Source organism: Methylomonas koyamae (genome assembly GCF_006483455.1).
Classification (GTDB): domain Bacteria; phylum Pseudomonadota; class Gammaproteobacteria; order Methylococcales; family Methylomonadaceae; genus Methylomonas; species Methylomonas koyamae_B.
On sequence record NZ_PPPU01000009.1, the window covers coordinates 1 to 115343 of the forward strand.

Annotated in this window: 107 protein-coding genes and 1 other RNA gene (1 of these 108 running past the window's edge); 50 read left to right on the plus strand and 58 right to left on the minus strand. The window is 56.0% G+C overall.

Annotated elements, in window-relative coordinates; translation table 11 throughout:
* Positions 1–778 (plus strand): efflux RND transporter periplasmic adaptor subunit (locus C2U68_RS21090; RefSeq protein WP_186289498.1); only part of this gene is annotated, 778 nt, incomplete at its 5' end.
* Positions 779–793: 15 nt separating this feature from the next.
* Here the strand turns inward: C2U68_RS21090 and C2U68_RS04810 are convergent.
* Together C2U68_RS04810 and C2U68_RS04815 are read right to left on the minus strand one after the other, a co-directional pair.
* Entirely contained in the window at positions 794–1834 is a 1041-nt protein-coding gene (locus tag C2U68_RS04810; RefSeq protein ID WP_140911383.1) for an MJ1255/VC2487 family glycosyltransferase, read from the minus strand.
* Positions 1831–2355, minus strand: a complete 525-nt coding sequence (locus C2U68_RS04815) for a phosphatase PAP2 family protein (protein WP_140911384.1) — start codon at positions 2353–2355, stop codon at positions 1831–1833. Before C2U68_RS04815 ends, C2U68_RS04810 begins: the two co-directional genes overlap by 4 nt.
* Before the next feature lie 289 nt (positions 2356–2644).
* Here C2U68_RS04815 and C2U68_RS04820 point away from each other — a divergent pair, with 289 nt between their 5' ends.
* From C2U68_RS04820 to C2U68_RS04840, 5 genes are all read left to right on the plus strand, one after another.
* Positions 2645–4102 carry a TrkH family potassium uptake protein gene (locus C2U68_RS04820; protein WP_140911385.1) on the plus strand — a complete coding sequence of 486 codons (1458 nt, stop codon included), beginning with the start codon at positions 2645–2647 and terminating at the stop codon, positions 4100–4102.
* A gap of 101 nt (positions 4103–4203) precedes the next feature.
* Entirely contained in the window at positions 4204–5133 is a 930-nt protein-coding gene (gene secF, locus C2U68_RS04825; RefSeq protein ID WP_140911386.1) for a protein translocase subunit SecF, read from the plus strand.
* Positions 5134–5187: 54 nt separating this feature from the next.
* Positions 5188–8787, plus strand: coding sequence for an FAD-dependent oxidoreductase (locus C2U68_RS04830; RefSeq protein ID WP_140911387.1), 3600 nt, complete (start codon positions 5188–5190; stop codon positions 8785–8787).
* Positions 8788–8930: 143 nt separating this feature from the next.
* Positions 8931–10343 carry a sodium:proton antiporter NhaD gene (nhaD, locus tag C2U68_RS04835; protein ID WP_409563844.1) on the plus strand — a complete coding sequence of 471 codons (1413 nt, stop codon included), beginning with the start codon at positions 8931–8933 and terminating at the stop codon, positions 10341–10343.
* Positions 10344–10771: 428 nt separating this feature from the next.
* Positions 10772–10981, plus strand: a complete 210-nt coding sequence (locus C2U68_RS04840; protein ID WP_054760518.1) for a cold-shock protein — start codon at positions 10772–10774, stop codon at positions 10979–10981.
* 37 nt (positions 10982–11018) lie between these two features.
* Here C2U68_RS04840 and rimO read toward each other — a convergent pair whose 3' ends face one another.
* Genes rimO through C2U68_RS04860 form a run of 4 tightly spaced genes read right to left on the minus strand, consistent with a single transcriptional unit; the run spans position 11019 to position 13284 of the window.
* Positions 11019–12329: a 30S ribosomal protein S12 methylthiotransferase RimO gene (gene rimO / locus C2U68_RS04845; protein ID WP_140911389.1), complete on the minus strand. Its 1311-nt coding sequence runs from the start codon at positions 12327–12329 to the stop codon at positions 11019–11021.
* Between the two features lie 18 nt (positions 12330–12347).
* Complete coding sequence (locus C2U68_RS04850) at positions 12348–12680, minus strand: TusE/DsrC/DsvC family sulfur relay protein (RefSeq protein WP_222101868.1); 333 nt, start codon at positions 12678–12680, stop codon at positions 12348–12350.
* Positions 12671–12964 carry a sulfurtransferase complex subunit TusB gene (gene tusB, locus C2U68_RS04855; protein ID WP_140911391.1) on the minus strand — a complete coding sequence of 98 codons (294 nt, stop codon included), beginning with the start codon at positions 12962–12964 and terminating at the stop codon, positions 12671–12673. Before tusB ends, C2U68_RS04850 begins: the two co-directional genes overlap by 10 nt.
* A complete protein-coding gene (locus C2U68_RS04860; protein ID WP_140911392.1) occupies positions 12964–13284 on the minus strand; it encodes a DMT family transporter in 321 nt (106 codons plus the stop codon). Before C2U68_RS04860 ends, tusB begins: the two co-directional genes overlap by 1 nt.
* Positions 13285–13363: 79 nt before the next feature.
* Here C2U68_RS04860 and C2U68_RS04865 point away from each other — a divergent pair, with 79 nt between their 5' ends.
* The 3 genes from C2U68_RS04865 to C2U68_RS04875 all read left to right on the plus strand — a co-directional run bounded on the left by C2U68_RS04865 (position 13364) and on the right by C2U68_RS04875 (position 18654).
* Complete coding sequence (locus C2U68_RS04865; protein WP_140911393.1) at positions 13364–14125, plus strand: flagellar brake protein; 762 nt, start codon at positions 13364–13366, stop codon at positions 14123–14125.
* A gap of 109 nt (positions 14126–14234) precedes the next feature.
* A complete protein-coding gene (gene mfd / locus C2U68_RS04870) occupies positions 14235–17696 on the plus strand; it encodes a transcription-repair coupling factor (protein ID WP_140911394.1) in 3462 nt (1153 codons plus the stop codon).
* Positions 17697–17733: 37 nt separating this feature from the next.
* A complete protein-coding gene (locus C2U68_RS04875; protein WP_140911395.1) occupies positions 17734–18654 on the plus strand; it encodes a restriction endonuclease in 921 nt (306 codons plus the stop codon).
* A gap of 78 nt (positions 18655–18732) precedes the next feature.
* On the opposite strand, the gene C2U68_RS04880 is transcribed toward C2U68_RS04875, so the two are convergent.
* Both C2U68_RS04880 and C2U68_RS04885 read right to left on the minus strand, forming a co-directional pair.
* On the minus strand, positions 18733–19110 hold the full coding sequence (locus C2U68_RS04880; RefSeq protein WP_140911396.1) for a lipocalin family protein: 378 nt from the start codon (positions 19108–19110) through the stop codon (positions 18733–18735).
* A gap of 168 nt (positions 19111–19278) precedes the next feature.
* Positions 19279–19548 carry a hypothetical protein gene (locus C2U68_RS04885; RefSeq protein ID WP_140911397.1) on the minus strand — a complete coding sequence of 90 codons (270 nt, stop codon included), beginning with the start codon at positions 19546–19548 and terminating at the stop codon, positions 19279–19281.
* A 256-nt stretch (positions 19549–19804) separates the two neighbouring features.
* Here C2U68_RS04885 and C2U68_RS04890 point away from each other — a divergent pair, with 256 nt between their 5' ends.
* On the plus strand, positions 19805–20221 hold the full coding sequence (locus tag C2U68_RS04890; RefSeq protein ID WP_140911398.1) for a DUF805 domain-containing protein: 417 nt from the start codon (positions 19805–19807) through the stop codon (positions 20219–20221).
* A gap of 65 nt (positions 20222–20286) precedes the next feature.
* Here the strand turns inward: C2U68_RS04890 and C2U68_RS04895 are convergent, their stop codons facing one another.
* The 4 genes from C2U68_RS04895 to orn all read right to left on the minus strand — a co-directional run bounded on the left by C2U68_RS04895 (position 20287) and on the right by orn (position 23400).
* Positions 20287–20676 (minus strand): group I truncated hemoglobin, encoded by a 390-nt coding sequence (locus C2U68_RS04895; protein WP_140911399.1) that lies wholly within the window; start codon positions 20674–20676, stop codon positions 20287–20289.
* Between the two features lie 158 nt (positions 20677–20834).
* Positions 20835–22106, minus strand: coding sequence for a serine--tRNA ligase (gene serS / locus C2U68_RS04900; protein ID WP_140911400.1), 1272 nt, complete (start codon positions 22104–22106; stop codon positions 20835–20837).
* Between the two features lie 41 nt (positions 22107–22147).
* Positions 22148–22855, minus strand: a complete 708-nt coding sequence (gene crcB / locus C2U68_RS04905) for a fluoride efflux transporter CrcB (protein WP_140911401.1) — start codon at positions 22853–22855, stop codon at positions 22148–22150.
* Positions 22855–23400, minus strand: coding sequence for an oligoribonuclease (gene orn, locus C2U68_RS04910; protein WP_140911402.1), 546 nt, complete (start codon positions 23398–23400; stop codon positions 22855–22857). The genes crcB and orn overlap by 1 nt, the downstream gene beginning before the upstream one ends.
* A gap of 89 nt (positions 23401–23489) precedes the next feature.
* Here orn and C2U68_RS04915 point away from each other — a divergent pair, with 89 nt between their 5' ends.
* On the plus strand, positions 23490–24740 hold the full coding sequence (locus C2U68_RS04915) for a M48 family metallopeptidase (protein WP_140911403.1): 1251 nt from the start codon (positions 23490–23492) through the stop codon (positions 24738–24740).
* Positions 24740–25630 carry a ribosome small subunit-dependent GTPase A gene (rsgA, locus tag C2U68_RS04920; protein WP_140911404.1) on the plus strand — a complete coding sequence of 297 codons (891 nt, stop codon included), beginning with the start codon at positions 24740–24742 and terminating at the stop codon, positions 25628–25630. The genes C2U68_RS04915 and rsgA overlap by 1 nt, the downstream gene beginning before the upstream one ends.
* A gap of 26 nt (positions 25631–25656) precedes the next feature.
* On the opposite strand, the gene C2U68_RS04925 is transcribed toward rsgA, so the two are convergent.
* The 8 genes from C2U68_RS04925 to rluC form a co-directional block, all read right to left on the minus strand.
* Positions 25657–25995, minus strand: coding sequence for a histidine triad nucleotide-binding protein (locus C2U68_RS04925; protein WP_140911405.1), 339 nt, complete (start codon positions 25993–25995; stop codon positions 25657–25659).
* Positions 25996–26004: 9 nt separating this feature from the next.
* Complete coding sequence (gene recR, locus C2U68_RS04930) at positions 26005–26601, minus strand: recombination mediator RecR (protein WP_140911406.1); 597 nt, start codon at positions 26599–26601, stop codon at positions 26005–26007.
* A gap of 3 nt (positions 26602–26604) precedes the next feature.
* Positions 26605–26928: a YbaB/EbfC family nucleoid-associated protein gene (locus C2U68_RS04935; protein ID WP_140911407.1), complete on the minus strand. Its 324-nt coding sequence runs from the start codon at positions 26926–26928 to the stop codon at positions 26605–26607.
* 16 nt (positions 26929–26944) lie between these two features.
* Positions 26945–28576 carry a DNA polymerase III subunit gamma/tau gene (gene dnaX, locus C2U68_RS04940; RefSeq protein ID WP_140911408.1) on the minus strand — a complete coding sequence of 544 codons (1632 nt, stop codon included), beginning with the start codon at positions 28574–28576 and terminating at the stop codon, positions 26945–26947.
* 33 nt (positions 28577–28609) lie between these two features.
* Positions 28610–28706, minus strand: an RNA gene (gene ffs, locus C2U68_RS04945) — signal recognition particle sRNA small type.
* Between the two features lie 92 nt (positions 28707–28798).
* Positions 28799–29773: a signal peptide peptidase SppA gene (gene sppA / locus C2U68_RS04950; RefSeq protein ID WP_140911409.1), complete on the minus strand. Its 975-nt coding sequence runs from the start codon at positions 29771–29773 to the stop codon at positions 28799–28801.
* 9 nt (positions 29774–29782) lie between these two features.
* On the minus strand, positions 29783–30430 hold the full coding sequence (locus C2U68_RS04955; RefSeq protein WP_140911410.1) for an HAD-IA family hydrolase: 648 nt from the start codon (positions 30428–30430) through the stop codon (positions 29783–29785).
* The gene (gene rluC / locus C2U68_RS04960) at positions 30414–31373 is read right to left on the minus strand and encodes a 23S rRNA pseudouridine(955/2504/2580) synthase RluC (RefSeq protein ID WP_140911411.1); all 960 of its coding nucleotides are present in this window, start codon (positions 31371–31373) and stop codon (positions 30414–30416) included. Before rluC ends, C2U68_RS04955 begins: the two co-directional genes overlap by 17 nt.
* 419 nt (positions 31374–31792) lie before the next feature.
* Here rluC and C2U68_RS04965 point away from each other — a divergent pair, with 419 nt between their 5' ends.
* Complete coding sequence (locus C2U68_RS04965) at positions 31793–33982, plus strand: ribonuclease E/G (protein ID WP_140911412.1); 2190 nt, start codon at positions 31793–31795, stop codon at positions 33980–33982.
* 48 nt (positions 33983–34030) lie between these two features.
* Here the strand turns inward: C2U68_RS04965 and C2U68_RS04970 are convergent, their stop codons facing one another.
* The gene (locus C2U68_RS04970) at positions 34031–34915 is read right to left on the minus strand and encodes a carbon-nitrogen hydrolase (protein ID WP_140911413.1); all 885 of its coding nucleotides are present in this window, start codon (positions 34913–34915) and stop codon (positions 34031–34033) included.
* 69 nt (positions 34916–34984) lie between these two features.
* Positions 34985–36016, minus strand: coding sequence for an agmatine/peptidylarginine deiminase (locus C2U68_RS04975; RefSeq protein ID WP_140911414.1), 1032 nt, complete (start codon positions 36014–36016; stop codon positions 34985–34987).
* 311 nt (positions 36017–36327) lie between these two features.
* Here C2U68_RS04975 and C2U68_RS04980 point away from each other — a divergent pair, with 311 nt between their 5' ends.
* From C2U68_RS04980 to C2U68_RS05025, 10 genes are all read left to right on the plus strand, one after another.
* Entirely contained in the window at positions 36328–38367 is a 2040-nt protein-coding gene (locus tag C2U68_RS04980; RefSeq protein WP_260839220.1) for a TonB-dependent siderophore receptor, read from the plus strand.
* A 26-nt stretch (positions 38368–38393) separates the two neighbouring features.
* Positions 38394–39488: a lipocalin family protein gene (locus tag C2U68_RS04985; RefSeq protein WP_140911415.1), complete on the plus strand. Its 1095-nt coding sequence runs from the start codon at positions 38394–38396 to the stop codon at positions 39486–39488.
* 205 nt (positions 39489–39693) lie between these two features.
* On the plus strand, positions 39694–40383 hold the full coding sequence (locus C2U68_RS04990; RefSeq protein WP_140911416.1) for a YfiR family protein: 690 nt from the start codon (positions 39694–39696) through the stop codon (positions 40381–40383).
* A gap of 4 nt (positions 40384–40387) precedes the next feature.
* A complete protein-coding gene (locus C2U68_RS04995; RefSeq protein WP_140911417.1) occupies positions 40388–43405 on the plus strand; it encodes a response regulator in 3018 nt (1005 codons plus the stop codon).
* On the plus strand, positions 43398–44303 hold the full coding sequence (locus C2U68_RS05000; protein ID WP_140911418.1) for a diguanylate cyclase domain-containing protein: 906 nt from the start codon (positions 43398–43400) through the stop codon (positions 44301–44303). The genes C2U68_RS04995 and C2U68_RS05000 overlap by 8 nt, the downstream gene beginning before the upstream one ends.
* A gap of 168 nt (positions 44304–44471) precedes the next feature.
* A complete protein-coding gene (locus C2U68_RS05005; RefSeq protein ID WP_140911419.1) occupies positions 44472–44729 on the plus strand; it encodes a hypothetical protein in 258 nt (85 codons plus the stop codon).
* A 427-nt stretch (positions 44730–45156) separates the two neighbouring features.
* Positions 45157–46485, plus strand: coding sequence for a selenium-binding protein SBP56-related protein (locus C2U68_RS05010; protein ID WP_140911420.1), 1329 nt, complete (start codon positions 45157–45159; stop codon positions 46483–46485).
* Between the two features lie 193 nt (positions 46486–46678).
* Complete coding sequence (locus tag C2U68_RS05015) at positions 46679–48553, plus strand: cytochrome c peroxidase (protein ID WP_140911421.1); 1875 nt, start codon at positions 46679–46681, stop codon at positions 48551–48553.
* A gap of 411 nt (positions 48554–48964) precedes the next feature.
* Complete coding sequence (locus C2U68_RS05020; protein WP_140911422.1) at positions 48965–49909, plus strand: DUF4238 domain-containing protein; 945 nt, start codon at positions 48965–48967, stop codon at positions 49907–49909.
* Complete coding sequence (locus tag C2U68_RS05025; RefSeq protein WP_140911423.1) at positions 49910–51289, plus strand: hypothetical protein; 1380 nt, start codon at positions 49910–49912, stop codon at positions 51287–51289. It begins immediately after the preceding gene.
* 60 nt (positions 51290–51349) lie between these two features.
* Here the strand turns inward: C2U68_RS05025 and C2U68_RS05030 are convergent, their stop codons facing one another.
* Positions 51350–52381: a hypothetical protein gene (locus tag C2U68_RS05030; RefSeq protein WP_186289499.1), complete on the minus strand. Its 1032-nt coding sequence runs from the start codon at positions 52379–52381 to the stop codon at positions 51350–51352.
* Between the two features lie 493 nt (positions 52382–52874).
* Here C2U68_RS05030 and C2U68_RS05035 point away from each other — a divergent pair, with 493 nt between their 5' ends.
* On the plus strand, positions 52875–53357 hold the full coding sequence (locus tag C2U68_RS05035; protein WP_140911425.1) for a YchJ family protein: 483 nt from the start codon (positions 52875–52877) through the stop codon (positions 53355–53357).
* Between the two features lie 28 nt (positions 53358–53385).
* On the opposite strand, the gene C2U68_RS05040 is transcribed toward C2U68_RS05035, so the two are convergent.
* From C2U68_RS05040 to hemF, 3 genes are all read right to left on the minus strand, one after another.
* Positions 53386–55395 carry an autotransporter domain-containing protein gene (locus tag C2U68_RS05040; protein WP_140911426.1) on the minus strand — a complete coding sequence of 670 codons (2010 nt, stop codon included), beginning with the start codon at positions 55393–55395 and terminating at the stop codon, positions 53386–53388.
* A 161-nt stretch (positions 55396–55556) separates the two neighbouring features.
* Positions 55557–55997 carry a copper resistance protein NlpE gene (locus C2U68_RS05045; protein WP_260839221.1) on the minus strand — a complete coding sequence of 147 codons (441 nt, stop codon included), beginning with the start codon at positions 55995–55997 and terminating at the stop codon, positions 55557–55559.
* A gap of 208 nt (positions 55998–56205) precedes the next feature.
* Complete coding sequence (gene hemF, locus C2U68_RS05050; RefSeq protein WP_140911428.1) at positions 56206–57123, minus strand: oxygen-dependent coproporphyrinogen oxidase; 918 nt, start codon at positions 57121–57123, stop codon at positions 56206–56208.
* Between the two features lie 324 nt (positions 57124–57447).
* Here hemF and C2U68_RS05055 point away from each other — a divergent pair, with 324 nt between their 5' ends.
* The gene (locus tag C2U68_RS05055) at positions 57448–58536 is read left to right on the plus strand and encodes a phosphatidylinositol-specific phospholipase C (RefSeq protein ID WP_140911429.1); all 1089 of its coding nucleotides are present in this window, start codon (positions 57448–57450) and stop codon (positions 58534–58536) included.
* Between the two features lie 156 nt (positions 58537–58692).
* On the opposite strand, the gene C2U68_RS05060 is transcribed toward C2U68_RS05055, so the two are convergent.
* Positions 58693–59760, minus strand: coding sequence for a lytic transglycosylase domain-containing protein (locus C2U68_RS05060; protein ID WP_140911430.1), 1068 nt, complete (start codon positions 59758–59760; stop codon positions 58693–58695).
* A 141-nt stretch (positions 59761–59901) separates the two neighbouring features.
* Here C2U68_RS05060 and C2U68_RS05065 point away from each other — a divergent pair, with 141 nt between their 5' ends.
* From C2U68_RS05065 to C2U68_RS21095, 12 genes are all read left to right on the plus strand, one after another.
* Positions 59902–60888 carry a hydrolase gene (locus C2U68_RS05065; protein WP_140911431.1) on the plus strand — a complete coding sequence of 329 codons (987 nt, stop codon included), beginning with the start codon at positions 59902–59904 and terminating at the stop codon, positions 60886–60888.
* 86 nt (positions 60889–60974) lie between these two features.
* A complete protein-coding gene (locus tag C2U68_RS05070; RefSeq protein ID WP_140911432.1) occupies positions 60975–61418 on the plus strand; it encodes a low molecular weight phosphatase family protein in 444 nt (147 codons plus the stop codon).
* Positions 61419–61526: 108 nt separating this feature from the next.
* Positions 61527–62531, plus strand: coding sequence for a GTP 3',8-cyclase MoaA (gene moaA, locus C2U68_RS05075; RefSeq protein WP_140911433.1), 1005 nt, complete (start codon positions 61527–61529; stop codon positions 62529–62531).
* Between the two features lie 15 nt (positions 62532–62546).
* Entirely contained in the window at positions 62547–62906 is a 360-nt protein-coding gene (locus C2U68_RS05080; RefSeq protein ID WP_140911434.1) for a YajD family HNH nuclease, read from the plus strand.
* Positions 62906–63475 (plus strand): DNA-3-methyladenine glycosylase I, encoded by a 570-nt coding sequence (locus C2U68_RS05085; protein ID WP_140911435.1) that lies wholly within the window; start codon positions 62906–62908, stop codon positions 63473–63475. The genes C2U68_RS05080 and C2U68_RS05085 overlap by 1 nt, the downstream gene beginning before the upstream one ends.
* Before the next feature lie 4 nt (positions 63476–63479).
* Complete coding sequence (locus tag C2U68_RS05090; protein WP_140911436.1) at positions 63480–63950, plus strand: pyridoxamine 5'-phosphate oxidase family protein; 471 nt, start codon at positions 63480–63482, stop codon at positions 63948–63950.
* Between the two features lie 50 nt (positions 63951–64000).
* Positions 64001–67270 (plus strand): EAL domain-containing protein, encoded by a 3270-nt coding sequence (locus tag C2U68_RS05095; RefSeq protein WP_140911437.1) that lies wholly within the window; start codon positions 64001–64003, stop codon positions 67268–67270.
* Positions 67271–67363: 93 nt separating this feature from the next.
* Entirely contained in the window at positions 67364–68326 is a 963-nt protein-coding gene (locus C2U68_RS05100) for an ABC transporter substrate-binding protein (RefSeq protein ID WP_140911438.1), read from the plus strand.
* Positions 68326–69087, plus strand: a complete 762-nt coding sequence (locus tag C2U68_RS05105; protein ID WP_186289500.1) for an ABC transporter permease — start codon at positions 68326–68328, stop codon at positions 69085–69087. Before C2U68_RS05100 ends, C2U68_RS05105 begins: the two co-directional genes overlap by 1 nt.
* Entirely contained in the window at positions 69084–69824 is a 741-nt protein-coding gene (locus C2U68_RS05110; protein ID WP_140911439.1) for an ABC transporter ATP-binding protein, read from the plus strand. The genes C2U68_RS05105 and C2U68_RS05110 overlap by 4 nt, the downstream gene beginning before the upstream one ends.
* Position 69825: 1 nt before the next feature.
* A complete protein-coding gene (locus tag C2U68_RS05115; RefSeq protein ID WP_140911440.1) occupies positions 69826–70386 on the plus strand; it encodes an IMPACT family protein in 561 nt (186 codons plus the stop codon).
* A 157-nt stretch (positions 70387–70543) separates the two neighbouring features.
* Complete coding sequence (locus C2U68_RS21095; RefSeq protein ID WP_186289501.1) at positions 70544–70705, plus strand: hypothetical protein; 162 nt, start codon at positions 70544–70546, stop codon at positions 70703–70705.
* Positions 70706–70793: 88 nt separating this feature from the next.
* On the opposite strand, the gene djlA is transcribed toward C2U68_RS21095, so the two are convergent.
* Positions 70794–71597, minus strand: a complete 804-nt coding sequence (djlA, locus tag C2U68_RS05120; protein WP_140911441.1) for a co-chaperone DjlA — start codon at positions 71595–71597, stop codon at positions 70794–70796.
* A 69-nt stretch (positions 71598–71666) separates the two neighbouring features.
* Here djlA and C2U68_RS05125 point away from each other — a divergent pair, with 69 nt between their 5' ends.
* Complete coding sequence (locus C2U68_RS05125) at positions 71667–72560, plus strand: phosphoribosylaminoimidazolesuccinocarboxamide synthase (RefSeq protein WP_140911442.1); 894 nt, start codon at positions 71667–71669, stop codon at positions 72558–72560.
* Between the two features lie 52 nt (positions 72561–72612).
* On the opposite strand, the gene C2U68_RS05130 is transcribed toward C2U68_RS05125, so the two are convergent.
* The 11 genes from C2U68_RS05130 to C2U68_RS05170 form a co-directional block, all read right to left on the minus strand.
* The gene (locus C2U68_RS05130; RefSeq protein ID WP_140911443.1) at positions 72613–72939 is read right to left on the minus strand and encodes a P-II family nitrogen regulator; all 327 of its coding nucleotides are present in this window, start codon (positions 72937–72939) and stop codon (positions 72613–72615) included.
* A gap of 9 nt (positions 72940–72948) precedes the next feature.
* A complete protein-coding gene (locus C2U68_RS05135; RefSeq protein WP_140911444.1) occupies positions 72949–76017 on the minus strand; it encodes an efflux RND transporter permease subunit in 3069 nt (1022 codons plus the stop codon).
* Between the two features lie 15 nt (positions 76018–76032).
* Complete coding sequence (locus tag C2U68_RS05140) at positions 76033–77211, minus strand: efflux RND transporter periplasmic adaptor subunit (RefSeq protein ID WP_260839222.1); 1179 nt, start codon at positions 77209–77211, stop codon at positions 76033–76035.
* Between the two features lie 16 nt (positions 77212–77227).
* Positions 77228–78559: a TolC family protein gene (locus C2U68_RS05145; RefSeq protein ID WP_140911445.1), complete on the minus strand. Its 1332-nt coding sequence runs from the start codon at positions 78557–78559 to the stop codon at positions 77228–77230.
* 316 nt (positions 78560–78875) lie between these two features.
* Positions 78876–79037: a hypothetical protein gene (locus tag C2U68_RS21100; protein WP_186289502.1), complete on the minus strand. Its 162-nt coding sequence runs from the start codon at positions 79035–79037 to the stop codon at positions 78876–78878.
* Between the two features lie 233 nt (positions 79038–79270).
* Entirely contained in the window at positions 79271–79588 is a 318-nt protein-coding gene (locus tag C2U68_RS05150) for a hypothetical protein (RefSeq protein WP_140911446.1), read from the minus strand.
* Positions 79589–79698: 110 nt separating this feature from the next.
* A complete protein-coding gene (locus C2U68_RS21105) occupies positions 79699–79839 on the minus strand; it encodes a hypothetical protein (RefSeq protein WP_186289503.1) in 141 nt (46 codons plus the stop codon).
* 279 nt (positions 79840–80118) lie between these two features.
* Complete coding sequence (gene tadA / locus C2U68_RS05155; RefSeq protein ID WP_140911447.1) at positions 80119–80595, minus strand: tRNA adenosine(34) deaminase TadA; 477 nt, start codon at positions 80593–80595, stop codon at positions 80119–80121.
* 1 nt (position 80596) lies between these two features.
* Positions 80597–81565, minus strand: a complete 969-nt coding sequence (locus tag C2U68_RS05160; protein WP_140911448.1) for an L-threonylcarbamoyladenylate synthase — start codon at positions 81563–81565, stop codon at positions 80597–80599.
* 141 nt (positions 81566–81706) lie between these two features.
* Positions 81707–83530 (minus strand): sodium-extruding oxaloacetate decarboxylase subunit alpha, encoded by a 1824-nt coding sequence (gene oadA / locus C2U68_RS05165; protein WP_140911449.1) that lies wholly within the window; start codon positions 83528–83530, stop codon positions 81707–81709.
* Between the two features lie 15 nt (positions 83531–83545).
* A complete protein-coding gene (locus C2U68_RS05170) occupies positions 83546–84964 on the minus strand; it encodes an acetyl-CoA carboxylase biotin carboxylase subunit (protein ID WP_140911450.1) in 1419 nt (472 codons plus the stop codon).
* 366 nt (positions 84965–85330) lie between these two features.
* Between C2U68_RS05170 and C2U68_RS05175 the strand changes: the two genes are divergently transcribed.
* The 3 genes from C2U68_RS05175 to C2U68_RS05185 all read left to right on the plus strand — a co-directional run bounded on the left by C2U68_RS05175 (position 85331) and on the right by C2U68_RS05185 (position 88159).
* Positions 85331–85738 carry a hypothetical protein gene (locus tag C2U68_RS05175; protein WP_140911451.1) on the plus strand — a complete coding sequence of 136 codons (408 nt, stop codon included), beginning with the start codon at positions 85331–85333 and terminating at the stop codon, positions 85736–85738.
* Positions 85739–85976: 238 nt separating this feature from the next.
* Positions 85977–87071 carry a GNAT family N-acetyltransferase gene (locus tag C2U68_RS05180; protein ID WP_140911452.1) on the plus strand — a complete coding sequence of 365 codons (1095 nt, stop codon included), beginning with the start codon at positions 85977–85979 and terminating at the stop codon, positions 87069–87071.
* Between the two features lie 68 nt (positions 87072–87139).
* Positions 87140–88159: a glycosyltransferase gene (locus C2U68_RS05185; RefSeq protein ID WP_140911453.1), complete on the plus strand. Its 1020-nt coding sequence runs from the start codon at positions 87140–87142 to the stop codon at positions 88157–88159.
* Between the two features lie 16 nt (positions 88160–88175).
* Here C2U68_RS05185 and C2U68_RS05190 read toward each other — a convergent pair whose 3' ends face one another.
* Positions 88176–88778: an arylesterase gene (locus tag C2U68_RS05190; protein WP_140911454.1), complete on the minus strand. Its 603-nt coding sequence runs from the start codon at positions 88776–88778 to the stop codon at positions 88176–88178.
* Between C2U68_RS05190 and C2U68_RS05195 the strand changes: the two genes are divergently transcribed.
* The gene (locus C2U68_RS05195) at positions 88777–89469 is read left to right on the plus strand and encodes an ABC transporter ATP-binding protein (RefSeq protein ID WP_140911455.1); all 693 of its coding nucleotides are present in this window, start codon (positions 88777–88779) and stop codon (positions 89467–89469) included. The genes C2U68_RS05190 and C2U68_RS05195 overlap by 2 nt on opposite strands.
* Positions 89466–91946, plus strand: a complete 2481-nt coding sequence (locus tag C2U68_RS05200) for an ABC transporter permease (RefSeq protein ID WP_140911456.1) — start codon at positions 89466–89468, stop codon at positions 91944–91946. Before C2U68_RS05195 ends, C2U68_RS05200 begins: the two co-directional genes overlap by 4 nt.
* A 29-nt stretch (positions 91947–91975) precedes the next feature.
* Here the strand turns inward: C2U68_RS05200 and C2U68_RS05205 are convergent, their stop codons facing one another.
* The 16 genes from C2U68_RS05205 to C2U68_RS05280 all read right to left on the minus strand — a co-directional run bounded on the left by C2U68_RS05205 (position 91976) and on the right by C2U68_RS05280 (position 106473).
* Positions 91976–92314 carry a hypothetical protein gene (locus tag C2U68_RS05205; RefSeq protein WP_140911457.1) on the minus strand — a complete coding sequence of 113 codons (339 nt, stop codon included), beginning with the start codon at positions 92312–92314 and terminating at the stop codon, positions 91976–91978.
* 103 nt (positions 92315–92417) lie between these two features.
* Positions 92418–93656 carry a sialidase family protein gene (locus C2U68_RS05210; RefSeq protein WP_140911458.1) on the minus strand — a complete coding sequence of 413 codons (1239 nt, stop codon included), beginning with the start codon at positions 93654–93656 and terminating at the stop codon, positions 92418–92420.
* 217 nt (positions 93657–93873) lie between these two features.
* Positions 93874–96651 carry a glycosyltransferase gene (locus C2U68_RS05215; RefSeq protein WP_140911459.1) on the minus strand — a complete coding sequence of 926 codons (2778 nt, stop codon included), beginning with the start codon at positions 96649–96651 and terminating at the stop codon, positions 93874–93876.
* 304 nt (positions 96652–96955) lie between these two features.
* Positions 96956–97153, minus strand: a complete 198-nt coding sequence (locus tag C2U68_RS05220; RefSeq protein ID WP_140911460.1) for a winged helix-turn-helix domain-containing protein — start codon at positions 97151–97153, stop codon at positions 96956–96958.
* Between the two features lie 89 nt (positions 97154–97242).
* On the minus strand, positions 97243–97497 hold the full coding sequence (gene minE / locus C2U68_RS05225) for a cell division topological specificity factor MinE (RefSeq protein WP_140911461.1): 255 nt from the start codon (positions 97495–97497) through the stop codon (positions 97243–97245).
* The gene (minD, locus tag C2U68_RS05230) at positions 97497–98309 is read right to left on the minus strand and encodes a septum site-determining protein MinD (RefSeq protein WP_140911462.1); all 813 of its coding nucleotides are present in this window, start codon (positions 98307–98309) and stop codon (positions 97497–97499) included. Before minD ends, minE begins: the two co-directional genes overlap by 1 nt.
* Positions 98310–98330: 21 nt before the next feature.
* Positions 98331–99074 (minus strand): septum site-determining protein MinC, encoded by a 744-nt coding sequence (minC, locus tag C2U68_RS05235; protein ID WP_140911463.1) that lies wholly within the window; start codon positions 99072–99074, stop codon positions 98331–98333.
* A 68-nt stretch (positions 99075–99142) separates the two neighbouring features.
* Positions 99143–100501, minus strand: a complete 1359-nt coding sequence (gene mgtE / locus C2U68_RS05240) for a magnesium transporter (RefSeq protein ID WP_140911464.1) — start codon at positions 100499–100501, stop codon at positions 99143–99145.
* A gap of 36 nt (positions 100502–100537) precedes the next feature.
* Positions 100538–101395 (minus strand): RNase adapter RapZ, encoded by an 858-nt coding sequence (rapZ, locus tag C2U68_RS05245; RefSeq protein WP_140911465.1) that lies wholly within the window; start codon positions 101393–101395, stop codon positions 100538–100540.
* A 55-nt stretch (positions 101396–101450) separates the two neighbouring features.
* The gene (hpf, locus tag C2U68_RS05250; protein WP_054761376.1) at positions 101451–101741 is read right to left on the minus strand and encodes a ribosome hibernation-promoting factor, HPF/YfiA family; all 291 of its coding nucleotides are present in this window, start codon (positions 101739–101741) and stop codon (positions 101451–101453) included.
* A gap of 39 nt (positions 101742–101780) precedes the next feature.
* Positions 101781–103217: an RNA polymerase factor sigma-54 gene (locus C2U68_RS05255; protein ID WP_140911466.1), complete on the minus strand. Its 1437-nt coding sequence runs from the start codon at positions 103215–103217 to the stop codon at positions 101781–101783.
* A 13-nt stretch (positions 103218–103230) separates the two neighbouring features.
* Positions 103231–103956: an LPS export ABC transporter ATP-binding protein gene (gene lptB, locus C2U68_RS05260; RefSeq protein WP_140911467.1), complete on the minus strand. Its 726-nt coding sequence runs from the start codon at positions 103954–103956 to the stop codon at positions 103231–103233.
* On the minus strand, positions 103956–104456 hold the full coding sequence (gene lptA / locus C2U68_RS05265; RefSeq protein WP_140911468.1) for a lipopolysaccharide transport periplasmic protein LptA: 501 nt from the start codon (positions 104454–104456) through the stop codon (positions 103956–103958). Before lptA ends, lptB begins: the two co-directional genes overlap by 1 nt.
* A complete protein-coding gene (gene lptC, locus C2U68_RS05270; protein ID WP_140911469.1) occupies positions 104443–105009 on the minus strand; it encodes an LPS export ABC transporter periplasmic protein LptC in 567 nt (188 codons plus the stop codon). Before lptC ends, lptA begins: the two co-directional genes overlap by 14 nt.
* A complete protein-coding gene (gene kdsC, locus C2U68_RS05275) occupies positions 105006–105539 on the minus strand; it encodes a 3-deoxy-manno-octulosonate-8-phosphatase KdsC (protein ID WP_140911470.1) in 534 nt (177 codons plus the stop codon). The genes lptC and kdsC overlap by 4 nt, the downstream gene beginning before the upstream one ends.
* 13 nt (positions 105540–105552) lie before the next feature.
* A complete protein-coding gene (locus C2U68_RS05280) occupies positions 105553–106473 on the minus strand; it encodes a KpsF/GutQ family sugar-phosphate isomerase (RefSeq protein WP_222101870.1) in 921 nt (306 codons plus the stop codon).
* A gap of 199 nt (positions 106474–106672) precedes the next feature.
* Between C2U68_RS05280 and C2U68_RS05285 the strand changes: the two genes are divergently transcribed.
* Genes C2U68_RS05285 through hisD form a run of 7 tightly spaced genes read left to right on the plus strand, consistent with a single transcriptional unit; the run spans position 106673 to position 112318 of the window.
* Positions 106673–107491, plus strand: a complete 819-nt coding sequence (locus tag C2U68_RS05285) for an ABC transporter ATP-binding protein (protein ID WP_140911472.1) — start codon at positions 106673–106675, stop codon at positions 107489–107491.
* Between the two features lie 18 nt (positions 107492–107509).
* Positions 107510–108292 (plus strand): lipid asymmetry maintenance ABC transporter permease subunit MlaE, encoded by a 783-nt coding sequence (gene mlaE / locus C2U68_RS05290; RefSeq protein WP_140911473.1) that lies wholly within the window; start codon positions 107510–107512, stop codon positions 108290–108292.
* Position 108293: 1 nt separating this feature from the next.
* Positions 108294–108758 (plus strand): outer membrane lipid asymmetry maintenance protein MlaD, encoded by a 465-nt coding sequence (gene mlaD, locus C2U68_RS05295; protein ID WP_140911474.1) that lies wholly within the window; start codon positions 108294–108296, stop codon positions 108756–108758.
* Positions 108759–109070: a lipid asymmetry maintenance protein MlaB gene (locus tag C2U68_RS05300; RefSeq protein ID WP_140911475.1), complete on the plus strand. Its 312-nt coding sequence runs from the start codon at positions 108759–108761 to the stop codon at positions 109068–109070.
* A 33-nt stretch (positions 109071–109103) separates the two neighbouring features.
* Positions 109104–110369 carry a UDP-N-acetylglucosamine 1-carboxyvinyltransferase gene (murA, locus tag C2U68_RS05305; RefSeq protein ID WP_140911476.1) on the plus strand — a complete coding sequence of 422 codons (1266 nt, stop codon included), beginning with the start codon at positions 109104–109106 and terminating at the stop codon, positions 110367–110369.
* A gap of 15 nt (positions 110370–110384) precedes the next feature.
* Positions 110385–111011: an ATP phosphoribosyltransferase gene (gene hisG, locus C2U68_RS05310; RefSeq protein WP_140911477.1), complete on the plus strand. Its 627-nt coding sequence runs from the start codon at positions 110385–110387 to the stop codon at positions 111009–111011.
* Between the two features lie 5 nt (positions 111012–111016).
* Positions 111017–112318, plus strand: coding sequence for a histidinol dehydrogenase (gene hisD, locus C2U68_RS05315; RefSeq protein WP_140911478.1), 1302 nt, complete (start codon positions 111017–111019; stop codon positions 112316–112318).
* A 120-nt stretch (positions 112319–112438) separates the two neighbouring features.
* Here hisD and aceF read toward each other — a convergent pair whose 3' ends face one another.
* Together aceF and aceE are read right to left on the minus strand one after the other, a co-directional pair.
* Positions 112439–113731, minus strand: coding sequence for a dihydrolipoyllysine-residue acetyltransferase (gene aceF, locus C2U68_RS05320; RefSeq protein ID WP_140911479.1), 1293 nt, complete (start codon positions 113729–113731; stop codon positions 112439–112441).
* Between the two features lie 24 nt (positions 113732–113755).
* A protein-coding gene (aceE, locus tag C2U68_RS05325) for a pyruvate dehydrogenase (acetyl-transferring), homodimeric type (protein WP_140911480.1) crosses the window boundary here: on the minus strand, positions 113756–115343 show its 3' portion. It continues 1085 nt past the right edge of the window; only the last 1588 of its 2673 coding nucleotides appear in the window; its start codon lies beyond the right edge, outside the window; its stop codon occupies positions 113756–113758.

Consider the following 115343-nt stretch of genomic DNA (forward strand, 5'->3'; position numbering starts at 1 on the left):
GCTGGGCGCTCGCCGCCAGAAATTGCTGGCGGCGAGCGCCCAGCAGGCCGGAGCCCGTTCCCGCTTCAGCGAAGCCGAACACAATCTAAACCGCACCCGCGACCTGCACCGCCAGGACATCGTTTCCACCCGCCGTCTGCAAGAGCAGCAAGCGATACGCGATGCAGACCAAGCCAATCTGGCCGCCAACAGTTACCAGCAGCAACTAATCGCCGCCAACAGTCGTTTGACCTGGGGCGACACACTGACCGAGTGGTTCACCCACCCGCAGCACAAAGTCGCCGCCGAATTGCTCGAACACCGGGCGCAACTGCTGCAAATCACACTGCCGGCCGGCAGCCGTCTAGAACCCGGCGTGGTCCGGATTCAAGTCGATCCGGCCGGACAACGCCAGTCCGCGCTCAGTGCCGAGCTGGTCTCGGCCGCGCCGTTAGCCGATCCGGTTACGCTGGGTCAGCGCTATTTTTTCAAGTGCGGCCAATGCCGCTGGCCGTTGGGCACCCACGTCACGGCCTGGTTGCCCAGCGGTCCGGCCGGCGAACCCGGCGTAGACCTGCCGCAATCGGCAGTGGTTTGGCACACGGGTCAAGCCTGGGTGTTCGTCAAAACCGATGCGACCCATTTCAGCCGCCGGCCGCTGGCCGCCTATTCCGTCAACGGCGGACATTATTTCGTCGCCGAAGGTTTACATCCGGGCGAAGAAATCGTCACCAGCGGCGCGCAAACGCTGTTGTCGCAAATGCTGAAAGCGCAGATTCCGGAAGAGGATAACGATTAGCGGCCGAGCGCCGACCTAGTGCTTGATCGGCAATACTTCAACCGATTCCCAGACCCGCTCGACGAACTCGGTATCGATCTGCGGCATGCCGCAGGTGATCCATTGCACGATGCTCTTGGCCACGTTGGGATAAGTCACCCGCACGCTATGCGGGTTGTGTAGCCAATCCTCAATCGCTTGCGGATCCAGATCGAACATGGTGTGGCCGTAACCCAGTTGTTTCAGCGCCTCGGCATTGGAGATTTGTTCCATCTGCGCGTGTAACGGCTTGACCAAAATTTTCTTGCCCAACTGCAATGACTCGCTGGCCAGTTCGAAACCCGCGTTGCTGATAATGCCGGCACAATCGTACAAGTCACGCTGAAAGCCGTCGCGCGACAGCGGTTTGCATTGCACGTGCGAGTATTTGGACGCCACCGGCTGCGGCGAATAGACGTGGAACTCGAAATTTTCGAACGGACACAACAGTCTGACCACTTCCTCGCCGTCTTCGAACGGCAGATACACCACGATTTTGTTGGACTGTACCTGCGGCGGCAACTCCGGCGTCTCGATGATCGGCGGCAGAATCGGCTGGCCGAAATGATGCCAATGCAGACCGATACCGATATCGGCCGGCGCGAAATATTTCATGACCCGCTCGGCGATCGGATCGCCGCCGGCACGCGGAATCTTGTGACCGAATGCATATTGATGGCCGATGCCTAACACTTGTTTCTGCTGCCGTTTCGCGGCCCAGGCGGTGACCGGCTCGAAATCGCTGATCACCAAATCGTATCCGCTCAAATCCAAGCTGTTAATGTCTCTAACAAACCGAATCGGACTGGCCTCGATCGCGGTCTTCAAATAGCTGACCTGGCCTTTGTGGGTGTTGAAGGTCAAACCGGTTTTCACCTGGTAACCGTTGAACACTTCCATGTCGAAGTATTGCTCCGCCGGGCGACCGCTGAACTGAAAGTCCACTTCGCAACCGGCCGCGTATAATTCCTTCGCCATTACCCGCGCCCGGGTAATGTGGCCGTTACCCGTGCCCTGCACACCGTAAAAAATTTTCATGATAGAACGTAGTTGAGACTAAAAATTGCGATGCCGACACCCAGCACCATCCCCATCAGCGTGTCGGTCGGAAAATGCACCCCCAGCACGACTCTGGAAAAGCCGACCGCCGCCGCCCAGCAATACAAAACCGTCGCCAACGCCGGCAGGCAATAGCCGAACAGGGTTGCCACCATGAACGCCGCCGAAGTGTGGCCGGACGGAAAGCTGAACTGGTCGGCCGGCTTGATCGCACTAGTAAAATTGCTCAGCGCTTGCTGCGGACGGTTACGTTTGAAACCTTTCTTCAGCGCGAAATACACCGGTCTTTCGATCAAAAACGCCAAAACCATGGCTTGCAACAACCCGTCCTGACCGCCGCGATCCCAATACAGCCAAGCGGCCGCCAGCACATACAGCAAGCCGTCGGCGGTACGGGAAATACCCCGGCACGCCGGCATTAGACTGGCCCGAATCGCCACGCCGTTAACCCAGGTGAACATCGTCACGTCGTATTTGTGGATGGAATAAATTAGCTTCATGGCTTAGCCCTCCCGTTTGTTGCGCGCGTCGGCCGCGACTGTCGCGCAAACTCAATATCTTGGATTTTCCTTACCTTCAACAATCCTTGACTGCACGGCCAGTTTAGGGGTGATTTGTGACAAGCGGATGACGCTTTGTTTAAGGTTTTGTGACAAGGCCAAATTCCGGATTGTTTGTTACAATTGCCGGCTGCGGCGCGCCCGACTCACCTGGCGGCAGGCCCTGAGCTCCCGGCCCGCGCGCTCCCTTTACGGCAACCCTCCTCTCGGATCGATTCAGACGACAAACATGCGACGTTTTTGCACCCTTGGCTTTGTGCTCGGCCTGATTCTGATGGTATTCGGTTTGACTTATATCTTGCCGATTGCGACGTCTTTATATTTCGACGACGGCATGGCCGAACATTTCGTCAACGGCATGTCTTTGAATATTGGCGTCGGCAGCCTGCTCTCGGGCCTGACCATGCGCTTTCGCGGCGACGTCAAAACCCGCGACGGCTATCTGCTGGTGGCTTCGTTCTGGATTTTGATGTCTTCGGCGGCAACCTTGCCGTTGATCTGGGGCATTCCCGGATTGTCGTTTACCGATGCTTTTTTCGAATGCGTCTCCGGCTTCACCACGACCGGCGCTACCGTGCTGGTGGGTCTGGATCAGTTGGCGCCGTCATTGAACCTGTGGCGGCATGAATTGAACTGGATCGGCGGCCTGGGCATCATCGTGTTGGCCGTGGCGATTCTGCCGCTGCTGGGCGTTGGGGGCATGCAGTTGTACAAGGCCGAAATCGCCGGCCCGGTCAAGGACAGTAAAATCACGCCGCGCATCACCGAAACCGCCCGTTTGCTGTGGCTGGTGTATGCCGGCGCCACGGTGTTATGCACGTTGAGCCTAAAACTGGCCGGCATGGGCTGGTTCGATGCGCTCTGCCACGCGTTCTCGACACTGGGCCTGGGCGGATTCTCGACCCACGACGCCAGCATCAGTTATTACGATTCCCCGGCGATCGAATTTGTGCTGATCGTGTTTATGCTGATTTCAGCCATCAATTTCGCCACGCATTACACAGTCATACACCAATTCAGCCTGAAACCTTACCTGCTCGATCCGGAAGCGATTCCGATGCTGGGCGTGGTATCCGGCAGCATTCTGCTGTGCGCCGGCTACTTGTGGCATTTCGGTACTTATCCGGACATTTTCGAAAGCCTGCGCCACGTCGCGTTCAATCTGGTTTCGGTCGCTACCGACTGCGGCCTGATGAGCACCGACTACGATCGCTGGCCGCCGTTCGTGCCGTGGTGGATGTTGTATCTGAGTTGCATCACCGCCTGCACCGGCTCTACCGGCGGCGGCATCAAAATGTTCCGCACATTGCTACTCTGGAAGCAGGCCGGCCGGGAAATGTTCAGCATCCTGCATCCGCGGGCGGTTAATCCGATTCGGATCGGCGATACCCCGATTGCGAACAAGATCATTTTCGCGGTTTTGGCGTTCATCTTTTTGTACTTCATCTCGATCGTGGTACTGACCTTTTCGCTGATCTTTTCCGGGCTGGACCCGATTTCGGCGCTTAGCGGCATCATTGCCTGCATTAACAACGCCGGACCGGGTTTGAACGTGATCGGCCCGGCCCAAAATTACGGCGTACTCAGCGATTTTCAAACCTGGATTTGTTCGATCGCGATGCTGCTGGGACGACTGGAAGTATTCACGCTGATCGTGCTTTTTACACCCACGTTCTGGAGAAAATAGTACAATTCGCCGACTAATTCCGCTTCGGCCCCACTAACTGCGCCCAAGTGATTCAGGCCGCCGGCAACAACCCATCAATTCTAAAATCAGGAACATTCGACATGACTTCCGCGCGACACATCGACTTTCTCAGCAAAAGAAAAATAGCCTTTTTCTTTTCCGGCAGCCTGCTACTGATTTCGATCATTTCGTTTTTCGCCAAGGGCCTGGATCTGGGCATCGATTTCACCGGCGGCAGCGTCTACGAAATGCATTACAACCAAGCCGCGGATCTGGACAAAATGCGCGCCACGCTGGAGCAGGAAGGCTTTGCCGACGCCAATCTGCAGCATTTCGGCAGTGCGGCGGACGTACTGATCCGGCTGAAACCGGTGGAAAGCATCAGCCAAAAGGAACTTAGCGAAAAAGTCCTGAAAGTTGCCAATAGTAGCCAAGCCCAGCCCGGCGAATTGCGCCGCGTCGAGTTCGTCGGCCCGCAGGTCGGCGAAGACCTGATCAACGACGGCGGTTTGGCGCTGTTGTTCGCCTTTATCGGCATCATGGTCTACGTCAGCATCCGCTTCGAGTGGAAACTGTCGTTGAGCGCGATCGCCGCGCTGTTCCACGACACCATCATCACGATGGGCTTTTTCTCGGTATTCGGCTGGGAATTCGACATGACCGTACTGTCGGCGATTCTGGCCCTGATCGGCTACTCAATCAACGATACCATCGTCGTCTACGACCGGATCCGGGAAACCGTCCGCACCAGCCGGATCAAAGATTCGATCCACGACATCGTCAACACCGCGCTGAACGATACGCTGAGCCGGACCATCCTGACCTCTTTGACCGTATTCCTGACCTTGCTGGCGCTGGCGTTTCTGGGCGGCAAAACCATCCACGGCTTTGCCATCGCGATGCTGATCGGCGTGGTCAAGGGCACTTATTCGTCGATTTATATCGCCAGCTCGCTGGCGTTGAGCCTCGGCCTGACCCGCGAAGACTTGATGCCGCCGGCCAAGGACAACGTCGTCGACGACATGCCTTAAGCGGCCGCCAAATTCTGATTTCCAACTTCAAGCGTACATATCCGGAATAACTTGATGACCCAACAGCTAAATACTCGCGAACTGACCCAATTGACACTCGGCATCCCCGGCTTCGAATACAAAGACCTATACGACAGCAAGCGCCTGGCCGATTTGCTGACCGTGTTCGACCAATCGGTCAAGCATCACGACTCGGCTCTGTTCGACGAAATTGCCGCCTACCGCGCCTGCGGCGGCGACGGCATGAAGCCGGAAGACATATCCGAGCTACTGGTCAGAACGGCGCCGCTGGTCGGCACCTTCGTCGCCAAGCTGTTCAACGTGCAAGACGTGCGCGACAAGCAAATCAGCCACATCCGTGGCGAGTTCGACAGCGTATTTACCTACCGCACCGAGATTGTCGGCAATCTGGCCAAATCGTTCAAAGGACAAACCATCGACGGCTGGGATATCGCCGCATTGCGCGCGGAAATGGACGCTTTATTGGCCGCCGCCGGCAAACAGGATTTGTTCAACACCGACCCGGAACTGGCCGTCAGCGAACTCGGCGCCGACCTGTGGCGGGCAGCGCAACAGGAAAACGCCAGCGCGGAAACGCTGGCCGGTTACGACACGGTTTGCCGCTGGAGCTTTGCTGCCAAGCAGGTTCCGGAATTGCAAAGTCTGGTCGCGAAATGGTTGAGCTTTAAAGTCCCGGCAAAAACCAACCTGGATAATCTGGTAGACCACGAAACGGTCGATCAAAATGGCTATGGCGTTTGGGCTTGCGACGACCATCACCATCGCCGCCGCGACGGTTTCGCCTTGACCGACAAGCGCTTCAACCAGCGCCAGACCTTGTACGAGGTCGACCACTGCATTTACTGCCACGACCGCGACAACGATTCCTGCTCGAAAGGCATCAAGAACAAAAAAGACGGCACGTTCAAAACCAACCATTTGAACGCGTTGATGACTGGCTGCCCGCTGGAAGAAAAGATTTCCGAAATGCACGTGGTCAAACGTCAGGGCGACAACATCGGCGCGCTGGCGATGATCATCATCGACAATCCGATGTGCCCCGGCACCGGCCACCGGATTTGCAACGACTGCATGCGCGGCTGTATTTATCAAAAAACCGAGTCGGTCAACATTCCGCAGATCGAAACCAACGTGCTGACCGACGTGCTGTTCATGCCTTGGGGCTTCGAGATTTACAGCCTGTTGACCCGCTGGAACCCGCTCAACGTCAAACGTTCAGTGGCATTGCCCTATAACGGCAAAAACGTGCTGGTCGCCGGCATGGGACCGGCCGGTTACACCCTGGCGCATTACCTGTTGAACGAAGGCTTCGGCGTCGTCGGCATCGATGCATTGAAAATCGAGCCGTTGCCGCTGCATTTGACCGGCGACCGTAACAATCCGCCCATGCCGATCATTGATTTCAAGGATTTGTACGAAGATCTGGACAAGCGGGTCATGCTCGGTTTCGGCGGCGTCGCCGAATATGGCATTACCGTGCGCTGGGATAAAAACTTCCTGAAAGTGATTTACCTGACCCTGCTGCGCCGCAACGCTTTCAAATGCTATGGCGGCATTCGCTTCGGCGGCACCATTACGATTGATGAAGCCTGGGAGCTGGGTTTCGACCATATTGCGATCGCCAGCGGCGCCGGCAAGCCAACCATCATCGACCTGAAAAACAACATGACCCGCGGCATCCGCAAGGCCTCCGACTTTTTGATGGGCTTGCAATTGACCGGCGCCGCCAAGGAATCCTCGCTGGCCAACCTGCAAGTGCGCTTGCCGGCCGGCGTGATCGGCGGCGGCTTGACCGCGATCGATACCGCGACCGAACTGCTGGCGTATTACCCCGGTCAGGTCAGCAAAATCCTGCATCGTTACGAGAAGCTGGTGGCGAAATACGGCGAAGCCGAAGTCCGCCGCCGTTACGACGCCGAGGAACTGGAAATTCTGGAAGAATTCCTGGCCCACGGCCGGGTCATCGAGCAAGAACGCGAGCGTGCAGCCGCAGCCGGCGAAACGCCGAACTTCCTGCCGTTCCTGAAGCAATGGGGCGGCGTCACGCTGTTCTACCGCAAAGGCATCAAGGACTCGCCAGCCTACCGGCAAAACCACGAAGAAATTCACGAAGCTTTGTCCGAAGGCATTTATCTGGCAGAAGGCATGAGTCCGCTGGAAGCGATCGAAGACCAATACGGCCATTTGAAAGCCGTCCGTTTCGAGAAACTGACCGAGCAGGAAGGCCGCTGGAAGAAAACCGACGAGGTCGAAGTAAGCTTGCGCGGCCTGTTCATTGCCGCCGGCACCGCGCCGAACACGATCTACCAGTCCGAGCATCCGCGCACCTTCGCAATGGAAGGCAAATTCTACAAACGTCACGAACCTGACTGGCTGGACGGCAAAGCGCAACTGGCACCGATGGCCGACGAAGCTCAAGTTAAGGTCGGCAAACCGGCGCCGTTTACCTCATACCAAAGCGAAGGCCGTTACATCACCTTCTACGGCGACAACCACCCGGTTTACGCCGGCAACGTGGTTAAAGCGATGGCCAGCGCGAAAGACGGTTACCCCTATATCGTCAAGCTGTTCGCCAACGAACTGGCTGCACTCGATCCGACCCAACAAGGCTCGCGCGATGCGCAACTGCACGGTTTGCAGGATAAATTGGACGAGTTGTTCATCGCCCGCGTCGTCGAGGTCAACCGCCTGACCCCAACGATTATTGAGGTCGTGATCAAAGCCCCGGCGGCAGCCAAACATTTCGAACCCGGCCAATTTTACCGGGTGCAGAATTACGAATCGCTGGCACCGGTGGTCGAAGGCACCACGCTGGCCGCCGAAGGCTTGGCCTTGACCGGCGCCTGGGTTGACAAAGAAAAAGGCCTGGTATCCTTGATTGCATTGGAAATGGGCAGCTCCAGCCGCCTGTGCGCGACCTGGAAACCCGGCGATCCTCTGGTATTGATGGGCGTCACCGGCGCCCCGACCGAAATCCCGACCGGCAAGACCGTGTTGCTGTTGGGCGGCGGCTTGGGCAACGCGGTATTGTTCTCGATCGGCAAAGCCATGCGCGCCGCCGGCAACAAAGTGTTGTATTTCGCCGGCTACCGCAACCGGATCGACTTGTTCAAGGTACCGGAAATCGAGGAAGCCTCCGACGTCATCGTCTGGGCCGTCGACAACATACCCGGCAACGACGCCATCCCGGTCACAAGGCCGCAGGATAAAACCTTCGTCGGCAACATCGTCGAAGCGATGGTCGCCTACGCTGAGGGCCACCTGGGCGAGACCACGCTGAAATTGCAGGACGTGGACCATCTGATCGTGATCGGCTCCGACCGGATGATGGCAGCGGTTAAGGCAGCCCGCTTCGCGGCGCTGAAACCGTATTTGAAGGCCGGCCACGAAGCGGTCGGCTCGATCAACTCGCCCATGCAGTGCATGATGAAAGGCGTCTGCGCGCAATGCTTATGCAAGCATGTCGATCCGGAAACCGGCGAGGAAAGCTTCATGTACTCCTGCTACAACCAGGACCAAGCCTTGGATTACGTGGACTTTCCGAATTTGAACGCCCGCTTGCGGCAAAATACCGTGCAGGAAAAACTCTCGTCGTTGTGGTTGACGTATCTGCTGGAAACAGCGGGTAATTAAACCTTCACAACATCCACCCGCATTTCCGGTTTCGGCTGGAAACGCGGGCTGCTTTCGCGGCCAAGGAACTCGATACCGCCGCGACAGTCTGGGCTTCAAATTTTGAAAGGAGTTCGCTCGTGTTACTACGTATTTCGCTGTTTCTGCTATGTGCTTGCTCGCCAATCCTGGCTTGGGCCAGCGCAGACCCCGCCACCGCCCACGTTCTCGACCTGACCCATCATTGGGTCGGCTACTTGGCCATTTGCATCTTCTCGCTGGCCTATACCTTGGCCATGACCGAGGAAGTCACGGAACTGAACAAATCCAAACCGATGGTCTTGGCGGCAAGTTTGATCTGGGCTTTTATCGCCGGCGTCTACGTACACGGCGGCATGCGCGAGGAAGCCGGGCAAGCCTTCCGCGCCGCACTGATCGGATATGCGGAGCTGTTTTTGTTCATCATGGTGTCTATGGCCTATTTGAACGCAATGGAAAATCGCGGCGTGTTCGATAATTTGCGGGTCTGGCTACTGAGCAAGGGCTTCAGCTACCGCAAACTGTTCTGGATAACCGGCTGCATGTCGTTTTTCATGTCCTCGGTTTGTAACAATCTGACCACTGCCTTGTTGATGGGCGCGGTAATTACGGCCATGGGCAAGGACAACCCTCGCTTCGTAACGCTGGCGGCTATCAATGTGGTCGTAGCCACTAACGCCGGCGGTTCGTTCAGTCCATTCGGCGATATCACCACGCTATTGGTCTGGCAAAGTGGAGTGGTGCCGTTCGCCGATTTCTTCTCGCTGTTCATTCCAGCTATCGTCAATTTTGCGCTGCCGGCAATCGTCATGCATTTCTGGATTCCGCGGGAATTTCCGGGGGCGGTCGGTCGAGCGCCAATTATGAAGCGCGGTGCATTAGCGATGATTGTGCTGTTTTTGTTGACCATCATTACCGCGGTCTGCTTCGAGAACTTTTTGAAACTGCCGCCCGCCGCCGGCATGCTGGCCGGTCTGACCTATCTCAAGTTTCTCGGTTATTACCTGCAAAAAACAGAAGGCAGAGCCAAGGGCAGCGACTTTGCCCACGTTTACAAATTATTCCAAGTGGAGCTGCCAGCTAGTCGCCAAGATCAGAAGTTCGACGTATTCAAAAGCGTCGCCCATCTGGAGTGGGACACCTTGCTGTTTTTCTACGGCGTAATGATGAGCGTTGGCGGTTTGAGTTTCATCGGCTACCTGACGATGGCCTCCAACGTGTTGTACATCGGCATGGACCCGACCATTGCCAACATTCTGGTCGGCATTTTTTCCGCCTTCATCGACAACGGCACAATCATGTTCGCTGTGCTGACCATGCACCCGGATATCTCGCAAGGCCAATGGCTGTTAGTGACGCTGACTGCCGGTGTCGGCGGCAGCCTGTTGGCAATCGGCTCGGCGGCCGGCGTCGGTCTGATGGGGCAAATGAAGGGGGTTTACACCTTTAGCGCCCATTTGAAATGGATGCCGGTGATTTTACTGGGTTTCTTCGGCAGCATTGCCACCCATTTTTTGCTAAACGGCCATTATTTCTAACGTGGTCTCGGCGGCGACGGAGCGCTGCCCGTTTGGCCAATTGCCAAAAATACCAAATTTGTATCGCCTTCAGCAAAATATTATCGGTTTGCCAGCGCCAACTGGAACTCTGGAGCCGGCCATAGCCCCATCAAAAAAGCATCATTAATTTCAATAACTTGACTAAACTCCCTTTTGCCGACACACCTGTCCGCTTGCATTCGCCGCAGACACTACCGTGCAAAGCCGGGTCGTTAGGAGCAAAAATCGCTTTACTTTTTGTGGATAGCCGCGACGAGGCATGTATAATGAAGCCGATTTAGCTCGGTATCGTTGTCGCTTTTCAAGCTCGCAATAGGATCAACAAACTTTGTTTTCCGCTTACCCGCTTTAGTCACAAACCCTAGTTCCAAACCAGCGAATAGCACTTTTTAAAGCAAGAGAAATTTATGTCAGTTCAAGTAGAAGGCAAAGTTAAATGGTTCAACGATGAAAAAGGTTTCGGCTTCATCGAACAAGAGGGCGGCAAAGATGTGTTTGTGCATTTCAGCGCAATCAACGGCAGCGGCCGCAGAACTTTGAAAGAAGGCCAAAAAGTCACGATGGAAGTGACCAACGGCCAAAAAGGCCCACAAGCGGAAAACGTTACTCCGTTATAAGCCCGATAAAAAAGCCGCCTCACCAGCGGCTTTTTTGTTAGACCAGTTTGGCCCACAGGTCGTAGTCGTCGGCGTCTTCGATTTCGACGTCGACGAAGCTTCCAACCTGCAGGTGGCTTGCGCCGTCGATGAACACTTGACCGTCGATTTCGGGGGCATCGCTTCTGCTGCGCGCCACCGCCCCTTCTTCGACGACCTCGTCGATCAAGACGGTCTCACGGCATCCTATCCGTCGCTGTAAGCGTTCGGCGCTGATCGCAGCCTGATGCTCCATAAACCGCGCCAACCGCTCCTGCTTGACCTGTTCCGGCACCGCATCCGGCAGCGCGTTTGCCGCCGCGCCCTTAACCGGCGAATAGGCAAAACAACCGACCCGATCCATTTGCGCTTCGCTCAAAAACTGCAACAGCTCTTCGAATTCCTGCTCGGTTTCGCCGGGAAAACCGACGATGAAGGTGCTACGAATGGTTAAATCAGGACAAATGTTGCGCCAGGCACGGATACGCTCCAGATTGTTTTCCGCCGCAGCCGGCCGCTTCATCAGCTTCAAAATTCGGCTGCTGGCATGTTGAAACGGAATATCCAGATACGGCAAAATTTTCCCGTCGGCCATCAACGGCACCACATCGTCAACATGCGGATAGGGATAGACGTAATGCATCCGCACCCAAACTCCCAGCTCGCCCAATGCCGCCGCCAAATCCTTGAAACGGGTTTGGTAGTCGCGGCCGCGCCAAGCCCGGCTTTGGTAGTGTAAATCCAGGCCATAAGCGCTGGTATCCTGCGATACGATCAACAGCTCTTTTACACCGGCGGCAGCCAGGCGTTCCGCCTCGGCCATAACGTCGTCGATCGGCCGGCTGACCAGGTCGCCACGCATCGACGGAATGATGCAAAAGGTACAGCGGTGGTTGCAGCCTTCCGAAATCTTCAAGTAGGCGTAATGCTTGGGCGTCAATTTGATGCCTTGCGGCGGTAACAGCTCCAGGAAGGGATTGTGCGCCGGCGGCAAGTGTTCGTGTACCGCGTCCAGCACCTCGTCGGTGGCGTGGGCGCCGGTAATTTTCAGCACTTGCGGATGGCGGGCCAGAATCTCGTCCTGCCGCGCCCCCAGACAACCGGTGACGATGACCCTGCCGTTTTCGGCCAAAGCTTCGCCGATGCTGTCCAGCGACTCTTCCACCGCGGCATCGATAAAGCCGCAAGTATTGACGATAACCAGATCGGAATCCTTGTAATTCGGCGAAACCTGGTAGCCCTCGGACCGCAAGCGGGTCAAAATCTGCTCGCTATCGACCAGCGCTTTCGGGCAACCCAAACTGATAAAACCAACACGCGGATTAGTCATTAAATTCTCTCGAAATCGTTATAAACAAGTGGGCGGTTTCGGCAAGCCGGCTATCTTGCAAGCGTATTTCAGCGGCCCTTTGGGAAATAGTTTTTGCAGATAGCGGCTATTGCCTTTGTCTTCGCCAAATTGCTTGCGCACTGCGGCGACAAACATCCGGGCATTGGGCAGGTGTTTAAAGCGGGCGTAGTAGTCGCGGATGAAATACAGGATTTCCCAATGCGCATCCTCCAGTTCCAACGCTTCTGCCTGTGCTAACACCTCGGCGACGCGTCGGTTCCATTGCGCTGCGTCGCGCAAGAAACCGTCTGCCGTGGTGTCCAAAACCGCGCCGTCGTAAATCAACACCAGGAATGGATCGCGGGGTGTTTAACGGTCAGCTCGACCAGCCCAGCGTAATCTATGGGTTCCACACCGGGCAACAGCCGCCCCGCTTGTAAGCCATACGCCTCGACCATGTCCCGCATCGCATAGACTTGGCAGGCTCGCGCCATGACCTGCTGCAACAGCCGGTTATCTTGATGGCCGCGTAACGCACCGCAGACCGTGGCATCCAGCAACACGATATCGTCGCCGGGCGCCATTCTCGCAAACACCTCGGCCTGCAACGGCAATTGCGACAACAAATGCAACATCACTCGGCGTGGGTCAGTTTCAGGCCGACGATACCGACGACAATAAACATAATCGACGCCAGCCGCACCCAGTCGGCAGGCTCCTTAAACCAAAGGACACCGATCACGGCAACGCCGACCGCCCCCATGCCGGTCCAAACCGCATAGGCGGTTCCCAACGGCAAAGTACGGATAGCCAACATCAGCAAGTAAAAGCTGGCGATACCGGAGACGCCGGTTACCACACTAGGCCATAGCTTGGTGAAGCCATCGTTATATTTCAGACTTACTGCAAACACGATTTCCGAACACCCCGCCACCAACAACAGCAACCAACCCATCAAAACTCCTGCCTATACACTATAATCCTGCTTATTTTACAATAGCCCTTTCCGCACACCGCAATATTTAGCAACTTTAATGGAAAAAGAATCCGACTATCTTGTTAGAGGCTCCAAACTGGTTTTTGGCCACCTGACCGATCTGGTAAAGAAAAAGTGCATCATTTCTGCGCACTTTGGCGAACACAACCAATCGTTTTTGACCACGATTATCGATCTCGACCAGAAAGCCAACCTGTTGGCACTCGATGTCGCGCCCACCGAGTTGTTGAACAAACAGTTGCTGAATTCGCCCAAAGTGCTGTTCCGCACCGAATACGAAGGGATCAAGGTCTCCTTCCGCGGCAAATCGATCAAGAAATCGCAAAGTGACGGCCACCCGGTACTTGCAATGCCGATTCCAGACGCGATTTTCTGGATGCAGCGCCGCCAGTTCTACCGGGTTAAAGTACCGCTTTCGCATGCCAACAGCCTGTGCGTAATGATGTTTACCCCGCCCCAGGATCCTGACGACATCGAGAATACAGAACCCACGGTGCTAAAAGCCTCATTTAGGTTGGTCGATCTGAGCTTTTCCGGGTTTGCATTTCTGAATCCGGATTCGCAATTCGACAAATATCTGAATCCGGAAGACAAGCATGAAGGCTGCATGATGTATCTGCACGACGGCGGACAAGCCAAAATCAGCTTCGAAATCAAAGAAATAACCCGAGTACGCGCCACCGTGACCGGTACTCAGCAGCGAGTCGGCTGTCGTTTCACCGACATTCCGCCGGCGTTCGAAACCAATATTCAACGCTACATGCAGGATATCGAGATCCAACAAAAAAACTTGGCTTGATCCTAAAAAACGCTGGCACGCGGCCTTCCTCCAGACAAGACCTACAGCCACTCCGTTTGCCAGTTAGCCTGGCCTCACTGTCGTTCCCGCTATACCCATTCCAATTGCCATGAACGCGTCTCCGCTACAACTTCCCGAATTACCGAAACAGTCCACCCAAGCCCATATCTGGCGCGACCTAGCCGGCTGCGGCGATGCGCTGGCGCTCGCCACGGCGATCGCCAGCGAAAAACGCTTGGCCGTCATCGTCACACCGGACACGCAAACCGCGTTGCGCCTGGAGCACGAACTGGGCTTTTTTCTGGACAGCGCCTATCCGATATTGCAATTTCCGGACTGGGAAACCCTGCCCTACGATGTGTTTTCGCCGTTGCCGGAAATCATTTCCGAACGCTTGCGTACGCTGGCCCTGCTCCCGGAAACCAAGCGCGGCGCACTGATCGTACCGATCTCGACCTTGATGCACCGGCTGGCGCCGCGCGAACACATCCTGGCCCACAGTTTTGCCATTGAAGTCGGCGGCACCTTGAGCCTGGACCTGACCCGCGCCAAATTGGAAGCGGTGGGTTACCAGTGCGTATCGCAGGTGTATCAGCACGGCGAATTCGCGGTACGCGGCTCGATTTTGGACCTGTTCCCGATGGGCTCCAAGCAGCCGTACCGGATCGAGCTGTTCGACGACGACGTCGAATCGATCCGCAGTTTCGATCCCGACACGCAGATGTCGCAGGACAAAATGCAAAAAGTCGAATTGTTCCCGGCCCGCGAATTTCCATTTACCGACGACGCGATCAAACGCTTCCGCCAGGCCTTTCGCGAGCAATTCCCCGACGCCTCGCCGAAAAACAATCTGTACGTCGACGTCTCCAAGCAAATCGCCCCGGCCGGCATCGAATATTATTTGCCGCTGTTCGTCGAGCGCACCGAATCGCTGTTCGATTACTTGCCGAGCAGCGCGCTATTCGTGCTACCGGCCGAATTTGAAACCGGTGCCGGCCAGTTTTACGCCGAGGCCGAAGAGCGTTATCAGCAACGCAAATACGACGTCGACAGGCCGCTATTGCCGCCGCAGCGCCTGTTTTTAGCCGCCGACGAATTGGCTGGCAAAACCCAAGCTTTCAGCCGCATCGTGCTGGACCACCAAGGTGAACAAGGCGAATCGCTGCATTGCCAAACGTTGCCCGATGTCGCCATCGATAGCCGCTTGAAAGAACCGGCGCAGCGCCTGCGCCAGTTCATCGAAGGCTTTGCCGGCAAAATCCTGTTCGTTGCCGAGACTGCCGGCCACCGCGAGGGCCTGATCGAGAAACTGAAAAGCGTCAAACTGGCCGCCAAGCAAGTCCAAAGCTGGCCGGAATTTCTGCAAAGCGAACAGTCGCCGTGCATCGTCGTCGCGCCGATGGATCACGGGCTGTTGCTCGACCAACCGAAGCTGGCCATCATCACCGAAAGCCAGCTCAGCGGCGAAAAAGTCCAGCAGCGCCGGCGCCGGGCCAAATCCGCCGCCCGGGCACTGGAAAACATCTTCAACAACCTCGACGAGCTGACGATAGGCTCGCCGGTGGTCCACCAGGAACATGGCGTCGGCCGCTATCTGGGGCTGCAGACTCTGACCGTCGGCGGCATCGAAGCCGAGTTTCTGATGCTGGAATATGCCGGCGGCGACAAGATTTACGTACCGGTCGCGTCGCTGCATCTGATTGGCCGCTACAGCGGCGTCAGCGCCGAAAACGCCCCCTTACACAAACTCGGCACCGAGCAATGGAGCAAGGCCAAGCAAAAGGCCATGGAGCGGGCCCGCGACGTGGCCGCCGAATTGCTGGACATCCACGCCAAACGCGCCGCGCGCGGCGGCTTTGCCTTTAGCTTCGACAATAGCGACTACAACGCCTTTGCCGCCGGCTTCCCGTTCGAGGAAACCCCCGATCAGCTCAGCGCCATCGAAGCGATTTTGCAAGATATGGCTGCGCCGCAACCGATGGACCGCGTAGTATGCGGCGACGTCGGCTTCGGCAAGACCGAAGTGGCGATGCGTGCGGCCTTTGTGGCGGTGCAAAGCGGCAAACAGGTGGCGGTGCTGGTGCCAACCACCCTGCTGGCGCAGCAACACTATCAAAACTTCCGCGACCGCTTTGCCGACTGGCCGGTGCGCATTGAAGTCACCTCCCGTTTCGTCACCGCCAAACAGCAAACCGCCATCGCCGACGATCTGGCCGAGGGCAAGGTCGACATCGTCATCGGCACCCATAAGCTGCTTTCCAAGGATATGAAATACAAGGCCTTGGGCTTGGTGATCATCGACGAGGAACACCGCTTCGGCGTCACTCAAAAAGAGCATTTCAAAAAGCTGCGCAGCGAACTGGACTTGCTGACACTGACCGCAACGCCAATCCCGAGAACCTTGAACATGGCCATGGCCGGCCTACGTGATATTTCCATCATCGCCACGCCGCCGCCGAACCGCCATGCGATCAAAACCTTCGTCAGCGAATGGATCGATTCGCAAGTCCAGGAAGCCTGCCAGCGCGAAATCAAACGCGGCGGTCAGGTATTCTTCCTGCACAACGACGTCAAGACCATGGACAAAATGATGCGCGAATTGGCCGAGCTGGTGCCGGAAGCGCGGATTCAGATCGCCCACGGCCAGATGGCCGAGCGCGAGCTGGAGCAAATCATGCTGGATTTTTATCACCAGCGTTTTAATGTGCTAATCGCCACCACCATCATCGAAAGCGGTATCGACATCCCCAGCGCCAACACCATTGTCATCAACCGGGCCGACAAGCTGGGCCTGGCCCAGTTGCACCAGTTGCGCGGCCGGGTCGGTCGGTCGCATCACCGCGCGTATGCCTACTGCATCGTGCCGCCGAAAACGCTAATGACCAAGGACGCCATCAAGCGCCTGGAAGCCTTCGAGACCTCCGGCGAACTCGGCGCCGGCTTCATGCTGTCCTCGCACGACATGGAAATCCGCGGCGCCGGCGAGTTGCTGGGCGACGAACAAAGCGGACAGATTCAGGAAATCGGCTTTACCTTGTACACCGAGTTGCTGGAGCGCGCCGTCAAAGCCTTGAAATCCGGCAAGCAGCCGGAACTGGACGCGCCTTTGGACTATGGCCCGGAAGTCGATCTGCAAGTAGCAGCCTTGATTCCGGAAGACTATTTGCCGGACATCCACGCCCGCCTTGTTTTGTACAAACGCATCGCCAGCGCCGAAACCGAAGACGATTTGCGCAAGTTAAAAATCGAAATGATCGACCGCTTTGGCCTATTGCCGGATCAGGTCAAAGCCTTGTTCGCGGTCACAGAACTGAAGCAACAAGCCGCGCATCTGGGCATCCGCAAAATTGAAGCCCACGCCACCGGCGGCCGCATCGTGTTTACCGCCACGCCGCAAATCGATACCGGCGAGTTGATCTTGATGATCCAAAGCCAGTCGCAGGTGTATAAATTCGACGGCGCGGATAAATTGAGGTTTACCCAGACTCTTAAGGATATGGAGGATAAGGTGGCGTTTTTGGAGAAGTTGTTGTCGAGGTTGGCACCTAGTTCGGCATCAAGCATAGGCTGACGATTTCCTACTCATTAGGCAATAACGGACACGTAACATGACCATCCCCGACTACCAGACAATAATGTTGCCAGTATTGAAACTTGCATCGGATGGCAATGAACATAAATTCAGCCATGCCGTCGACGCTCTGGCTAAAGAGTTCGCACTGACAGTAGAAGAGAGAAATGAACTCCTACCAAGCGGCAGCCAAGCAATATTTAACAATCGGGTAGGCTGGGCTCGATCTTATTTGAAGCAAGCTGGCTTATTGACGGCGCCGAGACGAGGATACTTCGCAATTTCGGACAAAGGCGCAGAATTACTTAAAAACAATCCCGATCAAATAGACGCATCAGTCCTCGAACAATATCCGGAATTCATCGAATTCAAAAATCGCAAAAAGGACAAGGGCGAAACTGAGCCGAATCCGGTATTCGCATTCGAATCGCAATCCACATTAACTCCGGAAGACGCACTTGCCTCAGCTTACAACAAGCTTCGTTCTGCGGTTGAATCTGAAGTTCTCGCTGCGGTCAAGGAAGCATCGCCGTCATTCTTCGAACGAGTCGTTATCGACCTGTTAGTGAAAATGGGTTATGGCGGTAATCGGCAAGATGCTGGCAGGGCGCTTGGCAAAAGCGGTGACGGTGGAATTGACGGCATTATTAATGAAGACCGCCTGGGACTGGATGTAATCTATATCCAGGCCAAACGCTGGGAGGGCGTTGTGGGGCGCCCCGAAATTCAAAAGTTCGCCGGCGCGTTGCAAGGCCAACGTGCAAGAAAGGGTGTTTTCATTACCACTTCATCTTTCACGAAAGAAGCCAAAGAATATGTTTCGGTCATCGAATCAAAAATCATACTGCTCGATGGCGAGAATCTTGCCAAGCTCATGGCCGAACACAATGTTGGAGTCTCTACAATTGGTCTTTATGAGGTCAAAAAACTGGATTCCGACTATTTTGATAATGAGTAGGTCGTCAGTTCGCGTCGTTCCGATGCACCTGACTTGCCGGGCGGCTTTTGGCTAGCAAGCCCCCGGCAACTCAAAGGATCACTTCTTATTGAAATGGTAAATATCCCCAAATTTACCCTTCAACGTCATCGTTTTATCGTCCTTTTCGACCAAGGAAAAAACGTCGAATTTGTCTGACCTACCCAATAGCGAAATTTTCAACTTGCCGTTTTCCACTTCGTAATTGACCGGCGCTTGGTCGTAATAAGTGCCGTCGCGCGGAATGTGGGTGATCGTGACCTTGCCGGCGTTGAACGCCCAAGTATCCTCCCGCTTGAGCGTATCCTGAGCGCTGGCCGATTTCTTGGTGTACTCCAGTTTCCAGCTACCCTGAATTTCGTCGCCGGATTGCAGCGGCACGTCGGCATAACTCTGGCCGGCCATCGCCAATAAAAGCACTGCCCAATATTTTTTCATGTCGCTCTCCCCGTTTTTGATAAACATAGAGCGTCAGGATTGTACGCTCAGTTTTCCGGAAAGTATCCTTATTCCTTTAGGGGGTTTGGTTGAAGCACGCGCTCGCAAAAACCGGCTCCGCCGACGCACTGCCGCTGGCGCCGAAGCAGACGAAACTCACCCCCTTATCTACCGATCCGAGTTAGTCGGATAGCTGTAAATGGCCTGACCATGGGCTTTATCGACATAGACCATGTCTATCTCGGCGATCGGCACCGAAGGCACCAACATAGGGTAACTGTGTATTCCGCGGTTATAGGCAGGATCGTCGTAAAGAACCTGCACGGCCGTAGATTTGATATGTCCGGAGCCTATTCCTCGGTCGCCGTGAGACCACGCCGCGCCAGAAAACAAGCCTATTGCGATCGCCATTATTTTGATGATTTGTGTGATTTTCATGATTGTTCTCCCGGTAATACTAGAATCGCCGGTTTTGCTCGAAGCTGAGCTTTCCGGCTTGGAAACATTCTGAACAAGCTCAACAAATAAATAAAATCGATAGTTTTTATATCGACGATAGTCTTTTTGAATAGACCTCCCCGTCATCTGCAACAACGGCAGAATGACACTGGAAATCGGATTCGGTTCGGCCGGACGAAGCGGATTCCGTTAAAATCGCGAGTCTGTTGGCGAATATTCCCGAAAAACATCGAACATGCTGCGCTACGACCGATCCCGATACATTGCCCTGGGCCTGCCTTGTCTGATTAATGCCGCACTTATGATCTACGGGTTGGAACTGAAATTGGGGGAATTCCCGGTGGGACTGGCCGAACGCGGCTATTGGCTGTTGGCAGCCAGCCTGGGACTTTTCGGCGCCACAGCGATGATCAAACGCGCCCGCGACATCGGCTCGTCGGCGTGGGGGATATTATTGGGGTTTTTATTCGCGCCGCCGCTGATGTTGCTGATCGGGCTCGTGTTGTGCTTCGTCCCGAGCAATCCTGATGCAGATCGCCTGGAACCGGCTCCCGCCGCCGCAACCGCTAAAATTTGGCTGCTGGGAAGCGGTTTGTTGCTGACACCGTGGTTAGCCGTGTTGGTACTACGCCAATGGCCGGGGTATTTCTGAACTTAGACTCGGATTGACGCCGCCACGCCACCCACAACCTTGTGGCGGCAATGGCGACAAACAGCTTATTTGCCCAGCACTTCGCCTCTGACACTTTCCACCAGGGCGGCCGCTTCGGCGATCAGTTCCGGCGGAACGTTCAATTCGGTCATCGTCGCGCCCAGATGCTCCATGACGGCATCATAGTGCGAGTCATTCAATCCCATTTTAACCAGCCGGGCGTGACCGTCGCGCAAGGAACGGCCGGCGTAATTGTTGGGTCCACCGAATGCCACCGTCATAAAGGCCTTCAAATGTTCGACCTGTTTTGGCATGTCGGTCTTATCGAAAAAACGGTTGATGCGATAATCGTCCAACACTTTTCCGTAAAACAGATCAACTGCGGCATTGACCGCTGCCTCGCCGCCGATTCTTTCGTACAAAGATGGCCCTTGCACTTCGTTTGCTTCACTCATGGTTACCCCTCCTCTATTTTATGATTGTTATCGAGGCCGGAGCCAACTCGGCAAGCCTTTGATTTTGCCAGGGTTACCGACCTCGGCGCGGATGATAACCCAGGATAGTTTCGCCTCCAAACTATTTTGCCGACCCTAAAGACCGGACTAATCGTAAGTTATTGAATCTTTTCGAGACCGCCCAAGTAAGGTCGCAGGGCTTCCGGCACGGCGATCGAGCCGTCGGCATTCTGATAGTTTTCCATCACCGCAATCAGGGCGCGTCCGGCGGCCAGACCGGAACCGTTTAGCGTGTGTACCAACTCCGGCTTGCCGGTTTCCGGGTTGCGCCAGCGAGCTTGCAGGCGGCGAGCCTGAAAATCCTTGAAATTGCTGCAAGACGAAATCTCCCGGTATTTTTGTTGACCGGGCAACCAAACTTCCAAATCGTAGGTTTTGGATGATGAGAAACCGGTATCACCGGCGCACAGCAATACTTTACGGTAGGGCAGATTCAGTTTTTGCAGGATTTTTTCGGCGTGGGCGGTCAGTTCCTCATGGGCCTGAGCCGATTGTTCCGGCGTGGTGATTTGCACCAACTCCACTTTCTCGAACTGGTGCTGGCGGATCATGCCGCGCACGTCGCTGCCGTAAGCACCGGCTTCGCTGCGGAAACAGGGTGAATGACAGACGAATTTCAACGGCATCTGCTTGGCGTCGACGATGACGTCGCGGACGATATTGGTCACCGGCACTTCGGCGGTCGGAATCAGGTAAAAGGTCGGATCGTTTTTAACGGTAAACAGGTCGGCTTCGAACTTCGGCAGCTGGCCGGTGCCGCGCAAACTGTCGGCATTGGCCATAAACGGTACATACGTTTCCTGGTAGCCGTGTTCGTTGACGTGGGTATCCAGCATCAGTTGAATGATGGCGCGTTGCAAGGTGGCCAGCTTGCCGGCCAGCACCACGAAACGGGCGCTGGCGATTTTGGCACCCAATTCGAAATTCATACCCAACGGCTCGCCCAGATCGACATGGTCCTTAGGTGCAAAATCGAATTGGCGCGGCTCGCCCCAACGGCTGATCTCGACATTATCGGCATCGCTTTTGCCGGCCGGAACCGATTCGTCCAGGATGTTGGGAATACCTTCCAGCATGACATTCAGTTGATTCTGAATGTCGTTCAATTCCGACTCGGCAGCCTTGAGTTGATCGCCCAAATCGGCCACCTGGTCTAGCAAAGGTTGAATATCCTCGCCCTTGGCTTTGGCCTGGCCGATAGCTTTGGAACGGGTATTGCGTTCGTTTTGCAAATCCTGAGTTCTGACCTGTACGTCCTTGCGCCGGTCTTCCAAAGCTTGATAAGCCTGAGTATCGAATTGAAAACCGCGGCGTTGCAATTGCTGCACGACCAGGTCCAGGTCGCTTCTAAACAAACGGGGATCTAACATGGTTACAGCTTTCCTGAATTAATGATGAGAAAAAACGGCGGTTATACCTGCTTGCCCAGCCACAAGCCGAACCACAATGCGCCGCCGCAGAACACAAGGTTGCCGAGAAATACCGTTAGCATGGCGTCGATATGCGATTCGAACGAATGTCCGCTTTCCAGCAGATACAGAATCAAATACAAACCGGACAGCGTCAGGAATACGCCGATCAGCAGCGTTACCAAAATAGCCCGGTGTTCGATGGAAATTTCGAGCTTATGCAGCAATATCGTGGCGACGATACCGATCAGGAAGGCGCCGATGCCGTTCACCACAGTCAGCGCGTAGGGATAAGGCCAATCGCCGATGCGCACGGCACCCTGGCCGTAGAAAAATAAGCCCTTACCCAACGACAGGCCGGCCCAGACCGCCAGCAGGCAACCGATGACGCTGACGGCGATATTCAACCCGGCCTTGCCGATTTGGCCTTGTTCCAGCAGAAAGAACGTTTCCAGCGAAAAACTGGAAAAGGTCGTGAAGCCGCCCATCACCCCGGCCAAAATCGCGGTGCGGTATTCCAGTGCGATCGCCAAGCGTTGCAGAATCAAAGCTTCCGTCATCAAGCCGATCAGGAACGACCCAATCAGATTGACCGTCAGCGTGCCATAGGGAAACCCGCGCCCCAACCACAGGTAAACGCCACTGGACGCCATATAGCGCAACATAGAACCGATGGCGCCGCCCAACGCGACGGCAAATAGTTGCAGCATCAGAACTTGAAGAAGGTTTCCCGGTAGTAACGCAGTTCATCAATCGACTCGATGATGTCGTCGAGCGCCTTGTGCGAAGCCTGCTTATTGAATCCGTCCTTGATCTGCGGCGCCCAACGCGCGGCCAGTTCCTTGACAGTGGAAACGTCCAGATTCCGGTAGTGGAAAAACGCCTCCAACTTGGGCATGTAACGATACAAAAACCGCCGGTCCTGGCAAATGCTATTGCCGCACATCGGCGAGGTTCTGGCCGGCAGCCATTGCTGCAGGAAGTCCAGCGTACGCCGCTCGGCTTCGGCGGCGTCGATATCGGAATTCTGGACCCGCTGGATCAAACCGGACTGGCCATGGTGCTGCTGGTTCCATTCGTCCATCGCCGCCAGCGCCGCATCGGCCTGGTGCACCGCCATGACCGGGCCTTCGGCCAGGATATTCAGATTCTTGTCGGTGACCACGGTGGCGATTTCAATGATCAAATCGTTATCGGGATCCAAGCCGGTCATTTCCAAATCGATCCAGATCAGATTGTCCTTATCTTGAGTCATTGCGTTTCTATGTTATTAATAATGTTGCGGCGGATTGTAGCATTAGCTAATCTGTACCGCTAATTGTTAACCCCACCCCAATTGGCTTGATGAACACGTTTACCGGCATATTTTTAGCAGCTTTCGTCCTTTCCTACGGCACCCAATTCTGGCTTGCCAGACGCCAAAAACACCACGTCTTGCAACACCGGGACCAAGTTCCCGCAGCGTTCCAAGATCGTGTAACCCTAGCCGCCCACCAAAAAGCCGCCGACTACACCATTGAAAAGGGCAAGTTGCACGATGTCGACAGCGTGGTCGGCATGGTATTTCTGCTGACCTTGACCCTGGGCGGCGGCATCAGTCTGGTGTTCGACTTCTGGTCCACCTTCGAACTGTCGCCGCTGGCCGCCGATTTGGCGGCGATGGCCAGCATCTTTTTACTGATGACGGTGGTCGAGATCCCGTTCAGTTTGTACCAAACCTTCGTCATCGAAGAAAAATTCGGTTTCAACAAAAACACCATTGCGCAATTCGCCAAAGACCAACTATTGTCCCTTGGCCTGACGCTGGTTATCGGCCTGCCGATCCTGGCGCTGCTCCTCTGGGTCATGGACAGCATCGGCAGCCTATGGTGGCTGTATGCCTGGGCGATTCTGATGAGTTTTTCGTTGTTGATGAGCTGGCTGTTTCCGACCCTGATCGCGCCGCTGTTCAATAAATTCGAACCGATGCAGGAAGGCTCGTTAAAGCAAAGGATTCAAGGCTTGCTGGAACGTTGCGGCTTCAGCAGCAACGGCATTTTCATCATGGACGGTTCGCGCCGTTCCGGTCACGGCAATGCCTATTTCACCGGCTTGGGCAACAACAAGCGCATCGTCTTTTTCGATACCTTGGTCAATTCGCTGGACGAAGAAGAGTTGGAGGCGGTTTTGGCGCACGAACTGGGCCATTTCAAATGCAAGCACACCATCAAAATGTTGGCGGCCTCGTCGGTCATGACGCTGGTCAGTTTTGCGGTGTTGGGCTGGCTGATTACCCAGGATTGGTTCTTCGACGGCTTGGGCGTCAGTACCCATTCCAACGCCGCGGCCTTGTTATTGTTCATGCTGGTGTCGCCGGTTTTCACCACCTTCATGCAGCCGATCAGCGCCTACTTCCAGCGCAAGTTCGAATTCGAAGCCGACGATTTCGCCACCCGCAACGCCCAAGGTAAAAAGATGATCAGCGGCCTGGTCAAACTCTACGAAGAAAACGCCAGCACCTTGACGCCCGATCCGTTGTACTCGGCCTTTCATTACAGCCATCCACCGGCTGCGATCCGCATCGCCCACATCGAAGAAAAAATGCAGTCCGCTTGATGACCGAGCTGCAGCAAGGCTTGGTCGTTTCCCACCTCGGCAAGGGTATCGCCGTCGAGGTCGGGGAACAGACCGTGTTGTGCCAGACCCTGCGCAAACTGGACACCGTCGTCGTCGGCGACCAAGTCCTGCTGTCCTTATCCGGCCCGGAACAAGGCCGCATCGAGCAAATCCTGCCGCGCCGCTCGGTATTGCAACGCCCCAGCCGCGGCGACCAGGTTCGACCGGTGGCCGCCAATCTGGATACCATTTTTGTGGTATTTGCCGCCGAACCCGAGTGCGATTTCTTGTTGTTGGACCAATATCTGGCTATCTGCGAAAACTGCAATATCGACGCCGCGCTGGTATTCAACAAGGTCGACATCCCCTGCCACGGGTCGATTCTGGAAGAGCTGAAAATTTATGAGGCGTTGGGCTACCGGCTGCATCGGGTCAGTGCCAAACAGCAATCCGGGCTGGACGAACTGAAACAGGTATTGCGCGGCCAAACTGCAATGTTCGCCGGCCAATCCGGCGTCGGCAAATCCTCCCTGACCAACGCTTTAATACCGGATAGAACGCTGCGGACCAATAGCGTGTCGGCAACGACGCGCCACGGCCGCCACACCACGACCGCGGCTACTTTGTACCATCTGCCCGCCGGCGGCGATTTGATCGACAGCCCAGGCGTTGCCATCTTCGGTTTGGCCGGCTTGTCAGAAGCGCAGCTGGCCTGGGGTTATCGGGAATTCCAGCCCTACATTGGTCAATGCAAATTCAACGATTGCCGCCATGCCGGCGACAAGGATTGTGCCGTCAGGGCCGCGGTCGAATCCGGCGCAATATCCGCCACCCGCTACCAGCGTTATTTGAAATTGCGGGAAAAAATGCCGCCAGCAAACCGCAGTTAACCCTATTCGAAACCGAATGACCTCGATTAACCTGGCGGCCAATGCATCGGCCGGCCGGCCAGCAGGTGCAGGTGCAGGTGAAACACGGTCTGGCCGCCGTCGGCGTTGCAATTAAATACGGTCCGATAGCCGCTGTCGGCGTAACCAAGGTCTTTGGCGATCTGCGCGGCGGTTTGCAGCAAGTGGCCGCCCAGTCCGGCATCGTCCAGTTCGTTTAGCGTGGCGATGTGCCGCTTCGGAATGACCAGCACGTGCAGCGGCGCCTGCGGGTGCAAGTCGCGAAACGCCAGAACTCGATCGTCTTCGAAAACCACATCCGGCTTTATTTCGCCGGCCACCATTTTGCAAAACAAACAATCGCTCATAGTCGCTCCTTAAAGTTCGCGCCGGCCGTTGAACGCGTGCGCCAAAGTACCGCTGTCGATAAACTCCAGTTCGCCGCCCATCGGGACGCCGTGAGCGATGCGGGTAGCCCGCACGCCGAATTTGGCGGCGACGTCGGCAATGAAATGGGCGGTAGCCTGCCCTTCCACCGTAGAATTGGTCGCCAGAATGATTTCCTTGATCTGGCCAGACGCCATGCGCTGTTCGAGCAGATCGAAGCCAAGCTGGTCCGGGCCGATGCCGTCCAGCGGCGACAGGCGGCCGTGCAACACGAAATATTTACCCTTGAACGTGGTCGCCTGATCCACCACCCAAACGTCGGCCGGACTCTCGACCACGCATAAGGTTTCGGCGTCGCGCAGCGGGTTGGCGCAGACTTCGCACAACTCGGCTTCGGTCAAGGTCCGGCACTCGCGGCAATGGCCGATTTGGCTGATCGCCCGCTCCAGAATCTGGCCGAGTTGCAAACCGCCTTCGCGGTTACGCTGCAACAAATGGAAAGCCATCCGCTGCGCCGATTTGGGCCCGACGCCGGGCAGGCAACACAGGCTTTGGATCAACTCTTTCAGCAAGCCCTGGTTCTGCATGTTTTAAAACGGCATTTGGAAACCGGGCGGAATCGGAATCCCGGCCGTGACGTCGGCCATTTTCTCTTTCTTCATTTTCCCGACCTTGTGCACCGCGTCGTTGATCGCCGCAGCCACCAGATCTTCCAGCATGTCTTTATCGTCGCCGACCAGGGACGGATCGATGCTGACTTTACGGACCTCGCGCTTACCGGTCATGATGATCGTCACCAAGCCGCCGCCGGATTCGCCCTGGACTTCCATGGCTTCCAATTCTTCCTGGGCCTTTTTCAAATTTTCCTGCATTTTTTGGGCTTGCTGCATGATGCCCGCGAGTGCGTTTTTCATCTCTGTCTCCAACCATTCAATTCAGCGGTTCGATGCTGCCAGGCACAATTCTGGCGCCGAACGTTTCTTTTAAAGCCTGTACGTTAGGATCGGCATTGATCGTGTCGACCGCTGCCTGTTGCCGGTCTTCTCGAGCTTTTTGGATTTCCAGAGCCGGCGTCATCTGCGTTGCGGCCTGCTGGGTGATAACCAATTTCAACGGTTTACCGTAATAATTTTGCAACGCCAAGCGCAGATTGTCCTCGGCTCTGCTGCCGACTTGGTGAAATCCCGGGTCCAACAATAAGCGACAACTAGTGTCGTCGATGCTGTCCAGCACGCAATTATTGGCTAACTCGCGGGTACGGCCATTGAGGTTCAGCGCGGCGATAATATCGCGCCAGCTGCTGCCGGGCTCTGCGGCCGGAATCGGTTTCGGCGATGCCGGGGCTCTCTCCGCGACCGGCTCGGCGACTGCTTCGACTACCGGCGCCGACCTTGCAACCGAAGATTCGGCGCTGGCCGCCGTTTTCGGCGCGACCGGAGCTTGAACTGGCGCGGCCGTTACCGGCGTCGGCTTTTCCATCGCCGCCGGGCGAAAAGCCAGCATTCGCAATAGCGTCATTTCGAAACCGCTGCGCGGATCGGGCGCCAACACTAAGTCGCGTTGGCCGGTCAAGCCGATCTGATAGTACAACTGCACGTCCGCCGGGGTTAACCGGTTCGCCAGTTCGTCCAGCAACTGCTTGTCGAATTCTTGGTCGACGAAGCCGGGCACTTGTTGCAATACGGCAACGCGATGCAATACCCGCAACATTTGCTGCAAAATCTCGGCGAAGTCCGGCGTCAGTTGCGCCACGTCGGCGACCTTGGCCAACACTTGGCGGGCGTCGCCGGCTGCCAAGGCCAATAGAATGTCGTCGACCGGCTGCTGGGCGACGGCACCGAGCATGCCCAGCACGGCATCCGCGCTTACCGAGCCGCTGCCGTAGACGATGGCCTGGTCCAGCAGGCTCAAGGCGTCGCGCAAACTGCCGTCGGCCGCTCGCGCCAGCATTTTCAGAGCCTGGGCTTCGAATCCAATATTTTCCTCGCCGAGGATGAATTGCATCTGCCGGTCGATTTGCTCCGGGGTTAGCCGTTTCAAGTTGAACTGCAGGCAACGCGATAACACGGTGATCGGAATCTTGTGCGGATCGGTGGTCGCCAGCAGAAACTTGACGTGCGGCGGCGGCTCTTCCAGCGTTTTCAGCAACGCATTGAAGCTGTGTCCGGACAGCATGTGCACTTCGTCGATCAGATAGACCTTGTAGCGGCCCTGGTTCGGCGCGTATTGGGCGTTATCCAGCAGATCGCGGGTATCTTCGACCTTGGTACGGGAAGCGGCATCGACTTCGACCAAGTCCATAAACCGGCCTTGTTCAAAAGCCTGACAGACCGGGCAAGCGCCGCAAGGATTGAAGTTTTGCAGATTTTCGCAGTTGATCGCTTTGGCGAGGATTCTGGCGACCGTGGTTTTGCCGACGCCGCGGGTGCCGGTAAACAGATAGGCATGATGCAAGCGCTGATGTTGCAACGCATGAATCAGAGACTGGCTGACGTGCTCCTGGCCGACGAGCTGAGTGAAGTTGCTGGGACGCCATTTTCTGGCAAGAACCTGATAAGCCATTAGCAACGGAAGCGGCAGGAGATTGGGCGGCTACTGCGCCAGCCGCATCCCGGCACACGAATCCGCTGCTACCGTTGCTTCCTTCCGGACCTGGCGGGGTTTACAGCGTATCGTTGCGAGAGGACCGACACAGTAACCATAAAAACATCAGCGACTGGCTGAAGAGCTGGCTATTATCCTTAAATCGCCACGATTAGGCAAGCGGCGAAACATAAACTTTGCTTAGCGAAGGCCGCCAATGTTCAGAGCAATAGCAATGCTGTGACCGAATGCGGCGCCGAAACGGCCGGCCAAGCGATCGATCAAGCGTTCGTGCGGCGTGAAATTGACCGTGTCCTCAGTGCCGAATTGCTCGCGCACGACCGAATCGATGCTGCCGAAGCCGTCCGCCAAACCCAATTTCACGCCTTCCTGCCCTGACCATACCAATCCGGAAAACATTTCCGGACTCTCTTTCAAGCGCTCACCGCGTCCGGCTCTGACTGCCTCGATAAACTGCTGGTGGACTTGGTTCAACAGGGATTGCATGTGCTTGCTTTCCTGCGCATTCACCGGCGAGAACGGATCGAGCATGGCTTTATGCTCCCCCGCAGTCAATAAGCGCCGCTCCACACCCAATTTCTCCAACACATTGCTGAAACCAAAACCATTCATCACGACACCGATTGAGCCGATCAAGCTGGATTGGTTGACATAAATCTTGTCGCTGGCCGAAGCAATGTAATACCCGCCCGACGCGCAGATATCGCCAACCACGGAGTAAATCGGCAATTGCGGATGCTGAGCTTTCAAACGCCTGATTTCGTCATAGACGTAAGCCGATTGCACGGCGCTGCCGCCCGGCGAATTGATATTCAGAATGATGCCTTTGGTATTTTTATCCTTTGCCGCATCGCGCAGGCCTTCGATGATGGTATCGGCCGCCGCGCCTTCGCCCTCGGCGATCTGGCCCAACACGTCGACGATCGCCACGTGCTGCGCCGACCCGGTCTCAACCTCTTGTTTCAGTTGCGGGTACAAAGCCACACCCAGCGCCACCGACAAATAGGCGAAAGTCAGCAATTTGAAGAAAATACCCCAGCGCCGCGCCGCTTTCTGCTCGGCAATTGCGGCGAACGCCAGCTTCTCGAGTACCGCTTTTTCCCAGCCGGGAGCGTTCTGGTCTGAATTGTCGGGATGCTGTTGATTCGTATCCACCGTGACCTCCTAAAGTAATTCAAGCAAATCCGTCGGGTAATCCAGACAAACCAGCGGATTGTATTGCCGCAGTGTTTCTCTGGAGTGAGCACCGCATGTGACGGCCGCCGCCGCGACACCGGCATTCAGCGCCATTTGCATGTCGTGCGCGGAATCGCCGACCAGCAAGGCCCGCTGTTTGTCGATTCCGAGTTCGGCCAAAATTTCGGTCACCATCAACGGGTCGGGCTTCGAGGCGGTCTGGTCCGAGCTGCGGGTAGTGCAAAACAAATCCGCTACGCCGGTGCCGCGCAGGGATTGATCCAGGCCAGCGCGTTTCTTGCCAGTAGCCACCGCCAAGCGCAAGCCATCGGTACGCAGGCGTTGCAACATGTTCGCAACGCCCGGAAACAAATCCGCCGGACCGATCTGCCGCGAGAAAAACGCCTCGCTGTAAACAGCGGCCAACCGTTGCCTTGTTTCGGCATCCGCACCGGGAAACAATTGCAGCGTCGCGTTATCGACACTCAAACCGATAATGTCCTTAATGGCCGCTACCGACGGCACGTCGCGGCCGCAAGTCTCAGCCGCCTGTTGAATGCAGTGGACTATCCAGTCCACCGAATCCATCAAGGTACCGTCCCAATCGAAAATGATTAAATCAAAGCGGTTTTTCATGGTCGATCAATTGCTGCAAATCGCTGGGCAACGGTGCAAAGAAATGTAAAGGTTTACCGGTTAGCGGATGGGCAAACTGCAGTTGTTCGGCATGTAAAAACAGCCGCTTGTAGCCGCGCTTTTTAAACATTTTATTGGTCTCGTCGTCTCCGTAGCGGTCGTCCGCGACTATCGGATGCCCCAGCCACGCCGCATGCACCCGAATCTGGTGGGTGCGGCCGGTCTTCGGCGCCGCATGCACCAGCGTGGCATCCTGGTATTGCTTCAGCCGGGTGAACAACGTTTCCGCAGTCTTACCCGCTTGACTCACCACTACCATTCGCTCGCCGCCTTGGGCGACATTCTTCAGCAACGGCACGTCGACTACCTGTTTTTTGCGCTGAAATTGCCCGGCCAGCAAAGCCAGATAGGTCTTCTGAATGCCGTCGCCGCGAAAAAGTTCATGCAACACCTTTAGCACCGAGCGCTTCTTCGCGATCAGCAAACAGCCGGAAGTCTCCTTATCCAGCCGATGCACCAGCTCCAGAAACTTCTGCTGCGGCCGAATTTGGCGCAACCCCTCGATCACGCCGGAACTGACGCCGCTGCCGCCATGCACAGCAAATCCGGCCGGCTTGTTCAGTACGATAAAGCCGTCGTCTTCGTAGAGAATGTGGTTTTCCAGGCTGAACTTCAAGGTGGGCTGGACGATGACTTCGTCTTTTTTGTCCGCAACCCTGACTGGGGGAATGCGCACGATGTCGCCAATCTGCAGTTTATAACTGACGTCGGTACGACCCTTGTTGACGCGTACTTCGCCCTTTCTGACCATCCGGTAAATTCGGGTTTTCGGTACGCCTTTGAGATAAAAGATCAGAAAATTATCGAGCCGTTGTTCGTTGTTCGCCTCGGTGATTTCCAGCCATTGGACTTGCGGGTTAGTCGGGTCTGATGCACTACTCATGCGGCAAATGATAGCAACATATGCACGAGCCATGTTTAAAATTGCTGGTCCGAATAAACATTGCTATATTAGGCTGGTTTATCTTTGGATAGACTTTAATTATAAAAATTTAAAACCATGGTTTTAGCGCTGTTCCGCCGCGCCAGACTTATAAAGAATTTTCTCGGGTTTTGTCGCTCAACCCATGATGAGCGAGCTGCATCCTTTGCGTAGAGTTCGGTACAACAGACCTCCCACTTTTCAAGCGCCACGCTCGGCATTGCCGACACCCACTGCGACAATAACTACAAGATATTGCAGTTTTCAGTCAGTCCGGCCGCTCAACTAAAAGTCATATTGGGAAACACGCCGCCTTTATCCGCGACAACCAAACCTGTTCACGCTCTAGTTAGGATACACAGAACAATAAGGATAATTAAATGAAAAGAATGCTTATCAACGCCACGCAGCCCGAAGAGCTGCGGGTGGCATTGGTAGATGGCCAGAAACTTTACGATTTCGACATCGAAGTTCCATCGAAAGAACAAAAAAAATCCAATATTTACAAAGGCATCATCACCCGGGTTGAACCCAGTCTCGAAGCCGCCTTCGTCAACTACGGCGCCGAAAAACACGGCTTTCTGCCGTTCAAGGAAATCGCCCCGGAATACCGCACCGGCGACGGTCAGGAAGGTAAAAGCTCCAGCAAAAGCAATATTCGCGAAGGCCAGGAAATCGTCGTTCAAATCGAAAAAGAAGAACGCGGCAACAAAGGCGCGGCGCTAACGACCTACATCAGTCTGGCCGGCACCTATCTGGTGCTGATGCCGAACAACCCCAAAGCCGGCGGCATCTCCCGCCGCATCGAAGGCGAAAACCGCAGCGAATTGCGCGAAACCATGGCGGCACTGGAAATCCCGGACAGCATGGGCCTGATCATCCGCACCGCCGGTTCCGACAAAAACGTCGAAGAATTGCAGTGGGATTTGAACTACCTGATGCAACTATGGGAGGCGATAGACCGCTCCAGCCAGGAACAAACGGCACCATTCCTGATTTTCCAGGAAAGCAACGTCATCATCCGCGCGCTACGCGATCATTTGCGCGGCGACATCGACGAAATCCTGATCGACCAGGAAGGCGCCTACAAGCTGGTGCATAACTTCCTGAAACAGGTGATGCCGCACAATCTGCACAAGGCCAAACTGTACCAGGATAGCGTGCCGTTGTTCAGCCGCTACCAGATCGAAACCCAGATCGAGATGGCCTACAAACGCGAAGTTTCACTGCCATCCGGCGGCTCGATCGTCATCGACCACACCGAAGCGTTGACCTCGATCGACATCAACTCGGCCCGCGCCACCAAAGGCAGCGACATCGAAGAAACCGCGCTCAACACCAACCTGGAAGCCGCCGACGAAATCGCCCGCCAACTGCGTTTGCGCGACTTGGGCGGCCTGTTCGTGATCGACTTCATCGACATGATGTCCAACAAAAACCAGCGCGAGGTGGAAAACCGGCTGCGCGACGCGCTGAAAATCGACCGCGCCCGCATCCAGACCGGCCGCATCTCCCGCTTCGGCTTGATGGAAATGTCGCGCCAACGCTTGCGGCCGTCTTTGGGCGACTCGACCCAGTTGACCTGCCCGCGCTGCAAAGGCCAAGGCACGATCCGTAACGTCGAATCGGTCACGCTGGCCGTACTGCGCTTGATCGAAGAAGAAGCGATGAAAAAAGGCACCGAGCGCGTCATCGCCCACTTGCCGATCGATTGCGCCACCTTCCTGCTCAACGAAAAACGTGCCTCGATTCAGGAAATCGAGTCCCGGCTGCAAGTCGGCATCATCGTGTTGCCGAGCAAACACCTCGAAACGCCGGCTTACGACATCGAGCGCATCAAAGCCACCGGCGACAGCGAAGAGAAGGCCAGCCATTTGCAGATCAAGGAAGAAGACATCACGGTTCCGGAGTTCGCCAAACAACTGGGTCCGAAAACCGAAAAAGCCGCAATCAAGGAGTTTCTGCCTGACTCGCCGGCCCCGGTTCAAAGTAAGAAAACTTCGGCCAGCCTGATCCAGCGCTTCTGGCAACGCCTGATCGGCGCCGGTAAAACCGTCGAAAACGCCGAAGCCGCCGAAAAAAGCGGTGAAGATAAAGCCAAACCCGGCCGCAACAATCGCCGCGACCGTGGTGAGCGCGGTGAACGTGGCGCCGGCCGCAACAACAATCGCCGTAACGGCAATCGCCGCCCGGCTCCAGCGGCAACAACCGGCCAGGACACCGTCGCAAACCTAAGCGACGAAGCCAAACCGGCAGCGACCGGCGAGCTAGACTCGGGACTAGACAACGCTGCGAAAAAAGCTTCAGGCACGCCGGATCGGGAGCGCAGCCGCCGCAGCCGTAGTCGCCGCCGAGGACCGCGCAACGGCGCCGAAAAACGTAGCGAGCCGAATGGTATCGGCGCAAACGGCGAGCAACACACCGCCGAATCCGCTCCACCCGCACCTGCCGACCGCGCAGAATTCCGCAACCCAAGCCGTAGCGCCGACAGCGACCATGCGGAACGGAGTCCGCGCCCGGCAGAAACCCCGCGCGATTACGAACCTGTCCGCACCGCGGCCGAAGACTGATACGGTCTTGGCGGGCACCGTCGAACACGGCGCCCGCCTACCCGAGGCTCAATCGATATAACGCCGCAACAAATCCTGGTACGCCTCAATGCGGCGGTCACGCAAAAACGGCCAAATCCGCCTAACATCTTCGCTACGCCACACATCAATCTCGGCAAACAACAACAAATCCTGTTTATCGTCGGCGCTGGCCAGGATTTCGCCCTGAGGGCCGGCGATAAAACTGTTTCCCCAAAACTGGATGCCTTGCGCCTGGTCCGGCGCCGCTTCGAAGCCGATACGGTTACAGGAAATCAGCGGCAGACCGTTGGCGACGGCATGCCCGCGCTGCACTGTCACCCAGGCATCGCGCTGCCGCGTTTGCTCGCCTGCGTCGTCGCTCGGATCCCAACCGATGGCGGTCGGATAAATCAGCACTTCGGCCCCGGCCAATGCCATTAGCCGCGCCGCCTCCGGGTACCACTGGTCCCAGCAGATCAATACCCCCAATTTACCGATCGAGGTTTCAATCGGCCGAAAGCCGAGATCGCCCGGCGTAAAATAAAATTTCTCGTAAAACCCCGGATCGTCCGGAATATGCATCTTGCGGAATGTCCCGGCGATGCTCCCGTCTTTGTCGAACACCACGGCCGTATTGTGGTAGAGCCCCGGCGCCCGCCTTTCGAAGATCGTCGATACGATCACGACTTTATTGTCGGCCGCGACTTGCGCCAGCACCTCGCAGGTCGGCCCCGGCACCGGCTGGGCCAAGTCGAAGCAGGCAGTGTCTTCGCTTTGGCAAAAATAATGGTCCAGATGCAGTTCGGGCAGCACGACCAAATCGGCATTGCGCTTGGCAGCCGCTTCGATCTGATTAATGGAATAGGCCAGATTGGTTTCCCGGCCGCGATTGCACGGTTGCTGGACCGCACAAGCGGTAATGGTTCTTTTCATACTTATAACTGTTAACGATAGTCTGACGGCGCGAAAATCCGCGCCGGAAGGAGCTGAAGGAATGGAATGTTAAAAATTCAGTTTGACGACGGCCGGCACCTGCATGCTGGCGCAATGCAAGCTGCCGTATTGGTGCACCAACGCTCGGCACGGCACGGGGACAATTTCGCGATCCGGGAAGCAAGCCGCCAAACGCTCCACCGCCAAGGCATCGTTGGCATCGTCGTACACCGGCACCAGCAGCGCACCGTTGATAATCAGAAAATTGGCGTAGTTGGCCGGCAAACGCTGACCATGTTCGTCGAAGATCGGCTTCGGCAGCGGCAACGCCACCAGTTTATAAGCCGCGCCAGCCTCAGTGCGGAAAGCCTGTAACTGGGCCTCCATATTTTTCAAGCCGGCATAATGCGGATCTTCGCTATCCTCGCAAGCGGTATAGGCGATGGTATCGACACTGCAAAACCGCGCCAGCGTATCGATATGGGCATCGGTATCGTCGCCGGCCAGATTGCTTTGTTCGACCCACAGCACCCGCTTCGCCCCCAGATAATTCTGTAACTGGCCGGTAATCGCTTCCGCCGACAGGCCGGGGTTGCGGTTCGGGTTGAACAAGCAGTTCTTGGTGCTCATTATGGTACCTTGGCCGTCGGATTCGATGCTGCCGCCTTCCAACACCAAATCCAGCGTCGCGGTCGGATGCCCCTTGAAAATCGGATGGGCGAACAATGCCAGATTCAGCGCATCGTCGGCGGCGTGCGGATATTTGTTGCCCCAACCGTTGAAACGGAAATTCAGCATCTGCACCGCGGCTTTCGGATGCTGCCACTCCAGGGTCAGAAATACCGTATCGCGCAGCCAGATGTCGTTGTAATCGGCTTGAACATAATGAATCTGAGGATTGTGCGGCAGTTGCGTCTGAATATGTTGTTGATGTTCGCCGTCCTTACAGATCACCACCAACGGCTGAAACCGGCTGATCGCGGTAGCGGCGGCATGATAGCAATCCTCGACCGCGGACAAATTGCTGAAATCGCCGCTGTGGTGCGGCCAGGCGATGATAACCGCCGCTTGTGGTTCCCATTCGGCTGGAAAGCGAATCATGGAGTACTCCCGGGTAAATGACTGAAAAAACGGCGCATTGTACCAATAGCCGGCGTTGAAGACTTGTCCGGCATACGTTTATTCGCGCCGAGATGGCTGACGCCGGCAACGGGAAACGACAATAACCGGTGCGGCCCGGCAAGCAGCCGGCGATAACTCGCAGAAAACTAAGCCTTAAGCCTTGCTTTTTGAAAATTACCGCCATACTTAAACCGCCCCTGGCCCTTTACCAAGACCTTACAGGCAGCAACCCTTTGCCTTGACGACACCGACGCTCATTTGCCGCTAGCCACGTTAACCCGCCGCCCACCATGAAACCGCACCGACTACCGTTTCCCTGCCCGTTTGCACCGGCAATGTCCGGTTCGCGTAACATTTTTTTCGGTTTGGCCTTAAGCCTGAGTTACGCAGCGGCGGCCGACGAACCGGCGCCGACGCTGGAGGAGTTATCGATCAATGACCTGATGCAAATGGAAGTGTCGTCAGCCTCCCGCAAGACCCAAACCGTGTCCGATACGGCCGCCGCCGCATTTGTCATCAGCCAGGACGACATTCGCCGCTCCGGCGCGACCTCGATCCCCGATGCGCTGCGGCTGGCACCCGGCATCGAAGTTGCACAAATCACCGCCAGCGTCTGGTCGGTGACCGCGCGCGGTTTCAACGGCCGCTATGCCAATAAACTGCTGGTATTGATGGACGGCCGCTCGGTTTACACCCCACTGTTCTCCGGCGTGTTCTGGGACTTGCAGGACACGATGATGGAAGACATCGAGCGCATCGAAGTCATCCGCGGCCCCGGCGCCGTCATGTGGGGTGCCAATGCGGTGAACGGCGTGATCAACATCATCACCAAAAAAGCCAAGGATACCCAAGGCAACCTGTTTGTGGCCGGCGGCGGCAACCAGGAAACCGGATTCGCCGGCTACCGCCACGGCGGCCGGGTCGGCGACGACGGCAATTACCGGGTCTACGCCAGAACCTTCGAACGCAATACGTTCGTCAGCAACACCGGCGAACGCCTGCATGACGACTGGCGCTCGGTGCAGGGCGGTTTCCGGGTCGACAACCGCATCTCCAACGACAATCGCTATACCGTACAAGGCGACGTCTACCGCAAGAATGTCGGCAACACGGTGCCGGCGCAAACGGTCGCTCCGCCGTTCAATTCGCCCTTTAATACCGACGACCATGCCGAAGGCGCCAATTTGTTAGCGCGCTGGGAAGGCAATCTCAGCGACGGTTCCGAGTTTATGCTGCAAGGCTATTACGACCGGGTCAATTTCAGCGCGGCAGCCCTGTCCGACAGTCAGGACATGTTCGACATCGACTTTCAGCATCGCCTGCATCCGAATCCCGACCACGACTTGATGTGGGGGGCCAGCTACCGTTTCATTCGCAGTGCAACCAACGGCAGCGCGGCAATCGCGTTCAACCCGACCAGCCTGGGCTACCACAACGGCAGCGCCTTCGTGCAGGACGACATCACGCTGATCGACGACACCTTACGCTTGACCTTGGGTACCAAACTGGAAGAAAGCCACTTCGGCAACACCCAGGTGCAACCCAACGCCCGACTGATGTGGACGCCAGACCCGAAACACTCGGTGTGGGCCTCGGTATCCAGGGCCGCACGCACGCCGTCGCGCGGAGAGGCGCAGGCCAATATCGCCTTGGGGGGAATACCGACCGGCCTACCCGCACCTTTCGATCAGATTCAGATTATCGGCCGCCCCAATTCCGACTTACGAGCCGAGAAAGTGTTTAGCGCCGAAATCGGCTACCGGGCGCAATGGTCCGAGCATTTTTCCACCGATATCGCCGCTTTCAGCAACCACTATACCGACCTGATCATGTTCCGCCAGGGAACGTTGGACTTCGCCACGTTAACTCAGCCCTTGATCTGGTACAACAACAGTCGCGAAGTCACCACCCGCGGCATCGAAATCGCCAGCGAATGGCAAGCCCTGGACTGGATGCGCTTTACCGGCAATTACAGCCACCTGAAAATAGAGCGCCCCTACGACAGCAACAATCCGGATATCGCCGGCCTTAGCCCGCGTCACCGCGGCTCGCTACGCTGGCAAATGGACTTGCCGGAAAGAATCAAACTGGACCTGACCTTGCGTTACGTCGGCAAACTGGCCGCCCTCAGCCAGGAAGTACCCGCCTACACCACCTTCGACGCCCGTTTGGCTTACGAACCCATTGCCGGCCTGGAACTGGCATTCGTCGCCCAAAACCTGTTTTCGCCCAGGCATCCCGAATTCCAAGATTCGGCCGCCATTTCGCTACCCGGCGCGGCGGCGGAAGTGCCGCGTTCGCTGTACGGCAAACTCAGTTGGCGTTTTTAATTTCTTTCCATTTGCGAGCGGTTAACATGCGAGACTTCTTAAAAAAATACTTACCCTGGATCATCGCCGGCGTTGTGTTGCTGGTCGGCTGGTTGTTGCCGAACTGGCTACCCTGGCTATTGTTGGCTCTAACGCTGGCAGCCTGGTTATTCTTGCCGCGCCGCGGCCTGATCGGCCCGGTTGAACTGCCTGCGGACGACGCGTTCTTACCGACCGAGCAGGTGCAATGGTGGTACTGGACCGGACATTTGCTCACTGACGACGGCCGCCGCTTCGGCTTCGAAGTGGTGTTTTTTTCTTTCGACAGCCTGGTAATTTTTCGCGACCAACTGGTACAGGCTGCGGTGACCGACATCGACGGCCAAAAATTCAGTTTCGAAGAATTCGTCGAATTTCATTTACCCCAACGCACGCCGAACGGTTTTAACCTGACCTCCGGCAAAGACAACAAAGTCACGGCAGTCGGCGGCGGCGGCAACGACCGCTTGCATGCCGAGGTCGACGGCTATGTCCTGGATCTGGAATTGAAATCGACGCAAGAACCGGCCTTGCATTACGGCGGCGACGCCCACCCCTACCGGTTCGGCGGCTACACCTACTACTATTCGCGGCCGAAAATGGCCACGACCGGCACCATCAGCTTCGGCGGACAGACCTTTAAGGTCAGCGGCAACAGCTGGTTCGACCGCCAGTACGGCGAGCTCTACCAAGCCATTCAACAAGGCTGGCAATGGTTCGCGATCGAGCTCGACGACAACCGGCAAATCATGTTGTTCGATTTCAAAGGCAACGACAGCTCGGTGGAAAAATCCGGCTCGATCACCGACGCCGAAGGCCGCACGGTAACCCTGGCCGCCCACGAGTTCGAAGTGACGGTGCTGGGTGAATGGACCAGCCCTCACACCGGCTGTACGTATCCGTCCGGCTGGTCTGTGGAGGTGCGCGGCGAGAAATTCACGGTGGAACCCCAAGTCAAAGACCAGGAATTGCGGGCGCAACACAAACTGTGGATCGGACCGATCTACTGGGAAGGCACCTGCAGTGTGGCCGGTGCCAGCGCCGGCCAGGCCTACGTGGAATTGAACGGCTTTTGCCGCTGCCCGAGCAAAGGTCTGTTATAGACTGCGGCGCACAGCGGCGCCTAGTGCGCCGCGGAGTGGCGCGCCCGCCGATGCGCTCAGTAGCCACCGAGCGTAAAAGTCGAACCGTGTTTGGGGGCCTGGGGCATAATTTAACCGGCAACGCCGACAACCGCAGCCCAAGCCCGGATGCGCTTTGACCGAGTCAAGCCCGCCGCCAAACGATCCGCGTCTCACCACACGACCTATGACGACAACCGCACCAGACGTAACATTAACCACGGCTGCAGCCAAATTGCGCAGCCGGGCATTGTCGCGTCCGCCGTTCGGCCCGAGCGTTGCGGCCTCAGCCTGGGTGGCACGATTGCTAAACCTTACCCGCTGCAGCCGCTCGCATCGGCCCAGTTTACTATCCATCCTGTGTTTGCTGGTACTGCTGGCGGCCAGCGCTGGGCAAGCGCTGGCCGCCGAAGCGCTGTCCGAAGCCCAAATCAAAGCGGCGTACCTGTACAACTTCGCCAAATTCGTGGAATGGCCGGCAACCGGGGCGCCGGCTGGCGCCGAGATCAACCTGTGCGTGATCGGCAACAATGTGCTGGAAGGGGCCGTGCAAGCGCTGGACGGGCGCAAAGCCGGCGAACGCGGTTTGAAAGTCAGCCAGCGCAACCACACCGACGCCTCCTTCGCCGACTGCCAGTTGCTGTATATCGGCAGTTCCGAGCAACCGCGGGTGGTACCGATTCTGAAAAACTTGGGTAACGCGCCGGTGCTGACACTATCCGACATCGGCGATTTTGCCGAAAAAGGCGGCGCCATCGCCCTGCTGTTCCGCGACAACAAGGTCGTGTTCGAAGTGAATCTGGAATCGATCCGCAACGCCGGCCTGCGGCTTCCCGGCCAACTGTTGAACATCGCCACCCATGTCTACGGGAGATAGAACGATGCGCGCTTTACCCGACTTCCCGAATTGGTCTTTACGCCGCAAACTGCTGACCATCATCATGCTGAGCTGTACGGTGTGTCTGCTGGTGAGTTTATCGGCGGTGGCGATCAGTTCCGCTATCAACCGTTACCGCAGCGCATTACAGGACATTTCCGGTCTGGCCGACGTGTTAGCGGAAAACGGTCAGGCCGCACTGGTATTCTCGGAACGCAACGAAGCCGCCCGCTTGCTCAATTCGCTGCAAGAGCACTCGGAAATCGCCGCCGCCTGGATGGTCGCCGCCGACGGTTCGGTACTGGCCGCCTGGAATCGCAGCGGCTCGCCGACCGCGCCGCCGCGCGATTCCCGCTCTCCGGCGCGGGAACTGCGCACCGATTTCTGGCGCCGTAGCGCCGAGCTGTATACGCCGGTGATCCGCAACACCGAATACATCGGCTATGTCCTGATGCAAGCCGATTTTACCGGCCACTGGAACAGCCAGCTCGCCGATCTCGGCACCGGCCTGGGGGCGGCAGCCCTGGCCTTGGTGGTGGTATCCCTGCTGGCCCTGCGCTTGCAGCGCATCATCTCCGGCCCGGTCGAGGAGTTGGCAGCCACCGCGCGCCTGATTGCCCACGAACAGAACTACACGCTGCGCGTACCGCAACGCCACCGCGACGAAATCGGCGAATTGGTCAAGGCCTTCAACACCATGCTGGAAGAAATTCAACGCCGCGACCAAACCCTGACCGGACACCGCGACCGCCTGGAACACGAAGTGGCGCAACGCACCGCCGAGCTGCTGCAAGCCAAGGAACAAGCGGAGGCGGCTTCCCGCTCCAAAGGCCTGTTCCTGGCCAACATGAGCCATGAAATCCGCACGCCGATGAACGCAATCATCGGCTTGTCGGATTTGGCCTTGAACAGCAACCCGCCGAGCAAGCTGCGCGATTATTTGCGCAAAATCCACACCTCCTCCCTGGCGCTGCTGGCACTGACCAACGACATCCTGGACTACTCGAAAATCGAAGCCGGCCGGATGGAATTGGTGGTCGAAACCTTCAACTTGGAAGAAGCGCTGGAAAACGTGCTGAATTTGTTCATCGTCCGCGCCGAAGAAAAACAACTGGAAGTGGTGCTGGAAATCGACCCGACAATCCCGCTGATGCTGGACGGAGACTCCTTGCGCCTGAGCCAAATCCTGAACAATCTGGTGGGCAACGCCGTCAAGTTCACCCAGCGCGGCGAAATCCACATCAAAGTCGTCCTGCTCGCCAAACAAAACGGTATCGCCCATCTGCTGTTTTCGGTGCGGGATACCGGTATCGGCATGACCGCGGCGCAAGTCGCCAATCTGTTCCAGGCCTTCACCCAAGCCGACGGCTCGATTACCCGCCGCTTCGGCGGCACCGGCCTGGGCCTGACCATCAGCAAACGCCTGCTGGAAATGATGGGCGGCGACTTGCGCGTCGAAAGCGAAATCGGCAAGGGCAGCCTGTTCGAATTCGGCTTGCGCTTGCCGTTCTCGGCCGAGAAGCAAAGCCGGCAACAACAGGAACAATTGGCAGGCATGCGGGTACTGGTGGTCGACGATCTGGATATCTCCCGCCAAATGCTGCGCGACATTCTGCAAAACTGGGGCTTCCAAGTCACCGAAGCCGCCAACGGCAGCGAGGCCCTGGCGCAGCTCGGTCAGGCCAACCAATCCGGCAAGGACTTCGAACTGGTATTGCTGGACTGGAAAATGCCGGGACTGGACGGCATACAAGTCACCCGGGCGATCAGAGACATGGTGCGGCAATCGAAAATCCGCCACGCGCCGGTGGTGATCATGGTCACCGCCTTCAGCCGCGAAGGCCTGCTGCACGCGGCCGGCGATACCCCGCCCGACGATGTGCTGCTGAAACCGGTATTGCCGTCGATGTTGCTGGATTCGGTCACCCGCTTGCAGGGCGGCAAAACCGCCGCCGAACCGAACCGGCCGCAACTGGCGGAAATGGCGGCATCGATTCGCGGCGCGCGCATCCTGTTGGTGGAAGACAACGAGATCAACCAGATGGTAACCTGCGAATACCTGACCAACGCCGGCCTCAACGTCACCGTCGCCAACAACGGCCGCGAAGGCCTGGAAGCGATGCGACGCGAACGCTTCGACGCCGTATTGATGGATCTGCAAATGCCGGAAATGAGCGGCATCGAAGCGACGCGGCTGATCCGCGCCGAAAAGACCCGCGACGAATTGCCCATAATCGCCATGACCGCCGCAGTGCAAGAGCCCGAGCGCAGCGATTGTTACGCTGCCGGCATGAACGACCATGTCGGCAAACCGGTACTGCCGCAAACGCTGATCGCGGCCTTGCTGCGCTGTATCCGGCCACAGGCCTTGCTGCCGCAAGGCGGTTCGACCGCAGGCTTCGCCTTGACCACCCGGCGCACTGATTTGCCGGGTTTCGATTGGGACTACATCGCTGCCGCCATCGCCGACAGCCAAAAACTGAAATCGCTGCTGCAGCGTTTTGCCGAAAAATTCACCGATGCCGACGTCAAATTACGCCGCCATTTGTTGGCCGGCGAATTGTTGCCCGGCGCCCAATGGCTGCATTACCTGAAAGGAGCCGCCGGAGCGGTCGGCGCCACGGAATTGAGCAGCATCGCCGGCCGGCTGGAATCGGACTTGCAACAGGGCGTATGGTCGCCGGCGGATTTGGAAGCATTGAGCCAAAAGCTGGCGAAGACCCTGCATACCATCGCCGCCTACACGAATCCGGCAACCGAAAACGGCGAAGACGGTCGGGCCGATTGGCCGGCTGCCGGCCGGTTGGCCGCGCAGTTGGCGACACTGTTGGACGGTAACGACTATATTCCGCGAGAGACAACCGAACAGTTGCGCGAAACCGTGGCCGGAGCAGAGGCCTTGAGGCTGGTGCAATTGATCGAAAAAAACATCGGCGACATCAACTACAGCCAGGCGCGGGAGATCCTGCGTGAGCTGGAGACCATCATCAAACGTTACCTGCCGGAAGCCGCCCATGAATAACGACCGCCTGAAACCGCTGATATTGATCGTCGACGACACCCCCACCAACATTCAAGTGCTGGCGGAAAACCTGATCAAGGACTACCGGATAAAAGTCGCCGCCAGCGGTGCCGCGGCACTGGCGGCGATCGCCGCGCAAGGCGCGCCGGATTTGATCCTACTGGACGTGATGATGCCGGAAATGGACGGCTACGAAGTCTGCCGCCACTTGAAAGCCAATCCGCAAACCAGCTCGATTCCGGTCATCTTCGTTACCGCGCTGAACGACGTCAGCGACGAAGAACGCGGCCTGAATCTGGGCGCATTGGATTACATCACCAAACCGTTCTACCTGCCGGTGGTCAAGGCTCGCATCCGCAACCACATCCGTTTGAAACAGGCCACGGACATGCTGGAAGCGATGGCCTGGATCGACGCCTTAACCGGCATTCCCAACCGGCGCCGCTTCGACCAAACCCTGGACAACGAGTGGAAGCGCGCGCAGCGCAACCAAACCCCGCTGGCGGCGATATTGATCGACATCGATTACTTCAAAGCCTACAACGACCACCACGGCCACGGCGCCGGCGACGACTGTCTGAAACAAGTTGCCGGCCATTTGGCGGCGGCGGTAAGCCGGCCCGGCGATTTGGTCGCCCGTTACGGCGGCGAGGAGTTCGTCATCCTGCTGCCCGAAACCGACACCGCAGGCGCCCTGCAAATCGCCGAAGAGCTGCGCATCCATCTCGCGGACCAACGCATCCCGCACCGAAATTCCCCGGTCTCGGACTCGATCACGGTCAGCCTCGGGGCTGCAGCCGTTATCCCGCAACCGGGCCAAGCGCCGACGTTGCTGGTCGACGCCGCCGACCAGCGCCTATACCAAGCCAAAGACGCCGGCCGCAACTGCGCCCGCTAAGTCTTCCCCGCCGCGATGGAATTTGCATTGGCATTTCCGCTGTGGTAGAAAATTTTTCGCAAACGGTTAAGTACCGGCTTGCGTTTAAGGTTCGAGCGGTCGAAATTCCGATAACCGCGCGAACCCATCTCAGCGTCAATAACTACTACAACACCGAGGAGACCGAGAATGAAAAAATCCCTAGTAACCTTCACCGCTGCCATTACCGTGGCTCTGCTGCCATCCCTGGCGTCGGCCGGCGACGCCGATACCTGCAAAGGCTGCCATAACGGCTCGGTAGCGCCCAGCGTCGACACCCTGAAAGGCAAATTCAAAACCGTCGACGAGTTGGTGGCCGGCGCCAAAGCCTCCAAAAACGACATGATGAAACCGATGCAGGCCGACACGGCCAAATTAAAAGCGGCCGCCGCCGAAATCCTGAAATAAGCGAAAGCCACCAACCCACGGGTCCGCAAACCAGTAGACGGGGTTGCGGATTCTCCCCGCCGCCGCAAAAATCCACTGCGGCGGCGTTCTGATCCGCTACAAGCCCCTCACTGCCGGCATCCAGCCTGCCCTCAGACCTGGTTCAGACCACCGGTACACCATTCACTCCCGGTCTTTAGCACCCTCAAAAACAAGGCCATCGTAACGCTCCACCCGGCTTAATCGCGCCGACCGATTCATCCCGAACAGCATCCGGCGACCGCTTTCCGGTGCCGAGCCTGTCTCGCCAGCCCCCGCCTCCCCTCCGTGCGGAGGGCGAAACCGCACCGGGGATCCGGTATGTTTTTCGGCGTGCCGACATTGCCCCGGTAACGGGCTTGCGGCGCCAACAATGCGTATTACTCCACAATCAAAACGAGCACATACTATGAAAAACATCTCGCTAACCCAATGGCTGGGCTTCGCCGCCGCAGCCTCGATGCTGGCATTCGCCTCCCTGCCGGCGCAATCCGACGAAACCTGCGCCTCGCCGTATATGGCGAAAATCACCGGCCAGGAGGATTTCGTTTATGTTTGGACATTGGGCGCCGAAGGCATCGGCGACGAACAGGACAAACTGGTCACCGTCGACGTCAATCCAAAATCCAAGCACTACGGCAAAGTGGTAGCCAGTGTCTCGGTCGGCGGCCGCAACGAAGCCCATCATTCCGACTTTACCGACGACCGCCGCTACCTGTGGGCCGGAGGCTTGGATACCAACAAGATTTTCATCTTCGACGTCGCCAGCAATCCCGCCAAACCCAAACTGGTCAAAGTCATCAGAAACTTTGTCGCCAAAAGCGGCGGCGTGGTCGGACCGCACAGCTTTTACGCCGTACCCGGCCGCATGCTGGTAACCGGCCTGTCGAACAACAAGGACCACGGCGGCCGCACCGCGGTGGTGGAATACAGCAATGCCGGGCGCTATATCAACACCCACTGGATGCCGACCGACGGCAACCTGCGCGGCGCCGTCAAAACCGGCCAGTACGCTGACGGCTACAACTACGACTTGCGCGCCCTGCCCCGCAAAAATTTGATGCTGACTTCGTCGTTCACCGGTTGGTCGAATTACATGATGGATTTCGGCAAGATGCTGGCCGACCCGGAAGCGATGAAGCGCTTCGGCAATACCGTCGTGCAATGGGATTTGCATAGCCGCAAACCGAAGAAAATATTCGATGTCCCCGGCGCCCCGTTGGAAATCCGTTGCGCCTGGCGCCCGGACCACGACTACTGCTTCACCGCCTCGGCGCTGACATCCAAGCTGTGGCTGATCCATGCCGACGCCAACGACGAATGGCAAGCCAAAGACGTCGCCGATATCGGCCAGCCGGCAGAGGTCCCGTTGCCGGTCGACATTTCCATTTCCAGCGACGACAAATACCTGTGGGCCACCACATTCATGGACGGGAAGGTCCGCCTGTTCGACATCGGCGACGCCCACAACCCGCAACAGGTCTTCGAACAAACCATAGGCTCTCAGGTGAACATGGTGTCGTCCAGCTGGGACGGCAAGCGCTTGTATTTCACCTCGTCGCTACTGGCAAACTGGGATAAGAAAGGGCCGGACAACGAGCAATATTTCAAAGCTTACGCCTGGGACGGCAAACAATTGACCGAGCGCTTTGCGATCGATTTCTATCAGGAAAAACTGGGGCGCGCCCACCAAATGCGCTTCGGCGCTTACGCCTTGTACGGCAAATGGCCGAAGTAGCCGGTTCCGCTAAACCGAGTCGAGCAGACTGGCTAACAGTCGTTTCCGGTTCGAAAATGTTAATTAGAAATTCCTAATTTTCTCCGCTGCGCGGTAAGATGTTCGCCCGAATCGGTCCGGGCGAACCTGCCGCCGGCCCCCATTATTTTCGGTTTCGGCGCCGATGCGCCACCTACTTCCGCGAGCCCGTGCCATGAGACTTTTCTGCTTTTTTCTGTTGTGGTCGATTCTGGCCAGCCCGGCTATCGCCGCCAACGACACCGCGCCGTTGGCACCGGGACACTCCGCCTTGCCTTACCGCCCGGCCGCAGCGGGCAGTTACCGCTTACCGCCGATCGGCCCGGCCGCGGACGGCGAAGTCTTGTCCACTGCCGACAAAGCGTTGCGCCTGCACGATTTGATGGGCGACAAACTGGTTGTGCTCAGCTTCGTCTATGCCGCCTGCAGCGACGTCAACGGCTGTCCGTTGGCGACCCAGGTTCTGCACAAGATCGGCCGGCAACTGCAAAAGCAACCGGAGCTGGCCAAAAACCTGCGGCTGCTGACGCTCAGCTTCAATCCGCTAGACACGCCGGAGACGATGCGCCATTACGGCGCGGCATTCCATGCCGGCGAGTTCGATTGGCAATTTCTGACCACTCGCGACGACGCGGCGTTGCAGCCGATCCTGGACGGTTACCAGCAGAGCGTACAAAAAATTTACGACGACCAGGGCCGCTTCACCGGCACCTTTTCCCATTTGCTGCGGGTTTACCTGATCGACCGCAATAAAAACATCCGCAATATCTACAGCGTCGATTTTCTGCATGCCGACACCCTGATCAACGACATCAAAACCCTGCTGGCCGGCGACAGTGAAGCGGCCGAGCCGCCATCGGCCAGCGACGCGCAGTTGCTCCGCCCCGGCGACGACAAACAAGGCTACCAACAAACCGATTACCGCACCCGCTCCCTGGCCTTGACGCAACGCAAAGGCCAAGCGGCCCGGTTGATCGAATTTGCGCGCAAGCCGCCGCTGGGTCTGCCCAAACTGCCGCAGCCGGCGGACAACCCGCTGACACCGGCCAAAATCGCCTTGGGCCGCAAACTGTTCTACGACCGCAGGCTGTCGCTGAACGATACCTTTTCCTGCGCCATGTGCCACATCCCGGAACAAGGGTTCAGCAACAACGAAATGGCGACCGCCGTCGGGATAGAAGGTCGCAGCGTGCGTCGTAACAGCCCGACTCTGTACAACGTGGCCTATGCCGGATTGTTGTTCCACGACGGCCGCGAAAACAGCCTGGAACAGCAGGCCTGGGGTCCGCTGCTGGCGCATAATGAAATGGCGAATCCGTCCATCGGCTACGTCATCGATAAAATCAAAACAGACGCCGCCTACCGCACCCTGTTCGCCAAAGCCTTCGGCAAGGGCCCGACCATGGAAACCGTGGGCCAGGCGCTGGCCAGCTACCAACGCACCTTAAACGCCGCCGACTCGCCGTTCGACCGCTGGTATTTCGGCAAACAGGCCAAGGCCATGCCTAACGAGGCCAAACGCGGCTTCGAGCTGTTCACCGGTAAAGCCGGTTGCAGCGCCTGCCATCGCATCACCCCCGACTACGCGCTGTTTACCGACCAACGCCGCCATAACACCGGGATCGGCTACGCCGAAGCGATGCAAAAAACCCCGGAGAAACAACGCATCCAAGTCGCTCCCGGCACCTTCGTCGAGGTCGCCAGTGCCAACCTGCAAGGCGTGGCCGGCGAGAAAGCCAGCGACCTGGGCTATTACGAAATCAGCCAGAACCCGGCCGACCGTTGGTCTTACAAAACGCCGACCCTGCGCAACGTCGCGTTGAGCGCGCCGTATATGCACAACGGCTCGCTGGCGAGCTTGGCGGATGTGGTCCGTTTCTACAACAACGGCGGCACGCCGAACGAGAATCTATCGCCGCTGATCAAGCCGCTAGGCCTGACGGAGGCGGAAATCGCCGATTTGGTTGCGTTTTTACAGGCGTTGACCGGCAGCAACGTCGAAACCCTGGTGTCCGACGCCTTTGCCGCACCGGTGGGAGACCAACAATAAGCCGACCGGTGCTGAACTTACAGCCTCGGATATTGCCGTCGAACTCCGGCATAGAGCGTACATCCCTGGGTTTCAGCCAATTTTCAAGATCAAAGGAGCTTTTGCAAAGTGATGTTGGAATGAAGACTGGTGACTCTGAGATTGAGCCCAATCAAACGGCTGGAGTTGGATACCCGGAGAATCCATAGTTTGGTTGCGAGCGTGATTGTCTTGTTTCGACCCATTGCTGACTGTCGCTCCATCTGATTCAATGGCAGCAATTTGATCAATTTCGGTCGCTGTTATTTATTATCGATGATATACGGAAAGGAAAATCATATGCAGATCAATAAACTATCTTGTAGACGAGCTTTTTCCGATAGATATATGGAAACCGTCTAATTCCTTGTTATATTTTTTGAGTGAATTAGAATGAAAAAAAGAAGACATCATTATGTCTGGAGAAATTATTTGCGAGCATGGTCTGACAACGAGCAGATATGGTGTTATCGAGATCAGAAAATTTTCCCTAGTAACTTGATGAATATCGGACAAGAACGTGACTTTTACCGATTAAAGGATCTGACCCATCAGGAGATTGACTTTATAAAGTTGCTTATACATTCAGATCAAACAGAAATGCTCAAAAAGTTAAACCACGGGTGGATTGAACTATTCACTGCTGTTTTTAAAATTCGTGACATCGTAAATAATTTAGGTATCAGCGACGCTGAGGTTGAGCAAGAGCTCGACACACAAATTATTAACTTGGGTGAAAATTTTCATTCAGAAATTGAAGCTAGCGCTATTAAATTTCTAGACGGAATGTTAACTAACAACACTAACTTCTTAAATGACGAGGAGTTTGTTATTGAGTTCATTCACTATATTTGCGTACAGTATTTTAGAACAAAAAATATTAAAGAAAATGCTACAAGTTCAGTGACAGAGCTAGGCCTTCTAGATGTAGATAAAGCATGGAATATATTAAGCCATATCTTTTCAACTACTCTTGGTTGGAGCATATATGTTGAACGAACCTTGTGGAGTGCTGTTTTCTTGGAAAATCATACAAGTACTTCCTTTTTAACGGGTGATCAACCAATTATCAACACATATGCCGCTTTCGGTCATGAAGTAGAAGAACACGACCATTTAGAGTTTTATTATCCATTATCGCCAAAAAAAGCGTTGCTACTAACAAAAAGAAGCGAATATCAAGGAATACAGTGCAAGGTGTTAAGTGAAACTGAAGTAACGCGTTTTAATGATGCTATTGTCAATTTGGCATATAATCAAATATATGCAGCCTCCAAACTTCAACTGAATGAAGTGGCTGAAAAATATACCAAAGCATTGCAGCGGACGAGCCGCTGAATGCGGCGTTATCAAAATACGATGCAAAGCGCAAATAATCCAGAAGTACAACGTGTATTTGAATGGTTTTTAGATTTTATAAAACCAGCAGAATGGCGTACTCGTAAGGAAGCAATAGAAAAGCACCTTAGATATATTCATACAAGAAAAAACTGTCGAGAGAAAGCAAGAAATTATGAATCTATCTCATTTCAGTCCGACAAAATTGGTTGGTATTTGTATCTGGCAGAAATGATATTAACTGAGCCAACAAAATATGAACCGATTCAAGGGGCAAGAGTTATTCCAATATTTGAACGATTAGGCACTGACTTTGAGCTACTTCGTCAAATTGGAGGAATTGATAAGAAAGTAAGTAACCTTTTATCTTTTGGAAAAAGAAATATACCAGAACCTGATTCTGTATTATTTGAAATTTTGGTTGCTCTTTTATGGAAAAGTAATGGCTGGGAAGATGTGTCATTTATACCAGAAGCACCACCCAAAAAAAGTCCAGATATAAAAGTAGCTTCAGGAAATACGGAATGGTTTATTGAATGCAAACGATTGAATGGGACTTCAGGTTACAGCAAGGAAGAGCGGAAAAAATGGTTAAAGATGTGGCGGCATCTTAGAGACTATCTTGTTGACAAGCAGATACCCGCAGTTTTTGAAATTGTATTTCATGTTGAACTTGATACGCTTCCAGATGATTTTTTAGTGCGACAGCTTGCTGGCAAATTATCGTTGTTGTCATCACCATGTATAGTAATTTCTAATGAACAATGGCAAGTGAGCTTTGATACGGTCAACTTTGAAAAGGCGAGAGCACATCTTGAAAAATTTTCTGTCAAAATACCATCCAATCATTTGAATGAACTGATTGCTGGTTATCGTGACCCAAATCGAGGTTTTACACATGTTGTGCTGGGAAAAACTGGTCGCTTTGGAGATGAACGGGTAAATAACAAATATTTAACAACAATGGATTTTGCTGCTGGAGCCTTCTGGCATTGTGATGCAGAAGCCTCCATTGATAAAAAAGCCCGCGATATTCGTAAGCGTTTAGGTGAAGCAGTAGAGCAATTACCAGAAAACAAAAACTGCGTGGTTCACGTTGGGTTAGAGACACTAGATGGTGTGCTTGTTGAAGCAGAACGATATAAACGTATTTTCAACACAGCGCAAAATTTTGACAATTCTGGGAAGGATTTACGTTGGATATATTGTCACCTTTTCCAATCTTATGCGCCGCCCGACCAAGACTGGGTTTTTGACGAAACTGTCCACTATTTTTCCCATAAATACACTGGAAATGAACAGCCATTAAACCATCATTTAGTTATGACATCTGTTGGTGATTCTTGTGATGGTATACATTGGCTGCGAGACACGCCATAGCATCAGCTTACCCCGCTTCATACATGGCCTCAGATTCATCCCAAGACATGTTATATCGCCTTATTTTCTTAAGGATATATCTATCGTACCCAATATTCCTGGCTCAAAATGACAAGTAGCTTTATATGGTATTTTTACACCAAATGCATTTTTAGCTTCGAAATTCATAGTTAATACGACATTATGTGTTACCGGAGCTTCTGAAAAAGTTGTACCCATGATGTCATGAATTTCTGCTTCCGAAGGAATAAGAGCTCTATCCTTTATGCCTTGCTTACAGAATGCAATTGCATTATCTGGAGTCCAAGCTTTTTCCTTTTGGGTTCTTACAGGTGAATCTTTAAGTATTTCACTCTCAGTAAGATAAAGTCTTGCCCCCCCTTCGCAATCAACATAGAAGCGAAGATTTTTTAATGTACTATCATCGTCAACTTCTGCTACTGTAATACGAGGACATTTTCCGCTCTCAATAGCCATTACTGCTGCTTTTTTCCGTAACAATTCTATTTCCTTTAATCGAGGCTTAAATTTGGCGACAGTTTTAGGGTATTCCTTAGATGTATAAGGCTCTAATACATATGAAGGAATTTTTGCTACATTTTTGTTGCCACTTTCTGAGGATGATCCTTTATCAATATACTTAGTTTCAACCCATCCACGGTGTGAGTCTTGGAGCCAATCTGGTTTAATTACTCTTATCCACGACCACCCTTGGCTTGTGCACTCTTCGTAAATTGTAGTGGAATCATCAATGCTCACATACTGGGTTTTTGTACTCATACTGGTCGCAGTTGCATTTACAATTCGGTCATATTTTTTCCCAGGCCCGCTTCTTAATTCATGACCGCTGCCAATCACTTCAAATTGAGCACCTGTATGGACGGCCCCTTCATCGCACTTTATCGATGTTACTGCCTCGGATTCGAGTGGCAGCAAAAACAATAAAATCAAACATACAAAGCAGGTATTAATTAATTGTGTACGATGCCTAACCGGATACTTGAAACTGTATTTCTTTATAATTAGCATAAATTTTATATGTGCGCGGTTAATGGTTTGCTGGCAATAGCCTATGTGAATCTTGCATATCATCGACGATTGCCTGAATCGAGGCAATGAGCCCGCGTAACTACACAGCGGCAGCGTAATCGTGGGAATGATAAAGTTCCGGTAGGGTGGAGCATTTTCCTTTGAGTTATCACTACGTTGAGCGACAGCTTTCAGGTTTTTTGCTGCCAATCCTACGTTATCATTCAATGTCGCAAAGTGGCCGATAACGAGCATAAACTCGACCAATTTTGTACCTAGCAAGCCATTGAGCCTCTCAAGGCTCTGACTCTATTTTCCATGAAACGGTACCTTTCAAAAATCAGCGCAGTTTCAATTTCCCCCTAGAAAACAAAGCCGGATTAAAATCGTTCGGCTCGGGCATACTCGGGAGCGTAAGCGTTTTTTCGAGTGTCTTCGCGCCTTTCGTGTAAACGAAGCTTTCAAATTGTTCCATGCCCCAAACGAGACTTGGCATTGGAACTACTCACCGCCAAAGCCGCCTGAAGCGGGAAGGTTTAACCAACGGAGAACCCCAGTGAATTTATGCCCCTGCTGTTCCGGCCTGGATTTTCAGGCCTGCTGCGGCCCGATCATCGCCGGCGCGCCGGCCGCGACGGCCGAGGCACTGATGCGCTCGCGCTACAGCGCGTTTGCGACGCGGCAATTGGATTACATCGCCCAGACCCAAAGCCCGGAAATTAGCGCCAAATTCGGCCGCGCCGATATCGAACGGATGGCCGACGAATGCGAATGGACCGGTTTGCAGATCGTCGACCGGGCCGAACGCGGCGACTCTGCGGAGGTGGAATTCGTCGCCCGCTTCCGCCAGCACAATCGGGAGATGCTGCACGCCGAGCGATCCGAATTTCGCCGCGAAAACGGGCGTTGGCTATACGTCGGCGGCCATGCCGAATTGCGCGATGCGCAACGCGCCTCCGCTAAAGTGGGGCGCAACGAGCCGTGCCCGTGCGGTTCCGGTAAAAAAGCCAAGAAATGCTGCGGTACCGGCGCGGCATAAGACCTGCAGCCTGCATAAAAACGCCTGCTCAAAAAGAAAACCGCACGCCGGCATTAAAGGTATGCCGGCTTTCGTGCTGTAAACTGAGCACGGTTTCGTATTGGATAAAAGCCGAGCCGCCGTTAGGTAGCGTGGCCGATACCGAACTGCGTAGATTCAGATAGTCGCGGTCCGGCCCACCGGTCCGTACCGAAAAGGTATTGCCGGAACGGTCGTCGACGAAACTGGCCAGAATCCGCCGCGCATCCTTTTGATATTCGTGCTCCCATTCCAGATTGACTTGCGGCGTGAATACGCCGAACGGCGTGCTGGCGGCGTAGTTGACGATAAAGCCCAAGCCGCTGGTCGCCGACACGATCTCTTGCTCGGCAATGGCCAGATTCAACCCGGCGGCGCCGTGTTCGCGGTAGGCGCCGATCACCAGTTTGCTGTATTCGCCGCGCCCGCGCAGACCGAAGGTCCAGGCGCCCCAGGGATAATCGTAGCCCAGCGTCGAACTATAGCGCTGCTGCGCGCCGTCGACGTCGGCCTTGGCTTGTTCGTTGACCGGGCCGAAAGCGTCGACGTAAGCGATATTGCGGACGTTTTTGTAGGCATTAAAAGTGCCGTTGGCGATGAAATCGACGAACATGCTGTCGCTAATCGAGTACGAACCGAAACCGGACACGGTGTAGGCGTCGATATCCAATTGGCTGGCGTTGGCGCTGAGTTTGGAATCGGTGTAACCGTAGCCGGCGGAAACGCCGAGCAAGAACTTGCGGGTCAACCAATAGTCGGCGCCGATACTGACGCCGTAGGTTCTGGAACGGTAGCCGGGGTCGAGCCGGGTCTCACTGCGATCGCCGGTTTCGAACTGGCCGTTGGCAAACAGACCCAGACGCTCGAACAACTCGCCGTCGCCGGCCGCGCCGCCTTTGGCCCGATACGGCGCCAAACCGGCCAAGGTCGAACCCGGCAAACTTTGCCCGTCCACATTCAACGACAGCCCCTTCAGGCTGATGCCGGTCGCGCCGCCGCGCAGCTCGATCAGGCGTTGGTTGATGTTATTGACTTGAATCCGCGACAAGCGGCTGCCGCTCAGGGCCTGGGATACGGTTTCCTCGGGCGCCAGATTTTGCAGGGCCTCAGTGACTTTCTCCAGGCCGCCCGGTTGATTCAGCAGCAAGGCGATGCCCTCGGCCCGCTCCAGCAGGGCCGGCGACGCGCCGCCGCCGGAAACGATATTCTCGACCACTTCGATCAGGGTTTTGTCTTCCGGATCGGGGCCGGCGTCGCTTAAAACGCCGTCGGCCACGGTCACGGTCACGGTCGCGCTGGCCTGGACGTTATTGGTATTGCTGACGGTATAACTGAAACTGTCGGTACCGACGAAGCCCGGCGCCGGGGTATAGACCATGCCGTTCCGGCCGTTGCCGATGCTGCCGTGGGCCGGACTGCCAATGCTAACGAGTTGCGCCGCATTGAGGTCGTTCGCCAGCGGATTGATGGCCACCGGCAGATCCTTGGTCGTGGCGTAGCTGTCGTTGTTGGCCTGCGGGTCCGGTTCCGTTATCGTCAACGACGTGGAATAGCTGGGAAACTGGCCGTTAAAACTGCCGCCGGAAGCCACGACCTGGCCGCCAATCAGGATCGACATATTGCTGAATTCGCGGCCATTTATGCTGATATTCAACGGCGTAGCGTACGGCAGCAGGAAATTCTCGGAAAAGGTGCCTGCCGTCGTAAAGTTACCGTAATCGCCGTAGGTCCGGGAAAAAATGGTTTGCGAGGTATTGGCGTTGACGATGCTGAGAAAACCGAAAGCGGCAGCATCGAAGGTGTGGTCGTAAATATGCACCCCGGCCCGCTGGCCGCCGGCTTCGAAACCAAGCCCGTAGAGTTGCAGGGAATAAAATTCGCTGGATACCGGAGCCGAGTCCGGCAATGCTGCCGCGCCAGTCAAAGACCAGCTTAAGCCCAGCGCTGCGACTCCGACGCCATAGCGCCGCCGAGCCAGCGCGTGCTGTTGCCGGGATAATTCGGTGATCAGGTCGAGCATACAATCCTTGGTGCTGCCAAATTCGGATTCGCCCCCGGTTAAGACTGACCGAGGGCGCCAAAATAAAATTTATCAGCCTGGAATTATAGATGCTCTCGCCGATTTATCGGGCCGCCGGCTGCGGCCCGGAGGCGAGCGACGTTAACAACAGCCGCCAGCCGCTAATGGATGTGCACTTCGCGGGACTTGGCCTTGTCGCTACGGCTCAGGGTGTAATCGTCCTGATCGCCCGCCAACGGCTGGCCGTCTTTATTCAAATGCACCAAGGTGCCTTGGTCCTTGATCGCAAACAGGCGCTTTTCCTCGGATTTATTGGACACCAAAGTCAGAATCCGGCTGTTATCGTCCCAAGCGTATTTACCCTTGTCGTAATACTCGCGGGAGGACGCCTGCGCATATTGAGTAACCAGCAAGTAATTATTCTTTTGCTTTAAGGACAAGGTCATTTTAAAACCGTCGCAACCTTCCTTTTCGCAAGGCAGATAACCATAGAACACGCCGCGAAAGCCGCCGGTCGGATCGGCTTCCTCCATCTCGGCATGCTTGGAGTGGTCCATGTTCTGCATTTCCCGCGCCTTCAGCGCTTTTTCCTGCAATTTCATGTCCGACTCCGCCCAGGCAGCGTGACCAAGCGGCAGTAATGCGCCGAAAACAATCATCGTCGCAGTCTTTGTTATTGTTTTAGTTAATGTTTGCATACCAGATTTTTCCGTTTTCAAGCGTGGTTAAAGACGAATTCGAATAGTTCCGCAACCAAGAATACCAGTTTATCGGCCGAGATCAATTTGGCGGCTATCGCTCGATTCGGCGTCAATTTCCCAACCAATTTTGAGGTTTTAGATACTTTTCGTATAACTCGGCTTCGGCACTGCCCGGCGCGGGCTGCCAATTATATTGCCAGCGGGCCAGCGGCGGCATCGACATCAAAATCGATTCGGTGCGGCCGCCGGTCTGCAATCCGAACAAGGTGCCGCGGTCGTATACCAGATTGAATTCCACGTAGCGGCCGCGGCGATATAACTGAAAATCGCGCTCCCGCTCGCCGTAAGGGGTATTCCGCCGTTTTTGCACGATTGGCAAATAGGCCGGGATGTAATGATCGCCGACGCTTTGCATAAAGGCGAAGGCCTGGGCGAAATCGGGTTCGTTCAAATCGTCGAAGAACAGGCCGCCGACGCCGCGGGTTTCGTTGCGGTGTTTCAAATAGAAATATTCGTCGCACCACTTTTTATATTTGGGGTAAACCTCATCGCCGAACGGTTGGCAGGCGGCGCGGGCGGTGCGATGCCAATGCTCGACGTCTTCCAAAAACGGGTAAAACGGCGTTAAATCGAAGCCGCCGCCAAACCACCAGATCGACGGCTCGCCGTCTTTTTTGGCGATGAAAAAGCGGACGTTGGCATGCGAGGTCGGCACATAAGGGTTGCGCGGGTGGATCACCAGCGACACCCCCATCGCCTCGAACTGCCGGTTGGCCAGCTCCGGCCGTTTCGCGGTCGCCGACGGCGGCAGGCTGTCGCCGAACACGTGGGAGAAATTGACGCCGCCCTGTTCGAATACCTGGCCGCCGGCTAACACCCGGCTGCGGCCGCCACCGCCCTCGGCCCGCTGCCAGGCGTCTTCGGTGAAGTGCGCATCCGCCTCTTCCGCCTCCAGCGCGGCGCAAATCCGGTCTTGCAAATCGAGTAAATACTGCTTTACCGCAGCTATTTCGGGGTCGTGGCTCATGCGGCAGGCTCCTGTGGTAACGAAACGAGCCGGCAAAATTAACACAAATTCGGCGCGGCGAAAGCAGGCAAGCCGCTGCCGACGGCACGATTTTTCCGGCAGCCGCTAGCGGCTAGCGAGTTACGGCATATTGTACTGCTTACGAAATATCGTATCGAAATCGGCCCTCATCTCAACGCCAGCAGTCGGCAAAATTCAAAATAATCGTTTTTTATCAAATACATAAAAAATATCGCCCAATCCGGCACGGGCTTTGCGATGTAGTTAGCGACCGAAGCAATCGGCATTAACCCAACAAATTTCCGCCAAAAAGAGGACGCTACTATGAACATCAAATCCATTTTGACCGCCTGCACATTCGCCGCCGCGATCGCCTTCGACGCCGGTGCCGCCACCGCCATCGACCACGCCGCCTATTCCCACGACAGTTACAACGGCGCCGTCAATCCCAAATGGCTGACTGCGCTGCCGGATACGCTGAGATTGAGCCAATTGTCGCTACCAGGAACTCACGATTCGATGGCTTTGTACGGCGGCGACATTCCCCAAACCCAGTCCATGGACCTGGAAACCCAATTGAATGCCGGCATCCGGGTGCTGGATATCCGTTGCTGGCATATCGCCAACAATTTCCAAATCGCCCACGGCATCGTGTTGCAAAACGCGACCTTCAGCGACGTTTTGGATACCGTCGACGCCTTTCTGGCGGCGAATCCGGGCGAAACCGTGGTGATGCGGGTCAAGGAGGAAAATACCGGCAAGAACAATACCCGCAGCTTTGCCGACACCTTCAACGCCATCGCCAGTAAATATCCCGGCCTGTTCTGGACACCGAACGGCACAAGTAATCCGACACTGGGTTCAGTCCGCGGCAAGGTGGTGATGCTGCAAAACTTCGCCGGCGTGTTACAGGGCATCTCGTACTCGTCGCTGGAAAACCAGGGCACGGTGCAGGACAACTACGAACTGAAAACCAACTGGGACTTGTACGGCAAATGGCAGCAGGTCAAAAGCCAAATCATGTCGGCATCAACCGGCGACAGCAATAAAATCTATCTGAATTACCTGAGCGGTGCGACCGGCGCCTTCCCGTATTTCGTCGCCAGCGGCCACAGTTCCCACGAGACCGGCGCGCCGCAATTGATGACCGGCCTGACCACGCTGACCAACCCGAATACCTATCCGGATTTCCCAAGGGTCAGTTGCCTGGGCAGCCTGTGCTCGATCGCCTTCCTGGGTACCAACCAGCTCAGCAGTAAATTCATCGCCGATCTGCGCCTGAATTACGCCACTTTGAACGAATTGTACAAACGCTTGAATCTGAACATCCGCCTGACCAAACGGGTGGGCATCATCATGGCCGACTTTCCCGGCATCAGCCTGATCAACAACGTGATTGCGATGAACAGGTAAACCGAATGCCAGTGAGTTAAGCCGTCATACCGGCAGGGATTGCCGGTATCCAGTCCACAGGGATGTGGCAGCCGGCATTCACTGCCGGGATGAGAGTTTTTCCAAACTGAACGGCATTGGTCCGAATCTCCGCCGGACTGCCTGCCAACCCGCCGTTCAAAGCCCCGGAATCCCCACCTGTTGGATATGGACGGCGTTATCGCCCTCCTCGTAGGCCAATAACTTGCCGTCGTGCCGCCACAACTTGAACGCCAACGCATAGGACAACACCCGGATCGGGTAATCCCGCGGCAGGGTTTGCAGATAAGGTTGCATCGTCGCGAAATCGCTGGCGCCGTACTGCTGCATGATGAAACGCAAACCGCCGTTGCGCGGGCCGATGTTATACGCCAGCAAGCCCAGGAACAGATCATCGTTCATTTCTGCCAGGTAGTGCTTGAAAGTCGCCGCGGCGAGATAGGCGTTGTGGCGAGGGTCGGCGACCGAGGGCTCGGCCACGCCGAGTTCGCGGGCGGCTTCGCGGGTGATGGATTTGGGTACCGCGGTAATTTGAAACAAGCCTTTGCCGCCGTCGCGGCTGTCGCGCGGCATGAACGACGATTCGGTCGCGGCGATACCGTGCAGCAAATCGGCATCGACATCGAACGCCTTTGCCGCATCGGTAATCGCCGGATCGAACGCCGCCGCCCGCGCCAGCATTTTTTGCAGGCCGCCGGTGTCGTGCCGGCGATACGCGGCATAAACTTGATGCGCCAGCGTCACCCGCTCGGCCTCCTGCTTGCCGCCGACCAGGGTCCGAAAATGAGTGAATACCGGCGTGTAACCGTCGTGCAGCACGAACCAAACCCAGCTAAGCGCCAACGCGACTGCCGTCGCGGCCGGCAAATAGCGCAAACGCTCGCTGAGCCAGCGCCGCGCCTGCCACCAGACAATCAACAATAATGCCGCAGCCAACACCAGCAACACGACACCGCCGGCGAAAGGCAACAAATTGGCAAAAAAACCGGGGCCGGACAACCAGCTGGCCGAATAGCCCAGCAGAAACATGGTCGCCAACACCGCGGCGACGGCCAGTGCCGCAATTTCCAGACTGAGCAGCCAGCCGTTCCATTCCGCCCGAAACGGCGGTTTGCGTTTGGCTTTACGCGGCGGTTTGGCGCGGCCGGCGCGAGCCGGTGGCCGCGGCTTTGCCTGAGCTTTTTTTATCGGTACAGGCCGGGACATCGAACCATCGGAAATTCAGCGAAGGAAATAGGGGGAGCGGATTTAGCTGCCGAAACCGCACCGGCTGGCATTTGCCGCGAGCGGCGGTATATTCTGCGGCTGGTATTCATACTCGGCTCAACTATAAAGCAGGCGCCTACCATGCACAACGCTTTCCGCCCGGCCTGGTGGCTGAACGGCCCCCATCTGCAAACCATTTATCCGGCCTTGCTGCGGCGGACCGCGCCACCGGCCGCGATTCGCCGCGAACGGCTGGAAACGCCGGACGGCGATTTTCTGGATATCGACTGGTGCGAAGACGAGACCAAACCGCTGGTGATTTTGCTGCACGGCCTGGCCGGCAGCAGCCGCTCGGGTTATATCGCCGGTCTACAACACAGCTTGCCAAGCCAGGGCTTTGCCAGCGTGGCCCTGAATTTTCGCGGCTGCAGCGGCGAAATGAACCGCTTGGCCCGCTGCTACCACTCCGGCGAAACCGAGGACATCGGCTTCTTGCACCGGGAACTGCGCCGGCGTTTTCCGCGCCGGCCGCTGGCGGCGATCGGCTTTTCGCTGGGCGGCAACGTATTGCTGAAGTGGTTGGGCGAGCAAGGCACCGATGCCGACCTGTTCGCCGCCGCCGCGGTGTCGGTACCGCTGGTGCTGAGCGAATGCGCCGACAAACTGGACCGGGGTTTTTCCAGAATCTACCGCGACTACCTGTTGCGGGAATTGAAGCAATACATGCGGATCAAGCAACGCCATCTGGAGGCTATCGGCCGCGACGACCAGGCCGAACGAATCCGCCAACTCGGCGATTTGCGGCCGATTCGCTCCTTCTGGCAATACGATGATCGGGTGGTAGCGCGGCTGCACGGTTTCGCCGACGCCGCGGACTATTACCGCCGCAGCAGCTCGCGCCAGTTTTTGCCGCTGATCCGGGTGCCGACCTTGTTGTTGCAAGCCAAGGACGATCCGTTCATGACCGAACGCGTGTTACCGAGTCCGGCGGAACTGTCGGCCGCAGTGCATTTGGAAATCAGCAACGGCGGCGGCCATGTCGGCTTCGTCGGCGGCGCGGGGTTCCGGTCCGCTTACTGGCTGGAAGCAAAAATCGGCGGATTTTTGCAGGCGCAGTTGCCGGCCTGACCGGACAGACTTGAAAACGGCCCGGCGGCGTTGTCTAATGCCGGGCACCGTTAAACGCTGGCCTACTGCCATGGGCAGACCTTCGCATGCATGATCAAGTCTTGTTTCTTTGCACCGGCAATTACTACCGCAGCCGTTTCGCCGAGTACCTTTTTAACCACCACGCGCCGGCTTACCGCTTGCCGTGGCGCGCCGATTCGCGCGGTTTGGCGATCGAATTGCTGGAACCCGATGCCGGGCCGATTTCGCCGCACACCCTGCGTGGCCTGGCTTTGCGCCGAATCCCTGCCGAACCGGTAAGGCCGCCGCTCGCGGTCGACGAACCCGATTTGCAGCGCGCCCGCCTGATCGTGGCCTTGAAACGCAGCGAGCATCAGCCGATGTTGGTGCAACGATTTCCGGAGTGGGTCGAGCGTGTCGAATACTGGCAAGTCGACGACATCGGCGACAGCCATCCGGATCAAGCCCTGCCGCAAATCGAAACCGCGGTACTCGGGTTGTTGCAACGTTTGGCCGACGCCGGCCGCTAACCACCGAATCCGGAACTGCTCAGGAAACGCGCAATCTGAGCTTGAGCCGTTCTTACACTGGGCGGCAGCGTGTTACTATTTGTTTCCTTTCGTTTTCATTGTTCTGTAATGGCACCGAATAAACCGTTGCAACTAATAGACCGCTTCGGCCGAGTGGTCAATTATCTGCGGGTCTCGATCACCGACCGCTGCGATTTCCGTTGCGTCTACTGCATGGCCGAAGACATGGAATTCCTGCCGCGCAGCCAAATTCTCAGTCTGGAGGAAATTCGCACGATCTGTCAGGCCTTTGTCGAACTCGGCGTGACAAAGATTCGGGTTACCGGTGGCGAGCCGTTGGTGCGAAAGGGCGCGCTCGGTCTGCTGCGCGAAATCGGCAGTATGCCCGGCTTGAACGAACTGGTACTGACCAGCAACGGCTCGCAACTGGTCGAAATGGCCGACGATTTGCGCGCCGCCGGCGTCAAACGCCTGAATATCAGCCTGGATACCCTGCATCCGGAAAAATTCCGGGAACTGACCCGCACCGGCAATTTACAACGGGTGTTGGACGGGCTCGCCGCCGCCCGCGCCGCCGGTTTCGAGCGCATCAAACTGAATGCGGTGATCATGAAACACCGCAACCACGACGAGGTCGTCGATCTGGTGCAGTTTGCGCTGGACCATGGCCTGGACATCAGCTTCATCGAAGAAATGCCGCTCGGCGTGGTAGACCGCCACCACCGCGGCGAGAGTTTTTATCCCAGCGACGAAATCCGCCGCGACTTGAGCTGTCGTTTCAACTTACAAGCGATCGCCGACAACACCGGCGGTCCGTCGGCTTACTACCGCGTCGACGGTAGCGCCAGCCGGGTCGGTTTTATCTCGCCGCACAGTGCCAATTTCTGCGGCAGCTGCAACCGGGTCAGGCTGACAGCGGAAGGCCGCTTGCTGCTGTGTCTGGGTAACGAGCACTCGGTGGACCTGAAACGCGTGGTCAGGGAGCAGCCGGGCGATATGGCCGCGCTGAAACAAGCCATCGTCGCGGCGATGCAGATCAAACCCGAGAAACACGAATTCAATATTCACGAACAGCCGGTGATTTTGCGGCACATGAACGCGACCGGCGGTTGAGAAACGGAGGACACCATGTCGGATAACAAAGCCTACCATATCGTTGCCGAAGCCCGGCGCTACAAAGAAGAGCGGGAAAAAGGCTACCGGGAACAGGCCTTGAAACTGTATCCGTGGATCTGCGGACGCTGCGCCAGAGAGTTCGACCATAAGAATCTACGCGAGCTGACGGTACACCATATCAACCACGACCACGACCACAATCCGCCCGACGGCAGCAATTGGGAGCTGCTGTGTTTGTACTGCCACGATAACGAGCACCAGCGCTACGAAGAACAGGTGCGCTACGGCGGCAAAAGCAGCACGGACGGCAAATCGCCAACGGCGACTTTCAACCCGTTCGCCGATCTGAAAAAAATGATGAACAAAGACTGATGGCGGCCAAATGCGTCTGGGCGCTGGCCAGCGCCAACGAGGAGCGCTACCACGACAGCGAGTGGGGCGAACCGCTCCACGACGACCGCGGCCTGTTCGAATTTCTAGTGCTGGAAGGCGCCCAGGCCGGCCTGAGTTGGCGCACGATCCTGGACAAACGCCCGGCTTACCGTAGCGCTTTCGATGGTTTCGACCCGCGGGCCGTCGCCGAGTACGGTCCGGCCAAACTCGAACAGTTATTAGCAAACCCCGGCATCGTCAGAAACCGCTTGAAAATCCAGTCCGCCGTCGCCAACGCCAGAGCATTTCTGACGGTACAACAGCAGTTCGGCAGCTTCGACAGTTACATTTGGGGCTTTGTCGACGGCCGCACGCTGCAGAACCGCTGGCAAACTCATGCCGAAATACCCGCCTATTCGGCGGAATCCGAACGCATGAGCAAGGATCTGCAAAAACGCGGCTTCAAGTTCGTCGGCCGCACCATCTGCTACGCCTATATGCAGGCGGTGGGGATGGTCAACGACCACACCGTCGATTGCTTCCGCCACGCGGAATTGGCCCGGCCATAAAGCGATGCAAGCCGCCGCTCCGGAAGCCGATTGTCTGCGCCTGATCGCCGCGAGCGACGCCGCGACGATCGCCAGTGGCGCGGCCGACGGGGATGCCGAAGCCAGCTATGCGCCGGTGTTGCAGCACGACGGCGTGTTTTACGTTTATGTCAGCGGCCTGGCCCGGCATACCGGCAACATGTTGCTGCGCCGGCAGGGTTCGTTACTGTTTTTAGGCGAGGCGGCCGGGAATCCGTTCGCCAGACCCAGAGCCAGCGTAAACTGCGCGGTCGCCGAAATCGAGCCGGACCATCCGCATTACGTCGAATTACTTGATAGCCTAGAAGCCCGTTTCGGCAACGTCGTCGGTCTGCTGCGCACCTTGCCCGATTTCCGCTTGCTGGCCTTGACGCCGACTCGCTACCACTATGTTGCCGGCTTCGGCAAAGCCTATAACTTTAGCGCCAACCCACGCGACCCGGCCCAGTCAGGGTAAACTATTCCGGATCAGCACGCTCGACCGACCATGGAGCCCGCTTAACCGTCATGCCTGTTTTTCTTAAACCGCTACTGAGCAACAGTTTTTTCGCGTTGGCGTATTTCATCGGCGGCTTTCTGGGGCATTTGCTGGCTATTCCGCCCAGCGAAGCCAGTGCGATTTGGCCGCCGGCCGGTATCGCCCTGGCCGGCATGTTGCATTCCGGTCGAAAAATCCTGCCGGGTCTGGCAATCGGCGCTATCGCCGCCCAAACCTATGCGTTCTCCGGGCTTACCGACGTCCAGTCGCCGGCGTTAGCCTATTGGGTGGGTTCCGCTGTCGCCATTGCCGCCTGCGGTCAAGCCTGGCTCGGCGCATTTTTAATCAACCGCTGGATCGGGCCGCACAACCCGTTGCTGGAAGACCGCCACATCCTCCACTTCTATGTCTTGGCCATCGTCAGTTGCCTGCTGACACCGACGCTGGGCACCAGCTTGCTTTACTTGCTCGGATGCATCGAATTCTCCGGGATCGGCCTTAACTGGAGTACTTGGTGGGTAGGCGACTCGATCGGCACGGTGATCTTCACTCCCATCCTGCTGGCTTTCATCGGCGCCCCGCGCCACACTTGGCGCCAACGCCAACAGTTCGTGGTATATCCGCTGGCGGCAACCCTGTTACTGGTTGTAGTCGCCGTAGCCTACAGCAGCAATCTGGAGAACCGCCGTATCCGCGAATTATTCGAGAGCCAGACCAATTTGCTGCACCAGAGCATACAGCAGCATTTCGACAACGACGTATTGAACAACCAGTTGTTGAAGGCCTTGTTCGACAGCTCCGACAGCGTCGACCGCAACGAATTTCGCTTATTCGCCCACACCATATTCAGCCGCCATCCGGAACTGGAAGTTCTGGAATGGTTACCGAAAGTCGGACGCGCCCAGCGCCGCGAATTCGAAAACCGGGAAGGGATGCCAATTCTGGAACGCAATGCTCAAGGCGCCAATACCGCGGCAGCGGAGCGCGATTTTTATCTGCCGATAACTTACTGGTTCGGTAATGAACAAAACCTGGGCCTCGATGCACTGACTCAACCCGAACTGCGCGACGCCATGGAACAAGCCATCGCCTCCGGCAAAACCAGCGCCACCGGCCCGTTGACGTTTAGCGATGGTGAATTCGGCTTTGCCGTATTTTCCCCGGTCTACGCCAAGGGCAAACCGCTGGGTTCGGTTGCGCAGAGCGAAGCACATTTGCTTGGCCTGGTGGCCAACGTCTTCCGCCTGGGCAGCGAAGTCGGGGAAATCGTCACCCGCCTCGAAGCCGACGAGTTGTCGTTGAGCATATACGACGGCGACCGGATGCTGTTTGGCGAAACCGCAGCGGAGTCTGCTGTCAGCCTGATGCAATTGCAGCGGCAATTGGAATTAAAAATAGCGGACCGCATCTGGAATATTCGTTACCGGCCGTCGGCCAAGTTCTACAGCGACCAACATTCCTGGACGGCATGGCGGTTATTGGCGGGCAGTTTTCTATTGTGCGGCCTGACCAGTTTCGGCCTGATGCTGATGACCGGCCGTACTGCCCGCATCGAAGACTTGGTGGCGCTGCGCACCCGCGACTTGCTGCGCAGCAACCAAGCCCTGAACAGCGAAATCGAGCGCCGCAAGCGGCAAGAAAACGAATTGCGGATTGCCGCCGCGACGTTTCAGTCGCACGAAGCCATCATGGTGACCGACGCCAAAGGTACGGTTCTGCGCGTCAACGAAGCCTTTAGCCGCATTACCGGCTATAGCCCGGAAGACGTGATCGGCCGGCGGCCGGATCTGTTGACCAAAGTCCGCCAAACGCCGGGCTTGCTACACGGGCTGTTCCGCGCTTTGCTGCGCGACAACCAATGGCGCGGCGAGATCTGGAACCGGCGCAAAAACGGCGACGTGTTCCCGGAGCGGCTGACTGTGACCGGCGTCCGCGACGAGAGCGGCAAGCAACTGAACTATGTCGCGATTTTTTCCGACATCAGCGACCAAAAGGCCGCCGAGCGCGAGATCCACGAGCTGGCGTTTTACGATCCGCTGACCGGCTTGCCGAACCGGCGCCTGCTGTTGGACCGCTTGAAACAGGAAATTGCCGCCGCCAAGCGCCAACATTGCTACGGTGCGCTGTTTTTCCTGGATCTGGACCATTTCAAAACCCTAAACGATTCCCGCGGCCACCAGGTCGGCGACGAGTTGCTGACCCAGGTGGCTCAGCGTTTGCGCGCCATCATTCGGGAGGAGGATACCGCCTGCCGCCTGGGCGGCGACGAATTCATCGTCATGATACCGGGTCGTTACAACGAATTGGCCCGAGCCACGCACCACGCGGTGATGCTGGCCGAGAAGATTCTGCACACCATCAACCAGCCATTCACTGTACAAGGCAGCGAACACCATTTTTCCACCAGCATCGGCGTCACACTGTTCCCGGAGGCCGCCGAACAGCCGGAAGCGGTGATCCAGCAAGCCGACACGGCGATGTACCGTGCCAAGGAAGGCGGCCGCAACGGCATCAGCTTCTACCGGCCGTCGATGCAGGAAACCGCCGACCGCAGGCTGACGTTGGAAAAGGAAATTCGCGAGGCATTAAAGCAATGCCAATTCGTGTTGCATTACCAACCTCAGGTCGACGAAAGCGGCCGGGTGGTGAGCGCCGAGGCTTTGATTCGCTGGCAGCATCCGCAGCGCGGCATGATTTCTCCGGCCGAGTTTATCCCGATCGCCGAAGACACCCGCCTGATTTTGCCGCTCGGGGAATGGGTGATCCGCGAGACCTGCCGCCAGATCCGTGCCTGGGACCGCGAGAACCGACCAATCGGCCACGTTGCCGTCAACGTCAGCTCGCGCCAATTCCGCCAGCCGGACTTCGTCGAACAAATCGAACGCATTCTGGCCGACGCCGGCCTGTCTGCCGATCGTCTGGTGATCGAATTGACCGAAGGTTCCGTGATCAGCAACATCGACGATACCGTCAGAAAAATGCGCGATTTACAGCGTTTGGGGGTCAAAACCTCGATCGACGATTTCGGCATCGGTTACTCGTCCCTGTCCTACCTGAAAACCTTACCGATCAGCCAGCTCAAAATCGACCAAAGCTTTGTCAGAGACCTACCTGAAGACCAAAACGACGCCGTTATCGTCGAGACGATTATCAACATGGCGAAAAGCCTGCGCCTGCACGTAATTGCGGAAGGCGTGGAAACCGAGGAACAAATCCTGTTTTTGCGGGAAAAAGGCTGTTTGTCCTACCAGGGCTACCACATTGGCCGGCCGGTTCCGGCCGCTCAGTTCCACAGTTGACCGCGGGTTTGGAAACGGCTGGGAGAAACGTTCTTACAATCGCCGCGGCTGCGTTAAAATCGCCAGCTCGACATTCAGCCAGGGATAATAAAGATGAACTTGAAAATCGGCCTGTTTACTGCGGCGGCACTGTTCGCTGCCATCGGCGACGCCGCCGAGAAAACCGCGATCAGAGTCGGCGCCATGGCCTCCGGCACATTGAGCTGGGAATTGGCGGCGATGCGAAACCAGGGCTTGTTGGATCAGGCCGGCTTCGCCGTGGAAAACGTCGCCGTCGCCAACCAGCAGGCCGGTAAAGTTGCGCTGCAAGCCGGCGCGGTCGATCTGATCGTCTCCGACTGGATCTGGACCTCGAGCATGCGCGGCGAAGGCATCAAGTTGAGTTTTTACCCGTTTTCCGATACCTCCGGTGCCTTACTGGTCGCAAACGATAGCCCGATCAAAACGCTGGCCGACCTGAAAGGCAAAAAACTGGGGGTCGCCGGCGGCGAACTGGATAAAAACTGGCTGTTGCTGCAAGCCTTGGGCCGGCAGCAGCAATTGGACCTGAATACCGGCGTCGAAAAAATCTACGGCGCACCGCCCTTGCTCAGCCAGCAATTGCTGGATAAGCGCGTCGATGCGCTATTGACCTACTGGCAATTCGCCGTTCGCCTGGAAGCCAGGGGTTACCGCACCTTGCTCAGCGGCGAAGACATCGTCCGCCAATTAGGTATAGCCGAGACTGTGCCCAGCATCGGCTATGTTTTCAAACAGGATTGGGCCGATCAGCATAAAGCCGCACTGAAGCAATTCTTCGAATTGAGCAGACAAGCCCGCGACAGCTTGTGCACCAACGATGCGGAATGGGCGAAAATCCTGCCGCTGACCGAAGCCGGCAACCCCACCGAGCAAGAAAAACTCCGCGCCGGTTACTGCAAAGGCAGTATCGAGCAATGGGCGCCAGCCCAACAAACCGCCGCCGAAAAGATTTACCGGATGCTGCATCAGGTCGATAGCAAACTGACCGGCGCTTCCGACCGGATACAGCCCGGCACGTTCTGGTCTGGCGATTGATGATCTCCGGTATCACCGGACAGCGTAACGGCGTCGTTACGCTGTTATCGCTATTACTGTTGTTAGGCATCTGGCAAGCGGCGGCGATGTCGCTCAACGATCCCAGTCTGCCGCTGCCGGCAAAGGTGGCCGGAGTATTCTGGCGCGCAACCGCTTCCGGCGAACTACCGCATCACCTGGGTGCCACGCTGTATCGGTTGGCCGTCAGTTTTTCGATTGCGATGCTGCTCGGTTGCGCGATCGGCCTGTTGTTAGGCAAAAACAAAAGCCTGGACGCGTTCTTCGACAATTGGCTGGTGATTTTTCTGAACATCCCCGCTTTGGTCACGATCATCCTGTGTTACATCTGGTTCGGCCTGGACGAATCGGCAGCAATTCTGGCGGTCGTGGTCAACAAATTGCCGAACGTGGTGGTCACGATCCGCGAGGGCGCGCGGGCGCTGGACAAGGATTTGCTGGAAATGGCGCAGAGTTATCGTTTCGGCCGCAAAAAAACGCTGCTGCACGTGATTTGGCCGCAACTGCACCCGTTCGTGATGGCCGCCACCCGCTCCGGACTGGCCCTGATTTGGAAGATCATTTTGCTGGTGGAATTGCTGGGCCGTAGCGACGGCATGGGTTACCAATTGCATTTGTTTTTCCAATTGTTCGACGTCGCCAGCCTAATGGCTTATACCTTTGCTTTCGTCGCAGTGATCCAAGCCATCGAATGGCTGGTGTTGCGTCCCATGGACCGGGCGGCGCTAAGGTGGCGGCGATGAACGCAATCAGTATCAGCATTCAAGACAAAACCTACCGCGACGGCCATGGCGGCGGTCAGCATAGGACGATCGCCGACTTGCAGTTCGAGGTCGAACCCAACGAATTCGTCTGTTTGCTGGGCCCATCGGGCTGCGGCAAAACCACACTGCTTAACATGGTGGCCGGCCTGGACAGTCACTACCAAGGCCAAATTCGGATTGGCGGCCAAGCCGCCGTCGCTAAAATCGGTTATGTGTTTCAAAGTCCGCGGCTGCTGCCGTGGCGGACCGTTCGCCAGAACATCGAATTAGTCTTCGCCGGCCCGCCTCCGGCCGCACTGATCGACGAACTACTGGCCGGCATGCAGCTCGATGCGGTGCAACACAGTTATCCCGAGCGCTTGTCGCTGGGCATGCAACGCCGGGTGGCAATTATCCGCGCCTTTGCCGTGAATCCCGATATCCTGCTGATGGACGAGCCCTTCGTGTCGCTGGACGCGCCCAGTGCCCGGCAGGTGCGGACGCTGCTGTATGCGCTGTGGCAACAACGGCCGCGTACGGTCTTGTTCGTCAGCCACGATTTGCGCGAGGCAATCGCACTGGCCGACCGCCTGATCTTCTTGTCGCCGCCGCCGATGCGTATCGTCAGCGATATTACCGTCGATATACCGCGCGACGGCCGCCACGACGAAGCCCAAATCGAAGCCTTCCGCGAATATTTGTTGAGTCAGCATCCGGCTATCAACGGATTGTTGTAACGTGAAAATCGTCGTCGCGGCCTGCCAGGTCGAAGAGCTCATCAAGAAATCCCGTTTCATCGGCATCATCAGTCCCTGCCGTTCCGAAGCCGAGGCGCTGGGGTTTTTAAACGACCTGCACCGACGTTATCCGGATGCCAGCCATATCGTTTACGCCTACCGGATCCAGTCGGCCGACGGTCTGGTCTGCCGCTTTCATGATGCCGGCGAACCCAGCAGCACCGCCGGCAAACCGATATTTCAACATCTGGAAGGTAAGCAACTGATCAATCTGCTGGTCGCCGTCGTGCGTTATTTCGGCGGCGTCAAACTCGGTGCCGGCGGCTTGACTCGGGCTTACGGCAATGTCGCCAAAGCGGTGATCGAAGCGGCGGACATTGTCGACTACATCGAATTTGCCGAAGTCAGCCTGACCTTGGACTACAACCAATTGCAGCCGCTGGAATACCAGTTAAAAAAATTGGACGGCTGCATTCTGGCGCAGGATTTCAGCGACAACGTGCGCCTGACGGTAAAGCTGCCCAAGCACCATCTGGCTTCTCTCAACGCCTTTCTGGCATAAAGCCGGCTTATAGCAGCCCAATGTGACAGCTTTATTGCAGAATTGTTTCCCAATAAGAAACAAGATGTACACTATAGCCGGTATTGTAAATAAAAGAACTAGCTCATATATTAGAACCGTCTTCATTGAATTGACTGTCATCAGTCAGGGAGAAAACATGAGCAAATCTAACAATCTTTACCGAGACATACTCACTGGTCTGTTTTTTACCTCCGGCGTGTTTGGCTTCATGTCGGGTGAGTTCATTATCTCCACCATGCTGTTCGGAGCCGCCACTATTTCCAGCAATCTGGACTTTAACGGCTCGTTCCGCGCTTAACCTGTTTGTTGTACCTCCTCACGCGATCAAGCAGTAGCTCTGTTTAGCTTAGCTCGCTCACCTGTCACCAGGTGACGCGGGCATTTTTTTAAAAGCCCCGGCTTTCTTTGATCGTTTCGTAAGCTTTTCTGATCTGCTGGGTTTTCTGTTTGGCAAGCGCCATCATTTCTTCCGGCAAACCTTTCGCCACCAATTTATCCGGATGATGCTGGCTCATCAGCCGGCGGTACGCTTTTTTGATTTCTGCCTCGCTAGCTTGGGCCGATACCCCCAGCGCGGCATAAGCATCCGTCAATCGCGGCGCGGCCGGCTCCGCGGCGGAAGACCTGCCGCTCTGCTGGCGAAAACGCTGTTGCGCGGCAACCTGGCCCTTGATCAGCCGATATTCGAATTCCGACAAGCCGAGCTGCCGGCAAATATCCGCCAGCAAGGCTTCCTCGCTGGCATCGAACACGCCGTCGGCAAACGCCGCCTGCAATTGGATTTCGACGAACATCCGCACCAAATGCGTACGTCGGTGGCACTCGTTGCGAAATTGCTGCAGCACCTCCGCCAACGGAAAGCCGGCTTGCTTACCCTGGCGAAATAAGTGGATCGCCGCGTCGCGCAATTCCGGCGTCAGCTCCATATTGTCCATGACCCGGTTGGCCAAGCCGATTTCCTCGCTCGACACCCGGCCGTCGACCTTCGCCACATGCCCCATCACGGCAAAGGTCGCGGTAAAAAACGCGGTCTGTACCCGATGCTGCTCGCCCGGATGCAAGGTCTGATCCGCCATGCCTTGCATCCCGGCATCGAACTGGTGTCCGACCGCGGCACCGAAAATGGCGCCCAGCGGCCCGCCCATCAAGAAGCCGAAAGCGCCGCCAACCAATTTACCCAACCAACTCATGCGTTAACTATCCCTCTTTCGATTAATGATAAAATTTCGACCAATATCCACTGACTATCCGCCCCCGATATGAACGTCCCCGCCGCACTATACGAATCCTCTCTGCCGCATCTGAAACTGCTCGGCCGCGGCAAAGTCCGCGACATGTACGAAATCGACGACAGCCATCTGCTGATCGTCACCACCGACCGGATGTCGGCGTTCGACGTGATCATGCCCGATCCGATTCCAGGCAAAGGCCGGGTATTGACCAGCGTCTCCAACTTCTGGTTCGAAAAAATGCGCGACATCATTCCGAACCACTTGAGCGACGATTTGACCTTGGCCGACGCGATTCCAGATCCGGAGCTCAGAGCCCAGGTCGAAGGCCGTGCCATCGTCGTCAAACGCCTGAAACCGTTGCCGGTGGAAGCCATCGTCCGCGGTTACCTGATCGGTTCCGGCTGGAAGGACTACCAGCGTTGCGGCGCGGTCTGCGGCATCGAACTGCCGGCAGGCCTGCAACAGGCGCAGCAACTGCCGCAACCGATCTATACGCCGTCCAGCAAAGCCGAAGTCGGCGTGCACGACGAGAACATCAGCTTTGCCGACACCGTGGCGTTGATGGGAGAGGAAATCGCCGGCAAAGTTCGCGACGCCAGCTTGCAACTGTATACCACCGCTGCCGAATACGCCCGCCAGCGCGGCATCATTATCGCCGATACCAAGTTCGAATTCGGCCTGGACGCCGCCGGCACCTTGTTCCTGATCGACGAGGCGCTGACGCCGGACTCGTCGCGCTTCTGGCCGGTCGAACAATACCAAGTCGGCATCAGTCCGCCCAGCTTCGACAAGCAGTATTTGCGCGACTACCTGGAAACCTTGGATTGGAACAAAACCGCTCCCGGCCCGAAATTGCCGGAAGAAGTCAGCCGAAAGTGCGCCGAGAAATACCGCGAGGCGGAATTGAAGCTGTTGGGCTGAGCGCTGCCAAATTCAGCTGCATTCGCCTTTGTCGGGCTGACGCCGAAACCGCTCAGCCCAGATCCGCATCCCGTTCGCCGGTACTGATCCGGCCGCCCGCCACCGCCTCGACGATGTAGACCTTGCCGTCGCCATGGTGGCCACTATGCGCCACCTGCATGATGGTCTGAAAAATGGTCTCGACCAGATGCTCCGGGGCGAAGATTTCGATCCGCTTTTTGGCCAGAAACGGTTTGTAATCCTGTACGTGCTCGGTGCGTTCGCGGCCGAAACCTTCGCAATCCATGATCGACATCCCCGGAAAATCCGGAATTTCCATCAAGGCCATCGTCAATTGGTTGAGTTTATGCGGCTGAATATAAGCGCGGATTTCTTTCATGACCATCCTTTAAAGCTCGTCGGCTTCGGCAAAGTAACGGTATAGCGCCGGCAGCAGGGTCAAGGTTAGCAAGGTCGCGCTAATCAAGCCGCCGATAATGACCACGGCAAACGGCTTGGCGGTCTCGGAACCGACGCTAGTAGATAATGCTGCCGGGAACAAGCCCAGCATCGCCATCAACGCGGTCATCACCACCGGCCTGAGCCGGCTGACCGAGCCGTTGACGATCGCGTCGTGCAAGGATTGGCCCTCGCGGCGCAGCTTATTCAACTGCGACACCAGAATCACGCCGTTCTGCACGGCAATGCCGAACAAGGCGATGAAACCTACCGCGGCGGAGACGCTGAGATTGATGCCGGTTGCCAGCAGGATCAATAAACCGCCGATCAACGCAAACGGCACATTCATCACGATTAAAAGCGCATTTTTAACCGACATGAAGGTCCAGAACAACAACACGAAGATCAAACCCAGACTGATCGGCACGATAATCGCCAAGCGCTTCATCGCCCGCTGTTGGTTCTCGAACTGACCGCTCCAGACGATGCGGTAACCGGGCGGCAACGCCACTTGCGCCGCTACCTTGGCTTGGGCTTCGGCAACGAAGCTGCCCTGGTCGCGGTCGATCAAATTGCATTTGATCGCGATCCGGCGCATGTTTTCTTCGCGGCTGATACGGGATGCGCCTTGGTTGACCTTGATCGTCGCCAATTCTGACAATGGTATCAATTGCCCCGCCGGGGTTTGCACGGTCAGGCTTTCCAGGCCGGATATCGAATCGCGGGCGTTTTCGGCATAACGCAACGCGATATCGAAACGGCGTTCGCCTTCCAGAAACTGGGATGCCGCTTTGCCGCCCATGCCGATTTCCAATACCTGTTCCACATCGGCCACGTTGATGCCGTAGCGGGAGATCTTGGCCCGATCGATGTCGACGATGACCTGGGCCAGACCGGCTTGCTGTTCGGCGGCGACGTCGCTGGCGCCGCGAATGCCGGCCAGGATGTGGGTAATCTGGTCCGCCTTGTCCTGCAGGGTTTGGAGATCGCTACCGAATACTTTGATTGCGATCTCGCCTTTAACCCCGGATATGGCTTCTTCGACGTTATCCTGAATCACTTGGGAAAAGTTGGTCTGAATCCCCGGAAAAATCGCTAGCGCCTTGTCCATGGCCTGGACCAGCTCGTCTTTTTTGGCGTAACCCCAGGTTTCCTTCGGCTTCAGGTCTATCAACACCTCCAGGTTGTTGAAGCCTTTAGGGTCGGTGCCGTCTTCGGGGCGGCCCAGTTGGGTCAGGATGGTTTTGGCTTCGGCGAAGGTTTCCAAGCGGTCGCGAACCTTGCGTTCGATATCTTTGGCGGTGGTCAACGATACCGGCGTCGGCAGCGTGATGGTCAGCCAGATATTGCCCTCGTCCAGTTTGGGCATGAATTCGGTGCCGATCAAGCGCACCGACAGCACGCTCAATGCCAAGGTGCCGACCGCCGCGAAAAACACCAATCGGGCATGTTTCAACACCCATTCCAGAATGTTGCGGTAATGGTGCTCCATCGCATGTACCAGCGGATTATGGCGTTCGGCCAGCTTGGGCCCGAGTAAATAGGTCAGCATCGACGGGATAAAGGTCAGGCTGAACAGCATGGAAGCCACCAACGCAAAGCTCAGCGTGTAAGCCATCGGCGAGAAAATTTTGGCCTCGACCCGCTGGAAGGTAAAAATCGGCAGAAAGGCGATGATGATAATGATTTTGGAGAACAAAATCGGCCGCCCCATTTCGGTCGCAGTATTCAACAAGGATTGCCGCAAAACGCGGATGTCGGCGCTGCGCTGCATATCCAACGTCACCTGCACCATGACGGCTTCCACCAGCACCACGGTGCTGTCGACGATGATGCCGAAATCAATCGCACCGAGCGAAATCAGATTGGCGGAAATGCCGCCCAAGTCGACCAGGATAAAGGCAAACAGCAACGACAACGGGATGATCAGCGTGACCAGAAAGGCGGCCATGAAACGTTGCAGAAACACCAGCAGAATGATCAAAATCAATACCGCACCTTCGACCATATTGTGTTCGACGGTATGCACGGTATGTCCGACCAGTTCGGTACGGTCGTAAATCGGCGTAATTTTCACGCCTGGCGGCAAACCGAACGCATTCAATTCTTCGATTTTCTGCTTGACGCCGTCGAGTACACCGACCGCGTCGCGGCCTTTGATCAGCAGCACGATGCCTTCGACGATATCGTCGCGCTGGTTTAGCGAGACGATTCCGGTCCGTGGTTGCGGGCCGACCCGAATCTCGGCGACGTCTTTGACCCGGATCGGCACGCCGTCGTTGCTGGCGACGACGATTTCGCCGATCTCATCGGCCGATTTCAGTAAACCGATGCCTCTGACTACCAAGGCCTCATCGCCATCCTCGATATAGCCGCCGCCGGTATTGGTGTTGTTGGCCGCAATGGCGCTATAAACCTGATTCAGATCCAGCCGGTAGTTTTTCAGACTATCCGGCCGGACTACAACCTTGTACTCCTTGACGCCGCCGCCGTAAGACACCACGTCCGCCACCCCTTGCACCGTACGCAGGCGCGGCTCGATTACCCAATCCTGCAAGGCCCGTTGCTCGGTCAACGGCAGGTGTTTGGCGTCGATTACGTAACGGTAAATCTCGCCGACACCGGTCGATAGCGGCCCGATTTGCGGTTTAACGTCGTCGGGCAGATCGGCGCCGCGCAAACGTTCCAGGACTTGCTGGCGGGAGAAATAGTCTTCGGCACTGTCATCGAAGGTTAGCGTTACCACCGACAAACCGAAAATCGAGACCGAGCGCATGTTGATCAGATGCGGCAAGCCGTTCATCTCCCGTTCGATCGGTAACGAAATGATCTTTTCCACTTCTTCTGGCGCTTGGCCGGGAAATTGCGTCACCACCTGCACGAACACGTTTTGCACGTCCGGAAACGCCTGCACCGGCAGATTCTCGAAGGCAACGATGCCGGAAACGGCGATAGCTAAGGTGGCGCCGATCACCATCAGGCGCTGTTGTAAACAAAAAGCGATAACGCGGGCAATCATCTCGGCGATCCTGGGCTAAGGGTTGGCATCGTTAACATCTTCCTCGGCGCGCAACACCAAGGCCCCCTCGGTCACCAACTGCTCTCCGGCTTGCAAGCCCTCGGTAACCACCGCGCGCTCCTTCAGCCGCAAGCCCATTTTTACCGGCCGCTGCCGATAATGGTTTTCGTCGACGGCGACAAACACGTAGTCGGAGTCGTCTTCGGTGAATACCGCGGTTAAAGGCACAACGATGGCTTGGGCATCCGGCGGGCTCTCGACATCGATGGTCGCGTACATGCCGGGCAGCAAGCGGCCGTCCGGATTCGGTAACGCGCAGCGCACTTGTACGCTGCGGGTGGTCTCGTTCAGAACTTGGCCAACGTACTCCACCGTTGCCGGAAAGGCTTCGCCCGGATAAGCCGGTACCGAGATTTTCAGTTGCTGACCGGGTTTGATCTTGGCCAGATTGACTTCGAACACGTCCATGACCACGGTCAGCCGTTGAATATCGGAAATGACGAATAGCGGCTTGTCCAAACCCGGACCGACCTCCTGCCCCGGATTGACGTTACGCTCCACCACGACGCCGCTTATCGGAGCACGCAACGCAAAGCGGGCATTGTTCTGACCCGACGCCAGTTGCAGATTTTTCAAGCGGTTTTGTGCGCGTTGCACTTCGCTGCGGGCCTGACTCAGATCGTCCTCGGCCTGTTCCAGCTCTTTGCGCGAGACAACCTGGCCTTGATATAGCTCTTGCTGGCGCCGGAATGCTCGATCGGCCAAGGTCAGTTGCGCTTGCGCCTTGGCGTAGTCGGCCTGGGCGTCGGCAACCTCCGGGCTATGCAATTCCAACATCACCGTTCCGGATTGCACTTGACTGCCCAGCGGCAACGGATTGGTCAGCACTCGGCCGGTTACCGGAGAACTGATTCGGGAGGTCGCGCTGTCGTTATAGGCGATTTTGCCGGCCAAGGGTTCGAGCAATGGTGGCCGGGTCAAGGTCAACGCGCTGGTTTTGACGTAGGCTTTTTTCGGCGAATCGGGGGTCAGGTAAACTTCGCCGGGTAGCGCATGCACAACCGGCTGGGGCTGATTTTTATCGGCGGAGTCGGAACAGGCATTCAGCACTAACAATACCAGCAACCCAAACAGAGTGGGGCAACGGCGTAAACCGAAAATCGCTTGCTTATTCATGAAGTAGGGTATGTGCATATGAAGTTACCGGCATTTACCGCGAGCCAACGCTTGCGGCAGCATTCTCAACACTGGGTTCTACGCCCAACGCTTTGCTTAAATCGAAGTAGGCATTCGTGCGATTGATCATGGCCGCGTAGTAGTCGCGCATCACACTTTTATAGCTGCGTTGTGCTTCGATAAAATCCAGCACGCCGGTCGCGCCTTTTCTGAAAGCCAGTTCTGCGCTGTCGCGTACGCTACGGGCATCACCTAACAAACCGCCATCGAAGCGTTGCACGATCTTGTCGGCGCTGTTCCAGGCTGCCAACGCGCTGACCACGTCGTTGCGGATACCGAGCTCGGTTTGTTCGACCGCCAATTGCGACTGGTTCAAACTGACTGTCGCCTTGTCCGCTTCGCCCTGATACTGGTAAAACAACGGCAGCGGCACGCTGAAACCGACGAAAGCCGAATTTAACGCATTGTTACTCGGATCGCGGGCGTAGCCGGCGTTGACAGTGACATCCGGGTATTTCAAGCGCCGCGCCAGCTCCAGTTCCTTTTTCGCTTGTTCGGCGCGTTGTTTGTCGGCTTGCAGGTCGGGGCGCTGTTGCAAGGCCCGGTCGATCAATTCGTTCTTGTCGCGGGTTTGGCCGATATCGGCTAACGCTGGCCAGGCGTCCTTCGCTTCGATACGTAAACTCTGTTCGGGCCAGCGCAGCAGCACTGCCAGCGCCGCTTGCGCCTGCTCCACAACGGCTTGGGCACTATCCAGATCGGATTGGGCGCGCAAACTTTCCATTTTCACCCGCAAATAATCGGCCTCTGCAATATCGCCGCTTTTCAGCCGCAAATCGTTAGCCTGACCTATCTGTTGGTAATGATTGGCAATTTCCTGCGCCAGCCACCGGTTTTTTTGTGCCTGTAACAAATCGAAGTACGCATCGCGCACCATATTGCTGAAGATGCGCACGGCATCGCGCAAATCACTCTCTGCCGCCTGTGTCGCAAAACCGCTGCTTTGCATCCGCAGCCCGCGTTTACCGGCAACTTCGATTAATTGGCTGAAGGAGAAATATTCGGCCGGTCCGCACGATACGCTGGGGCTATGGTTGCAGCCGGTGGCATTGGACCCCATGTTGGGATTGTTACTGATTTCGGAGACTTGGATGCCGAATACCGGATTAGGAATCGCCCCGGCCAGCACTTGCTCGGCGCGCGTCTGGTCGATGTTGTATTGCGCGGCAATCAGGTCCAAATTGCGCTGGTAAAACAGGGCGACGACCTCATCGACCGACAGTTGCGCTTCTTGAGCATTTGCCGAACCGTACCCAAGCCAGATCGGGCAGGCGACTGCAAGCAAACGGAGGTAGAAATTTTTCATTAGCAGTAAGCGTCTTCGATTAAGCGGTGTTAACCCCGGAAAGCAACCTTTAGGCCACAAAAATTGATCTGCCGCTACTCGTCTTGGAGCGCACGCAAAACCCAACGATTGTACCAAATTAATATCGAGGCGCTATTAATATACGTCTGACGCTGTGTTTCTGAATGGTCTGCAGGAAATTTTGGCTGGAGGCCGGTTCAAATCAACCGAATCGGACCGGTTGAAATAACACGCAAACTTTCTCGCCAACAGTTACGCCAAAAAAAAGCCGGCGCTAAGCCGGCTTCTCGCTGTATTTGATGGGTGATTGGTTAACTTAACCGGCCGCGACAGCGGCAAGATGTTGATCGTAGTAAGCGCTACTGATTCTGTAGCCGCGCGATTTTAATTCTTTCGCCAACCCCGGGCTCATCTTTTCCGGGCTTATATGCGAAATGACTTTACCGAATTTTTTGATGTTATAGCGCATAGCAATCATCTCCAACCTCCAGTGATATCGACCTAAACCGAACGTTTTCGAACGCCGTTACGACAGGCTACCACGCGCAAAATTCCCTGCTTCCACCAATTAGCAAATTTTTACCGGCAATACTTCGGCATTAGCTCCTTGAGCCCAGTCTTCCGCAACTCACGAACGATTTGACGACAGGCATAAAAAAGCCGCTGTTTAAAGCGGCTTTCGATACCCCGGTTGAACCTATTCGCTATGCGTTATTGCTCCGCTTCGGCCGGTTCTGCCGGCATAACGTCTTCAGCACTAACATTCTCGGCGGCTTCAGGCTTTACCGAATCGCATTTGCCCTCAAGCAGATCGTAAGATCCAGCCCAGCAGCGGGCGGCGACGTAGTACTTGGCATACTCTATAAAGGCGACGCCGGAACAATCTTCGTATTTTATTGCGGGAGCCGCGCTGGCATCCTTATCGTCGAAAGTTCGCAAAACCTTGCAATAGCTGACTTCCCTGGCTTGAACCACGCTGCTAACCAGACCGAGCAGCAGGACTCCACAAATTTTGTTGACCGAACTCATTTTTAGCATCCCCGAAAATTGAAACTGTTGCGCATGTTCAAACAGAGTGACGAATTTCGGCAAATTCGTCAACCGGAAACGGCACAATTCGATGCCAGCCAAATAATCGGTCAATGCGTTTCTGCGCTATGCCAGGCTTCAGCCATCAAATCTATAAATTCTTTGCCGACCACGCGTATCAATTGCAACGCCGCAATAACGACCAAACCACCGATTACCAAACCGGACAACATGACGACGACCATCTTCATATCCACCCCCGAAACTAACCGCAAAAATAAACTAGGGAGGGCGAGTATTCACACAAAACCGGCAAAAAGCAACTAGATTAAAGTTCAGTTAAAGCATTGATTATTCAGGACTTAAACATGTCAACCGCTTACATCTCAATGTTAATGTAAATTCGCAGATCAAGCGTTACCGTCTCAGCCCCGAGCTACGGCTCAGACACAAATCTGTGAACCGACTCACGAAACCAGCTATCGCTCGATTTATTGAAGCAATCCTCGCCGTCAAATACCGGTAAGACGTTATGCACTCCGGCCCGGATTTCTCGATCGTTCGCGGCGGGCCTTGAAGAAGTCGCCGAGCAAGTCGGCGCAAACCGTTTGCAATACCCCGCCGGTCCATTCCACCTTGTGATTTAAAAATTCCGCATCACTGAGTTGCAGCGCGTGGCAGACCGCTCCGCGCTTCGGATCGTAAGCGCCGAACACCAGGCGTTTGACGCGAGCGTGGGCAATGGCGCCCATGCACATCACGCAGGGCTCCAGCGTTACGTACAAGGTGGTATCGATCAGACGGTAGTTATCGAGGACTTGGCCGGCTTTGCGCAACGCGACGATCTCCGCGTGAGCGGTCGGGTCGTTGGTTTGGATCGGTTGGTTCCAGCCTTCGGCGATACAACGGTTACCGAGCACCAGCACCGCGCCTACCGGCACCTCGCCTTGGTCTTCGGCGCGCTGCGCCAGCCGGATGGCATGGCGCATCCATTCGTCGTCGTTCATTTCAGACCGTGGCTTTGTTCAGGCGGTCGTTAACGGCGGCCCAGGCTTCGTGATCGGGCGGTTGCTCGATCAAAATCGTATCAAGTTGCAGATTGTCCAGAGCCCGAAGCGAGCTGTACAGGGCCGGTTCGTATAGTTCGGCATCGGCCGGCAGCCGGAGAATATGCAGGCAGGGAATTTCCGCGATCTCGGCGCTGAATGCCAGAATGCCGATGTGTTGGCCTTTGGCGCAGAGGTCGTCGGCCATCGCAATCAAGGTATCGGCCGGACAGAGCAAGGCCATCGTGTTTGGCGCATAGTGCACGGCCATCATGCCCGGCGCCCGAATCTTGGTTTGCGAAGAGAGCCGAATATCGGCATGCAATACGGCTTTGAGTTGGCTGCGGGTAATGCGGCCGGGGCGGAGGATGGTCGGGACCTCGTCGCTGAGGTCGATGATCGTCGATTCCACTCCCACCGCGCAGGGGCCGCCGTCCAGAATACAAGCCACACTGGCGTCCAACTCTTCGGCCACGTGCTGGGCTTCGGTCGGACTGATGCGGCCGAAACGATTGGCCGATGGCGCGGCGACGCCGCCGCCAAACGCCTGCAGCAAGCGCAACGCCACCGGATTGGCCGGCACCCGCAACCCCACGGTATCCTGGCCGCCGGTCACCGCCAGCGGCACCGACTCGCGTTTTTTTAAAATCATCGTCAGCGGACCCGGCCAGAATTGTTCCGCCAGCCGCCAGGCAGCCTCCGGTACTTGGTCGGCCCAATCAGCCATTCGCTCGGCACCGGCAATGTGCACGATCAAAGGATGGTCCGCCGGCCGGCCCTTGGCCGCAAAAATTTTCGCCACCGCCTCCGGATTGGACGCGTCAGCGCCCAGGCCGTAAACAGTTTCAGTCGGAAACGCGACTAGCTGACCATGGCGCAGTAAGTCGGCGGCGTGCTGGATGGATGCTTCGGTGACGGGGGTTGGTTTCACGGTAGAGCCGGACGAAAGGTCGAATACAAAAACAGCGGACTGGCCAATCGCTTCATGGCCGGCGCGCTGCACACCTTGGCGGTAAAGTTTAGGCGATTAAGCAAAGCGCGCTATTTTACCTTTCGTCTTGCCGCTTTTCTCTCAATTTATTTCCACCAATACCTCGTTGGGGTTAACCGCGTCACCTTTAGCCACATAAATGGCTTTGACGCTGCCGGCAATCGGCGCGGTGATCTCGGTTTCCATCTTCATGGCTTCGGTGACCAGCAAGGCTTGGCCGGCGTTGACTTTCTGGCCTTCCTTGACCAATACGTCGATGATGTTGCAAGGCATGCTGGTCACGACATCACCCGGCTCGCTGGGCCGACGCCGCTTGCTGGCGATGGCGCTTTGCACCGCGCCCTGGGCGCCGCCGTCCAGCACGATTTCGTCCAGGGTTTCGATGACGATCTCTTCCGGCATGCCGTCCACGGTGAAATAAAAATGCCGCAAGCTCTGGTTTTTCGGGCCGGCGCCGGTGACTTTGACGTGATATTGCTCGCCGTGCAACGCCACATTAAATTCGGTCGGGGCTTTTTTAACTTCGCCGGGCTTAGCCGCTTCTTCCAGTTCCAGCGGTTCCGGCACCAGATTGTCGGTGGAACGCAATTCCAGAAACTGTTTGCCGATTTCCGGAAACATCGCGTAACTCAGCACGTCTTCATCGTTCAAAGCCAGATGAGCAATTTCGTTGCGCAGATGCTCGAATTCCGGTTTCAATAAATCCGCCGGCCGGCATTCGATGATTTCCTCTTTACCAACCGCCTTCGCCAGCAATTGCGGATTGACCGGCGCCGGTGCCTTGCCGTAGCCGCCGTGCAGATAACGTTTGACCTCGTTGCTGATGGTCTCGTAGCGCTTGCCGATCAACACGTTCAGCACCGCCTGGGTGCCGACGATTTGCGAGGTCGGCGTCACCAGCGGCGGATAGCCCAAGTCTTTGCGCACTTCCGGGATTTCTTTATACACCTCGTCGATCCGGTCCAGTGCGTTGCGTTCTTTCAATTGGTTGGCCAGGTTGGAGATCATGCCGCCCGGGACTTGGAAGATGTGGACGCGGGTGTCGATGCCGGTAAATTCGCTTTCGAAGCGGCGGTATTTTTTGCGGATTTCGGCGAAATAGTCGTTCACCGCTTGCAGCTTATCCAAATCCAGCCCAGTGTCGTAATCAGTGCCGCGCAGTGCAGTGACCAACGATTCAGTGGGCGGGTGGCTGGTGCCGCCGGCCCAGGAGGATAAGGCCGTATCGACATGTTCGCAGCCGGCTTCGATGGCCTTGAGCTGACACATTTCCGCCAAGCCGGCCGTGGCATGGCAATGCAGGTGCAGCGGCAAATCGACGGCATCTTTCAAGGCTTTGATCAATTCGCCGGCAATATAGGGGGTCAGTAAACCGGCCATGTCTTTGATGGCAATCGAATCGCAGCCCAAATTGACCAAGCCTTTACCCAGTTTGATAAAGCTGGCGATGTCGTGCACCGGGCTGGTCGTGTAACAGATGGTGCCTTGGGCGTGCTTGCCGGCGGCTTTGGTGGCTTCGATAGCCGTTTCCAGGTTGCGGATGTCATTCAGCGCGTCGAAGATTCGAAACACGTCCATGCCATTGCGGGCGGCAGTCTCGACGAATTTACGCACCACATCGTCGGAATAATGCCGATAGCCCAGCAGGTTTTGGCCGCGCAACAGCATTTGCAGGCGGGTATTGGGTAAAGCGGCTTTCAGTTTGCTCAGTCTTTCCCATGGGTCTTCCTTTAAGAAACGCAGACAGGCGTCGAAAGTCGCGCCCCCCCAGCATTCCAGAGACCAATAGCCGATATCGTCCAGCATGGCGCAGGCCGGTAGCATATCTTCGGTGCGCATCCGCGTGGCGATCAGGGATTGGTGGGCGTCGCGGAGGATAACGTCGGTTACATAAACTTTGCTCATCTTGGTGTCCTTGGCTTACAGGCCGGTATGGGAAGCGACGACGGCCGCCAGCACGCTGGCCAGAATTTCCGGGCGCGGCTTGTTGGAGTAATTGATCAAATCGGGATTGGCTTCGACGAAGCCGGTGTTGAATCGACCGCGACGAAAATCCGGGTGACCGAGAATTTTTAGATAATAGGGAATGGTGGTTTTGATGCCGAACAAGCCCATGTCTTTCAAGGCGCGTTCGCCGCGATTGATCGCATCTTCCCAAGTCATCGAGCTGACGATGACCTTGGCCAGCATCGAATCGTAAAACGGCGGCACTTCATAGCCGGTATAGATGGCGGTGTCGGTGCGCACACCGGGACCGCCGGGGGCATAGTAGCGGGTAATGTGGCCGAAGCTGGGCAGGAAATTGTTTTTGGGGTCTTCGGCGTTGACCCGAAATTGAATGGCATAGCCGCGGCGCACGATTTCTTCCTGCTTGAAGCGCAGCGGTAACCCGGCAGCAACCCGAATTTGTTCTTCGACGATATCGACGCCGGTGATAGTCTCGGTGATGGTGTGCTCAACTTGCACCCGGGTGTTCATTTCCATGAAATAGAAGCGACCGTTGGCATCGAGCAGAAACTCCACGGTGCCGGCGTTGGTATAGCCGACTGCTTTGGCAGCCATTACCGCCAAGCCGCCCAGGTACTGGCGTTGCGCTTCATCCAATTGTGGCGACGGCGCAATTTCGATCAATTTTTGGTTGCGGCGCTGCACCGAGCAATCACGCTCGTAAAGATGGATGGTGTTGCCGAAGTGGTCGGCCAACACTTGCACTTCGATGTGAATCGGGTTGACCACGCACTTTTCCAGAAACACGTCGGCGCTGCCAAAGGCCTTGGTCGCTTCGGAAATCACCCGCTGGAAGTTTTGGCGGAGTTCGTCGGGATTGTCGCAACGGCGGATGCCGCGGCCGCCGCCGCCCGAGGTGGCTTTCAGCATGATCGGGTAACCGATCTGTTCGGCGACTTGCAACGCATGATCGACATTGTCCAGATTGCCGTCCGAACCCGGCGTAACCGGCAGGCCGGCGGCCTTCATTGCCGCCCTAGCCTCAGTCTTGTCGCCCATCCGGTGAATCACGTCGGCCGACGGGCCAATGAACACCAGACCGCGCTCCTGGCAGGCTTTGGCAAACTGGGCGTTTTCGGACAAAAAGCCGTAACCGGGATGGACTGCGTCACAGCCGGTGCGCAAGGCCAAATCGACCAGACCGTAAATATTCAGGTAACCGGCCAGCGGGTCGCTACCGATATAGTGCGACTCGTCCGCCTTTTTGACGTGTAGGGCAAACCGGTCTGCCTCGGAGTAAATCGCCGCCGAACGGATGCCCATCTCGGCGCAGGCGCGAATAATGCGGACGGCGATCTCGCCGCGATTGGCGATCAGGATTTTGCGTAGCATGATTTTTCCATTGCGGTTCGGGGACGCTTACTACTCTAACAAGTTATCGATATCTTTCAACCTTAAAACCGGTGGGTATCCAACTTGACGGCGCTCCGGCAGACAAGCCGAAAGCTGCCGGAAACTGTCGCTCTGTAACGCCTCTGAAACCGGCATCACCGATCAGACAACTTGCTGCGTTAGCCACAATTTGTGGGTTTCCCATGTCGCAATCCGCACACAGCCTCCGGGTAAGTCCGCACAATCCCTGCTAACCAGCCCTATTGAAATTGGCACATATGATGCTATCCTGATAATGCACAGGAAGCCTGGGCCTAGGCTCAGGGTTGTCACCTCCAAAGTAATCAATGATTTTCGAGGTTCATTATGGAAAAAAACAAAGCTCTAATTCTGGTTTTACTGTTGTTCTGCCTACCACTCGCGGCTGCCCTGGTACCAATAACGGCAAGGGCTGTTCCAGACTGGTCACAGGCAGTGTTCCTCAATCCGCCCCAACAATTCGCCACAGCTTTATCTTGGAGCGACACCGCACTCAGCTTTGCCGAACAAGCAGAGCGCGACGCTAGCTCAGCAGTCCGCGAAACTGTAACCGATCTGCAACACTGGCTGGATTTCGGCATGCAAGCCGCATTTTTCGGCTGGCTCGGTACACCCTCGTTGCTTGAAGCGTTACCGCTGCAAAATCTGAAAGCCGCCCTCCCTGGTACGGTTTGGTTTCTGCTCGGCAGCCTTTTGGCTATTTTAAGCCGTAAAAAACGCAGTATCGTATCCTGACGCCTGCCGGCTTGCGTTACCGGACCGGCGGTGCCGCTCCGGTAACGTCTGTTTTGATTGCTTCCAAAGCACATCTAACATCACAAGTGCGGCGACCAGCCGCGCGACAACTCCGCTGCTCTGTCATTAGCGGCGGCTTATTTGGCAGCGGCCGAGATTTGGCTAATAATTGCCACAGGCTATTGCAGCCGGTTGGTACTTTGAACAGCTTGTTAGCCATGAACTTTAGGAATCGCCGATGCCTCACTCCGTACCCGATACGGCAGACCAATTTCAGTTCCGTACACTTCAGCCGGAAGATATCGGCGCATGTATTCGGATTGCAATAGCTAATTTCGACGAATTCCGCGACCATCCGGAATACATACACCTATGGTTCGAGCAACGGATCACGCATAACCCCTGGCAAAACGCACTGCCGGGCCCCGGCGTTGGCGTTTGGCTAGACTCGCGTCTGGTAGGCTTCAGGGCCATGTTTGCTCAACCTTGGTGGTTGAACGGCCAGTCTAGGATAATCGCCTTCGGCGCAAATACATGCATCGACTCGGAATTCAGAGGCCAGGGCCTGGCGACCCGGCTGATTCGATTCAGCTGTGGTTTGTCCGACATCAACGGCAGCGTCACGGCCGGCGTCATCACGCAGAAATCCTTCGGAGCTTGCGGATTCCTCAAAATCGGCGGCGAATCCAACGATTTTTTTCGGCTAAGGATCGGTTACCGCGGTTCTTGGGAGAAGCGGGTCGGCAACCAATTAGGGCAAATTCTGGGCAGCTTTTGCGACCTCAGTTTACGTTGGCGCGACAGAAAATTGTCCCAACCCGACTTCACTATGGCGGAAATCAGCCATTGCGGCTCCGAATTCGATTCACTGTGGGAGCGCGCCAAAACGGCCTACCCATCGTGCGCGGAGCGCAGCAGCCGCTATTTGAATTGGCGCTTGTTCGAATTCCCGACCTGCCCGTTGCAAATGCTGGCGTTGCACGACCGCTCGGGGATATTGCGCGCGTACGCCATCTGGCACCGGCAGCACCTTGCCGAGTCGATCGACATGGCCGTGCTGCGCGACGTGTTCTACCCGCCGCAGGACGAACCGGCTATACGCGGTTTGCTGCACCACTTATTCGCTTACTGGCGGAAACTCGGTATCAGTTGGGGCAACCTGGAAGTGGCTTCACCACGATTGACTGCCTTATTCCGGGAACTGGGGTACGAGGCCTTGAGCTCGCACGGCAACCGCTACCAGATCTACAGCAACCCGGCGCTAGCGGAGAATGTTTTAACCGATTGGTACCGGAGCGGCATCGACGGCGATTATTTCGACCATCCGCTCTGACAAATAGCCAATATCAGCCAATGTATATTAAGCTTTTGCAATAACTAGACTTGCTCGCGCCTGTGACCATGCCCAATCAAACCGTAGCTATCATTTCCACCGTACTTAACGAGCGCGAAAGCATCAGACAGTTGCTGGACGCGTTTTTCCGCCAAACCCGCCAAGCGGACGAAATCGTTATCGTCGATGGCGGTTCCACGGACGGGACACTGGAAGTGTTGCAGGATTACGCCGCCCAGAACCCCAAATTGAAATTTTTGGTCGAGAACGGCGTGAATATTGCCGCCGGCCGCAACATTGCCATCGCCCACGCGAACTCCAGCATCATAGCCGTCACCGACGGCGGCTGCCGCCCGGAAGACAACTGGCTGGCGGAACTGGTCGCCCCCTTGTTGGCTGATCCTAGCTACGGCGCAGTTACCGGCGTACGCAATGTCGAGCATAAAAACGATTTCGAATTTTTCGCCGGCAAATTGTCAACCTCCGGCAATGCCGCCAACGAAGCCGACCGCGTATTTCACGGCCGTAATTCGGCATTCCGCAAAAGCGTCTGGCTGGATGTGGGCGGTTATCCGGAATGGCTGTATACCGCCGAAGATACCTTGTTTGCGCAACGGGCCAAAGCGCTCGGCTGCCGGGTTGCGGTGGCGCCGAACGCAATCGTATCCTGGCGGCCACGGCCGAATCTGAAAAAACTCGCGAAGCAATATTATCTGTACGGCAAGGGGACCGGCCGGATTGGTCAAGCCGATTTAAAAGCGGTGCTTTACCATCTGCGAAACCATGCGGTGTGGATGGCATCACTGTTGTTCGGGTTTTGGCTCAACGGGTTTTGGCTGATTACGTTGACCGTGCTCGGCTTCCTGTACTTCACCTTGGTGAATCCGGTAATCGCCAACCTGACAGCCAACCAAAATTTGAGGCCGGGATATTGGCTTTATGTGCCGACGATTATTCTGGTCCGCAGCTTTTACAACAATCTAGGCCAACTCTACGGCTACTGGGAGTGTCGGGAAGGCAGCCCGTTTCGGGAAAATCTGGCCCGCTACCGGTCCGGCTCCTGGAAATCCCCGGCCATCCGAGCATGACAAAGCCGGAGTCCGATCACTTCAACTGAAACTGCAAGTGCTTCCAGATTTTGTCGGCCAGGATCTGCTGCGCCAGGGCATTGGGGTGGATGCCGTCTTGTTGCATCAACTCCGGCCGCAACACGATGTCTTCCAGAATAAACGGTACGTAAGATATCTTGAACTCCTGCGCCAGCTCCGGGTAAATATCGTAAAACATCTCCACATAGCGCTTACCGTAGTTGGGTGGAATTTTCATCGCCAGCAAGGTCACTTTCGCCCCGGCTTGTAACGACCGGCCTATGATCGCGGCCAAATTGGCCTCCATTTCCTCCGGCGACAACCCGCGCAAACCGTCGTTGGCGCCCAACTCCAAAAACAGAATATCCGGTTTGTGTTTGGCCAAAATCGTCGGTAGCCGGGCCAAACCGCCGGCAGTAGTATCGCCGCTGATACTTTCGTTATAGACCGTATAGTCGAAACCGCGCGCGGTAATTTTTTTTTGCAACAAAGCCACCCAGCCCTGCTGAACTTCGATACCGTAACCGGCACTAATACTGTCTCCAAGCACGACAATCGATTTGGCGGACGCGCAAACAGGCAAAATACTCAATACTAAGGCAAGGACCACGCTATACATGACAAACACTCGTTCCGATCACTCCGCTTCCACCATCATCAGCGCCCATAAACTTGGCAAAGCGGTTCCAACATCCGAAGGCACCTTGCATATCTTGGCATCGGTCGATCTAATCATCAAGCGCGGCGAAACTGTCGCCATCGTCGGCGAGTCCGGTTCAGGCAAATCGACCTTGCTCAGCCTGCTGGCCGGCCTTGACACTCCGAGCAGCGGCTCGGTCGAAATCGACGGCCGCGACTTGGCCAGTTTGAACGAAGACGGGCGGGCATTGCTGCGCAACGAATTGGTCGGCTTCGTATTCCAGTCGTTTCAACTACTGCCCGGTTTAACAGCGGTGGAGAACGTGATGCTGCCGCTGGAACTGAGCGGCGCGGCCGACGCCGAGCAATCGGCGCGGGCCCTGTTACAACGCGTCGGCCTGGCTCAACGCCTAAAGCACACGCCGCGGCAACTTTCCGGCGGCGAACAACAGCGCGTGGCCCTGGCCCGCGCCTTCGTTACCCGGCCGGCAATATTGTTCGCCGACGAACCGACCGGCAACCTGGACCGAATTACCGGTGCCAAAATCGTCGAGCTGTTGTTCGAATTGAACCAGGAACAACACACCACACTGATTCTGGTGACCCACGACATGTCTTTGGCGGCCCGCTGCCAACGCACCATCCATCTGGAAGCCGGGAGCATCGTATGACGCGCTTTCGCCTGGCCTTAAAGCTGCTGTGGCGCGACGCCCGCTCCGGCGAACTGACGCTACTGGCCCTGGCATTGTTAATTGCAGTAGGCGGCACTACGTCGATTTCTTTGTTCGCCGACCGGCTGCAACGCACAATGAATTTGCAAGCCGCCGAATTCCTGGCTGGCGATTTGGTGTTGGCCGGACCGGCCCCGGCCAGTCCGCAATGGCTGGCAAAGGCTGACGAACTGGCACTGAGCGGATCGCAAACGGTCGAGTTTCCCAGCATGTTGCTGGAGAACGGCGAAATGCAGCTGGCATCGGTCAAAGCGGTCAGCGCCAGCTATCCGTTGCGCGGCCGCCTGAAGACTCGCGACGCCGATCTACAAGACGAATCCGTCGCCGATCACGGCCCGGCAGCCGGCGAGGCCTGGATCGACAAACGCTTGCTGCCCGCCCTGAAATTGCAGCTGAACGATACGCTGACCGTCGGCGAAAAAGCGCTGAAAGTGACCAGACTGATCAGTTACGAGCCGGACAAACGCGGCGATTTTTACAGCTTCTCGCCGCGCGTGATGATGCATCTGGACGATTTGGCCGCCACCGGCGCGGTCCAGCCCGGCAGTAGAGTCCATTACGCTCACCAGTTTATCGGCAGCGAACAGGCTTTGGCCGAATTCAAGGCCTGGTTGCAACCGAATTTGAATCCTTCGCAAAAAATCTTGGATATTCGGCGGGACCGGCCCGAGCTGGGCTCTGCGTTGCAGCGCGCCGAGCGCTATCTGGGCTTGTCCAGCGTTGTCGTGACCTTGATCTCAGGCGTTGCGATCGCGATGACCACCCGCCGCTACAGCGAACGCCATTTCAACGCCACGGCCTTACTGCGCTGCCTAGGCTGCACGCAAGCGGAAATCGTAAGACTCTACGCCGTCCAATTTTTGGTATTAGGCTTAGCCGCCAGCTTAGCCGGTTGCGCTTTGGGTTGGCTGGCCCAGTACGGCTTGTTTCAATTGCTGAAAAATCTGTTGCCGGAAACACTGGCCGATCCCGGGGAATTGGCGATCGTCTACGGCATTGCCACCGGCTTGATCATCTTATGGGGTTTTGCCTTGCCGCCGTTGTTACGCCTACAAGCAGTCCCGCCGCTACGCGTGCTAAGGCGGGAGCTGGAACCTTTACCCGGCAGCGGCTGGCTGGTCTACGGCTTGGCTGCCAGCGTCGTGGCCGGTTTGATCTGGCGTTATACGGGCGATCCGAAACTCACTTTCGCGATTATCGGCACCGGTTTTGCCGTTTTGCTGATCTTGGGGCTGGCGATTCAGGGCATTTTGCATTTATCGCGACGGCTGCTGCCGCGGCTGGGCTTGGTTTGGCGCTTCGGCTTACGCGGATTGTTGCGCGACGGCCGGGCCAGCATCGGCCAGATTTTGGCATTCGGCATCACGCTGACCGCAATGGCCTTAAGTTTCAACGTGCGCAGCCACCTTTTGGACGATTGGCGCCGGCAACTTCCCGATCAGGCTCCCAACCATTTTGCGATCAACATCCTGCCGTCGTCTCTGGCCGATTTTCAGGACGACCTGAGTCGCAATCAGGTTCCGGACAGCCATTTTTATCCGGTGGTCCGCGGTCGTTTGGTGACCATTAACGGCGAAGCCGTGCAAGGCCGAGTCAGCAAAGACAGCCAAGGCGAAGCTGCCACGCAGCGCGAATTGAGCCTGACCTGGGCCGACCGGTTTCCGGAGGATAATCAAATCACCGACGGCGCAGCTTGGCAGGCGGACCGCCCCGGCCAGGTATCGGTGGAGAAAAAACTGGCGGACAATTTGGGTATCCGCCCCGGCGACCAGCTCGGTTTTACGGTGGGAGACGCCCAACTCACCGCCACGGTGGCAAATCTGCGCAGCGTGCAATGGGACACCATGCGTCCCAATTTTTACATGATTTTTTCGCCGGGCACTCTGACCGGTTTTCCGACGACCTACATGACCAGTTTTCATCTGGCCGAAGCGCAAAAAAACCTGCTGCCGCCACTGTTAAAAAAATATCCGGCGGTGACGGTTCTGGAGGTGGAGCAGATTCTGCAGCAATTCAGAACCATACTGGCCCAATTAACCCAAGCGATTAATCTGATTTTATATTTTGCGCTGGCAGCAGGATTTAGCGTGCTGTTCGCCGCAGTCTATTCCACCTTGGACCAACGGATTTACGAAGGGGCGTTGCTACGTACGTTGGGGGCGCGGCGCAGCTTTTTAAGGAGCAGTCATTTGATCGAATTTTGCGTTTTGGGGCTGTCCGCAGGATTGCTGGCAACGCTGGCGACCGAGTCGATACTGTATATGCTGTATACCCGCGTCATGCAAATCCAGTTCCAGGCCCATGTTTATCTATGGCTGGCGTTACCGGCCGTCGGCGTTACCGGAGTCACCCTGGCCGGGTATTGGGGAGTACGCCACGTGGTCAGACAAGCACCGTTACGGGTATTGCGGCGTTAAGATCTACCTGTTTTACAGCCGAAACCGGCTCAAAAGGAAATCAGCGACAGGTTTAAGACGATGCAAACCGCATTCGATAACACACCGTAGATTGCCAGAGAACTATTGAACTTGGTATTGACCATCGCAAATGCTGCCACGCCCAAGCCGCCGATATCCAAGGCCAAAAACACAGTGACGAAAATCATCACGCCGTCGAACACATTGGGCCCGGGCGCCGCAGTTGCTAAGGTGGCGGGCATTGAAACCGTTAGCCAGGCCGCGCAACTCGACGCCGAGATAATCAGTGAAGCCCGCGCAAATCCCTGGCTGCGGTAACGGCTTTTGCGGCGGTCGCCGCCCGACCATGACGATGCTTCCTGATTCAATCCGAACTCCCCATGTCAGAAAATGTGCCGACCTGTCCCGACAAGATTCCCGCCGCCGTTCGCTTTGCCGGGTACAAATGCTGGCGAGCCCGGCGGAAAAGGTTTATATCTCCCGGAACCGATAACCGCCAGCGGTTTGCCAAGACAAATAAATACGGTCGCCATCGCTCAGTAAAAAAGCATCGTCGGCCGCATCCGGCGTTGCTTCCGCGATCTCGGGCTGAGTCCAGTGGTTGCCGCCGTCGTCGGACTTGATCAATTTGACCAAATTTTTACTGCCGTCAAACTCCGACCAGACTACCGCCAGCCGCTGGCCCAACGCCAATACTTGAGGGTGTTTGGCGCCCGGATTGCCGAGCCGGTAGGGCTGGGAGAACTCGGCCGCACCCGGTAGCGAATGAGCGTAAAACAAGCCCTGATTGTCGGGGGCCCCGCTAAACCAAACGGCGTGTATCGTGCCATCGTCGGTAATCGACAACCCTGGACCATGGTGCGGACAGGCATCGATTTTCCAGTTCTCGTGGCTGACTCGCTGCACCGGCCCCGGCGTATGCCAATCGCCGAACTTGGACAAGACATGGTCGCGGATATTGCCGTCATAGACATGCCGCCACAGTACTAGCGGGCGGTTGTCGGGAGCGATTTCCACGCCCAAACGGCAACATTCGCAGCTATGCGGCGCGACGATTTTATTCGGGTAAAAGCTTGCTCCGCCATTGTCGGACCAAGCGTAATAGATCGCGGTACCGTTGAATTCCTGCTTGGCAGCCTTAGCCTTTTCCTTGTCCCGAGCGTCTAGCCAAGCGATAAACACTTCGCCGTTCTTGCCCAGCGCCAACGCATCGAAACGATGACTGATAACGTCAAGATTGTCGTTGACCGTTACCGGCTTGGAAAAGGTTCTACCGCCGTCGGTAGAACGGCTGAAACGGATATAGCCGGTGTGGCGTTTTTCCAGACTCTGCGTCCACGTCAAATAAACGTTGCCTTCGGGGCCGATTTTGATTTTCGGCCGATATTCGCCGTGCGCGGCAATCGCCTCGGCGTCGGCATTGACCCGAACCGGTTTGGAAAAACTACGGCCGCCGTCATCCGAGGTTTGCAGATAAATATGGCGTTGCTGCACCCACGCGATCCAGAGTGTACCGTTTGAGTCGAAGCTGGCCGTCACGGTATCGGAACACCCACGCTGCGGCAATGCTTGCGCTTTGGTGCAGTCGGCTTGGTTTACCGCACCTTGCTGCGCGGCAGCCGGATTTTGATCGACGGGTACGGCATCGGTCGCACAAGCCGAAACCACAAACGGTGTGATTAAGGCTAGGAATAGTTTGGATATTTTCATGTGTCATTCGGCGTGTTGAAACGTTGCAGCCGGGTTGCCGCAACAAATTGATTATATTTTTCGCAGATTATCGCCGTCCCGGCAGCCGCGCGCCACTCCGCTTGCATGATGCCGAAAAATCCGGCGCACCGACGCCGGTTTTAAGCTTGCGCAACTTCGCAAAAAAAAGCCCCGGCCGTTACCGGCCGAGGCTGGGTGTCCTGTAAGCTAAACCCCGCTATTCGGTATCCAATTCGTCGGCCGACAGTTTTTTACCCGGAAAATAATTCGGCGCGACACTGATCAGAATCGTAATAAAAGTGGCGATATACGGTACCGATTGCACCGCCAGTACCGCGACCCATAACCGGCCGCTCAAGTTGTCGAAATGCTCGACGGAGCGCATCGCCACAATGCCGGCGACCAACAGCAGTAGCAGTAACAGCTCTTGCCAGATGATCAACAGACCGGCGACCAGAGGCCCCTGCTGTTCGTATTTAGGCGTACGCATGAAGGGCTTGCCGGACGTGAACAAACCCTGCAAGGTGCCGCGCGCCACAGTGTGCGTCAACGACAGGCCGGCCAGCGCCGCACCCAAGGCCTGCAACATCGAACACGCCACCCGCGCCTTGTACAACCATAAACCGCGCACGATCTTAAAGGCAAACAAGCCTATCGTCGGCAACAGGAAGGCATTTACCGGCAATTCGCTGTGCTTGGGATCGGCGACGATCAGCGCCGTCAAAATCAAACTGGTGCCGGTAAACAGCAAGGCCAACGCATCGGAAAACCACGGCAACCAGCCGGCGACAAAGTAATAGCGTTGCGCCGACGTCAGCGAAGACTTCTTGTTGGGCAGGAAATGCCGCCAATGCTTTTTGATGATTTGCATCGCACCGTACACCCAACGGAAGCGTTGCGTCATATAGCCGGAGAAGGTATCCGGCATCAAGCCGCGGCCGAACGATTCTTTGCAATACACCGAATCGTAACCGGCCTCGTACAAACGCAAACCCAGTTCGCTGTCTTCGCAAATACACCATTCACCCCAGGAGCCAACTTTTTCGAACGCCGATTTGCGCACCATCGTCATCGTGCCGTGCTGGATGATGGCGTTGTATTCGTTACGCTGCACCATGCCGATGTTGAAGAAACCGGCATATTCCCAGTAACACATGTTTTTGAACGAGCCTTGATGGGCGTCGCGGTAGTCTTGGGGCGACTGGACGAAGCCGACATTTTCCTGGTCGAAGTACGGCACCATGGCGTTCAACCAATCAGGCGACAAAATGTAATCGCTATCGATCACCGCGATAATTTCGGCATCGTCTGCGGTATTTTCCAGCGCATAGTTGATCGCGCCGGCTTTATAACCAGGCCAGTTGTCCAAATGGAAGAAGCGGAATTTCTCGCCCAAACGGTCGCAATCGTCGCGCACCGGTTGCCATACTGTCGGATCCTTGGTGTTGTTATCCATCACCAACACTTCGTAATTCGGATAATCGACCTTGGCCAGAGCATTCAAAGTCTTGCGTACCATTTCCGGAGGCTCGTTATGAATCGGCAGATGGATCGAGACTTTCGGGTAACGGAAACCGGCCGGCGGCGTCAGCGGCTGGAAGGTACGACGGCCTTTTCGATGCCAAATCACTTCCGCTATTTCCAAGCTTTCGGTCAACAGCACCAGGATTGCCATGGCCTGCATCATCAACAGAATCGCCCAAAACACGACCGAGAAACCGGTTTGGTATTGGGCTGCCGCTATCGAAGCCGACCAGAACAAGACCGATGCCGCCAAGTTGGCGACGATGCCGAAGAAGAATTTACCGGGCAGTTTCAAGCTTTTCCGGGTAAACAAGAAGGCCGCCATCAGGATGATACTGAGTATTGCCGCACCGCTGGCCCAATTACGCCAGGTCGGATTGGCCAATACGTCGCCCTCCATCGGGAATTTGGGCTGGCGATCGGCATTGAACAGGCCCCAGTACGCGCCGGCGGTACCTTCCAGCTTGATTTTCCACGGCTGGTCGAAGGCCTCGACCACGTAGTAAATCACGTTCTCGGCGGTGGCGCGGTTCAGGAATTCGCGTAAAAACTTGGCCTGATTCGCCAACGAAGCCGTAGCGGCTTTTTGCGGCGGACCATCGGAAGGCCAACCCACCTCGGTAATGACGATGGTTTTATCAGGGTAAAGCTTTTGCAGTTCATAGTAGCGCTTGAACACGTATTCGACGGCATTATCGCCTTCCGCGCCTTGGGGCAATTCGACCGGAATGCCCTCCCAATACGGCAGGATATGCACCGCGATGTAATCGACTTCGGCCGCCAATTCCGGATGGTCGACCCATATATCCCAGGTCTCGGCGGTACTGACCGGCTTCCAGGTGCGTTTTTTGACTTCGCGGATATATTCGATCAGTTCATTGGCTTTGTTGGTAACTTCAAGATTGATCTCGGCTTTGATTTTATCCTGCAGTTCCTGCTCCGCCATCTGACCGCCAAACTCGTCGCGCACGCGCTTTGCGACCGGTTCGCTGACCTTGTTTCTGACCCGCAACAGCGATTCGTTTCCAACCAGCGTCCGAATGATCGTTTTCGGATATTGATTGGCTAGGTTGATTAAACTCTCGACTTCGCGCTGGTTCTTGTCCAACCGTTTTTGCCGGTTCTCCTCGCTTTCTTCGTCCTCGACCAAATCCACCCAGCAGCCCATCGCCAGATTCAACGCGCTTTTCGCGGTCAATTCCGGCACGACCTCCATACCCTCCAATGCGGTATAGGTCCTGATTGAATGCGCCTTGCCCGACAATAGCTCGACATCGGCCTGGATTTGTTCGCGGGTCGGAAAGATACCATCCTGCGGATTGAAATCGCGCTGCTTGGGGTTAAAAGTTACCCCCATCATCGTGTCGCTCCAAGACGGAAGCTGTAACGGGTTATTGATGTAGGACCAGATACCGATGTTGATCAAAACCAACAGGACTAGGGTGAGAAATGTGGCTATTTTGGCTTTCATTCGACAGAAAGACTCCGCATTATTGGAAAATTTGTTAAACGGTATTTTTGTAATTCTTACGGCGCTACCCGCGCCAATCCGTCGGCGGATCAATCAGACTTAGGCAAGATCTTTTCGACGTAATGCCGAACGCCAGCCATATGCGGGCCGCAATTCCAGTCAGGCAACAGGCTACCTAAAAACCTCGCGGCATTGAGAATACCCGCCTCAGACCGAAAAGCTCGACAAACTGATCACCGGACACATTGCCAGTATTGAAAGCTGCCTCGCTTAGCCCTGTCTTAAGCGGGTATGCGGAAAACTGTTACTTCAACGAAAGGGTCTCGACGCGTCCTTTCATCTCGATATTCAGCTTGTCTTCTTTAGCCAACCAGCCGATGGCCCGTTGCACTTCGTTTTTGCCCAAGCCGGTTTCGGTGGTGATCTTATTCACGCTGGCTTCGCCATTCGCGTTCAGAAATTGCCAGACTGCACCAGCTGCTTCGCCAATTGTATCTACCATTTCAACTCCTCATCATTTGCACAACAAAAAAATCGGCTGCTTGCTCCGGCACAACACCGGAATAAGCCTTGTCAAACAAGCAAACGCAACTAACGCTCGTCAGGTAACACGATATTCAGTTCGAGTGTTTCCTGATTGCCATCCTGTTCGAAATTAACGGTGATAGCATCCTGCCCGACATTTACATATTTACGAATTACTGCCAATAGTTCTTTTTGTAGTTCTGGCAAATAAGAAGGCTGGTTGCGCGAGGCCCGTTCGTGCGCCACCAGAATTTGCAGCCGCTCCTTGGCTAAAGACGCCGTATTGGTCTTCGACGATCTGAAGTAATCTAAGAGACTCATCACTTGCTCCCGAACAGCTTGCTAAACAAGCCCTTCTTCTCTTCCTCGATAAAACGGTGTGGTCTGTTTTCGCCTAAATAACGGGCAACGATATCAGCATACGCCTGACCGGCATCGCTTTGCTCGTCCAAGATAACCGGGGTGCCGGAGTTCGAAGCGTTCAATACCGACTTCGATTCCGGAATCACGCCCAACAGGTGGAGGGATAAAATTTCCTGGACGTCTTCGACACTCAACATTTCGCCCAACTTAACCCTATCCGGTGCGTAACGGGTCAACAGCAGGTATTCCTTGATCGGCTCTTCGCCTTTTTCCGCCCGCCGCGACTTGCTGGCAAGAATGCCCAACATACGATCCGAATCCCTAACCGACGATACTTCCGGATTGGTCACGACGAAAGCGTCATCGGCAAAGTACATGGCAAGTGTAGCACCGCGCTCGATTCCCGCCGGCGAGTCGCAAACGATGTATTTAAAGTCCTTGGACAACTCTTCCAAAATCTTGCCGACGCCTTCGGTCGTCAACGCATCTTTGTCGCGGGTTTGCGAGGCGGGCAGTATGTACAGTTGCTCGCAGCGCTTGTCCTTGATCAAGGCTTGATTCAGAGTCGCTTCATTGTTGATCACGTTAACCAAATCGTAAACCACGCGGCGTTCACACCCCATGATCAAATCGAGGTTGCGCAGCCCCACATCGAAATCGATCACGGCAGTCTTGTGCCCCCGCTTCGCCAAACCCATCGCGATCGCGGCACTGGTCGTGGTTTTGCCCACACCACCTTTTCCCGATGTTACTACGATTATTCTGGCCAAAATTATTCCTCCAAGAAAAGCTTAAAACTCTTTAATAATCAGGGCTTGATTATCCAGACTGATCTGTAACGGCTTATGCGCCGGATATTTGCTCAAATCTTCGCTCAGCTGGTAAATCCCGGCGATTGAAATCAATTCGGCTTGCAGGTCCGAGCAGAAAATACGGGAAGCAGTATCGCCCAACACGCCAGCCAAAGCTCTGCCGCGGAGCGAACCGTAGATGTGAATATTGCCCTCGGCCATGATTTCGGCGCCGGCGCTCACCGTTGCGGTAACGATCAAATCCCCTTTCGCATAGACCCGTTGCCCGGAACGGACCGGTTGCACGACCAGCTTGTTTTCCACAAGCTGAGTTTGCTGCTTCGGCTCTTCAGCAACTGGCGGCGGCAATGTTTTTGCGGCAGGTTTGTTGGCAACGAGCGGCGCATTGGCGCCATGCAGGGAATAATGCGGCAAATTAATTGCCAGAGCATCGTCGGTTTGTTTTTGGTTACCACCGCGAATACCGATCGGCATGAACCCGTGTTTGCGGACCAAAGCGACGATTTCGGTAAAATCCAGTTCGAGATTTTGAGCGTTAAGCTTTTGAAAATCGATCAAGAGCGGCGAATTTTTAAAAAATTCGGGTGCTTGCGCGACTTTTTCCTGCAATTGTTGATCGATCAGGACCACGTCATTACCGGCTAGCAGCAATACCGGCACTGTCAGCGACGTGCTTTTGAACTCCAAAGCTGTTTTTTGCGTAATTGGTGCGCCGGTAGACATTTATTTTGGAAAATAAGCTGCTGTACGTCTGGAATACTACCATTTTCCGTAACAAAAAGCACAAACCCTTAAAGGAGAAACAAGGTCGCCAAACCCAAAAAGGCTGTAAAACCAACCACATCGGTGACTGTGGTCAATAACACTCCGCCGGCCAGGGCCGGATCAATCCCCATCTTGTTCAGCAAAACCGGTATCGCCACACCGGACAAAGCGGCACAGACCAGATTGATCAACATCGCCACACCCAGCAATATTCCGACATCCGGGCGGTGAAACCACATACCAGCCACCAGGGCTACCACACAGGCCCACACCAAACCGTTCAACAAGCCGACCGAAATCTCCTTAAACAATAAGCGCCCGGCATTGCTACCAGTGACTTGGCGTAAGGCCAGACCTCTGACCACCAAGGTTAAAGTCTGACTGCCGGCAATACCGCCCATGCTGGCCACAATCGGCATCAGCACGGCCAGCGCCACAATCTGTTGGATAGCGTCTTCGAACAAATCGATCACCGAGGCCGCCAGAAAAGCCGTCAGCAGATTTACGCCTAGCCAGAGAGCCCGACGCTTGGCACTGCTGACCACCGGTGCAAACATGTCCTGCTCTTCGCTCAAACCGGCCATGCTCATCAGCGAATGGTCCGCTTCGTCCCTGATTAAACCGATAACGTCGTCGACTGCTATCCGCCCGACCACTCTGCCGTCATCCGCCAACACCGGAACAGACAGCAATTTGCGCCGCTCAAATACTCCGGCAACGTCACGACTTGGCATCCGGTAAGAAATGCCGGCAATTCGGGTATCCATCACAGCGGCAACCTTGGTATGCGGATCATGACTCAGCAACTGGCTGAGCGGCAATACCCCCTGAAAGTGTTCCTTACGATCAACAACGATCAGATTATCGGTATTGGCTGGAATGTTGCCGCGCAAGCGCAAGTATCGCGAAACAACATCCAATGTGACGTCGCCGCGTATCGTCAGCACGTCATCGGACATAATGCCGCCAGCAGTATGCTCCCCGTAACTCAAAGCCTTTTCGATCCGGTTACGGTTATGCACCCCAATCGATTCCATGATTTGCGACAACAACGGCTCAGGCAGCACATGCAATAGATCAACCATGCCGTCGGCACCCATCGACTCGGTCGCGGCAATCAGGTCTTTGCGGTCGGTGATTTTCAGCAGACCGGCACCGACTTCGACGTTAACTTCCACCAGGATTTCGCCAATCACTCCGGGTGGAATCAACGCCCAGAGTTTTGCGCGCTGTTCGGGATCCAAGGCTTCGAGAATATGCGCCGCTTCCGCCGGATAAAGGGACCGCACCAAGTTTCTGATTTCGATTTGCGAGCCGTTGGCCAAAACTTCCAGCGTCCGATCCAATAGAGATTCCGCGTTTTCGAGCTTCACTGCTGATGTCATAGGTACAAAACCAAAAAGAGGGCCGGCGGCCCGGGGTTACCGCAACTCCCGATGCCTGACGATGACGTTGGCGGTAATCGTTTGAAAATGTTTGCTTAAGGCTTCGACCAGATAAACCGAACGGTGTTGGCCGCCGGTACAACCGATCGCAATAGTCAAATAACTGCGGTTATCCGATTCGAACCGCGGCGCCCAACGGCCGATGAAGTAACCGATATCGTGTAGAAACTCCTTTACGGCCGGATCGTTCTGCAAAAAATCGGCAACCGAGGGATTTTTGCCGGTTAAGCCCCTTAGCTCAGGCGCCCAATAAGGGTTGGGCAGACTACGGGCATCGAACACAAAGTCGGCGTCCAGCGGAATCCCGTATTTGAAACCGAACGACTGGAACAGAATCGACAGCGAGTTTTTGCCTTTCTCACCCAGCCGGTTTTTCAATAAATCCCGTAATTGATGGTAATGCGTATAGCTGGTGTCGATTACGATATCGGCTCTCAAGGCCAGCGGACGCAACATCTCCCGCTCGATTTCCAAGGCTTCGCGCAAAGGCCGGCTCTCGGTGCTGAGCGGGTGGCGGCGACGGGTTTCGCTGTAGCGCTTCAGGATGATGTTCTCATCCGCCTCCATGTACACCAGTTCGCAGTCGATACCCTTGTTACGAATTGAAGTCAGACTGTCCGGAAACTCGGCCAAATTGTCGGACCGATTGCGAGCATCGATGCCGATCGCGGTTTTGCTGTAAGTGGCTTGGTTTTTCAGCATCACGTGATCGACAAAGTCGGCCAGCAATGCGACCGGTAAGTTATCGATGCAGTAATAGCCGCAATCTTCCAGAGTATCCAACGCGATACTCTTGCCCGACCCCGATAAACCGCTGACGATAACAAGCTTCATGGTTGACTGGACACGAGACGAAAGCCGTTTTCATCCCGTGTCGCCGAATATCCGATTAACGATGGTTTTGAGATTTTTCTTTGTGCTTGACGATTTGGCGGTCGAGCTTGTCGACCATATTGTCGATCGCTGCATACATGTCTTCTTGCACGTCTTCCGCATAAAGCTTGGCACCGCTGACCTGTACTGCCGCTTCGGCTTTTTGCTCCAGTTTTTCAACGGTCAAAATGACATGGACATCAACGACGTTGTCGAAATGGCGTTTGATTTTGCCGATTTTTTCTTCGACATAAGCTTTCAACGCCTCGGTAACTTCTACGTGATGGCCTGTGATACTAACTTGCATGGAATACTCCTGTTTTTAAAAATTGTGCTTCCCGATCGATTAAATGTGCCTTTTCCGCTGGCTGGTTGAAGGGATGGACATCGCTTCCCGGTATTTGGCGATGGTGCGGCGCGCGACGTTAATGCCCTTCTCGTTCAATAAATCCGATATTTTACTATCGCTTAACGGCTTGGCCGGATTTTCGTTGCCGACCAACTCTTTTATCAGCGCCCGGATTGCCGTCGCCGAGCACTCGCCTCCGCCATCGGTACTGACGTGGCTGGAGAAAAAGTATTTGAATTCGATCACCCCATGGGGAGTGTGCATGTATTTCTGCGTGGTCACCCGCGAGATCGTCGATTCGTGCAACTCCAGTTCCTCGGCGATATCCCGCAACACCATCGGCTTCATTGCGATCGCCCCATGCTCGAAAAAATCGCCTTGTTTTTCGACGATACTTTTTGCGACCCGCAACAAGGTGTCGTTACGGCTATGCAGACTTTTGATAAACCAGCGCGCTTCCTGCAAATGGTTTTTCATGCTGACATTGTCTGAACTGTTGTCCGCGCGCTTGATCATGCCGGAATAGAAGGGGTTGATGCGCAATTTCGGCGCGATGTCCGGGTTCAAGCTGACCAGCCATTGGCCGTTAACTTTGACCACGAACACGTCGGGCACGACATATTCGACATCGACTTCCTGCAAGCTGGCTCCCGGCTTGGGGTCCAAGGTCCGAATCAAGGCCAATATACCTTTCAATTCGTCTTCGCTGAGCCCGACCCGTTTCATCAAGCGGACCTGATCGCAACTGGTCAGCAAATCCAGATGCCGGTGCACAAAATCCAAGGCTTCAGCCTTGTAGCGGGTGTTATCCGGCAATTGCTGCAATTGCAACCGCAGGCAGTCGGCCAAATCCAGCGCCGCGACACCGACCGGATCGAAATTCTGAATCCGATGCAGCACGGCCTGAACCTCGTCGAATTCCAAGCCTTCCAACTGCTCCAGCAAACCTTGAAAAATGTCCTGCAGATCGCTGGCGACATAACCGTCGTCGTTGATTGCGTCGATAATCGCTACCGCAATTGCATAATCGCGATCCGAGATTGGAATCAGATCCAATTGCCACAGTAAGTGGTCGTGCAAAGTTTCGGATTTACCGCGAAAGGTTTCGAACTCGGGCGTGTCGCCGTCATCGCCGCTGCTGGGCAACGAACTTTCGTAAACATCGTCCCAACTGACATCGACCGGCAACTCGTCCGGCATATCGGTTTGGGAGCCTTCGCTGGTGACTTGGTCGGTGTTGTCGAGCTTTTTATCGCGAAACTCCAAAGCCGGCAGCTCTTCTTCGTCCAATTCCAGCATCATATTGGATTCCAGCGCCTGCTGAATTTCCTGCTGCAAATCCAAAGTCGACATTTGCAACAGTTTTATTGCCTGCTGCAACTGCGGCGTCATGGTCAAACTTTGACCGATGCGGAGCTGTAAGGATTGCTTCATGACTACTCGGATTTTATAAACTGAATTTTTCGCCCAGATACACTCTGCGCACCTCGTCGTTCTCGACAAGTTGGCGGGATTGCCCTTCGGCGATAACCTTGCCTTCGTTCAAGATGTAGGCGCGATCGCATATTTCCAATGTTTCCCTAACTTTATGCTCGGTGATCAGGATACCGATACCGCGCTGCTTCAGATGCGCGATAATTTTTTGCAATTCCAAAACCGAGATCGGATCGACGCCGGCAAACGGTTCGTCCAACAAAATAAACTGTGGTTCGCTGGCCAAAGCCCGGGCAATCTCGACCCGCCGCCGCTCGCCGCCCGACAGCCCCAATGCCAACTGGTTGCGCAAGTGGCCGATACCGAACTCCCCCAACAATTCGTCGATGACCAGTTCGATCTGGCCATCGGTCAAATCGTCACGAATCTGCAGTACCGCGCGCAAGTTGTCGGCGACACTGAGCTTACGAAATACCGATGCTTCCTGGGCTAGATAGCCTATCCCCAATCTTGCCCGCCGATGCATCGGATGCAGCGTAATCCGTTGGTCGTCGAGAAAAATATCGCCTCTGTCCGCCTTCACCAGCCCCACCATCATGTAGAAGCTAGTGGTTTTACCGGCGCCGTTAGGGCCGAGCAAGCCCACCACCTCGCCGGTATCGACCTGCAAACTGACGCCATCGACGACGTTGCGTGAGCTGTACCGCTTGTACAACTCGGTTGCTACCAAGCGCGCCACTATTGGGCCTTCTTGGTTTTGGGCTGAATCACCGAGTGCACCCGCTTGCCATCGGAATTGGACTCACCGGCTTTCAACAACGAGTTTTTGGTATCGTACTCTATGTACTCGCTGGATTGTTTGGCATCACCCTGCCAAACCGAAGCATTTTTCATAAAGATCAACAAATTCTTATCCGGATAAAACTCGTTGATCAAACCCTCGCCGTGCATTTCTTCCTTACCCACGGCCGGCAATTGTTTGAAACGGGACGGCTTACCCGTCGCCACCAGTTTGGTGATGGCGCCGTCTTTCAGATGCACCACCAACTGGTCGGCGTCGATTCTGATACTGCCCTGGGTCGCCACCACATTACCGGTGTAGGTACTGATCTGGCTTTTTTCATCGTAAACGGCGTTATTGGAATCGATATAAACAGGCTGCTCGGAATCCGACTCCAAACCGAACGCAAGCCGCGCCGACAAAAACAGGCCTACCCCCACTATTCTACTTAATTTCATAGCGACCTTTCACTTTGGACAACAATTTCAGGTGAATCGGACTGACGAAAGTCGCCTCCATTCCTATCCCTTCCGTTCTATTGGGGGGACTGATGATTTCCGCCCAAGCTTGGGTCTCTGCAAAATGACTGGCGAGTTTAACTCGCAAATCCGATGTGTTAATGGTTAAAGCCGAATTGGTTTTCGATGCATCACGATTGATATAAGCTTTGCCGTTCAACTGCAAACTATCACCGTCCGCCGCCATGATTCCGGTTTCGGATTTGATCGACCATGGCTTTTGATTGGGATTGAACAGCGTCATGACCGGCTGCTGCAGATGCGTGCTGCCGTCGGCCTTGTAATGTTCCATTCTGTCAGCCGACAATTCGCTTTTCGGCAAGCCGTCCAAATCCATCTCTTTTTTGTAATAACCCACGCTGAAAAAATCCGGGCTATTTTCGGCAATTTTTATTTCGGCGTCACGCTGTTCGTTAAGCTGCACCAGCCACCACGACAACAAAGCGGCCAAGCCGACATAGACAAAAATCTGAAAATTCCGCTGCGATGTCATAAATAGTTGTGCAACACCGCATCCAGCGTCCCTTGAGCATGCATGATCAAATCGCACACCTCGCGCACGGCACCCAAGCCGCCGGGGACTTTGGTTTGCCAATGCGCATGTGCCAACACCGCAAAATTGGCATCCTGCACCGCCACGGCAAACCCTACCTGGCGCATGACCGGCAAATCCAAAACGTCGTCGCCGACATAAGCCACTTGCCGCGACTGCAAATTCAATCGCTGCAACACGTCGGCGAAAGCCGCTCGCTTGTTTTCATGCCCCTGATAGACATGCTCGACGCCAAGCCCCTGCATCCGCAACGTCACCGAATTGGATTTTCGGCCGGAAATGACCGCGACTTCGACACCGGTTTGACGCAGCAACTTGATACCGTGGCCGTCGCGGGCGTGAAAGCATTTGTACTCTCTGCCGCCATCGTCGAAAAACAAACGGCCGTCGGTCAGCACGCCGTCGACATCCAACACCAACAATTTGAGCTCGCGGACGATGGCGAGTTGTTCAGGACTTAATTCAAACATTTCCGCTCACGCTTCAAACAATCCCGGCCCGCAACAAATCATGCATATTCAATGCGCCGAGCAACTTATTATTTTCGTCGACCACCAACAAGGCGTTAATTTTTTTGGCCTCCATGATCTGCATCGCCTCGGCCGCCAACATGCGTTCGTCGACGGACTTGCAATTCCGGGTCATGACTTCCGCAATCCGGGTCAGGTGCACATCCAGGTTTTTCTCCAGCATCCGCCGCAAATCGCCGTCGGTAAACACTCCGGCCACGCGACCGTCGCCATCCACCACCGCAGTCATTCCCAGTTTTTTGCCGGTCATTTCCAGCAAAGCCTCGCCGACCAACACTGTATCGGATACCACCGGCACTTCGCCGCCACGATGCATGATGTCGCCGACCTGCAACAGCAATCGCTTGCCCAAACTGCCGCCCGGATGCGATAGCGCGAAATCGTCCCGAGTAAATCCGCGAGTTTCCAGTAAAGAGACGGCCAAGGCATCCCCCATCACCAATGCCGCGGTAGTGCTGGCGGTGGGCGCCAAACCCAACGGGCAAGCCTCTTGTTCAACTGCAACATCGATGTGCGCCGTTGCAAACTTTGCCAACGTCGAGCCGGGATTGCCGGTCAACGCAATCAAGGGTACGCCCAGGCGCTTAATGATAGGCAAAATCGTCAGAATTTCTCCGGTTTCGCCGGAATTAGACAGGGCCAAGACCACGTCCTGACGGGTGATCATGCCCAAGTCGCCGTGACTGGCTTCACCCGGATGCACGAAAAACGCCGGCGTGCCGGTGCTGGCCAAAGTTGCGGCGATTTTACCGGCGATATGTCCGGATTTGCCCATGCCAGTAACCACTACTCGGCCTTTGCAAGCCAGTAACAGACGGCAAGCAGCAACGAACTGGTGGTCGATACGCGCGGCCAACGCTGCCACGGCCTGCATTTCGGTTTGAATCACCGCCAACGCCAACGCCTGAATGTTCTGATCGCCGCCCACCGAAAACCGACTCCGCACACTTGAGTAAAAAGGAATCATTATTGCATGTTCTTGATCGACTTTTCACCCCAAGTCATTGACTTATTCGCGACCAGTCATAGAAAATAACCTGTTACCAAACCAGATACTCCTGTAATCACAGCAGATGGCCACTAGCGCAAGCCCGGAAAGCAACATCGTTTCAATCAGCAACTTGAGCTTTTCCAGGGGCGCCAGAAAGATATTCGACGGCATCGATCTCGAAATCCAACGCGGCAAAATCACCGCCATCATGGGCCCCAGCGGCACCGGCAAAACCACACTGCTGAAACTGATCGGCGGCCAACTGACTCCCGAACGCGGCCAAATCAATGTCGACGGTTTGAATGTTCATCGTTTGCCGACCCGCGACTTGTACAATTTACGCAAACGGATGGGCATGCTGTTCCAAAGCGGCGCCCTGCTCACCGACATGAACGTTTACGACAATGTGGCGTTTCCGCTGCGGGAGCACACCCACCTGCCGGAATCGATGATCCGCACCCTGGTGTTGATGAAATTGCACGCGGTCGGATTGCGCGGCGCTCACCGCCTGATGCCGAACGAACTGTCCGGCGGCATGGCGCGCCGGGTCGCTCTGGCCCGGGCCATCGCATTGGACCCGATGATGATCATGTACGACGAACCGTTTACGGGCCAGGACCCGATCTCGATGGGCGCGTTGGTGCATTTGATCAAAGCCTTGAACACCACGCTCGGCCTGACCAGCATCATCGTCTCCCACGACGTCCAGGAAACCGCGGCGATTGCCGATTACATCTACGTTCTGTCTGGCGGAAAAGTGATTGGCCAAGGGACTCCACAACAATTGGCAGCCTCCGATTCGGAGTGGGTGGAACAGTTCATGAACGGTTACGCCGACGGCCCGGTGCACTTCCACTACCCCGCTCCAGATTATCTGGACGACTTGTTGTCCGGCAAATAAGCCCTATTTGAGAACGCGATGCTCGAATTACTGCAAACTCTGGGAAAAACCACGCGCAGCGCTTTTGCCAAATTGGGGCGGGGCACTTTCTTTCTGCTGCATACTCTGACCGGCATCGGCGAAGTAATGCCGCGCCCGAATTTGCTGCTGAAGCAGATGTATTCGGTCGGCGTGCTGTCGTTTCTGATCATCACCATTTCCGGCCTGTTCGTCGGCATGGTGCTCGGTTTGCAAGGCTTCAACATCCTGTCGGACTTCGGCGCCGAAGAATCGTTGGGCGTAATGGTCGCCGCTTCGCTGGTCCGGGAACTGGGGCCGGTGGTTTCCGCCTTATTGTTCGCCGGCCGGGCGGGATCTGCGCTGACCGCCGAGATTGGCCTGATGAAAGCCACCGAACAACTGTCCGGCATGGAGATGATGGCGGTCGACCCGATCAACCGCATCATTTCCCCGCGCTTTCTGGCCGGCTTTTTGGCCATGCCGTTACTGGCCGCACTGTTCAGCGCGATCGGCATCATGGGCGGCCATCTGGTCGGCGTCGGCATGCTCGGCGTCGACGACGGCGCATTTTGGGCGCAAATGCAGGCCAGCATCGATTTTCGCGAAGACATCGTTAATGGCGTCATCAAAAGCGTCGTGTTCGGCTTCGTCGTATCCTGGATCGCCCTGTTCGAAGGCTACGACGCCATCCCAACCTCGGAAGGGGTCAGCCGAGCCACCACTCGCACCGTGGTCAACTCGGCGTTTTCGGTATTGGCACTGGATTTCATCTTAACCGCACTCATGTTTGGAGACATTTAACATGCCGCATTCCAAGACCCAGGATACTCTGGTCGGATTTTTTGTCGCCTCCGGCATTGCCGCGTTGTTCTACATGGCTTTACAAGTCAGTAATCTGGGAACCTACACCGGTGACGACAGTTACACGGTGATTGCCCATTTTCAAAACTCCGGCGGTCTGAAAGTCAAATCGCCGGTATCGATCGCCGGCGTCCGCATTGGCCGGGTATCGTCGATCCGGCTGGATCGCAACAGCCACGAATCCATCGTCGAAATGCGCATCGAATCCAAGTACGACAACATCCCGATGGATTCGGGCGCCAGCATTTATACTGCCGGCCTGTTGGGCGAGCAGTACATCAGTATCGACCCGGGCTCGTCGGAAGAATACCTGCACGATAAGAGCCAGCTCGACATCACCAGCTCGGCCATCGTTCTGGAAGAAATGATCGGCAAATTCATGCTGAACAAGGCGGAAGGCAAATAGATGCCGAAACTGAGCGTCACCGAACAGGCCCCAGGGCATTACACCGTGGAAGGAAACCTGACTTTTGCCAGCATCGACAAGCAATCGCTGAAGTCCTTCAACTTTCTGAAAGGCATGGACAGCATCTGCATCGACCTGTCGCTAGTCGGCATGACCGACAGCGCCGGTCTGGCGTTGATGATCGAATGGATCAAGCAGGCCCGTAGCAACCGCGTCAAATTGTCTTTCAAGAACGTTCCGGCCCAATTACTGGCATTGGCCAAACTCAGCGGCTTCGACGAAACCGAATATTTTGCAAACCGCGCGCCTTGAGCCGCGTTCTGCCCCACTTACCCGAGACCATTCATGGATAAATTACTGATTACCGGCGGCAAACCCTTACACGGCGAACTGCGGATTTCCGGCGCCAAAAACGCCGCCCTGCCGATTCTGGCTGCGACGCTACTGTCCGAAGTACCGGTCAGCGTCGGCAACATTCCCCACCTGCACGACATCACCACCACGATGGAATTGCTGGGCCAAATGGGCGTGGGCCTGACCGTCGACGAGAAAATGAACATCGAAGTCGACACCAGCACCATCCACAAATACGAAGCGCCTTACGAACTGGTGAAAACCATGCGCGCTTCGATCCTGGTGCTGGGGCCGTTGCTGGCCCGTTTCGGGGAAGCTTACGTGTCGCTGCCCGGCGGCTGCGCGATCGGCACCCGGCCGGTGGATATCCACATCGACTCGCTGATCAAGATGGGAGCGGACATCACCGTGGAAGCCGGTTACATCCACGCCAAGGCCACGCGTCTGAAAGGCTGCCGTTTGGTGTTGGATAAAATCACCGTGACCGGCACCGAAAACATCCTGATGGCCGCCACCCTGGCGGACGGCATCACCATCATCGAAAATGCTGCCAAAGAGCCCGAAGTCACCGATCTGGCGCATTTTCTGAACAAAATGGGCGCCAAGATCAGCGGCGTCGGCACCGATATTCTGACCGTCGAAGGCGTCGAAAAGCTCGGCGTTCCCGGCCTGCATTACGATATTCTGCCGGACAGGATCGAAACCGGTACCTATCTGGTCGCCGGCGCGATCACCCGCGGCCATGTCCGTCTGAAAAATACCGACCCGAACACGCTGGACGCCGTGCTGGCTAAATTGAAGGAAGCCGGCGCCGACATCACCTGCGGCGAAAACTGGATCGAATTGAACATGCACGGCAAACGGCCGAAAGCGGTCACAGTGCGCACCGCGCCCTATCCGGCTTTCCCGACCGACATGCAGGCCCAATTTACGGCGTTGAACTCGGTCGCCGAAGGCGTCGGCCTGATTACCGAAACCGTATTCGAAAACCGCTTCATGCACGTGCAGGAATTGCAACGCATGGGCGCCCAGATCAAACTCGAATCCAACACCGCGATCTGCACCGGCAACGAAGGTCTGAAAGCGGCGCCGGTGATGGCTACCGACTTGCGCGCATCCGCCAGCTTGGTGCTGGCCGGCCTGATTGCAGAAGGCGAAACCTTGGTGGACCGGATCTACCATATCGACCGCGGTTACGACCATATCGAGGAAAAATTGTCGCAACTGGGCGCCACGATCCGCCGCGTTCCCAACTAAAACCCATCCCGAGCCATGTTAACCATCGCCGTATCCAAAGGCCGAATTTACGAAGAAGCCCTGCCGTTTTTGCAACAGGCCGGCATCACGCCGATCGACGATCCGGATAAAAGCCGGAAATTGATCCTGCAAACCACCCGCGACGACGTGCAATTGGTCATCATCCGTGCCACCGACGTACCGACCTTCGTCGAGTACGGCGCCGCCGACCTCGGCATCGCCGGCAAGGACGTATTGCTGGAGCACGGCGCGGAAAGCCTTTACGAACCGTTGGACTTGGGCATCGCCGGCTGCCGCCTGATGACGGCCGGCCCGGTCGGCGCGCCGCCGGTCAAAGGCCGCTTACGCGTCGCGACCAAATACGTCAAAACCGCGCAACGCTATTTTGCCGACCTGGGCGTGCAGGCCGAGATCATCAAGCTGTACGGTTCGATGGAACTGGCGCCGCTGGTTGGCCTGGCCGATTGCATCGTCGACTTGGTGGACACCGGCAATACGTTAAAAGCCAACGGCCTGGAGCCGCGCGAGCTGATCGCCAACATCACCTCCAGGCTGGTAGTCAATAAAGCGGCGATGAAAATGAAGCACCAAGCCATTCAAGCCTTGATAGACCAATTCGAAACCACGCTGGCGCAGAGGTAAGCCCCATGGCTGCGATCAAAATGTTACGCCTGGACAGTTCGTCCGCCGATTTCGCCAAACAATTGCAGGTTCGCCTGGACTGGGACGCCAGCGACGATTTGGAAATCCATAAACGGGTGCTGGACATCATCGCCGATGTCAAAAAACGCGGCGACCAGGCCTTGCTGGAATACACCAACCGTTTCGACCGCACCGCATTCAAGGCCGGCAAAGAACTGGAACTGAGCCGGGAGGCACTGAAGCAGGCCTGGGACACGCTACCCAGCACGCAAGCAATTGCTTTGCAAACCGCCGCGGACCGGGTGCGAGCTTACGCGGAACATCAAAAATTGCAGTCCTGGCATTACACTGAACTGGACGGCACCCTGCTCGGACAGAAAGTGACGCCGCTGGACAAAGCCGGCCTCTACGTGCCGGGTGGCAAGGCCGCTTACCCTTCCTCGGTGCTGATGAACGCGATTCCGGCGAAAGTCGCCGGCGTCGGCGAATTAATCATGGTGGTGCCGACACCCGGCGGCGAAACCAATCCGCTGGTGCTGGCGGCGGCCTACGTCGCCGGCGTGGACCGGGTGTTCACGATCGGCGGCGCTCAAGCCGTTGCGGCGCTCGCCTACGGCACCGAAACCGTGCCGGCCGTCGATAAAATCGTCGGCCCCGGCAACATCTATGTCGCCACGGCGAAAAAACTGGTGTTCGGTCAGGTCGGCATCGATATGATCGCCGGTCCGTCCGAAATCCTGATCATCTGCGACGGCCAAACCGATCCGGACTGGATCGCGATGGATTTGTTCTCGCAAGCCGAACACGACGAAAACGCCCAGGCAATCCTGATCAGCCCGGACGCCGACTTCCTGAAAAAAGTCGAAGCCAGCATCAATAAACTGCTGCCGGAAATGGAGCGCGCCGCCATCATCAAAGCCTCATTGACCGGCCGCGGCGCCTTTATCAAAGTCGCCGACCTGGACCAAGCCGCACAAGTAGCGAACCGTATCGCACCGGAACATTTGGAGCTGTCGGTCGCCGATCCGGAAGCCTTGGCAGAGCAAATCCGCAACGCCGGTGCCATCTTCATGGGCCGTTACACCGCCGAAGCCCTGGGCGACTACTGCGCCGGCCCCAACCACGTGCTACCCACCTCGAGTACTGCTCGTTATTCATCGCCGCTGGGCGTCTACGACTTTCAAAAACGCAGCAGCCTGATCAACTGCTCCGCAACGGGAGCACAGAATTTAGGGAAAATCGCTTCGGTGTTGGCGCGGGGCGAGAGTTTGACTGCGCACGCCCGGTCGGCGGAATTCAGAATTTAGCGGAGCAAATTCGGTGCCGTCGATCGTGACGATGCCGAACGAGTGGAATAAACTTCTACCACAAAGCGCCGCCCCGTTTACTCCAGAGCGGAAATAAACGGGGCGGCAACTTGGCCGGTTTTACAGCAACAGACGGCGAATATCGGCCAGATTGGCTTTTAAGGCTTCCATGAATCGGGCGCCTTCGGCACCGTCGATGACGCGATGGTCGTAGGTAATGTCCAGCGGCAACATCAGTTTCGGCTCGAATTCCTTACCGTTCCACACCGGCTGCACTTTGGAGCGGGTCACACCCAAGATCGCGACTTCCGGCGCGTTGACGATAGGCGTGAACGCCGTGCCGCCGATGCCACCGAGGCTGGAGATGGTCATGCAACCGCCTTGCATGTCGGACGGTTTCAGTTTGCCTTGACGAGCCAATTCGCTGAGCTCAGCCAATTCTTGCGACAACTGAAAAATGCCTTTTTTATCGACATCGCGGATGACCGGCACGACTAGGCCATTTGGCGTGTCGACCGCAATACCGAGGTGGTAATACTTTTTCAGGAAAAGCTTGTCGCCTTCCGGAGATAGCGAGCTATTAAAAGATGGGAATTTCTGCAGCGCAGCGACCAGCGCTTTCATGATGAACACCAAGCCGGTAACTTTGATGCCGTCCTTGCCTTGGTCGGCGTTGACCGCCTTGCGGAACTCCTCCATCTCGTCGATCGCGACTTCGTCGTGGTAGGTTACCAACGGCAGGTTCAACCAAACCCGGGTCAAATTTTGCCCGGTCAAGCGTTTGATTTTGCTTAACGGCTTTTCTTCGATTTCGCCGAATTGAGTGAAATCGACCGCCGGGATGGCCGGAATGCCGGCGCCGCCACCGCTTACCGCGGCGCCGGACGTCATAACTTGCTTGACGAATTTTTTCACGTCTTCCTGCAAGATCCGCCCTTTGCGGCCGCTGCCGGCCGGGATCTTGCTTAGCTCGACGCCCAATTCGCGGGCGAACAAGCGTACGCTCGGCGTCGCATGCGGTTTATAACCTTCGGTGCTGGCAACAACCGGCGCTACCGGGGCAGCCACGGCTTTAGCCGGTTCGGCTTTCGGCGCTTCCGCAACCGGCGCCGGAGGCGGCTCGGCGGCGGCAGGCACCGGCGCGACTTCGGCAACCGGCTCTGCAGCGGCGGCGCCGACTTCGACCGTGACGATCAAGGTACCTTCCGCGACTTTATCGCCCGGTTTGATATGGACCGACTTAACGATACCGGCCGCACTGGACGGCAGGTCCATTGTGGCCTTGTCGGTTTCCATCACCGCCAGAGTTTGTTCGATCGCAACCACGTCGCCGGGTTGCACCAAGACTTCGACGATATCGATTTCCGGCACGTTGCCGACGTCGGGGACTTTTACTTCAACTAAAGAACTCATCTACGCATTCCGTTAATTCAGCCGTTAAACCAACCAGGGGGCGCTGGCATCGGGGTTTATGCCATATTTCGCAATCGCCACGTCAACTTTGGCAGCATCGAACTCACCAGCTCGCGCCAGAGCTTGCAGCGCAGCAACGGTAACGTGGTAACGATCCACCTCGAAGAATTTACGCAGATTGGCGCGGGTATCGGAGCGGCCGAAACCGTCGGTACCCAGAACAGTGTAGGGATTTTTTACCCAGGGCCGAATCTGTTCGGCAAAGGCGCGCATATAGTCGGTTGCAGCGATCACCGGACCTTTGGCATCGTCCAGGCAGCGTTCGACGTGGGTCACGCGCGATTTCTCGGTCGGATGCAAACGATTCCAACGCTCGCAGCTTTGGCCGTCGCGCGCCAACTCGGTAAAGCTGGGGCAACTCCACAGATCGGCGTCGACACCCCAGTCGTCGTGCAGCAATTGGGCGGCGAAAATCACTTCGATGAAAATGGTGCCTGACCCCAACAACTGGACTCTGGGCTTGTTGCCCTTGTGGCCCTTTTTGAACAGATACATGCCTTTCAAAATGTCGGCTTCGGCGCCTTCGACCAATGGCGGCTGGTCGTAATTTTCATTCATCAAGGTGATGTAATAGAAGATATCCTCCTGCTCGACGTACATCCGGCGCAAGCCGTCGTGGATGATTACCGCCAGTTCACAGGCAAAGGTCGGATCGTAGGAATAGCAGTTCGGGACCGTCGCCGACATCAAATGGCTATGGCCGTCTTCGTGCTGCAAGCCTTCGCCGTTCAGCGTGGTTCTGCCGGCGGTGCCGCCTAACAGGAAGCCGCGGGTACGTTGGTCGGCCGCGGCCCAAATCAAGTCTGCGACGCGCTGGAAGCCGAACATCGAGTAGTAGATGAAGAACGGAATCATCGGCGTACCGTGAGTCGAATAGGCCGTACCCGCCGCGATCCAGTCGCACAGGCCGCCGGCTTCGTTGATGCCTTCCTGCAACACCTGGCCGTGCTTGTCTTCCTTGTAAAACATTAACTGTTCAGCATCTTGCGGCGTGTACAACTGGCCAACCTGCGACCAGATTCCCAATTGGCGGAACATGCCCTCCATACCGAAGGTGCGCGATTCGTCCGGCACGATAGGTACCACGCGTTTGCCGATTTGTTTGTCCTTGACCAGGATATTCAGGATGCGGACGAAAGCCATCGTCGTCGAGATTTCATGGCCTTCGCCGGTGCCATCCAGCAAAGCCTTGAACGCGGACAGCGCGGGGATTTCCAACGAATAGGATTTTGCCCGCCGCGCCGGCAGATAACCGCCCAAGTCGGCGCGGCGCTGGCGCAGGTATTTGAGTTCTTCGGAATCTTCCGCCAAACGGATGTAAGGCAGGTTGGGCAGGTCTTCGTCGCTGATCGGCAGTTGGTAGCGGTCGCGGATACCCTTGATCGACTCCAGGCTCATTTTCTTTTGCTGATGACTGGTGTTTTGGGCCTGGCCGGAATCGCCCATGCCGTAGCCTTTGATGGTCTTGGCCAGAATGACCGTCGGCTGGCCTTGGTGGTTGGCTGCCGCGTTATAAGCGGCAAACACCTTGATCGGATCGTGGCCGCCGCGG

What these genes read in the sequence shown, in the direction of transcription:
- C2U68_RS04810 (WP_140911383.1), bottom strand. Translation starts at nt 1,834, where the DNA reads ATGAAAATTTTTTACGGTGTGCAGGGCACGGGTAACGGCCACATTACC.
- C2U68_RS04815 (WP_140911384.1), bottom strand. Translation starts at nt 2,355, where the DNA reads ATGAAGCTAATTTATTCCATCCACAAATACGACGTGACGATGTTCACC.
- C2U68_RS04820 (WP_140911385.1), top strand. Translation starts at nt 2,645, where the DNA reads ATGCGACGTTTTTGCACCCTTGGCTTTGTGCTCGGCCTGATTCTGATG.
- secF (WP_140911386.1), top strand. Translation starts at nt 4,204, where the DNA reads ATGACTTCCGCGCGACACATCGACTTTCTCAGCAAAAGAAAAATAGCC.
- C2U68_RS04830 (WP_140911387.1), top strand. Translation starts at nt 5,188, where the DNA reads ATGACCCAACAGCTAAATACTCGCGAACTGACCCAATTGACACTCGGC.
- C2U68_RS04840 (WP_054760518.1), top strand. Translation starts at nt 10,772, where the DNA reads ATGTCAGTTCAAGTAGAAGGCAAAGTTAAATGGTTCAACGATGAAAAA.
- rimO (WP_140911389.1), bottom strand. Translation starts at nt 12,329, where the DNA reads ATGACTAATCCGCGTGTTGGTTTTATCAGTTTGGGTTGCCCGAAAGCG.
- tusB (WP_140911391.1), bottom strand. Translation starts at nt 12,964, where the DNA reads ATGTTGCATTTGTTGTCGCAATTGCCGTTGCAGGCCGAGGTGTTTGCG.
- C2U68_RS04860 (WP_140911392.1), bottom strand. Translation starts at nt 13,284, where the DNA reads ATGGGTTGGTTGCTGTTGTTGGTGGCGGGGTGTTCGGAAATCGTGTTT.
- C2U68_RS04865 (WP_140911393.1), top strand. Translation starts at nt 13,364, where the DNA reads ATGGAAAAAGAATCCGACTATCTTGTTAGAGGCTCCAAACTGGTTTTT.
- mfd (WP_140911394.1), top strand. Translation starts at nt 14,235, where the DNA reads ATGAACGCGTCTCCGCTACAACTTCCCGAATTACCGAAACAGTCCACC.
- C2U68_RS04875 (WP_140911395.1), top strand. Translation starts at nt 17,734, where the DNA reads ATGACCATCCCCGACTACCAGACAATAATGTTGCCAGTATTGAAACTT.
- C2U68_RS04880 (WP_140911396.1), bottom strand. Translation starts at nt 19,110, where the DNA reads ATGAAAAAATATTGGGCAGTGCTTTTATTGGCGATGGCCGGCCAGAGT.
- C2U68_RS04885 (WP_140911397.1), bottom strand. Translation starts at nt 19,548, where the DNA reads ATGAAAATCACACAAATCATCAAAATAATGGCGATCGCAATAGGCTTG.
- C2U68_RS04890 (WP_140911398.1), top strand. Translation starts at nt 19,805, where the DNA reads ATGCTGCGCTACGACCGATCCCGATACATTGCCCTGGGCCTGCCTTGT.
- C2U68_RS04895 (WP_140911399.1), bottom strand. Translation starts at nt 20,676, where the DNA reads ATGAGTGAAGCAAACGAAGTGCAAGGGCCATCTTTGTACGAAAGAATC.
- serS (WP_140911400.1), bottom strand. Translation starts at nt 22,106, where the DNA reads ATGTTAGATCCCCGTTTGTTTAGAAGCGACCTGGACCTGGTCGTGCAG.
- crcB (WP_140911401.1), bottom strand. Translation starts at nt 22,855, where the DNA reads ATGCTGCAACTATTTGCCGTCGCGTTGGGCGGCGCCATCGGTTCTATG.
- orn (WP_140911402.1), bottom strand. Translation starts at nt 23,400, where the DNA reads ATGACTCAAGATAAGGACAATCTGATCTGGATCGATTTGGAAATGACC.
- C2U68_RS04915 (WP_140911403.1), top strand. Translation starts at nt 23,490, where the DNA reads ATGAACACGTTTACCGGCATATTTTTAGCAGCTTTCGTCCTTTCCTAC.
- rsgA (WP_140911404.1), top strand. Translation starts at nt 24,740, where the DNA reads ATGACCGAGCTGCAGCAAGGCTTGGTCGTTTCCCACCTCGGCAAGGGT.
- C2U68_RS04925 (WP_140911405.1), bottom strand. Translation starts at nt 25,995, where the DNA reads ATGAGCGATTGTTTGTTTTGCAAAATGGTGGCCGGCGAAATAAAGCCG.
- recR (WP_140911406.1), bottom strand. Translation starts at nt 26,601, where the DNA reads ATGCAGAACCAGGGCTTGCTGAAAGAGTTGATCCAAAGCCTGTGTTGC.
- C2U68_RS04935 (WP_140911407.1), bottom strand. Translation starts at nt 26,928, where the DNA reads ATGAAAAACGCACTCGCGGGCATCATGCAGCAAGCCCAAAAAATGCAG.
- dnaX (WP_140911408.1), bottom strand. Translation starts at nt 28,576, where the DNA reads ATGGCTTATCAGGTTCTTGCCAGAAAATGGCGTCCCAGCAACTTCACT.
- C2U68_RS04955 (WP_140911410.1), bottom strand. Translation starts at nt 30,430, where the DNA reads ATGAAAAACCGCTTTGATTTAATCATTTTCGATTGGGACGGTACCTTG.
- rluC (WP_140911411.1), bottom strand. Translation starts at nt 31,373, where the DNA reads ATGAGTAGTGCATCAGACCCGACTAACCCGCAAGTCCAATGGCTGGAA.
- C2U68_RS04965 (WP_140911412.1), top strand. Translation starts at nt 31,793, where the DNA reads ATGAAAAGAATGCTTATCAACGCCACGCAGCCCGAAGAGCTGCGGGTG.
- C2U68_RS04970 (WP_140911413.1), bottom strand. Translation starts at nt 34,915, where the DNA reads ATGAAAAGAACCATTACCGCTTGTGCGGTCCAGCAACCGTGCAATCGC.
- C2U68_RS04975 (WP_140911414.1), bottom strand. Translation starts at nt 36,016, where the DNA reads ATGATTCGCTTTCCAGCCGAATGGGAACCACAAGCGGCGGTTATCATC.
- C2U68_RS04980 (WP_260839220.1), top strand. Translation starts at nt 36,328, where the DNA reads ATGAAACCGCACCGACTACCGTTTCCCTGCCCGTTTGCACCGGCAATG.
- C2U68_RS04985 (WP_140911415.1), top strand. Translation starts at nt 38,394, where the DNA reads ATGCGAGACTTCTTAAAAAAATACTTACCCTGGATCATCGCCGGCGTT.
- C2U68_RS04990 (WP_140911416.1), top strand. Translation starts at nt 39,694, where the DNA reads ATGACGACAACCGCACCAGACGTAACATTAACCACGGCTGCAGCCAAA.
- C2U68_RS04995 (WP_140911417.1), top strand. Translation starts at nt 40,388, where the DNA reads ATGCGCGCTTTACCCGACTTCCCGAATTGGTCTTTACGCCGCAAACTG.
- C2U68_RS05000 (WP_140911418.1), top strand. Translation starts at nt 43,398, where the DNA reads ATGAATAACGACCGCCTGAAACCGCTGATATTGATCGTCGACGACACC.
- C2U68_RS05005 (WP_140911419.1), top strand. Translation starts at nt 44,472, where the DNA reads ATGAAAAAATCCCTAGTAACCTTCACCGCTGCCATTACCGTGGCTCTG.
- C2U68_RS05010 (WP_140911420.1), top strand. Translation starts at nt 45,157, where the DNA reads ATGAAAAACATCTCGCTAACCCAATGGCTGGGCTTCGCCGCCGCAGCC.
- C2U68_RS05015 (WP_140911421.1), top strand. Translation starts at nt 46,679, where the DNA reads ATGAGACTTTTCTGCTTTTTTCTGTTGTGGTCGATTCTGGCCAGCCCG.
- C2U68_RS05020 (WP_140911422.1), top strand. Translation starts at nt 48,965, where the DNA reads ATGAAAAAAAGAAGACATCATTATGTCTGGAGAAATTATTTGCGAGCA.
- C2U68_RS05025 (WP_140911423.1), top strand. Translation starts at nt 49,910, where the DNA reads ATGCGGCGTTATCAAAATACGATGCAAAGCGCAAATAATCCAGAAGTA.
- C2U68_RS05030 (WP_186289499.1), bottom strand. Translation starts at nt 52,381, where the DNA reads ATGATATGCAAGATTCACATAGGCTATTGCCAGCAAACCATTAACCGC.
- C2U68_RS05040 (WP_140911426.1), bottom strand. Translation starts at nt 55,395, where the DNA reads ATGCTCGACCTGATCACCGAATTATCCCGGCAACAGCACGCGCTGGCT.
- C2U68_RS05045 (WP_260839221.1), bottom strand. Translation starts at nt 55,997, where the DNA reads ATGAAATTGCAGGAAAAAGCGCTGAAGGCGCGGGAAATGCAGAACATG.
- hemF (WP_140911428.1), bottom strand. Translation starts at nt 57,123, where the DNA reads ATGAGCCACGACCCCGAAATAGCTGCGGTAAAGCAGTATTTACTCGAT.
- C2U68_RS05055 (WP_140911429.1), top strand. Translation starts at nt 57,448, where the DNA reads ATGAACATCAAATCCATTTTGACCGCCTGCACATTCGCCGCCGCGATC.
- C2U68_RS05060 (WP_140911430.1), bottom strand. Translation starts at nt 59,760, where the DNA reads ATGTCCCGGCCTGTACCGATAAAAAAAGCTCAGGCAAAGCCGCGGCCA.
- C2U68_RS05065 (WP_140911431.1), top strand. Translation starts at nt 59,902, where the DNA reads ATGCACAACGCTTTCCGCCCGGCCTGGTGGCTGAACGGCCCCCATCTG.
- C2U68_RS05070 (WP_140911432.1), top strand. Translation starts at nt 60,975, where the DNA reads ATGCATGATCAAGTCTTGTTTCTTTGCACCGGCAATTACTACCGCAGC.
- moaA (WP_140911433.1), top strand. Translation starts at nt 61,527, where the DNA reads ATGGCACCGAATAAACCGTTGCAACTAATAGACCGCTTCGGCCGAGTG.
- C2U68_RS05080 (WP_140911434.1), top strand. Translation starts at nt 62,547, where the DNA reads ATGTCGGATAACAAAGCCTACCATATCGTTGCCGAAGCCCGGCGCTAC.
- C2U68_RS05085 (WP_140911435.1), top strand. Translation starts at nt 62,906, where the DNA reads ATGGCGGCCAAATGCGTCTGGGCGCTGGCCAGCGCCAACGAGGAGCGC.
- C2U68_RS05090 (WP_140911436.1), top strand. Translation starts at nt 63,480, where the DNA reads ATGCAAGCCGCCGCTCCGGAAGCCGATTGTCTGCGCCTGATCGCCGCG.
- C2U68_RS05095 (WP_140911437.1), top strand. Translation starts at nt 64,001, where the DNA reads ATGCCTGTTTTTCTTAAACCGCTACTGAGCAACAGTTTTTTCGCGTTG.
- C2U68_RS05100 (WP_140911438.1), top strand. Translation starts at nt 67,364, where the DNA reads ATGAACTTGAAAATCGGCCTGTTTACTGCGGCGGCACTGTTCGCTGCC.
- C2U68_RS05105 (WP_186289500.1), top strand. Translation starts at nt 68,326, where the DNA reads ATGATCTCCGGTATCACCGGACAGCGTAACGGCGTCGTTACGCTGTTA.
- C2U68_RS05110 (WP_140911439.1), top strand. Translation starts at nt 69,084, where the DNA reads ATGAACGCAATCAGTATCAGCATTCAAGACAAAACCTACCGCGACGGC.
- C2U68_RS21095 (WP_186289501.1), top strand. Translation starts at nt 70,544, where the DNA reads ATGAGCAAATCTAACAATCTTTACCGAGACATACTCACTGGTCTGTTT.
- djlA (WP_140911441.1), bottom strand. Translation starts at nt 71,597, where the DNA reads ATGAGTTGGTTGGGTAAATTGGTTGGCGGCGCTTTCGGCTTCTTGATG.
- C2U68_RS05125 (WP_140911442.1), top strand. Translation starts at nt 71,667, where the DNA reads ATGAACGTCCCCGCCGCACTATACGAATCCTCTCTGCCGCATCTGAAA.
- C2U68_RS05130 (WP_140911443.1), bottom strand. Translation starts at nt 72,939, where the DNA reads ATGAAAGAAATCCGCGCTTATATTCAGCCGCATAAACTCAACCAATTG.
- C2U68_RS05135 (WP_140911444.1), bottom strand. Translation starts at nt 76,017, where the DNA reads ATGATTGCCCGCGTTATCGCTTTTTGTTTACAACAGCGCCTGATGGTG.
- C2U68_RS05140 (WP_260839222.1), bottom strand. Translation starts at nt 77,211, where the DNA reads ATGCACATACCCTACTTCATGAATAAGCAAGCGATTTTCGGTTTACGC.
- C2U68_RS05145 (WP_140911445.1), bottom strand. Translation starts at nt 78,559, where the DNA reads ATGAAAAATTTCTACCTCCGTTTGCTTGCAGTCGCCTGCCCGATCTGG.
- C2U68_RS21100 (WP_186289502.1), bottom strand. Translation starts at nt 79,037, where the DNA reads ATGATTGCTATGCGCTATAACATCAAAAAATTCGGTAAAGTCATTTCG.
- C2U68_RS05150 (WP_140911446.1), bottom strand. Translation starts at nt 79,588, where the DNA reads ATGAGTTCGGTCAACAAAATTTGTGGAGTCCTGCTGCTCGGTCTGGTT.
- C2U68_RS21105 (WP_186289503.1), bottom strand. Translation starts at nt 79,839, where the DNA reads ATGAAGATGGTCGTCGTCATGTTGTCCGGTTTGGTAATCGGTGGTTTG.
- tadA (WP_140911447.1), bottom strand. Translation starts at nt 80,595, where the DNA reads ATGAACGACGACGAATGGATGCGCCATGCCATCCGGCTGGCGCAGCGC.
- oadA (WP_140911449.1), bottom strand. Translation starts at nt 83,530, where the DNA reads ATGAGCAAAGTTTATGTAACCGACGTTATCCTCCGCGACGCCCACCAA.
- C2U68_RS05170 (WP_140911450.1), bottom strand. Translation starts at nt 84,964, where the DNA reads ATGCTACGCAAAATCCTGATCGCCAATCGCGGCGAGATCGCCGTCCGC.
- C2U68_RS05175 (WP_140911451.1), top strand. Translation starts at nt 85,331, where the DNA reads ATGGAAAAAAACAAAGCTCTAATTCTGGTTTTACTGTTGTTCTGCCTA.
- C2U68_RS05180 (WP_140911452.1), top strand. Translation starts at nt 85,977, where the DNA reads ATGCCTCACTCCGTACCCGATACGGCAGACCAATTTCAGTTCCGTACA.
- C2U68_RS05185 (WP_140911453.1), top strand. Translation starts at nt 87,140, where the DNA reads ATGCCCAATCAAACCGTAGCTATCATTTCCACCGTACTTAACGAGCGC.
- C2U68_RS05195 (WP_140911455.1), top strand. Translation starts at nt 88,777, where the DNA reads ATGACAAACACTCGTTCCGATCACTCCGCTTCCACCATCATCAGCGCC.
- C2U68_RS05190 (WP_140911454.1), bottom strand. Translation starts at nt 88,778, where the DNA reads ATGTATAGCGTGGTCCTTGCCTTAGTATTGAGTATTTTGCCTGTTTGC.
- C2U68_RS05200 (WP_140911456.1), top strand. Translation starts at nt 89,466, where the DNA reads ATGACGCGCTTTCGCCTGGCCTTAAAGCTGCTGTGGCGCGACGCCCGC.
- C2U68_RS05210 (WP_140911458.1), bottom strand. Translation starts at nt 93,656, where the DNA reads ATGAAAATATCCAAACTATTCCTAGCCTTAATCACACCGTTTGTGGTT.
- C2U68_RS05215 (WP_140911459.1), bottom strand. Translation starts at nt 96,651, where the DNA reads ATGAAAGCCAAAATAGCCACATTTCTCACCCTAGTCCTGTTGGTTTTG.
- C2U68_RS05220 (WP_140911460.1), bottom strand. Translation starts at nt 97,153, where the DNA reads ATGGTAGATACAATTGGCGAAGCAGCTGGTGCAGTCTGGCAATTTCTG.
- minE (WP_140911461.1), bottom strand. Translation starts at nt 97,497, where the DNA reads ATGAGTCTCTTAGATTACTTCAGATCGTCGAAGACCAATACGGCGTCT.
- minC (WP_140911463.1), bottom strand. Translation starts at nt 99,074, where the DNA reads ATGTCTACCGGCGCACCAATTACGCAAAAAACAGCTTTGGAGTTCAAA.
- mgtE (WP_140911464.1), bottom strand. Translation starts at nt 100,501, where the DNA reads ATGACATCAGCAGTGAAGCTCGAAAACGCGGAATCTCTATTGGATCGG.
- rapZ (WP_140911465.1), bottom strand. Translation starts at nt 101,395, where the DNA reads ATGAAGCTTGTTATCGTCAGCGGTTTATCGGGGTCGGGCAAGAGTATC.
- hpf (WP_054761376.1), bottom strand. Translation starts at nt 101,741, where the DNA reads ATGCAAGTTAGTATCACAGGCCATCACGTAGAAGTTACCGAGGCGTTG.
- C2U68_RS05255 (WP_140911466.1), bottom strand. Translation starts at nt 103,217, where the DNA reads ATGAAGCAATCCTTACAGCTCCGCATCGGTCAAAGTTTGACCATGACG.
- lptA (WP_140911468.1), bottom strand. Translation starts at nt 104,456, where the DNA reads ATGAAATTAAGTAGAATAGTGGGGGTAGGCCTGTTTTTGTCGGCGCGG.
- lptC (WP_140911469.1), bottom strand. Translation starts at nt 105,009, where the DNA reads ATGACATCGCAGCGGAATTTTCAGATTTTTGTCTATGTCGGCTTGGCC.
- kdsC (WP_140911470.1), bottom strand. Translation starts at nt 105,539, where the DNA reads ATGTTTGAATTAAGTCCTGAACAACTCGCCATCGTCCGCGAGCTCAAA.
- C2U68_RS05280 (WP_222101870.1), bottom strand. Translation starts at nt 106,473, where the DNA reads ATGCAGGCCGTGGCAGCGTTGGCCGCGCGTATCGACCACCAGTTCGTT.
- C2U68_RS05285 (WP_140911472.1), top strand. Translation starts at nt 106,673, where the DNA reads ATGGCCACTAGCGCAAGCCCGGAAAGCAACATCGTTTCAATCAGCAAC.
- mlaE (WP_140911473.1), top strand. Translation starts at nt 107,510, where the DNA reads ATGCTCGAATTACTGCAAACTCTGGGAAAAACCACGCGCAGCGCTTTT.
- mlaD (WP_140911474.1), top strand. Translation starts at nt 108,294, where the DNA reads ATGCCGCATTCCAAGACCCAGGATACTCTGGTCGGATTTTTTGTCGCC.
- C2U68_RS05300 (WP_140911475.1), top strand. Translation starts at nt 108,759, where the DNA reads ATGCCGAAACTGAGCGTCACCGAACAGGCCCCAGGGCATTACACCGTG.
- murA (WP_140911476.1), top strand. Translation starts at nt 109,104, where the DNA reads ATGGATAAATTACTGATTACCGGCGGCAAACCCTTACACGGCGAACTG.
- hisG (WP_140911477.1), top strand. Translation starts at nt 110,385, where the DNA reads ATGTTAACCATCGCCGTATCCAAAGGCCGAATTTACGAAGAAGCCCTG.
- hisD (WP_140911478.1), top strand. Translation starts at nt 111,017, where the DNA reads ATGGCTGCGATCAAAATGTTACGCCTGGACAGTTCGTCCGCCGATTTC.
- aceF (WP_140911479.1), bottom strand. Translation starts at nt 113,731, where the DNA reads ATGAGTTCTTTAGTTGAAGTAAAAGTCCCCGACGTCGGCAACGTGCCG.